Raw genomic sequence first — 115,343 nt, 5'->3', positions numbered from 1 at the left:
GATCTTGTCGGCGAAGAAGTAGTTGGTGAGGTTCTCCACCACGCTGCCGGACGGCGTGTTGATGGAGCCCTCGCCGCCCATGAGCCACTCCTGGAGACCCATCCAGCCGAGGAAGCCGGCCAGGGTGACCACGAAGGCGGGGACGCCGATCTTCGCGAAGAAGAAGCCGTGCAGCGCGCCGATGACGGTGCCGGTGAGCACCGCGAACAGGATGGCCAGCCACTCGTTCATGCCGTTGCTGACCTGGAGGCCGGCCCACACGGCGGCGCCGACGCCGGCGACCGAGCCCATGGAGAGGTCGATCTCGCCGAGGACGAGCACGAAGACGATGCCGACGGCCATGATGCCGAGGCCGGAGGCATACACGGCGACGTTGGCGACCGAGCTCGCGGACAGGAAGTTGCTGTTCTGGAGCTGGAAGACGACGGCGATGACGATCAGGCCGAGGATCACGGGGAGCGAGCCGAGCTCGCCGCCGCGGATCTTGCGGGTGAACTCGGTCCAGTAGCCCTTGATGCCCTCCTCGCGGACGAGGAGGCGGGGGTCGACGGCCGGGACCGGGGCGGCCGACTCCTCGACGGTGGTGTCCGGGGTCTCCGGGGCGGGGTTCTTCGTGAGGTCGCTCACTTGGCGTCCTCCTTCGAGGCGGTACGGGCCTGCCGGCGGGTCACGGCGTTGTCCGTGGCACCGGTGATGGCGGCGATGATCGTCTCGTGGGTGGTGTCCTTGACGTCGAAGACACCGTTGTTGCGGCCGAGGCGGAGGACGGCGACCTTGTCCGCGACGGCGCGGACGTCGGCCATGTTGTGGCTGATGAGGATGACGCCGTGGCCGCGCTCGCGCAGCCGCTCCACGAGGTCGAGCACCTGTGCGGTCTGCTCGACGCCGAGGGCGGCGGTGGGCTCGTCCAGGATGACGATCTTGGGGTCGCCGATCAGGGCGCGGGCGATGGCCACGACCTGGCGCTGGCCGCCGGAGAGGGCGGCGACGGGTATGCGGACCGACGGGATGCGGATGGAGAGGGTGTCCAGGAGCTCCCGGGCGCGCTTCTCCATGGCGATCTCGTCGAGGACCCGGGCGGAGCTGAGCTCGCTGCCGAGGAAGAGGTTGGCGACCACGTCGAGGTTGTCGCAGAGCGCCAGGTCCTGGTAGACGGTCGCGACCCCGAGGTTCTGGGAGTCGTGGGGCTTGGTGATCTGGACCGGACGGCCGTCCCACTCGATGGTGCCCTCGTCGATCGGGTGGACGCCCGAGATCGTCTTGACGAGGGTCGACTTGCCGGCGCCGTTGTCGCCCACCAGGGCGACGACCTCTCCGGCATGGATCTCCAGATCGACGTCGGTGAGCACCTGGACGGCGCCGAACCGCTTGGAGACCCCGCGCAACGCCAGCACGGGCGTAGCGGACACGTGAATCATCTCCTTCGCCGCCTGACCGGCGGGGATGTGGTGCGGGGGTTCCTCCCTCGCAGGGGAGGGAGAGGGAGAAGGGGGGTACGAGGGGAGTCCGGCGCCCCGCCCCCGCTTGCGGGGCGTGAGTCGGGGCGGGGTGCGCCGGACCGGTTCCGTGGGGCGGAGGGTTACTTGATGCCCGCCGCGTCGCAGGCCGCCTTGTACTCGGCGGTGCAGATGTCGGCCGCCTTGTAGACGTTGTCGGCGATGATCGTGGAGGCGATGTTCTCCTTGGTCACGATCTGCGCGTCGTAGAGCTTGGCCGGGATGTCCTTGAACTCGCCGGTGAGGCTGGTGACCTTGACCGGGGTGAGGCCGTCGATCTTCTCGCCCTTGAGGAGCTTGACCGCGATCTCGGCGGTGGTCTCGGCCTCGGGCTTGATCTGCTTGTAGATCGTGAAGGACTGGTCGCCCTTCAGGATGCGCTGCAGACCCGCGAGTTCGGCGTCCTGGCCGCCGACCGGGACCTTGACGCCCTGCTTGTTGAGGGCGGTGATGATGCCGCCGGCCATGCCGTCGTTGGCGGAGTAGACGCCCTGGAAGCCGTCCTTGCCCAGGGAGTCGATGGCGGCACCCATCTTCTTGTTGGCCTCGTCCGGGGACCAGTCCGGGATGTCCTGCTCGTAGACGACCTTCTTCACGGCGCCGTCGATGACGCTGTGGGCGCCCTTCTTGAACAGCGGGGCGTTCGGGTCGGTCGGCGAGCCGTTGATCATGACAACGTTGGCGTCCTTCGCCTTGTCGCCGAGCGCCTTCACCAGGGCCTCGCCCTGCAGGCGGCCGATCTTCTCGTTGTCGTACGAGACGTAGGCGGAGATCGGGCCCTCGGCCAGGCGGTCGTACGCGACGACCTTGACGCCCTTCTTCTCGGCCTGCTGCACCCAGGACTTGGTGGCCTTGTAGTCGACCGAGTCCAGGATGATGACCTTCACGCCCTGGGTGACGAGGGCGTCGAACTGCTTCTTCTGCGTCTCGGTGTCCTGCGCGGCGTTGTTGTACTTGACCTCGCAGTCGGAGCAGAGGGCCTTGATCTTCGCCTCGATGATCGGGCGGTCGAAGGTCTCGTAGCGCGTGGTCTTGTTCTCGGGCAGCAGCAGACCGATGGTCTTGCCGTCGCCGCCGCTCGCACCGTCCGAGCCGTTGTCGCCGGCCTTGCCACAGGCGGCGAGGGAGAGGGCCATGGAAACCGCGGCCGTGCCTATGACGACGCGACGCGTCACTGCGTTCATGTGGGGTTGCCTCCCTGACGAGGCCGCGACGTTGCGGCCGAGGTGGCTGGAAGTCAACTCGGCCGCGGCTTCAACGTCAAGAAGTAAATCTTTAACGAGATGGCAACGGTGCCATTCGTTATCTAAGTGAAGGCAGGCGTCCTGGCACCGGCAGCCGCCGAAAGGCCACCCTCGGACCCGTGCAAAAGCGTCGAATCACCCATCTCGCTCAGTACGAGGGCGAGGGCGCCGAGGACCTCCGCGCGCCCGCCCAGGGCCCCGGGAGCCAGCGAGAGCTGCCGGGCGGCACTGGGGATGGCGTAACGCGACACGGAGTCCCTGATGGGCGCCAGGACCAGCTCCCCGGCCTCCGCGAGGTCGCCGCCGAGCACGACCCGGCTCGGGTTCAGAAGGTTGCAGAGGTTGGCGATGCCGCTGCCGATGTGGCGGCCGACGTCCGCGACCACCCGGCGGCAGCCCGGGTCGCCCTCGCGGGCCAGCTGGACCACCCGTTCCATGGTCAGGTCGGGCCCGTGGCTGGACTGCAGCAGCGGCAGGACGTAGCGGGCCGCCGTGAAGGTCTCCAGACAGCCGCGGTTGCCGCAGCGGCACACCGGGCCCGACTCGTCCAGGGTGATGTGCCCGATCTCGCCGGCCGTGCCGCCCGGGCCCCGGTAGACCCGGCCGTCGATCACCAGACCGGCGCCGACACCGCTGGCCACCTTGATGTACGCGAGGTCCTTGACGCCCCGCCCGCTGCCCCAGACCAGCTCGCCGAGGGCTCCGAGGTTGGCGTCGTTGTCGACGTGCACGGGCACGCCGAGGCGGGCCGAGAGCTCGTCGGCCGGGTTGATCCCGCTCCAGCCCGGCAGGATCGACGTGGAGCCCAGGGTGCCCGAGGAGACGTCGATCGGGCCGGGCACGCCCAGGCCCACGCCGACGACCTTGTCCCGGCCGATGCCGGTGGCCGCGATCAGACGGCTGACCAGCTGTTCCGCCCGGTCGAAGCCCTCCGCGGCGGAGGCGTCGACGTCGAGCGGCTCGGCCTCCTCCGCGAGCACCTGGTGGGCCAGGTTGCCGACCGCGACCCGCAGGTGGGTGTGCCCGAAGTCCACGCCGATGACGATGCCGGCGTCGCCGCTGAGCGAGACGCTGCGGGCCCGGCGGCCGCCCGCCGAGGTCGGCGTGACCTCGACGGTCCCGCCGTCCTTCAGCTCCCGCACGATGTTGGAGACCGTGGCGGCGGACAGGCCGGTCGTCCGGGCGATCTCCGCCTGGGTGAGCGATCCGGCCATCCGTACCGCCCGGACGACCCGCTCGAGATTGGCCCGGTGCAGCGAGGACTGCGACCCCGGAGTCTCCATTGACTCTCTCCACCCTACGACGTGTACAAGTTATGAACTCCAAGCTCCTTCGTGGGGCTTGTCGCCGTCAAGTCCTCGACGGTAGTCGTATCCGGAACGAAAAAGTCCGGCCCCGGAGAGAGGACTCTCCGGGACCGGACGGCGAGCGACCGGCTCGTTACTTGAGCGTGGCCGAAGTGAGACCCGCCTGGACCTGCCGCTGGAAGGACAGGTAGACCACGAGCATCGGGATCATGGCGATGGTGACGCCCGCGAAGAGCACCGGCAGGTCGGTCTCGTAGCCCTGCTGCTGCTCCAGCTGGATCAGGCCCTGGGTGAGCACGTAGCGCTCCGGGTCGTCACCGCTCTGCGGCTGCATCAGCACCGTCGGCAGGATGAACTGGTTCCACTGCCCCAGCGTGTTGAAGATGCCGACGCTGAGCAGGCCCGGCTTGGCCATCGGCAGCATCACCTGGAAGAAGGCCCGGGTGTGCGAGGCCCCGTCGAGGATCGCCGCCTCGAAGACCGCCGTCGGCAGCGTCCGGAAGAAGGAGTGCATGAAGAACACGGTGAACGGCATCGAGTAGGCGACGTACACCAGGATCAGGCCCTGGTAGGTGTTGAGCATCCCGAGCATCTTCACCATGAAGAAGAGCGGGACGAGCGCCAGGAAGACCGGGAACATGGCGCCGGCCACGAAGAAGTAGTAGACGAGCCGGTTGCCCCAGAACTCGTAGCGGGCGAGCACGTACGCCGCCATCGAGCCGAAGAGCATGGTGAGCGGCACCGAGAACACCAGGACGATCACGGTGTTCACGAAGTAGTCGCCGATGCCCTTGTTCCAGGCCCGGGTGAAGACGTCCAGGGACCAGTTCTCCGGCCAGCCGAAGGCGGACCCGGCGATCTGCCCGTCGGTCTTGAAGGAGCTCAGCACGAGCCAGATAAGCGGCAGCACGATCATCAGCGCCCACAGGGCGAGGAAGCCGTGCGAGAAGACGTTGAGGACGGTGCCCTCGCGAGCCGGGCCGGGCGCGGGCGTGCGCCCCTTGCCCGTCGCGCGCTGCCGGGGCACGGCGGCCCCGCCGGCGACGGTGGTGTCGGACTTCTGGATGGGTGCAGTCATCGTCGTTCTCCCGCTCAGAACTCGAGGCGCTCGCGGCGGGTGGCGCGCAGCGTGACCACGGACACGATCAGGGTGAGCAGCAGCATCACGACGCCCATGGCGCAGGCGTAGCCGCTCTTACCGAAGTAGAGGAAGTTGCGCATCATGACCGTCGACATGACCTCGCTGTGGTGGTCGGGCCCACCGCCGTAGTCGCCGGAGGTCATGGTGGAGACGAGGACGAACATGTCCATCGCGACGATGCCGAGGTAGACCCAGGCGGTCTGCACGGAGTCCCAGAGCAGCGGCAGCGTGATCTTGAAGAAGGACTGGGCGCGGCCGGCGCCGTCGATCAGCGCGGCCTCGTAGATGTCGCGCGGGATGGACTGCATCGCGGCGGAGAACAGCACCAGGTAGAAGCCGACGCCGTGCCAGACGACGACCGCGATGAGGGCCCACAGGACGAAGTCCGGCTCGTTGAGCCACTCCACCGGCTGGTCGGCCTCGACGAGGCCGAGCTTGAGGAGGAGGCCGTTGAGCATGCCGCCGGCGTCGCTGCGGTACACGGCGCCGAAGAGCACCGCGAGGATCGCGAGCGAGAGCACCTGCGGGAAGAAGTAGACGACCTTGTAGAACTTGGATCCGGCGACGCCCGCGACGCCGCCGGCCCGGCTCCGCCCGCCCGCGTTCACCATGAAGGCGAAGAAGAGGGCGAGCAGAATGGTGATCACCGGGATGAACACCAGGAACAGGATGTTGTGCCAGACCGCTCCCAGGAAGACGTCGTCCTCGAAGAGGGCGGCGTAATTGTCGAAGCCGACGAAGGAGAAGTCCTGTGACTGGCCTTTCCAGTCGGTCAGCGAGTAGCCGAACGTCTGGATGTACGGCCAGATGACGAAGACCAGATAGAGGGCCACGGGTATGAAGAGGAATCCCGTGACGAACTTGTACTGCCCTTTGCGCATGGCGTTCCTGTCCCTGATGTCCCCGGATGAGGTTTCGCGTCCCGGCCCGCGCGTCAGTCGCGGCGGTTGTTCTTGGACGCCGGGTCCTTGGCGGCCTTGTCGACGGCGGCCTGGGCCCGCTTGAGCCATTCCGCGGGCTGGATGCGCTTGGCCATCAGCTCGTTGGACGCGTTCTGGATCTCGGTGTCCATCTCGCTGTACCACTCGGTGTACAGGTAGCGGAACGTGTTGGTGCCGGCCGCCTTGGACGCCTCGACCGTGGACTGGGTGCCCGGGCGGAGCTTGACGCTCGGGTCCACGCCGTCGGCGAGGATGGTGAGCGAGTTGGCCTCCTTGGCGAAGAGCGTCGACCACTCCTTGGAGAGCATCATCCGCATGAACTCCTTCGCCTCGGCCAGGTTCTTGGCCTTGGCGGGGATGATGAAGGGCTCGCCGGAGCCGGCCCGGATCGCCTCGTAGGGCATCTTGCTGCCGGGCAGCAGGGGCATCGGCATGAACTTCATGTCGAAGTCGGCCGGGGTCTGCTTGAGCTGCTCGTTCTCCAGCCAGGAGCCACAGGTGATGAAGGCGGCCTTGTACTGGTTCCAGCGGGTCTGGGACTCGGTGTGCTCCAGGCCGTTGGTGCCGGGCATCAGGTAGCCCTTCTCGACCACCTCGTACACCGCCTCGACGGCCTGCTTGGCGGCGTCGGAGCCGACGAAGGCCTTGGGGTCGAGGTTGTCGATGGCCTTCATGGCCTCGAGACCGCCGGTCTTGGCGATCAGGTCCATGATGGCGACGTTGATGTAGTACGGGTACTTGCCCTGGTGGGCGAGGCCGCCGATGCCCTGGGAGGTGGCGTCCTTGCAGATCGCGAGGAAGTCGTCCCAGGTCTTCGGCTCGGTCCAGCCCTTCTCCTTGAAGAGCTTCCCGGAGTACCACAGGCCCCACACCGTGTAGATGTAGTTGAGGGCGACGACCTTGCCCTCCTGGAGGCCGGCGTCGATGGTGCCGGGGATGAGGGTGTCGCGGACCTTCTTGTTCGGGTCGTCGACGGACGGCGCGTCGAGGACCTCGGCGAGGTCGAGCAGCTGGCCGTTCTTGTGCAGGACGTCGATCTTGATCTTCTGGGCGCCGGAGTCGTCGACGATGTCCGGCGGGTTGCCGGCGTTGAAGCGCGGCTGGAGCTTGCCGGTGATCTCCTGGGTGCCGGTGTGGGTGGCGGTGATGCCCCACTTCTTGTTGAAGCTGGCCTCCCAGGCCTTGGCGTAGTCGTCGCCGTATCCGCCCTTGAAGACGACGACGTCGATCTTGCCGCCCTTGGCGACGCCGAAGGGATTGTCCTTCGTCTTCTCGCCCTTGGGCTTGTCGTTGCCCGAGTCGTCGCCCCCGCTGGAGGCGCACGCGGACAGGAAACTCATGGTGGGCACCGAGATCAGACCGAGTGCGGCGGAACGCTTGATCAGATCGCGACGGCCGAGGCCCTCATTGTTCTGGGCGGAGGTGGATCCCATGCTCAAGTCCTCGCCTTCATTCAGGACTCAGGCGGTGTACCGGTCGCCCGTACAAGTTCGCCTCAGGCGAAGGGCCCCGCCACCGCGGTCAATTGCAGCTGGGTCGTGCAGGCGTCGGGCCGTCGTCGGCAGGTCTTGGTTTCTCCGCGACGGGCGGGACGCCGACAGGTATAGTCCACTTCCCGTCGCCGGAGCAAGATCGAAACCAGCTTTCCCCGGCAGTCTTCTCCGAGTTGAGACCTGCGGGATATCCGAGCCGTTTCTGCCCCGTTTCCTCCCTCGAATTGGCGTCAACACCCTTGACACCACCTCGGACTTGCCCTTCTCCTGGGTTCTTGCGCGATCGGTTTGACAACGTTGTCTAGAACCAGCGGCAGGAGCGACGACACGGCATGCACCCCCATCTCAGAGCGGTCTCCCTGGCGGCCTCGGCGGCGCTGATCCTGACCCTCGTCCCCACGGTGGCTCAGGCGGTTCCGGGCGCATCGGAACAACCCGGCGGAACGGCACGGGAATTCACCACCTCCTTCGAAGCGGAGGAAACACAGCCGACCTGGCGGAACACCGTCGAAGTCGGTCCCGACGGAAAGAAGCGGACATCCGGCGTCGACGGCGGATTCGTCACCGGCATACCCGGAAACGTCACCGACCGGGTCACGGCCCTGCGGGCCAGCGGCGAGCACGCGGGCGCCGGCGAGGTCAAGGAGAACCTGGTCGACCTGCAGCCCGGCACCAAGTGGCTGGTGTTCGAGCCCACCGCGTGGATCGAGTTCGACCTGGACTCCCCCGTCAGGCTCGCCACCTACGCGCTGACGTCGGCGAACGACGCCGCCGAGCGCGATCCGCGCGACTGGACCCTCAAAGGCTCGGCCGACGGCAGGCAGTGGACGGTCCTCGACACCCGCTCCGGCGAGAGCTTCGCCAAGCGCTTCGAGACCAGGACGTACGACATCGCGGGCGGCGGCACGACCGCGTACGCGCACTACCGCCTGGAGATCACCAGGAACGCGGGCGCGGGCCTCACCCAGCTCGCCGACGTTCAGTTCTCGAACGGGGACACCTCCCAGCCCGTCCCCGAGGACATGCGCAGCCAGCCCGACCGCGGCCCCAGCGGCTCCCCCACCGCCAAGGCCGGAGCGGGCTTCACCGGCAAGCGCGCGCTGCGCTACGCGGGCACCCACAAGGGCGAGGGCCGCGCGTACTCGTACAACAAGGTCTTCGACGTCGACACCCGGATCGTCCGGAACACCGAGCTGTCGTACAAGATCTTCCCGTCCATGTCGGCCTCGGAGACCGACCTGAACTACCCGGCCACGAACGTGTCCGTGGACCTCGCCTTCACCGACGGCACCTATCTGAGCGATCTGGGCGCCACCGACTCGTACGGCGGGCTCCTCACCCCGGGCGGCCAGGGCGCCGCGAAGCGGCTCTACGTCAACCAGTGGAACCAGGTCACCGCGCGGATCGGCGAGGTCGCGAACGGGAAGACCGTGGACCGGATCCTGGTGGCCTACGACTCGCCCAGGGGCCCCGGCAAGTTCCAGGGCTGGATCGACGACCTGGCGATCGCGCCGAAGCAGCCGCGGGAACCGTACGAGCGGCTCTCCGACTACGCGTCGACCACGCGCGGCACCCACTCCTCCGGCTCCTTCTCGCGCGGCAACACCTTCCCGGCCACCGCCGTCCCGCACGGCTTCAACTTCTGGACGCCGGTGACCAACGCGGCGACCCAGAGCTGGATCTACGAGTACGCGCGCGGCAACAACGCCGACAACCTGCCCACCCTCCAGGCGCTGTCCGCCAGCCACCAGCCCAGTCCCTGGATGGGCGACCGGCAGACCTTCCAGGTGATGCCCTCGGCCGCCGCGGGCACCCCGCCCACCGACAAGGCGGCCCGCGCCCTGCCGTTCCGGCACGCGAACGAGACGGCGAAGCCGCACCACTACGGCGTCACCTTCGAGAACGGCCTGAAGGCCGAGATCGCCCCGGCCGACCACGCGGCCGTCATGCGCTTCACCTATCCCGGCGACGACGCGAGCGTGGTCCTCGACAACGTCACCGACCAGGGCGGGCTCACCCTCGACCCGGCGACGCGTTCCTTCACGGCCTACTCCGACGTGAAGAGCGGGCTGTCGACGGGCGCGGGCCGGATGTTCGTGTACGGCGTCCTCGACGCGCCGGTCACCTCGTCCGCCGCGCAGGGCGTGAAGGGCCACCTCCGGCTCGACGCGGGCCCGGACCGCACTGTCACCCTGCGGATCGCGACCTCGCTGATCTCCGTCGAGCAGGCGAAGGCGAACCTCGCCGACGAGATCCCGGAGGGCACGGACTTCGACACCGTCCGCGAGCGGGCCCAGCAGGCCTGGGACGAGGTGCTGGGCCGGGTCACCGTCGAGGGCGCGACCCACGACCAGCTGGTGACCCTCTACTCCAGCCTCTACCGGCTCTACCTGTACCCCAACTCGGGCTTCGAGAAGGTCGGTTCGACCTACCGGTACGCGAGCCCGTTCTCGCCGCCGGCCGGGCCCGACACCCCGACCCGTACCGGCGCGAAGGTCGTCGAGGGCAGGCCGTACGTCAACAACGGCTTCTGGGACACCTACCGCACCACCTGGCCGGCCTACTCCTTCCTCACCCCGCGGAAGGCGGGCGAACTGGTCGACGGCTTCGTGCAGCAGTACAAGGACGGCGGCTGGATCTCCCGCTGGTCCTCCCCCGGCTACGCGGACCTGATGACCGGCACCTCCTCGGACGTGGCCTTCGCGGACGCGTACGTGAAGGGCGTCGATTTCGACGCGGAGGCGGCGTACGAGGCGGCCCTGAAGAACGCCACCGTCGTGCCGCCCAGCCGCGGCGTCGGACGCAAGGGCATGGAGACCTCCCCGTTCACCGGCTACGCGTCGACCGAGACCCACGAGGGCCTGTCCTGGTCCCTGGAGGGCTACCTCAACGACTACGGCATCGCGAGGATGGGCCAGGCGCTCTACGAGAAGACCGGCAAGAAGCGCTACCGGGACGAGGCGGCGTACTTCCTCGACCGCGCCCGGAAGTACGTGTCGCTGTTCGACGCCAAGGCCGGCTTCTTCCAGGGCCGGGACGCGAAGGGCGCCTGGCGGGTGCCCTCGGCCTCGTACGACCCGCGCGTCTGGGGCTACGACTACACGGAGACCAACGGCTGGGGCTACGCCTTCACGGCCCCGCAGGACTCCCGCGGCCTCGCCAACCTGTACGGCGGGCGCGCGGGCCTGGCGAAGAAGCTGGACGCGTACTTCTCGACGCCGGAGACGGCCTCGCCCGACGTCGCCGGCTCGTACGGCAGCGTCATCCACGAGATGACCGAGGCGCGGGACGTGCGGATGGGCATGTACGGCCACTCCAACCAGGTCGCGCACCACGTGCCGTACATGTACGACGCGGCCGGGCAGCCGTGGAAGACGGCGGAGAAGGTCCGCGAGGTCCTCTCCCGGCTCTACACCGGCAGCGAGATCGGCCAGGGCTACCACGGCGACGAGGACAACGGCGAGCAGTCGGCCTGGTTCCTGTTCTCCGCGCTCGGCTTCTACCCGCTGGTGATGGGCAGCGGCGAGTACGCGATCGGTTCGCCGCTGTTCACGAAGGCGACGGTGCGGATGGACAACGGCCGCACGCTGGTCGTGGAGGCGCCGCGCAACAGCGCCCGCAACATCTACGTGCAGGGCGTGAAGCTGAACGGCGTGTCCTGGAACTCGACCGCGCTGCCGCACGCGCTGCTCGCCAAGGGCGGCACGCTGAAGTTCGAGATGGGTTCCCGGCCCTCCGCGTGGGGCACGGGCGGCACGGCGGCCCCCGTCTCGATCACCCAGGACGACGAGGTGCCCTCGCCGCGGGCGGACCTGGTCGCGGGAGCGGGTGCGGGTCCGCTGTTCGACGACACGTCGGCGACGGCGGGGCCGCTGGCCGGCCCGGTCGGGCTCCCCGTGGCCGGCCCGGTGAAGGCGGTGCAGTACACGCTGACCTCGTCGGCGGACCGGGCGAAGGCGCCGGCGGGCTGGGTGCTCCAGGGCTCGGCGGACGGGGTGACCTGGACGGACCTGGACCGGCGGGACGGCGAGTCCTTCGCGTGGAACCGGCAGACCCGGGTGTTCTCGGTGGCGAAGCCCGGCGCGTACGCGAAGTACCGCCTGGTGGTGGCCGGACCGGCCGCCGCCGAGCTCGCGGAGGTGGAGCTGCTGGGCTGACGCCCGGCTGCCCCGCCCATGAGGAAGGGCCCTCTCCCCGGCGGGGAGAGGGCCCTTGCCCTACCGGACCTTCGGCGGTCAGCCGCGGATCAGGTTGCGCAGCACGTACTGCATGATGCCGCCGTTGCGGTAGTAGTCCGCCTCACCGGGGGTGTCGATGCGGACGACCGCGTCGAACTCGACACCGGTGTCGGTGGTGACCTTGACCGTGCTCGGGGTGGTGCCCTCGTTCAGCTCGGTGATGCCCGTGATGGAGAAGGTCTCCTCACCGGTCAGGCCGAGCGAGTCGGCCGTCTGGCCGGCCGGGAACTGGAGCGGGAGCACGCCCATGCCGATGAGGTTCGAGCGGTGGATGCGCTCGTACGACTCGGTGATGACGGCCTTGACGCCGAGGAGCGCGGTGCCCTTGGCCGCCCAGTCACGGGACGAGCCGGAGCCGTACTCCTTGCCGCCCAGGATGACCAGCGGGGTGCCGGCGGCCTGGTAGTTCTGCGAGGCGTCGTAGATGAAGGAGACCGGGCCGCCCTCCTGCGTGAAGTCGCGGGTGTAGCCGCCCTCGGTGCCCGGCGCGATCTGGTTGCGCAGGCGGATGTTGGCGAAGGTGCCGCGGATCATGACCTCGTGGTTGCCTCGGCGCGAGCCGTAGGAGTTGAAGTCACGACGCTCCACACCGTGCTCGGTGAGGTACTTGCCGGCCGGGGTGTCGGCCTTGATGGCACCGGCCGGGGAGATGTGGTCGGTGGTGACCGAGTCGCCGAGCTTCGCGAGCACGCGGGCGCCCGTGATGTCGGTGACCGGGGTGGTCTCCATCGTCATGCCCTCGAAGTACGGGGGCTTGCGGACGTAGGTCGACTCCGGGTCCCACTCGAAGGTGCTGCCGGTCGGGATCGACAGGGCCTGCCACTGGGCGTCGCCCGCGAAGACGTCCTCGTACGACTTGGAGAACATGTCCTCGCCGATGGCGTTGGCGACGACGTCGTTGACCTCGGCCTCGGACGGCCAGATGTCGGCCAGGTAGACCGGCTTGCCGTCCTGGTCGACGCCGAGGGCGTCCTTGGTGATGTCCACCTTCATGGAGCCCGCGATGGCGTACGCGACGACCAGCGGCGGGGAGGCCAGGTAGTTCATCTTGACGTCGGGGTTGATGCGGCCCTCGAAGTTCCGGTTGCCGGAGAGGACCGAGGTGACCGCGAGGTCGTGCTCGTTGACGGCCTTGGAGACCTCCTCCGGCAGCGGGCCGGAGTTGCCGATGCAGGTGGTGCAGCCGTAGCCGACGAGGTTGAAGCCGACCTTGTCGAGGTACGGGGTGAGGCCCGCCTTGTCGAAGTAGTCGGTGACGACCTTCGAGCCCGGGGCGAGGGTGGTCTTGACCCACGGCTTGCGGGTCAGGCCCTTCTCCACGGCCTTCTTCGCGACGAGCGCGGCGGCGACCATGACGTACGGGTTCGAGGTGTTGGTGCAGGAGGTGATCGCGGCGACGGTGACGGCGCCGTGGTCGAGCGTGTAGGTCGAGCCGTCGGGGGCGGTCACCTGGACCGGGTTCGACGGGACGCCGTTGCTGACGGCCGGGGCGTCGGAGGCCGGGAAGGACTCCTGGCCCGCCTCGTCGACCATGTCGACGTAGTTGCGGACGTCCTGCTTGAACTGCTCGGCGGCGTTCGCGAGGACGATGCGGTCCTGCGGGCGCTTCGGGCCGGCGATCGACGGGACGACGGTGGAGAGGTCGAGCTCCAGCTTCTCGGAGAAGTCGGGCTCGGCGGCCGGGTCGAGCCAGAGGCCCTGCTCCTTGGCGTACGCCTCGACGAGCGCGACCTGCTGCTCGGAGCGGCCGGTGAGCTTGAGGTAGTTCAGGGTCTCGCCGTCGATCGGGAAGATCGCGGCGGTGGAGCCGAACTCCGGCGACATGTTGCCGATGGTGGCGCGGTTCGCGAGGGAGGTGGCGGCGACGCCCTCACCGTAGAACTCGACGAACTTGCCGACGACGCCGTGCTTGCGCAGCATCTCGGTGATCGTGAGGACCAGGTCGGTGGCGGTGGTGCCGGTGGGCAGCTCGCCGGTCAGCTTGAAGCCGACGACGCGCGGGATCAGCATGGAGACCGGCTGGCCGAGCATGGCGGCCTCGGCCTCGATGCCGCCGACGCCCCAGCCCAGCACGCCGAGGCCGTTGACCATGGTGGTGTGCGAGTCGGTGCCGACGAGGGTGTCGGGGTACGCCTGGCCGTTGCGGACCATGACCGTGCGGGCCAGGTGCTCGATGTTGACCTGGTGGACGATGCCGGTGCCCGGCGGGACGACCTTGAAGTCGTCGAAGGCGGTCTGGCCCCAGCGCAGGAACTGGTAGCGCTCCTTGTTGCGGCCGTACTCGAGCTCGACGTTCTGCGCGAAGGCGTCGTTGGTGCCGAACTTGTCGGCGATGACGGAGTGGTCGATGACCATCTCGGCCGGGGAGAGCGGGTTGATCTTCGCCGGGTCGCCGCCGAGCGCCGCGACGGCCTCGCGCATGGTGGCGAGGTCGACGACACAGGGGACACCGGTGAAGTCCTGCATGATCACGCGCGCCGGCGTGAACTGGATCTCCTGGCTCGGCTGGGCCTGCGAGTCCCAGTTGCCGAGGGCCCGGATGTGGTCGGCGGTGATGTTCGCGCCGTCCTCGGTGCGGAGCAGGTTCTCGAGCAGAACCTTAAGGCTGTAGGGGAGCCGGGCCGAGCCCTCCACCTTGTCCAGACGGAAGATCTCGTACGACTCGTCACCCACGCGCAGCGTGGCGCGGGCGTCGAAGCTGTTCGCCGACACGACGGTCTCCTTCATATATGTGCGCGTTCCACCACATCCTGCCGCCACGTACTCGTCGTCGATCCGCTAAGGTAAGGCTAAGTTAGGTAACCCTTACCAGGGTGGCGGCAGCGGTGCGCCTCGGCAGATATCTCGATGTCGAGATAACTCTAGTACATCACCGGCGGCCGGTCATGCCCGGCAGCCCCGAGAAACGCCGCCACCGTCGCGAGGAAGCGGACCGGGTCGTCCAGCCACGGATAGTGGCCTGCCCCGGGCTGCACATGGAATGTGGCGTCGGACACGAGACCCGCGAGCTCGGCCACGGCGCCCGGCGGGCTGTTGAGGTCGAACTCCCCCGCCAGGAGCAGGACGGGCGCGGGGAGGCTCGCGAGCGCGGCGCGGGTCGCGCCCGGGGTGAAGGCGCCGTCCGCCCCGAAGCCGGCGACGGCCTCGGGATTGTCCGGACGGCTCGCGACCTCGTGCCGGCGGGCCGCCTCGTCCCAGCGGCCGTATCGGAAGGGCGCGATCGCCTCCCAGTCGGCGCCCGTGCCGTCGTTGATCGCCTCCAGGGCGGCGAAGGCCGCCGGGAACCAGGGCTCGTGCGCACGCCGGCGCGCGAGCCCGAGGCGGGTCCCGGCAGTGACGTCGATGCCGACGGCGCGCAGGCCCGGAGTGACGAGGACCAGGCGGGCCACGCGGTGCGGGTACCGGGCCGCGTACTGGACGGCGATGTTGGCCCCGGCGGAGTGGCCGAGCAGGTCGACGCGGTCGAGACCGAGGTGGGCGCGCAGGGCCTCGATGTCGTCGACGAGCCGGTCGCAGCGGTAGCTCGCGGGATCGGCGGGCCGCGCGGACCGTCCGGTGCCGCGCAGGTCGGGGAGGACCAGGGTGCGATGGGCGGCCAGCCCTCCGAGGTCGCCGAGGTACGCGGAGCTGGCGGGCCCGCCGGGGACACAGAGGAGCGGATCGCCGGAGCCGACGAGGCGATGGGCGAGGCGGGTGCCGTCGGGGGCGGTGAGGGTGGCGGGGGCGGAGGGGGTTTCGGTGATGCCGGGGGCGGTCGGGGTTTCGGGCGCGCCAGCGGCGGCCGGGGCGTGGGTCATAACTCTGTTATACAACCTGGTTATGAATCGGGTCGAGCCCTGCCGGGCAGCGGGTATAACTGGGTTGTGACAGCCGAGGAGAGCACGACCGGGAACACGACCGAAGACATGACCGGGGATCTGACCGAGGAACAGGTCGGGCGGATGTTCGCGGGAATGAACGAGATCATCCGCGCGGGCGAGGAGATGCGGCGCCTGCGCGCCGAGATGATCCAGCTGTTCGCCGCCGCCGGCTGGACCCAGGACCGGCTAGCCCGGCTCGCCGGGATGAGCCAGCCGGCGGTGTCGAAGCAGGTGGCCAGGGCGGCCGCCGGAGCGCCTGGGGCGTCCGGGACGGGTGGGGCGGGCGGGCCGGCGGACGTGTCGCTGGACCAGCTCGACACGCCGTGGCTGGAGGGGCGGCTGTGGGGCCTGGCCGAGGAGTTGTCGGCGGCGCTCGACGACACGGCCCACTGCTCGCGCCTGGTGCACGCGCTGGCCCGGGGCCGGAAGCGCTTCACGCCGCAGAACGTGGACGCGCTGCGGCGCCTGGTCGAGGAGGACCTGCGGGAGTACGGGAGGGAGGCGCAATTCGCGCCGCACCGGGTCACATACGACCGGATCGCGCGCGGCCTCGACGTCCTGGCGACGACGGAGGGAACGGAGGCCGGTCCGGCGTCAAGGCGTCGCGCGCTGGCCTGCCAGATCCAGCGGGTGCGCCTGCACGAGACGTGAATGCCCACCGGGTTCCCCCTCGTACGGGCGCGGCGCGATTGCCGCAAAGGGGATGGGAGTGGACGATTGAGGCATGTTCAGCGGCGCGCATGTGATCCTCTACACCCGGGACGCGGAGGCGGACCGCGCCTTCCTCCAGGACGTCTTCCGCTTCGACCACGTGGACGCGGGGCGGGGCTGGCTCATCTTCAAGCTGCCACCGGCCGAGATCGCGGTGCATCCCACCGAGGAGGAGCCGAAGCACGAGGTCTACCTGATGTGCGACGACATCGCGGAGACCCTGAAGACGCTGGAGGACCGCGGGGCTGAGGTCTCACGGCCCGTCAGCGACCAGGGATGGGGCCTGCTCGGGGCCGTACGGCTGCCGAGCGGGACCGAACTGCCGCTCTACCAGCCGCGTCACCCCGTAGCCCACAGCCTGTCACCCTGATGGCCTACCCCACCGCAAGGCACATCTCATATCTGAGATAACGTGACGCCATGGCAGACGACTACCTCGTACGCATCGGCAAGCTCATCCGTGACGCCCGTCAGCACCGTGGCTGGACCCAGACCCAGCTGGCCGACGCACTCGGCACCAGCCAGAGCGCCGTCAACCGGATCGAGCGCGGCAACCAGAACATCAGCCTTGAGATGATCGCCCGCATCGGCGAGGCGCTGGACAGCGAGATCGTCTCTCTCGGTTACGCCGGCCCGATGCATCTGCGGGTCGTCGGCCGCCGCCGCCTCTCCGGCGCCATCGACGTCAAGACCAGCAAGAACGCCTGTGTCGCGCTGCTGTGCGCCTCGCTGCTCAACAAGGGCCGCACGGTGCTGCGCCGGGTCGCCCGCATCGAGGAGGTCTTCCGCCTCCTGGAGGTCCTCAACTCCATCGGCGTCCGCACCCGTTGGATCAACGAGGGCGTGGACCTGGAGATCGTGCCGCCCGCCGAGCTGGACATGGAGTCCATCGACGCCGAGGCCGCGATCCGCACCCGCTCCATCATCATGTTCCTCGGCCCGCTGCTGCACCGCCTGGACCGCTTCAAGCTGCCGTACGCCGGCGGCTGCGACCTCGGCACCCGCACCATCGAGCCGCACATGATCGCGCTGCGCCGCTTCGGACTCGACATCACCGCGACCGAGGGCCTCTACCACGCCCAGGTCGAGCGGTCCGTCGCCCCGGACCGCCCGATCGTCCTGACCGAGCGCGGCGACACGGTGACCGAGAACGCCCTGCTGGCGGCCGCCCGCCACGACGGCGTCACCGTCATCCGCAACGCCTCCTCCAACTACATGGTCCAGGACCTGTGCTTCTTCCTGGAGGCACTGGGCGTACGGGTGGAGGGCATCGGCACCACCACGCTCACCGTGCACGGCGTCCCGGAGATCGACGCCGACGTCGACTACTCCCCCTCGGAGGACCCGGTCGAGGCGATGAGCCTGCTGGCCGCCGCCGTCGTCACCGAGTCGGAACTGACGATCCGCCGGGTCCCCATCGAGTTCATGGAGATCGAGCTCGCGGTCCTGGAGGAGATGGGCCTCGACCACGACCGCTCGGCCGAGTACCCCGCCGACAACGGCCGCACCCGCCTGGTCGACCTCACGGTCCGCCCCTCCAAACTGGAGGCGCCGATCGACAAGATCCACCCGATGCCCTTCCCGGGCCTCAACATCGACAACGTGCCGTTCTTCGCGGCCATCGCGGCCACGGCCCAGGGCAAGACCCTGATCCACGACTGGGTCTACGACAACCGCGCCATCTACCTCACCGACCTCAACCGCCTCGGCGGCCGCCTCCAGCTCCTCGACCCCCACCGCGTCCTGGTCGAGGGCCCCACCCGCTGGCGCGCCGCCGAGATGATGTGCCCGCCGGCCCTGCGCCCGGCGGTCGTCGTCCTGCTGGCGATGATGGCGGCGGAGGGCACGTCGGTGCTGCGCAACGTGTACGTCATCAACCGGGGCTACGAGGACCTGGCGGAGCGGCTGAACTCCGTGGGCGCACAGATCGAGATCTTCCGGGACATCTAGGGCATGTGTCTGCGGAGGTCCGCGGAGACCTGTCGAAGCCCCGTCACCCGCCAGTAGTCCGGCGGATGACGGGGCCTCGGGTCACCGTCCGGGCGGGGTCGGGGGTCAGATTTCGCAGGCCGTCTCGATGTCCGCGCCTGCCTCTCCGTCGCAGTCGTCCGTGCCCGCGCCGCCGTTGAGGCGGTCCGGGCCGGGGCCGCCGCGGAGGTGGTCGGGGCCGTCGCCGCCGTTGAGGGTGTCGGCGCCGCCCACGGTGCCGATGGAGAGTTCGAGGCTGCTGTCGACGTTGTCGCCGAAGACGCGGTCGGCGCCGCCGCGGCCGTCGATGACGTCGTCGGAGGCCGTGGCGCCGGTGGCGGTGCTCGTCACGCTGTCGCCGACGAGGACGATCTCGTCGCCGGAGCCGCCCGTGATGCGGTCCCTGCCGGAACCGGTGGCCTGGCCGAAGTTGGACACGTGGTCGCCGGCGGCGCCGAAGCCGCCGTCGGATCCCAGGTCGATGACGTCGTCACCGCCCGCGCCGTCCACCGTGTCGTCGGCGCGGCTGTCGCCGGTCACGAAACCGAAGGTGCCGGGGCCTTCGAAGATCGCGTCGTCCCCCGCGCCCGTCGCCTTGGTGACGGCGAACGAGTCGCCCACGACGACGTCGTCGCCGTCGTCGCCGTGGATGAAGTCGTTCGCCCCGCCGGACGCCTCGACGCCGGAGCTGTCCCCGGTGAGGGAGTCGTCGCCGGCGCCGCCGCGGATCGTGTCCGACGCCGCGCCCACGGCCTTGCCGCCCGCGGACACGTTGTCCCCGAAGATGTTGTCGTTGTCGCCTCCGCCGTTGATCTGGTCGCGTCCGGCGACGGAGCCGGTCACGTCGCCGTCGGCGTAGTCGTCGCCGACCAGCAGGTCGTCGCCGAGACCGCCGTCGATCTGGTCGTCGCCGGCCCCTCCCGCGACGGTGTCGTCACCGGCGCCGCCGCCGAGGACGTCGTTGCCGCCCAGGCCGCAGATGCGGTCGTTGCCTCCCCCGCCGTCGATCAGGTCACTGCCGGGCGTACCGATGATCACGTCGTCGCCCGGCGTGCCCTGGGTGCCCGTGACCGTGGCCGTGGCGCCGAAGCAGGTCGGCTCCGCGGCGCCCGCCGCACCGGCCCCCAGGCCGAGCAGGGCCGCCGCGGCGAGCGTCTGGGCCCCCAGGGCGGCCGCGAGCCGTCTACGGCGATGCACTTCCCACATGGATGTCTCTCCTTCGCTTGCACAGTGCTTGGCGCTCACTGTGCGTGCGAAGGACGGGGCGCGGCCGTCCATCGACGGGCCGCTCCGGTAAGTTCATCCGATCGGATTCTGATCTGTACGCGTGATGGGCGGGCTCCATCAGGAGCGCTGCCAGGTGACCGGGACCCTGACCTCCACGCCGCCGTTGCCGCCCTCGCCGCCGAAGCGGATGGTGCCGCCGAGGCTCGCGACGGTGCCGTCCCAGCAGTTCACGTCGGTGAGGCGGATCTCCGGCATCTTGAGGGCGGCGCCGGGCACCACCGGGCGGAAGGGCTTGATCCCGTCCCGTTCCAGCTCCAGCCGCACCGGGTCGGCGGCGGCCCACGCGCCGCCCGTCGGGGCGAAGCGGGTGAGGATGCGGTCGTCGGTGCGGACGCCGGTGTCCTCGTTCGTCTTCGGGGCGAAGCTCAGCTCTACCAGGGTCGCCTTGTTGCCCGTCGGGAGGGTTCCGGCGGGGACCAGGGCGACGAAGGTGCCGGTGAGCGGCTTCGAGTCCGGGTTCCAGCAGGAGTACGTGGTGTGCGGGATGCCGCTGGTGGGCGGCGGGGTCGACGGGCCGGCCGTGGGCGTGGGGCTGGGCGAGGGGTCGCCGCCGCCCGTGGTCTCGCCGCCGGTCACCGAGCCGCTGCCGTCGGAGGAACCACCCTCCACGGAAGCGCCTTCGGTCACGCCGACGCTGCCGCCGCTGTCCGCCGAACCGCCGGTGGTCGAGCCTCCGGTGTCCGTACCGCCGTCGGTGACGCCGACGCTGCCGCCGCTGTCGTCCTCCCCGCCCGAGCCCGAGCCCTCGCTCACGCCCACCGTGCCGCCGTCGGTGGAACCGTCCGCCGCGGGGGCGGCGGCCAGGCCCTCTGCGAGGCCGTCGCCGGAGGCCAGGAACACGGCAGCGGCGGCGACCGCCGTCGCCGCCACCGTCAGGGATATCCGCCGGACTCTCTGCTGCTGTCTCAACGCGCCTACTTCCGCTCGTCGTTCAGGCCTGTGCCGTACGGGCCTGTGCCGTACGCGCCCATGCCGTCACGCTGTCGCGGAGGGGATGCGTCCAAACCGTGATCTTCGCCTCAACCGCCCGGCATCACCGCGCCGCCCTTCAGCCGTTCCATGTCGGAGGGCCGTACCTTGATCGCGAGGACGGCGATCACGGCGGAGAGGACGGCGAAGGCCGCGGCCACGATGAAGCCGGCGGTGACACCGCTGGTGAGGACGAGATCGCCCCAAGGCGGCGGCAGCTGGCCGGTCTTGGCGAACTGGGCCTTCTCCAGGGGTCCCGCCTGGGAGAGGAAGGCGGGGACCTGCTCCTTGGCCTCGTTGCGGCTGACCGTGCCGAAGACCGTGACCAGGATGGACAGGCCCAGGGAGCCGCCCACCTGCTGGGTGGCGTTGAGCAGGCCGGACGCGGCGCCCGCCTCGTGGGACTCCACGCCCGAGAGGGCCATCAGGGTCAGCGAGACGAACATCATGCCCATGCCGGCGCTCAGGACCAGCATCGGTCCGAGGATGCTGCCCGCGTAGGTGGAGTGGACGTCCGTCAGGGTCAGCCAGGACAGGCCGGCCGCCAGGCAGATCGAGCCGATCACCATGAAGGGTTTCGGGCCGAAGCGCGGCAGGAACTGGGAGGTGACCCCGGCCAGCACCGCGATCACCGCGCTGACCGGCAGGAAGGCCAGTCCGGCCTGCAACGGGCTGAAGTCCAGGACCGTCTGCACGAAGAGGGTCAGGAAGAAGAACATCCCGAAGATCGCCGCCGCGAGGCACAGCATGATGGCGTACGTGCCCGCCCGGTTGCGGTCCGCGAACATGTGGAGCGGGGTGATCGGCTGCCGCGAGCGGCGCTCGATCAGGATGAAGGCGACGAGCAGGACGACCGCGGCCCCGAACGAGGCCAGCGTGTACGGATCCCGCCAGCCCTCCTGCGCGGCGCGGATGAAGCCGTACACGAGCGCGACCATGCCGAGCGTCGAGGTGAGCGCGCCGAGGATGTCGAAGTGGCCGGGGTGCCGCTCCGACTCCTTGACATGACGGGGCGTCAGGAAGGCGATGAGCAGGGCGATCGGCACGTTGACGAAGAACACCCAGCGCCAGTCGAGCCATTCGACGAGGACGCCGCCGGCGAGCAGGCCGATGGCGCCGCCGCCGGCCGACACGCCGGCGAACACGCCGAAGGCGCGGTTGCGTTCGGGGCCCTCGTCGAAGGTGGTCGTGATCAGCGACAGCGAGGTCGGCGAGGAGATCGCGCCGCCGACGCCCTGCAGTGCCCGGGCGGCGAGGAGTTGCCAGGACTCCTGGGCGAAACCGCCGAGCAGCGAGGCGAATCCGAAGAGCAGCACGCCGAAGATGAAGACCCGGCGGCGGCCGAGGATGTCACCGGCGCGGCCGCCGAGCAGCAGCAGACCGCCGAAGGTCAGGGTGTAGGCGTTGACCACCCAGGACAGGCTCGTGGTGGAGAAGTCGAGCGCGCTCTGGATGTGCGGGAGCGCGATGTTCACGATGGTGATGTCGAGGACCACCATCAGCTGGCAGGAGGCGATCACGAACAGGGCGATGCCCTTGCCGTCGCCTCCGGACTTCTTCGTGGCCACGTCCTGTTGCGGGGTGGTCGGCTTGGGTGTACTCATGGCGCATCGCGCCCTCACCTGCGGGAGCCGTGGGCCGGTCAGTCCACCTTTCGACACTAAGCCCGGCCCCCGAGGGTGACCAGTTGATCTTTCACCGGCCTGGGCCCCGGGGTTGTGCCGGGCCCAGGTCCCGCTACTCCAGGACCGCGAAACCGTCCAGTTCGACCATGGCCTGCTCGTCCCACAGCCGTACGACCCCGATCACGGCCATCGCCGGATAGTCGCGGCCGGCCAACCGGTGCCAGATGAGGCCGAGTTCGTGCGCGTGCCGGCGGTAGTCGGCGACGTCCGTGGCGTAGACGGTGACCCGCGCGAGGTCGGCGGGCGAGCCGCCGGCGTGGCGGAGGGCGGCGAGCAGGTTGGCGAGCGCGGTCTCGAACTGCTCGGGCAGGGTCTCTCCCGTCACCTTGCCGTCGCGGTCGAGGCTGGTCTGCCCGGCGAGGAACACCACGCGGGTCCCGGTGGCGGTGACGGCGTGGCTGAAGCCGGTGGGCGGGGACAGTTCGGCGGGGTTGTGGCGGTGCAGGCTCATCGGGCGCCTCCGGCCGTGACGGGTCGCTTGTACAGCTCCTTGGCGATGATGGTGCGCTGCACCTCCGTGGCGCCCTCGTAGATCCGGGGCGCCCGGACCTCCCGGTAGAGGTGTTCCAGGAGGTGGCCGCGCTGCAGGGCGCGGGCGCCGTGCAGCTGCACCGCCGCGTCGACGACGTACTGCGCGGTCTCCGTGGCGAGCAGCTTCGCCATGGCCGCGCGGCGCGGCACGTCCGGGTCGCCACGGTCGTACGCCTCGGCCGCCGCGTACACCAGGAGCCGGGCGGCCTCCGTACGGGTGGCCATCTCGGCGACCTGGTGGGCGACGGCCTGGAGGTCCGCGAGGACGCCGCCGAAGGCGGGGCGCGCGGCGGTGTGGGCGAGGGCGGCGTCGAGCGCGGCCTGCGCCATCCCGACGGCGAAGGCGCCGACGCTGGGCCGGAAGAGGTTGAGCGTGTTCATCGCGACCCGGAAGCCCTGCCCCGGCTCCCCGAGCACGTCCTCGGGCCCGACCGGCACCCCGTCGAAGACGAGGGAGCCGAGGGCGTGCGGGGCGAGCATGTCGAGGGCCTCACCGGAGAGCCCGGGGCGGTCGGCCGGCACGAGGAAGGCGGTGACACCGCGGGCTCCGGGGCGGGAGCCGGGGCCGGAGGCGGCGCCGGGGCTGGTGCCGGATGCGGGGCTGGTGCCGGGGCCGGAGGCGACGCCGAGGTGGGGGCTGGCGCCGGATCCGGGGCCGGAGGCGGAGCCCGGGCCGGGGCCGGAGGCCGAGCCGGGGCTGGTGCCGGGTCCGGGGCTGGTGCCGCGGCCGGAGGCGACGCCAAGGTGGGGGCTGGCGCCGGATCCGGGGCCGGAGGCGGAGCCTGGGCCGGTGCCGGAGGCGGAGCCGGTCCCCGAGACGGAGCCGGGGCCGGAGGCCGCGCTGCCCGGCCCCTCCCCCGTACGGGCGAACACCGTCACCAGGTCCGCCTCGGGCGCGTTCGAGATCCAGCGTTTCTCTCCGTACAGGCGCCAGCGGGGCGGGCCGTCGGGGGCCGCGTCCGGGTCCGGTACGGCCTCCAGGGCGAGGGCCGCCGCGTCCGAGCCGGCGTCCGGCTCCGAGAGGGCGAAGGCGGCGACGGCGCGGCCCGCGACGACCTCGGGCAGCCAGCGGGCGCGCTGCTCCGGCGTGCCGAAGGCGGCGACCGGGTGGGCGCCGAGGCCCTGGAGGGCCAGGGCGGTCTCGGCCTCCGTGCAGGCGTGGGCGAGGGACTCGCGCATCAGGCAGAGGTCGAGGGCGCCCGAGTCGAAGAGGCGGCCGATCAGGCCGTGGGCGCCGAGGGCGGCGACGAGGGGACGGTTGACGCGGCCCGGTTCGCCCTTGTCGGCGAGGGGCCGCAGCTGCTCGGCGGCGAGCGCGCGCAGCTCGGCACACCAGGTGGTCTGTTCCGGATCGAGCGAGAATGCGGCCATCGGGGCCCTCTCCGGCGCGTCCGCCGCGCGCCGGGCGGACGCCGGCGGGACGAGCACCTGTATCGCGAACCGTTGACTGTCGTCACCATCACGATACGCTCGTGGAGCCACGGTCGACCCCACCACGACGATCCCGGACCGGAACGGAACGGAACGAACGGAGCAGACCGACAGCTCGCGGCTCCGCCCCGCTCCGCCCGGCTCCTGCGATCGACGGACATCCGAAGATCCACGACGACCCCACCGACAGGGGGACGGACGCATGGAGCTGACGCCCTCGGCGCACCTGGACACCTTCGCCCGCGACCATCTGCCGCCCGCGGAGCAGTGGCCGCACCTCCTCTTCGAGCTGCCCTCCCTCACGTATCCCGAACGGCTCAACTGCGGCACCGAGCTGCTCGACCGCACGGTGGAACGTTTCGGCCCGGACCGCGAGGTGTTCCGGGACGGCGACGGCGGCGTCTGGTCGTACGGCCAGCTGCGCGAGCGCGTCGACCGCATCGCGCACGTCCTCGCCGACGACCTCGGCGTCCGGCCCGGCAACCGGGTGCTGCTGCGCGGCCCCACCACGCCCTGGCTCGCGGCCTGCTGGCTCGCCGTGATGAAGGCGGGCGCGATCGCCGTCACCGTCCTCGCCCAGCAGCGCGCCGGCGAGCTTGCCGTGATGTGCGAGATGGCCCGCTGCAGCCACGCCCTGTGCGACGTGCGCGCCCTCGACGAGCTGCTGAAGGCGGAGGTGCCCGGGCTGCGCGTCACTCCGTTCGGCGGGGACGCGGCCGACGACCTGCTCAGCCTCGCCATCGGCAAGCCCGCGCGGTTCGAGGCGGTGCCGACCGCCGCCGACGACGTGGCGCTCATCGCCTTCACCTCGGGCACCACCGGGCGGCCCAAGGGCTGCATGCACTTCCACCGTGACGTGCTCGCCGCCGCCGACACCTTCTCCGCGCACGTCCTGCGTCCGCGGCCGGACGACGTCTTCGCCGGCTCGCCGCCGCTCGGCTTCACCTTCGGTCTCGGCGGGCTGGTCGTCTTCCCGCTGCGTGCCGGGGCGCGCGCGGTGCTGCTCGAACAGGCCGGGCCGCAGCAGCTGCTCGCCGCGATCGACCGGCACCGGGTGTCGGTGCTGTTCACGGCGCCGACCGCCTACCGGGTGATGCTGGACGAACTCGGCAAACCCGGGCACGCCCACGAGCTGGGCTCGCTGCGCCGCTGCGTGTCGGCCGGCGAGAACCTGCCGGCGGCCACCTGGGAGGCCTGGCGGGAGCGGACCGGCCTGAAGCTGATCAACGGCATCGGCGCGACCGAGCTGCTGCACATCTTCATCTCCGCCGCCGACGGCGAGATCCGCCCCGGCACCACCGGCCGCCCGGTCCCCGGCTGGCAGGCACGGGTGGTCGGCCGCGACGGGACGGGCCTGAAGGACCTGCCGGACGGCGAGGAGGGCCTGCTCGCGGTGCGCGGACCGGTCGGCTGCCGCTATCTCGCCGACCCGCGCCAGACCGACTACGTGCACGACGGGTGGAACGTCACGGGCGACACGTACGTCCGTGAACCGGACGGCTACTTCCGCTACGTCTCGCGCGCCGACGACATGATCATCTCGGCCGGCTACAACATCGCGGGCCCGCAGGTGGAGGAGGCGCTGCTCGCCCACCCGGACGTCGTCGAGACGGCGGTGGTCGGCCGGCCCGACGAGCTGCGCGGGCAGGTGGTGGTGGCGTACACGGTCGTACGGGACGGGGTGCCGCGCGACGGAGGCACGGCGACGGCGCTGCGGTCCTTCGTACGGGCCCGGCTCGCCCCGTACAAGGCGCCGCGCGAGATCGTGTTCCTGGACGCGCTGCCGCGCACGGCGACCGGCAAGATCCAGCGCTACCGGCTGAGGGACGAGCGGGACGACGGCGCGGGACCCGGCAGCCTAAAGTGATCACCGTGGCCGAGCAGCACACTCCCCGATCCCTGATCGTCTCCCTGTACGGCGCGTACGGGCGGTTGCCGGACGGCGCGCCGTTCCCGGTGGCGGAGCTGATCCGGCTCCTCGCCGTGCTCGGCGTCGACGCGCCCTCGGTGCGCTCGTCGGTGTCGCGGCTGAAGCGGCGCGGGCTGCTGCTGCCCGCACGGACGGCGGAGGGCGCCGCCGGGTACGCGCTGTCGGAGGACGCGCGGATGCTCCTGGACGACGGCGACCGGCGGATCTACGCCCGTACCGAGCCGGCACTGGCGGACGGCTGGGTGCTCGCCGTGTTCTCCGTCCCCGAGGCCGAGCGGCACAAGCGGCACCTGCTGCGCTCGCGGCTCGCCCGGCTCGGCTTCGGCACGGCGGCGCCGGGCGTCTGGATCGCCCCGGCGCGGCTGCACGAGGAGACCCGGCACACCCTGGAGCGGCTGGAGCTCTCCGCGTACGTCGACCTGTTCCGGGGCGACCACCTCGGCTTCGCGCCGACGGCGGAGGCGGTGTCCCGCTGGTGGGACCTGCCGTCCATCGCCAAGCTCCACGAGGAGTTCCTCGACGTCCACGAGCCGGTGCTCCGCACCTGGTCGGCCGGGCGGCGGCCGACCCCCGAGGAGGCCTACCGCGCCTATCTGCCGGCCCTCGACTCCTGGCGCCGCCTCCCCTACGCGGACCCGGTCCTCCCGCTCGAACTCCTCCCGGAGAACTGGCCGGGCACCCGTTCGGCGGAGGTCTTCCTGGCCCTGCACGAACTCCTGCACGCGCGGGGCGGGGAGTTCGTGCAGGTGTAGGGGCGGCCGGCGGCGGCCGGTCCTCCGGCGGTCAGTCCTTGTACTCGGCGATCTGGATCAGGTTGCCGCAGGTGTCGTCGAGGATCGCGGTGGTGACCGGGCCCATGTCGGCCGGCGGCTGCGTGAAGCGGACGCCGAGGGCGCTCAGGCGGGCGAACTCGGCGTGGACGTCGTCGACGGCGAAGGAGTTCACCGGGATGCCGTCGGCGGCGAGCGCGTCCTGGTAGGCCTTGGCGGCGGGGTGCTGGTTGGGCTCCAGGACCAGCTCGACGCCGTCGGGATCGTCCGGCGACACCACGGTCAGCCAGCTGTGTCCGCCCAGCGGGACCTCGGTCTTCTTCAGGAAGCCGAGCACGTCGGTGTAGAAGCGCAGCGCCTTGTCCTGGTCGTCGACGAAGACGCTGGTCAGGTTGATCCTCATGGGGTGCTCTCCGGGGTGTCGGTCCTGAGCCACCGGCTCATGACGCGTTCGAGCGGCTCGGTGTTCAGGTCGTGGAACTTGAAGCGGCCCTCGCGCCGGGTCCTGACCAGGCCGGCGGCCTCGAGCACCGCGAGGTGCTGGCTCACTCCCTGCCGGGAGATCGCCACGCCGTGCCTGGTCGCCAGGCGCGCGCAGATCTCGAAGAGGGACTGCCCGTCCCGCTCCGCCAGCCCGTCGAGGATGAGCCGGCGGGTGGGATCGGCCAGCGCCTTGAACACATCGTCCGCCACGACGCCACCATAGGCAAGCACCGACTTGCCTATCAAGTGGATCAGAGGGCCTAGAGGCCCGTCGACGGGCGGCGGCCCTGCTTCCCGGTCCGACGAGTCCGCCGCGGCCCCGCGTTCGTCACGGGTCCTTGCGGCCCGTCGGGGGTCGGCGGCTGCCCGCCCGGTACGGGGCCGGCCAGGGCGCGGCCGGGCCCTCGTAACCCTGCTCGGCGGCGGCGTGCAGGGTCCAGTGCGGGTCGTAGAGGTGCGGGCGGGCCAGGGCGCACAGGTCGGCGCGGCCGGCGAGGAGCAGGGAGTTCACGTCGTCCCACGAGGAGATGGCGCCCACCGCGATGACCGGGATCCCGAGCGCCGAGCGGATCCGGTCGGCGTACGGGGTCTGGTAGGAGCGGCCGAACTCGGGGCGCTCGTCGGGCACGACCTGACCCGTGGAGACGTCGAGGGCGTCGGCGCCCTGCGCCGCGAAGGCGCGGGCGATCTCGACGGCGTCGTCGGCGGTGGTGCCGCCCTCGGCCCAGTCGGTGGCGGAGATCCGGACGGTCATGGGCCGGTCGGCCGGCCACGCCTCCCGCACCGCGTCGAAGACCTCGAGCGGATAGCGCAGCCGGCCGGCGAGGTCGCCGCCGTAGGCGTCGGTGCGGTGGTTGGTGAGCGGCGAGAGGAAGCCGGAGAGCAGATAGCCGTGGGCGCAGTGGAGTTCGAGCAGGTCGAAGCCGGCCCGGGCGGCCCGCCGGGCGGCGGCGGTGAACTCCTCCCGTACGGCGGCGAGTCCGGCGCGGTCGAGGGCGTGCGGGGTCTGGTTGACGCCGGGCCGGTACGGGAGCGGGGAGGCGGCGACGAGGGGCCAGTTGCCCTCGGGCAGCGGCTGGTCGATGCCCTCCCACATGCGCCGGGTGGAGCCCTTGCGGCCGGAGTGGCCGAGCTGGACGCCGATCGCGGTGCCGGGGCTCTGCGCGTGGACGAAGGCGGTGATCCGGGCCCAGGCCTCGGCCTGGGCGTCGGTCCACAGGCCGGTGCAGCCGGGGGTGATCCGGCCCCGGTCGCTGACGCAGACCATCTCGGTCATGACCAGGCCGGCACCGCCGAGGGCGCGGGCGCCGAGGTGGACGAGGTGGAAGTCGCCGGGGACGCCGTCCTCCGCCACGTACATGTCCATCGGCGAGACGACGACCCGGTTGCGCAGGGTCAGGCCGCCGAGCCGGAAGGGCGTGAACATGGGCGGGGTGCCGGGCGGACAGCCGAACTCGGTCTCGACGGCGGAGGTGAACGCCGGGTCGCGCAGGCGCAGGTTGTCGTGGGTGACCCGGCGGCTGCGGGTGAGCAGGTTGAACGCGAACTGGCGTGGCGGACGGTCGAGTTGTCCGGCGAGCTCCTCGAACCAGCGCAGGCTCGCGGCGGCGGCGCGCTGGGTGGACTCGACGACCGGGCGGCGCTCGGCCTCGTAGGCGGCCAGCGCCGCGGGGAGGTCGCCGGGGTGGGCGTCGACCTGGGCGGCGAGGGCGACGGCGTCCTCGACGGCGAGCTTGGTGCCGGAGCCGATGGAGAAGTGCGCGGTGTGGGCGGCGTCGCCGAGGAGCACCGTGTTGCCGTGCGACCAGCGGGCGTTGACGACGGTACGGAAGGCGGTCCAGGCGGACTTGTTGGAGCGCAGGGCGCGGCCGTGCAGGGCGTCGGCGAAGATCTTGGCGCAGCGGGCGGCGGACTCGGCCTCGTCGAGCTCGTCGAAGCCGGCGGCCCGCCAGACCTCTTCGCGCATCTCGACGATGACCGTGGAGGAGCCCGGATGAGTGTGCGGGCCGGAGGGCCGCGTCGAGGGGAATGCCGAGCGGAATGCCGAGGGGAATTCCGAGGGGGACGGGGGCTCCTCTGCCCGGGCGGAGCCGGGGTCCTGGGGGAGGTCGGGTGACGGGTGGGCGTAGGGGTAGGCGTGGAGCTGCATCACGCCGTGTTCGGTCTCCGCGATCTCGAAGCGGAAGGCGTCGAGGGCGAAGTCGGCGGCGAGCCAGATGTAGCGGCAGCGGTGGGTGGTGAGGGTCGGCCGGAAGGTGTCGGCGTGCGCCTCGCGGGTGCGGCTGTGCACGCCGTCGGCGGCGACGACCAGGTCGTGGGAGGCGGCGAGTTCGGCTGCCGGCGGGGCCTCGGCGCGGAAGCGGAGCCGTACGCCGAGCTCGGCGCAGCGGGCGTGCAGGAGCTCCAGGAGCCGGCGGCGGCCCAGGGCGGCGAAGCCGTGGCCGGTGGAGGTGAGGAGGTGGCCGCGGTGGGCGATGTGGATGTCGTCCCAGCGGACGAGTTCGCGGCGCAGGGCCGCGTACACGTCGGGGTCGGCGTCGGCGATGCCGCCGAGGGTCTCGTCGGACAGGACGACGCCGAAGCCGAAGGTGTCGGTGGGGGCGTTCCGCTCCCAGACGGTGACCTGTCGGTCCGGGTCGGCGCGTTTGAGCAGGGCGGCGGCGTAGAGCCCGCCGGGCCCGCCGCCTATGACGGCGACGCGCAGGGGCTCGGGTGAGGTTCGGCCCGGTGCGGCGGCCATGGTCACCGCCCCCGCCATTTCGCGGGGCGCTTCTCGGTGAAGGCGGCGTGGAACTCGGCGTAGTCCTCGCCGTGCATGAGCAGGGCCTGGGTGGCGGCGTCCATCTCGACGGAGGCGGCGAGCGGCATGTCGAGCTCCGCGGTGAGCAGGGCCTTGGTCTGGGCGTGGGCGAGGGCGGGGCCTTCGGACAGCCGGCGGGCCAGGGCGGCGGCCCGGGTGTCGGCGGCGCCTTCCTCGGTGAGCTCGCTGATCAGGCCGATCCGCTCGGCCTCGGCGGCGCCGACGGGGTCGCCGAGCATCAGCAGGCGGGTGGCGTGGCCGAGGCCGACGACCCGCGGCAGGAGGTAGGCGGCGCCCATGTCGCCGCCGGAGAGTCCGACGCGGGTGAAGAGGAAGGCGAAGCGGGCGGTGGGGTCGGCGACCCGGAAGTCGGCGGCGAGGGCGAGTACGGCCCCGGCGCCGGCGGCGACTCCGTGGACGGCGGCGATGACCGGGAAGGGGCACTCGCGCAGGGCGCGGACGGTCTGGCCGGTCATCCGGTTGAAGTCGAGGAGCTGGGCGGTGTCCATGGAGAGGGTTGCGCCGATGATCTCGTCGACGTCGCCGCCGGAGCAGAAGCCGCGGCCCTCGCCGCCGAGCACCAGGGCGCGCACGGCCCGTTCGCGGGACAGCTCGGCGAGCAGGTCGCGCAGGTCGGCGTAGGCGCCGAAGGTGAGGGCGTTCAGCTTCTCGGGGCGGGCGAGGGTGATGGTGGCGACCCCGTCGTCGACGGTGAGGCGCAGATGGCGCCAGCGTTCGGTCCGGGTCGCGGAGCCGGTGAAGGGGCTCATTCGGGAGGACCTCCCTGTTGTGTGCACGTACCGGTACGGCAGCACCCTCACGAGGGTATCACTCTTGTGTGACTGTCGTCACGAGTACGCGATACATGCGGCACGGAACGCGGATGCGGCAGCAGCGCAGCACCGGGGTACGTGCGGCACGGCATGCGGAGCACCAAGGTCCCGTCCGGGAGCGGACGCAGGTCCTCGCAGATGCGGGCGACCGCCTCTGTGTCGTGATTTTTGGCTCCGTAAGGTTGAAACCAGGACCGCACCCCACGCCCCCACGCCCTCCTCCGACTCCTCCCGCACCACGCCCCCACACCCTCCTCCCACTCCTCCCGCACCACGCCCCCCACGCCCTCCCCCCACACCCCCACGCCCCCTCCCCCCACACCCCCACCGAGCACGAACGGAACCCCGCCGTGTCCCCTGCCTCCGGAGTCCCCCGGCCCGCGGCCTGGCGCGTCGAGCTGCCGCACACCACGGCCGCCGTGCCGATCGCCCGCGCCCTCGTCCGCTCCGCCCTCACCGAGATCGAGGGCGCCGAACGGGCCGCCGCCGACACCGACACGGCCGAGCTGCTCACCGCCGAACTGGTCGCCAACGCCGTGGAGCACACCCCCGGCGACGGGCCGATCGAGCTGGTCGTCGAGCTGTTCCCGGCCACCGGCGGCTGCCAGATCGAAGTCCACGACCGCCGCCCGGTGGCCCCGGGGCAGCTGATCGGGTCCGGGCCCGTCACGCCGGTCGACCCCTGGCAGGAGCACGGCCGCGGACTGCTCCTGATCCGCGCGCTCAGCAGCGACTGCGGTCACCGCCCCACCGCGCACGGCAAAGCGGTCTGGTTCACGCTCCCCGCGGTGCCGGCGCAGCGCCGCCACGGCCCCGGCCCGTCGTCCGATCGGTGAAAACTCTCCGTGGTCCTCGGCGAGTAATTTTCCGTCGCGCGCATTCCCGGGTGTGCTCCCCATAGGCTCCCGACGGTTACTGGTTCACGGCCGCGCCGTCAGTGGGGGCGCCGACGATTGGGCACGAATTGACCGTCGACACTGGTGCGACATCCGGACCGGCAGTTCTGCAGGAGTCGCGGCGCAGCGTTCTGGTTCGACGTGTCGCGTCGTCGTGGCGAGGCGCGAGGCCCGCGCTTCTCGGCTACCTGGCGTGCAAGGTCATGGGCATCGCCTGGCTGGCGATGAAGTCGGCCGGCGGCGACACGTCGCTTTCCACGTCGCTGGGCTACGTATGGGATGCGCAGTGGTACCTCGGCATTGCGCAGAACGGCTACGGGCACGCGGATCTGGTTCCCGGCTACGGCGGTGGCCCGGCCGGCAGATGGCAGGACCTCGCGTTCTTTCCGTTGTATCCGGGTGTCGTGCGGGCTTTCGGCGAAATTCTGCCGATGGGCGCGGTCGGTACCGCGCTGCTGATCACCTGCGTGTCCTCCTTCGTGGCGGCATGGGGGATCCACGCACTCGGAACGGCCCTGCACGGCGCGCGGGCCGGGCTGCTGCTCGTCCTCCTGTGGGGTCTGCTGCCGCAGGCCTTCATCCAGTCCATGGCCTACCCGGAGGCGATGTTCACCGCGTTGTCCGCCTGGGCGCTGTACGCCCTGGTGACGCGGCGGCTGATCCCGGCGTCCCTCCTTGCCGTGGCGGCGGGCCTGACGCGCCCCTTGGGCGTCGCGGTGGTGGCCGCCGTCGTCGTCACGGCGGTGCTCGCCTCTCCGCGCGGGCGGCGAACGCTCGCCGCGGTCCTGATCGCGCCGCTGGGCCTGCTCGGCTATGTCGTGTGGGTCGGATGGTGCATGGGGCGGCCGACGGGCTATTTCGACGTGCAGCGGGACTGGAACACCCGCGTCGACTTCGGGCAGTCCGTCGTCCAGGCGGTCAGCAGGGTGGCCGCCGGCCACGTGAGCGCGGTGGAGCAGGTGTCCGTGCTGATCGTGATCGCGGGCCTCGTGCTCCTCTGGACGCTCCTGAGCTCGCGTCCGCCGGCGGCGGTCGTCGTCTTCACCCTGGTCCTGGTGGCCATGGCCGTGGGCGTGAGCGGGTTCGTCCAGATCAAGCCCCGTTTCCTGCTGCCCGGATTCACCCTGCTGCTGCCCGCGGCCACGGCTCTCGCCAAGGCCCGGCCGGTCTCCGTGGCCGTCACGCTCGTGGCCCTGGCCGGTGTGTCGCTCACGTACGGGGCCTACTTCGTCACCTCCGGGTACACGCCGTAGCCGCGACGCGGAACGTGACGGGCCGGTGGTCCGTCAGGCCTCCGGCGCCCGGACGGCTCGGAGGCGGGCGAACTCCCACGGATCGTGCGCGGAGAAGACCTCGACCTCGTCGCCGTGCTCGCGGACCAGCTCGCGCAGCCGGGCCTGGGTTCCGAGCCGCAGGTCGCGGTGGACCTCGGACCGGGTCTGGACGAGGTCCATCAGCGGGTGCGGCTCCTTCGCCGCCTCCATCTCGCGGTGGTAGTAGTACGCGTCGCCGCAGTGCAGCAGCCAGCGGTCGCCGTCCCGTACGGCGACGCCGGCGTGGCCCGCGGTGTGGCCGCCCAGCGGGACCAGCCGGAACGCGGACGGCAGGCCGTCGAGCCGTACCGACGTGAAGCCGAACCAGTCCTCGGTGGACGACGCCTCGTCCTCGGGGTCGTACGTGACCCAGCGGGGCTCGTGCGCCCAGTGGGCCGATCGGTAGCGGTGGCCGGGAGCGTCGGCGCGCGCGGCGGCCAGTTCGGGGGCGAGGAGGTGGACGCGGGCGGCGGGGAAGTCGGGCAGACCGCCGCAGTGGTCGACGTCGAGGTGGGTGAGGAGGATGTGGCGGACGTCGGCGGGGTCGTGACCGAGGCGGGCCACCTGGCGGACGGCCGTCTCCTCCTCGTCGAGCGCGGGCCCGGCCATGGCGATCCAGTCGGCGCCGAGGCTCGACTCCGGGTCGCGGACGTCACCGAGGCCGAGTCCGGTCTCGACCAGGACCAGGCCGTCGGCCTCGGTCTCCACGAGGAGGCAGTGGTTGACGGCGGGCGCGGGCGCGGGCCCTTCGTAGGTGGGGTCGATCGTGCGGACCGATCCGCAGTTGAGGTGATGGATCTTCATGCCGACTAGGCTGCGACTTGAACCGCGCTTCAAGTCAAGGAGGCAGGGATGGCAGGGATGCACGAGGCGCTGGAGGACCCGCAGGACGACTCGCGGGACGAGCCGCTGCTGGACATCGCCGAGGTCGCCCGCCGTTCCGGGCTGGCGCCCTCGGCGCTGCGCTACTACGAGAAGAAGGGCCTGATCACCGCCGACGGCCGCAACGGCCTGCGGCGCACCTACCGCCCCGAGGTCCTGGAGCGCCTGGCGCTGATCACGTGCGCGCGCGGCGCGGGACTCTCGATCGCGGAGATCCACCGCTTCGTGGTGGCGCGGCCGTCGGACGCGGACGTGCGGGCCCGGATGACCGCCAGGGCCGACGACCTCGACGAACAGATCGGCCGCCTGACCCGCCTGCGCGACAGCATGCGCCACGCGTCGGTCTGCGAGCACGAACCGATCGTCGACTGCCCGGACTTCAAGCGCGCGGTCGGCAACGTGGCGTCACCGCCTACGCAAGTGCCTGGGTGAGCGCACTGCGGCCCGCCGTGTGCACGAGCCGGCCGTGCGCCCCGTTGACGATCGGGCAGCCTCCTCGTGCCCCTAGGCGGGGTCGCCCATGGTGGCGACCATGACCGCCTTGATGGTGTGCATCCGGTTCTCGGCCTCGTCGAAGACGACCGAGTGGGCCGACTCGAAGACCTCGTCCGAGACCTCGAGTTCGGTGAGGCCGTGGCGCTCGTGGATCTCGCGGCCGACGGCGGTGCCGAGGTCGTGGAAGGCCGGCAGGCAGTGGAGGAACTTCACGTCCGGGTTGCCGGTGGCGCGGATCACGTCCATGGTCACGGCGTACGGGGCCAGGGCGGCGATGCGCTCGTCCCAGACCTCCTTGGGCTCGCCCATGGAGACCCACACGTCCGTGGCCACGAAGTCCGCGCCGCGCACGCCCTCGGCGACGTCCTCGGTCAGGGTGATCGTCGCGCCGCTGGTCTCGGCGAGGCGGTGCGCCTCGGCGACGAAGGACTCGGCCGGCCAGTACGCCTTCGGGGCGACGATGCGGACGTCCATGCCGAGCAGGGCGCCGGTGATCAGGTAGGAGTTGCCCATGTTGAAGCGGGCGTCGCCGAGGTAGGCGAAGACGACGCCGTCGAGCGGCTTGGCGCAGTGCTCGGTCATGGTGAGGACGTCGGCGAGCATCTGGGTCGGGTGCCAGTCGTCGGTCAGCCCGTTGAAGACCGGCACGCCGGCGAAGGCCGCCAGCTCCTCCACGGCCGCCTGGCTGTCACCGCGGTACTCGATCCCGTCGAACATCCGGCCGAGCACCCGGGCGGTGTCCTTGACCGACTCCTTGTGGCCGATCTGCGAGCCGGCCGGGTCGAGGTAGGTCGTCGAGGCGCCCTGGTCGGCGGCGGCGACCTCGAAGGCGCAGCGGGTCCGGGTCGAGGTCTTCTCGAAGATCAGCGCGATGTTCCGGCCGCGCAGCCGCTGCACCTCCGTGCCCGCCTTCTTGGCCGCCTTGAGCTCGGCGGCCAGGTCCACCAGGCCGCGGAACTCCTCGGCGGTGAAGTCCAGCTCCTTGAGGAAGTGGCGGCCGGTGAGGTCGGTGGCCATGAGGCCCTCCTGGGGGTGGGTACGGTCGGGGACGGGACGCCCGGGACGAGACCCTTGGAAGTATACGTAATTCCGAATTCTTATACAGCCCCCCGGGTCTGTGGGCCTCTCTGGGGCCCGCCATGGCGCTCCCTCCGGCCCGTCCCCTTACGCCGCCTCTACACCGCCTCTAGCCCGGCTCACACCGCCTCGCGCTCCACCGGACAGCTCATGCAGCGCGGGCCGCCCCTCCCTCGGCCCAGCTCGCTCCCCGGGATCTCGATCACCTCGATGCCCTGCTTGCGCAGGTGCGTGTTGGTGGTCACGTTGCGCTCGTACGCCACGACGACGCCCGGCTCCACCGCCAGCACGTTGCAGCCGTCGTCCCACTGCTCCCGCTCCGCCGCGTGGACGTCCTGCGTCGCGGTGAGGACCCGGATGTCCTGGAGCCCGAGCGCCGCGGCGATGGCGCTGTGCATCTGCTCCGGCGGATGGTCGGTGACCCGCAGGGACTGTCCCTCGTCGCCCGGCTCGATCGTGTACGAGCGGAGCATGCCGAGCCCCGCGTACTGGGTGAAGGTGTCCGCGTCCACCATCGTCATCACCGTGTCCAGGTGCATGAACGCGCGGCTCTTCGGCATGTCGAGGGCGACGATGGTGCGCGCCGAGCCCGCCGCGAACAGGCCCCGGGCCAGCATCTCCACGGCCTGCGGGGTGGTGCGCTCGCTCATGCCGATGAGGACGGCACCGTTGCCGATCACCAGCACGTCACCGCCCTCGATCGTCGACGGGTAGTCGGACTGCCCCTGCGACCAGTGGTGGAAGACGCCGGCCTCCGCGCCGGTGAACAGCGGGTGGTGCCGGTAGATCGCCTCGAAGTGGACGGTCTCGCGCTGCCGGGCCGGCCAGCGCATCGCGTTGATCGACACCCCGTCGTAGATCCAGGCGGAGGTGTCCCGGGTGAACAGGTGGTTCGGCAGCGGGCCGAGCACGAAGTCGTCGAGGTCGAGGGCGTGGAACCGCACCGACGTCGGCTCGCGGTGGCCCGCCAGGAACTCCCGCTTCGTCATTCCGCCGACCAGCGCCTCCGCCAGCGCCTCGGCGTCCATCGAGTCGAAGGCCGCGCGGAGGTGGTCGGCTGCGAGCGGTCCGTACTCCTTCTCGTGGAAGACCCGTTCGAGCACCAGCTTGCGGGCCGCGGGCAGTTCCAGGGTCTCGCGCAGGAGGTCGCCGAAGAGGTGCACGGCCACCCCGCGGTCACGGAGCACGTCGGCGAAGCCGTCGTGCTCCTGCCGGGCGCGGCGCACCCACAGCACGTCGTCGAAGAGGAGGGTGTCCTTGTTGGTCGGGGTGAGCCGCTTCAGCTCCAGATCCGGGCGGTGCAGGATGACGCGGCGCAGCCGCCCGGTCTCGGAATCGACATGGAATCCCATGCACCCATCCTGGCGGAGCGGAGCGGCGCGCGCGTGGTTCTCGGCGTGTCCCGTCAGGCCGACGCGACGATGACGACGACCAGGGTCACGAGCAGGACGAGGACGGTGCCGAGGAGGGCGAAGGTCAGCCACCCGTCCTTGGCGTGCCCCGAGCCCGAGGGGGCGGCGGGCACGGTCGTACGGGTCGTGGGCCCGTCGTCGGGGCGACGGGAGTCGGGGGCTGGGCGGGAGGGGGCCGGGACGCGGGCGCCTGAAGGGGGGCGAGTGTCTGAAGGGGGGCGAGTGTCTGAGGTGGTGCGGGGGGCTTCCGGGCGCGTGGCTTCCGGGCGGGGGTGTTCGCGGCTCGAGGTGCGCTGGGGCTGAGCGCCCGCGAGGTGCTGGGGGTCGTGACTCGGGGCGCGCTGTGGCTTGGGGCCGGCGGGGCGGGGTGCGGGGCTCCCGGGGTACGGGGGCTGGGTGCCCGGAGCGCCCTGGGGCTCGCGGGCCGGGGCGCGTTGCGGCCGGGGGCTCTCCGACCGGGCGGGCTCGGGGCCTGCCGCCGTGGGGCGGCGGCCCTCCGGGAGGGCGGCGAGGACGAGTTCCCGCCAAACGGGTTCCGGCAGCCCGGAGCCGCCGGCGACGATCGCACGGAACGCCGCCTGCATCGCCGGATCCGTCGTCGTCGCGAACCGGATGAGCACCTCGGCGAGCCGGGCCGGCGCCGCCTCGTCGGCGTTCCTGCCGGTGAGCAGCGGGCGGACCGCCCACTCGTGCAGGTCGGCCGCGTCGGCGGCGCGCCGCTCGGGGGCGACCCGTTCCTCGGGATGGCGGCGGATGACGAAGTACTCCTCGTCGATCACCAGGTCGCACAGCTGGCGCCTGAGCGGGCGGTCCCATCGGCGGATCCTGCGGCGGATCTCGGCGACCAGGAGCATCGTGACGCCGCGCGGGCGGCGCTCCCGGAGCGCGGCCAGCAGCTCCCCGTTCGTCGCCCGGGCCGCGGCGTCCCGGACGTCGTCGGGTACCCAGGACCGCGCGAGCCGCTCCTCCAGACCGCTGTGGCCCCGCCGTCCGCCGCCCCCGGGCCCGCGCCGGTTCCGCACCGGTCCGCCGAGGACGGAGCCGAGGCCGCCCCGCCCGGACCGCTGCCCGTCTCCCTCGGGCCGGGCCGCCGCCGCGGAGCCGTACGGGCTGGGGCCGACCGCCTCGGTGACGTGACCGTCCCAGCGGTCGTCCGGCTCCGCGGGTGGTGCGGCCTCCTCGGGCCGGGACGCATGACCGCGGCCGGCAGGTCCGCCGCCCAGCACCGGCGACCGGCCGGAGGAACCCGAGGAACCTGAGGAACCCGAGAAGCCCGACGAGCCGGAGAAGCCCGAGGAGCCGGGGGAACCCACGGAACCCGAGGAGCCCGACGAGCCCCACGAGTCCGAGAGGCCGGAGGAGCCGGAGGAGCCGGAGGAGCCGGAGGAGCCGGAGGAGCCGGAGGAGCCGGAGGAGCCGGAGGAGCCGGAGGAGCCGGAGGAGCCGGACAAACCCGACGAGCCCGAGGAGCCGGAGAAACCCGACGGGCCCGACGAGCCCGAGAAGCCCCGCAGGCCCGACGGGCCCGAAGGCCGGGCCGGCGGCGCGCCGGGGGCAGCCGGGCGGTCGCGGTCGCGGTCGCGGTCGCGCTCCCTTTCGCCGCCCCTGCCGCGGTCGTGGTCCAGGTCGCCGAGCGCCGTTCGGGCCAGGGCCAGCAGGGAGGCCTCGGGGTGCCGGCGGTGGGCGGCGCGGATCGCCAGGGCCACCGCGTACCTGCGGCTCTCGTCGTCCGCCACGTCCCGCAGGTGGTGGGCCACGAGCCCGGCGGCGACCGACTCCGCCTCGTCACCGAGGCGTTCGCGCGGGTCGGACCGCCGCCGGTCGGTGTTGCGGCTGGCCGCGCCCGCCCAGCGGCCGACGAACACGAAGCGCAGCTCGGGGAGTTCGGCCGTGTCGTGGGTGGCGAAGGTCCATCGCGGGACGACGACCTCGCCGAACAGGCCGTGGAGCCCCCACAGCACGGGCAGTGCCGAGTCGCCCCGCTCGTCCAGGAAGGTGAAGCGGTCGCCCGGCCGGCGCAGCAACTCGGCTGTCGCGCCCAGGAGTTCGTCCTCGGCTCGGGCGAGCCGGAAGTCCAGGGCGTGCAGTCCGTCGTCCGTCGCGTCGACCAGCACCGCTTCGGGCACGCGTTGCAGCGGCCCGCGCACCCGGGCGAGCTGCAGGCCCGCGCCCTCCCAGGTCCAGTCGTGCAGACCGAGGCAGACCGTCGGCTCCAGGAGCTCGGCGTGGCCGACGAGGGCGTGGCAGATGGTGGAGGCGCCGCCGCCCGGGTCGGTCCAGGGGATGCGGCGTATCAGCATGGCCCTCGTCCGGCCCTGCAGCCGGATCAGGGCGGGCCGCACCTCCTCGCCGCTCGCCCGCAGCGCCGTTCTCGCCCTGCGGAACATCGCCTCCGCCTCGTCCCGCCCGCCCGACCAGGCGACGGGCCCGAAGCCGGTGGTGCCGGAGTCGTTCGCGCCGTCCCAGCGGAACACGATCTGGTCGACCCGGTCGCCGGCGCCGCCGTCCGGCGTCGTCGGTCGTCCCGTCGGTCGTCCCGTCGGAGCCATCGGTCACTCCCTTCCTCGAAGCAGCCCGCACGCGGCGAAGACGGACAGCAGGGGTGCGAGCACCCGCCGCGGCCGGGCACCGTGCGGGAAGCGGTCGCCGCGGGCCTGCCCGCCGGTCGCGGCGACGAAGTGCAGGGTGCAGCGGGCGCAGTCGTCGAAGGGTCGCAGCCACGCGGGGCTCGCGTGGTGGTCCAGGAAGGCGTAGGCGTCCCGGCTCTCCGCCCTCTCGGCCGCCGCGTCGTAACGGGGCGGCAGCGCCCGCCCCAGCCAGCGGTCGACGGCCGGGTCGAAGCGCATCAGGTCGCTCTTGTTGACGGCGAGCGCGGCGGGCGCCGCGACATAGCCGTCGGCCGACCGGGGCAGCCGGTTGAGGACGGTGGTGAACGCCTCGTCGCCGAGGTCGCGGCGCGGCAGCCCGTAGCGCTCGCGGACCGGGTCGAGCGCCGGTGTCCGCAGCGCGCGCAGCGGGTCGAGCACGAAGACGAAGGCGTCCACGCCCATCAGGAAGCTGGTCACCGGCCCGTCCTGGGCGAGGTCCTCGCCCGCGAGGTCGAAGAAGACGACGGGGCGCGCGGTGCGGCCCGGAGCGGAGACGAGGAGTCCGTCGGCGAAGCGCGCGAAGGTCTGCTGACCGGTACGGCCCAGCTGTCTGCCCTGCTGGAGGCTCTGGACCCGCTCGCGCAGATAGGTGCGGTGGGCCTCGGGGTTGAGCGGCAGGCACTTCAGCCCGTACGGCTCGAGGCCGCCGAGCTCGACCTCGCCGAGCATCGCGGCCATGAGGTGGGTCTTGCCGACGGCGGAGCTGCCGACGAACGCGATGGAGAGCGGTTCGCCGTGGGTGAGGTAGGGGACGGGCAGTTCGTGCGCCTCGTCGCCCTCGCCGGTGTGCGGGCACAGGTGGTACGCGGTGCGCAGCAGGTCCTGGCGGTGGCCGGGGCGGTGCTCGGTGGACAGGTCGAGCGGGATGCGGTTGCCCTTGGCGTCGATGGTGACGAGCAGGTTCTCGTCGTACGTGACGGGGAGCAGGCAGTGCGGGCACATCCGCCCCGGTGGCGAGGGCGACCCGAGGGTCCCGGAGTCCGTGGTGCCCCGGCCTCCGGCGGCCGGCCCGTCGGGCGGGTCGCCGAAGAGCAGGGCGCGCAGGCCGCGCCGCTGGGGCGGCGGATCCGCCGGGTCGGGGCGGTCGTCGTCGTACGGCGGCGGGACGGCGGCCCTGCGGGCGAGTTCGGCGTCGTAGCGGGCCCGTCCGGCGGCGAGCGGGTCGGCGGTGCCGACGGCGTGGGCGAGCGGGTCCGGCAGCCGCAGCAGCCGCAGCAGCTCGGCGGGCGCGGGTCGGGCGGCGGCGGTCGCCGCGAAGAGTCCGCTCTGGGCGAGCGCGGCGAGCCACCGGTACTGCCCCAGGTCCTCCGGAGGACCGTCGGCCCGGTCGGGGCGGCCTGGCGGGCCGGGATGGCCGGAGAGCAGGAGGTACGCGATCCGGGCGAGCGACCAGAGGTCGTCGCGGGTGTCGGCGGTGCCGCGGCCCGCGCGCTGCTCCGGGGAGGCCCAGGGCGCGGTGCCGAAGGGCTCGCGTGCCTCGCCCGCGCGCAGCGCCGCGTACGGTTCGGACAGCCGTACGTGGCTGCCGTCCCACCGCACGGTGTCGGGTGCGAGCGCCCGGTGGACCAGGCCCAGCTCGTCCAGGAGCCGTACCGCCAGGGCGAGTTGCCCGACGATCCGCTGCTGCTCGTCGGCGCCGAGGCGGGGCAGGCAGTCGGTGAGCGGCGCTCCGGCGGCGCGCCGGTAGAGCACGAAGGGCTCGGCGCAGTCGAGGTCGAAGCCGACGACCCGGGTGAACAGTTCGGCGAACTTCTCGCCGCCGTAACGCCGTTCGACGGCGACGGCGGCGGACACCTCCCGTTCGAGGCGGGTGTACGCGTGCGGGTCGGCCTGGGCGGAGAGCGGCAGCCGGAACTGCGTGACGGGCCAGCCCGCGCCCAGGGTGACCGGGCGCGTCCTCAGCTGGGGCCGGCCCGCGGGTCGGGCGTCCTCGCCGTAGCGGACGGCGAAGCGGACCGGGCCCTCCTGCGGGGTGAGGAACTCCAGCTCCTCGTGGGCTCCTTCGGGTTCACGGACGGGTGGGGGCGGTACGGGGTCGGTCTGCCGGTCGGCGGTCATGGTGCTCCGTCCTCCTCTGCCAGGACCGTGTGCACGACGTCCGCGCGCAGCGGTACGAGGCGCAGCACGCCCGCGTGCCGGCCGGCGTCGGTCCACACCACGTCCTCGGCGGTGCCCCGCCAGATGTCGTCGCCGGTGGTGCCGCGGCGCATGGTCTCGGGCACGAAGCGGACCCGGCGGACGGCTCCGGGCTCGTGGGAGAGCAGCCGCAGGTGTTCGGGCCCGCACAGCGGAACGGTCAGGCGCGTGTCGTCGTCCGCGGCGAGCAGCCTGGCCACGCCGTCCGGTGCGACGCCGGTGAGCCGGGCCGCGTCGGGCCGTTCGCCGCGTTCCCGGCCGGGCGGCGGGGAGGCGGCGGCGTCCCGTTCCAGCCGGACGCGGGTCTCGTCGAGCAGCGCGGTCATGGGCGCGTCCAGGGGCAGTCGTCCGGCGTTGCCCGGGTCGCGTTCGACGCCGGCCCAGCAGCCGTCGAGGATCGCGGAGACGCCCTCGACCAGGTCGGTGACCAGGGTGTCGACGAGGGCTGGTCCCCCGTCGCCGTAGCGCCGCTCCAGCCAGCGCGGCACGGCGGCCGGGGCGGAAGCGGTGGCGGCCGCGGCGGTCGAGGCGGAGGCCGGGGCGGCGGGTGCCGAGGGGCGTGGCTCCTCCGCGCCCGGCCACGCGGCGCCGTCCTGCCAGGCGTCCGGTCCGGGGCGGGGTTCCGGTCCGGGGCGTGTGCCCGGGCCGTGGCGCGCGTCGGCACCCGGCCAGGCGTCGCCGCCGGGCGTCGGGTCCGCGTCGGGCCAGACCTCGCGGCCGGGCCACGTACCGCCGTCCTGCGACACGTCCGGTCCCGGTTGCATGCCCGGTCCTGACCTCGGGTCCGGTCCTGAGCGCGCGTCGGCGCTCCGCCAGGAGTGGTGGCCGGACGATGCGGCGTCGCCCCTCGACGCGTCCGCCCCCGACCGCGCTTCCGCGCCCGCGTGCGCGTCCGCGCCCGGCCAGGCGTGCTGGTCGGGCCACGCGACGTCGGCTCCGGCGCCGTCGAGGGGATCGCCGCCGTCGGACCAGTCGTCCCAGTCCCAGTCGCCGGCCCTGCCCGTGCCACCGGCCCGGCCGGTCCCGCCGGCCGGGCTGCCCGCGCCGCTCGTGCCGTACGGATCCGGGTTCCCGTACGGGTCGGGCACGGCCGGGCCGGCGTAGGCGTCGGCGGTCTTGGCGAGACCGCGGAGCAGCCTGGCCACCGCGCCGGCGCCGTCCGAGCAGTGGTGGCGCACGTCGGCGAAGAGCCAGTCGTGCACGGCGGCCGTGACGAGCAGCGCGTGGATCTCGTCGAGGGCGCGCCCGGCGTCCTCGGGATCCGCCCGCTCCCACCAGTCGTCCACGCCGAGGGTCCAGTCCCGCAGGGCGAGCAGCACGACGGCGGCGACCGCGACGGCCAGGGCGGTCGCGGCGGCCCAGAGCGGCGGGCCGAGGGCCTGGCCGACGGCCGCGCCGGCGCATCCGCCGACGAGGCCGCCGACGAGCCGTGGCCCCGAGCCCGTACTGCCTCCGCCGTCGAGGCGGCCGTCGGGCGAGCGGTTGGGGCGGCGGCGCAGCATCAGCAGCGCGAGAGCGGCGGCGAGCAGGCCGACGGCGGGGCCGAACGCCCAGCCGGCGCCCGGCCAGAGGCCCGCGAGCAGCGCGAGGACGCCGGTCACGAGCGCGGCGAAGGCCCGCGGGCCGCCGGCCAGGAACGGGTACCGGGCATCGAGCCTGGCGAGCCGGTCGGGTCCGCAGACGGCGTCGAGGGCGGCGCGCCGGGCGGCGCTGCCCGCCGGCGCGGAGCGGGCGGCGAGGGCCGCGAGCCGGGCCGCGACCGAACGCAGCGGCAGGCGGCGGCCGATGAGTTCCTGGGTGTGGTCGCGCAGCGCGGGGACGATGCCGGTGCGGGTGATCTCGCGTGGCATCTCGGGGAGTTGGATGCCCCGGTCGGCGAGGAGTGCGCGTTCCTCGACGGTCGGCCGGGTACCGCCGGCGAGGGCGAAGGCGTCGTCGACGGTGGCGCGGAACTCGCGCAGGGCGCCCGCGAGGCGTTCGACGTCCCCGGGCAGATCGGTGTCCCGGCCCGCCCTGGTGAGCAGCCCGGCCGGTCCCCGGACCCGCGCGTAGCCGTCGAGGGCGTCGTCGAGGGCGCGGCGGCAGGCGAGCAGCAGGGAACCGGCCCGGCCGTGCGCGGGCAGCCAGTCGTGTCCGGAGAGCGAGCCCGGCACCGCCTCGTCGAGGAGCAGGGCGAGTTCGCCGGGGACGGCGCCGGCGGTCGCGGCCACGGGGACGTCGGGGCCGGTCAGCGCCTCGACGGCCTGCCGCCAGGCGCGGGCACGGGCCTCGTCGCTGAGGTCGTGCTCCAGGATGCGCACGGCGGGCACGGCGACGCCGCCCGCGACCCGGCCGAGGGCCCGCAGCACGGCGTCGAACACCTCGGGCGTGGCCAGCACTTCGACCAGCGGGCGCAGGGCGGCGGCGTCCGGGCCGCGGAAGCCGTCGAGCAGCCACAGGACCCCGGCGGCGGGGGGCCGCAGGGTGAGGGTGCGGCGCAGGTTCCGCTCGCCGGGCGCGCCGACGGCCAGGCACACCACGTGGGCGGGGCCGTAGGAGGAGAGCCGCTCGTGGAGGAGCTGGTGGCCGACGAGCCGGTCGGCGTCGTCGACGACGAGGAAGCGCCGCTCGTCGGCGGCCTGCGGGACGGCGAGGGCGCGGCGGACCGCGTCCTCGGCGGCGTGGTGGTCCTCGGGGTCGTACGCCTCGGCGCGCAGGTCGAGGCAGACGGCGTGACCCGGCGCCGGCTGTTCGGGGACGACGCGTGGGCTCACTCCTCCTCACCGTCCATGTCCCACGGGTAGCCGCCGTCCATGGGCTCGGGCGAGGCGTCGGTGAAGGGCTCGGCGTCGGTCAGGGGCGAGGCGTCGGTGAAGGGCGCGGCGTCGGCAGCCGGCGAGGCGTCGGCCTGGGGCAAGGCGTCGGCAACGGGCGCGGGTACGGCCCGGGGCGGGGCCGGGGCCGCTGCGGGCGCGGACGGCGCGGACGGCGCGGGGATGAACGGGGTGGCCGGCGCGGCGGGTTCGGCGTAGGCCGCCGGGGTGGTGGGCGGATGCGCGTCCGGGACCGGAGGAGCCGGAGCCGGACCGTGGCCCGCGGGACCACGTCCTGCCGGACCGAGGCCCGACGGACCATGGCCTCCCGGGCCGTTGGCTGCCGGGGCGTGGCGCTCGTACAGTGCCCGCAGCGTCGGCCGGGTGGGCCGGCCCGCGCCCGCGAAGCGCATGTCGAGCGCCGCCGGGTAGGTGACCTCCCAGAAGTCCCGCAGCGGTGCCAGCCATTCGGCGTCCTCCTCCGCGTACTCCAGGGTCAGCTCGTCGAGCAGCGCCCGCTGCCGCGGCGCGATCTTCTCGACGAAGCGGACGAAGAGCGGCGAGGGTCCGACGGGCGTGTGGGCGAGTCCCTTCGGCAGGGCCTGCATCAGCCGGCCGCAGAACTCCTCGATGATCTGCCCCTCGTCGAGCAGTGCCCACCGCTCGTACGCCCGGAGCAGTCCCGCCCAGCTGGAGAGCGCGCCGTCGAAGTCCTCCAGGCGCAGCGACATGGTCGCGGACTCGCCCTCCTGGAGCCGGATGCGCACCAGGTGGGGCGACTCGTCGGGGCCTTCGGTGTGGATGTGGCCGTTCCACATCGCGCACAGCAGCCGGTGCAGGATGCGCCGCCGGTCCTCCTCGGTGGAGACCAGCCAGTCGTCCTGGTGGCCGAGCCGCTGCCGCCAGTGCAGGAAGTCCTCCTGGCCGCCGGAGTCCCGGGCCTCGGCCCAGAGGCTCAGAACGTTGCGGACCTCGGAGATGTCGGTGAGGTTCATGCCGCTGCGGAACAGGACCACGGTGATCGACTCGGTGTCGACCGCCCGGTACTCCTGGGCGGCGCGCGGCGGCAGGTTGAGCTCCTGGCGCAGGTAGTCGGAGGCCCGGCCGTCGGACTCGCTCGCCGGGTGCACGATGAGGATCTTCAGGGGGCCGCCGCCGTCCGGCGTGAAGCCGACCGGCAGCAGTCCGGCGAGCGCGGCGCGGAACTGGTCGAGCCAGCGCCCGTCGACCTTCGACTCGGCGGACTCGTCACCGGCGGCGGCGCGCAGCAGCAGGCCCATCGAGGGCAGCAGGGGGCGGGCGAAGCGGTCGTCGTTGGCCTCGCCGAACAGCTTCTTCACACGCCGCTCGACGACCTGCTTGATCTCCTTGACGGCGGCGCCGGGCGAGCGGCGCACGGCGTCGAGCGCGCTGCGCCACTCCTCGGGCCGGACGAGCCGCTCCAGCAGGCCGGCGGCGTCGGTGTTCTCCGGCAGGCCCTCGCTCTGCACGAGCCGGTCGAGGACGTCGTCGTAGAAGGCGCGCAGACTGTTCTGGGGCGGCAGGAGGTAGGAGACGCCGGTGCGGTCGTCGCGGTACAGCTCGCGCCGCCGGTCGGCGAACAGCTTGGCCTCGTCCTGCTCGTGGGCGCGCAGTCCCTTGGCGAGCTCGCCGAGCTCGTGGAGGACCTTGGTGAGCGGGGGCCGCCACTGGGCCTCGCCGGCCTGCCAGGCCCGGTGCCACAGGGACCTGGCGCGCCACTGGTACCAGGCCTCCTGACGGGCGAGCGCGTCCTGCACGTCCGGGTCGCTCCACTTGGCCGGTACGAGTCCGCCGGCGCCGCGCCTGACGTGCGGGATGGCCGGGGCGGAGGTCTGTACGTCCGGGGGCCGCTCGGGGTCGTTGCGCCGGTTGTCGAGCATGCCGGTGAAGCCGGCGGCGGCGACCCGGTCCGTGTGGCCGGGGTGCCCGTTCAGGACGGCCTCCACGTGGAACGGGCTGATGACGCCGAGGAGTTCGCGCACCGCCGTGCCGGGCTTGAAGTCCTCGGTGAGCCGGGGCACCTCGCGGGAGAGGTCCGCCTCCAGGCGGCGCAGGGCGTCCTCCATGTCGCCGAGGCGGTTGCGCAGCTCCTGGGTGATCGCGTTCCTGCCCTTGGGCAGCTGCTCGGGCAGCGGCACGTCGGGGGCCTCGCGGTTCCACAGCCGTCCGATGCCGGAGCGGGCGAACATCTCCTGGACGAGCTGCTTGTCCTCGGGCCGGTGGCGGCGGGCCTTCTCGCCGAGGCCGCGGACGGCCTGCGCGAGGAGCCGGGCGGCGACTATCTCGGCGAGGTCGTCGACGGGCACGGTGAGGGAGGCGGCGAGGCTGGTGGACATGCCGCGGTAGCCGATGCCGGTGCGGGCCGGGGTGGAGCGTTCGACGCTCTTGTTGATGAAGCTGGCGGCGAAGGACTGGTAGTCGTCCTCGGAGCGTCCTGCGCCGCTGTCCTCGCTGAGCTCGGTGCCGATCAGCGACATCACCATGGCGGTGATGGAGCGGCGCAGGTCCTCGGTGCCGATGACGGCGGGCTTGGAGAACAGGAAGGCGGTCTGGACCGTGGAGGGCCGCAGGGCGACCACGCCGTCGACCGGGTAGTGGACGCTGATCCGGCCGCGCTGTTCGACGTCGCCGACCACTTCGAGGGCGTCGGGCACGTTCTGGTCGTCGACGAGCCGGGAGAGGTCCACGAGGGCGCGGGCGGCGTTGAGTTCGGCCTCGCGTCCGCCGCCCGCCTCGGGCGGGAAGGCGGAGGGCATGACGACCAGCGGGTAGATCTTGACCCCGGGCACCTTTCCCTTGCGGAACTCGTGCCCGATGAGGTGGATGAAGTCGTAGAAGATGCCGGCGCCGGTGCCGCCGGCGACGGAGAACGCGACGAAGACGTCGCAGCCGCGGATGCGGCTGCCGCCCACGCGCTGGAGGTCGCCGGCCGCGTTCCCGATGGCGCCGATGGCCTCGCGCAGCTGGCGCAGGACCGGTTCGAGACCGGAGCGCATGGTCGCGAAGAGCGCGGCACGGCCGACGGTGGGCAGCTGGCCCGCGCCGTTGTGGAGCGGGGCGACGCGCGGCTGGCGGGCCTGCGGCGGCAGCCACAGCCGGGTCTCCTCGTGGAGCGCGACCCGCAGCATGCGGGTGACCTCGGGCGAGGAGTCGTAGTCGGTGGGCAGCAGGTCGCGGACCATCCGGGAGGTACGGGCGTACGCGGCGCTCTCGGCGCCCTTGGCCCGGAACTGGGGCTGGCGGGACAGCTCCGCCTCGCTGAAGTCCGCGTACACGAACTGCAGGCAGTCGGGCAGCTGGAAGGGCAGCCGTCGGCCGCCGTCGACGAGTTCGGTGCCGTCGGGGCCGCACAGCTCACGGCGCAGGCTGCGTTCGAGCTCGCTGCCGATGCGGCCGCCGGTGCCGCCGAGGCCCACGAACAGCATGGGCTGGTAGATCTTCATGTCGTCTCCCCTGAGGGCCCCGAGGACCCTTCTTCGTTCGTGCGTGGGGCGGTGGTGCGTGGGGTGTCTCGGTGCCTGCGATGTCGGTGCGTGCGATGTCGGTGCGTGCGATGTCGGTGCGTGGGGTGTCGCTGCGTGGGGTGTCGGTGCTCTGGCCGTCGGGGGCCGTGGTGGTGCGGGGCGCGGTGGTGCGGGGCGCGGCCCCGATCAGAAGTCCGGGTCCCAGACGGCGGGTGTGGTGGACGTGGTCGGCGGGGTCGCGTCGCCCGTGATCGTGGGTGGCGTGGCGTCGGACGGCGCGTCGGAGCCGCCGCGCCGTCCCGGGCGGCCCGGCCGTCCGACACCACCGGCCCGTCCGGGGCGCGGGACGGACAGCAGGCGGCCACCGCCCTGGAGTCGGTCGCGGACGGGCCGCCGGCCGTCCCTGACCACCAGCTCGCACTCGTCGAGGCCGAACGGCTCACCCGGCCGTATCGACGACTCGCGGCCCCGGTGCGGCCGGATCAGCAGCTCGCCCGCGCCGGTCCTGCGCAGCCGGTGCGCGGACCCGCCGCCGCGGGCGCGCCGCAACGTGGGCGCGGCCCCGCGCGGCTCCTCGACGGTGAACAGGTACTCCCCGCCCCCGCTCTGGCCCGTGCGGACCGTGAGCGTGTCCAGGACCCGCCCGTCCCTGCGGAGTTCGAGCCTGACCCCGGTCAGGTCCCGGATGCGGTTGCGGGCGGCGATCCGGACCGCGGCGACGGCGGCCAGCAGGGCGGCGGCGACGGCGCCGCCGACGACGTACGGCCACCAGCGGTCCCACCAGGTGGGCGGTGCCTCGACGCGGATGTCGAAGAAGGCGTTGTCGAGCTTGCGGTCGCCGTCGTCGGTGTCGAGGACGAGCAGCGGGCCCCCGAGTTCGCCGAGCGGGGTGCCACGGCCGATGGTGAGGGTGAACTCCACGCTCGTGGCGGGGCCCGGCCGGGCGACGACGGTGGCCGGCGTGATCTTCAGCCCGGCAGCGGCGCCGGTGCCGGTCCCGCTCCCGCTCCCGGGCGCCGTGCCCGCCCCGCCGGAGCTGCCCGACGCGTCCTGGCCGTCCTGGCCGTCTTCCAGAGCGAGGCGGAGGGTGTGCGGGACGGTGTCCCTGTTGGTGATGTCGATCCGGCCGCGCACGGTGTCGCCGGGGTGGACGGTGGCCTGGTCGACCGAGATCTGCGCATCCAGGAGGGGGTTGCCCTCGGTGACACGGGTGTGGAACGGGCGCCGGTCGGAGGTGACGCCCGGCGCCGACATGTCCGCCGTGATCTCCAGGTCTCCGGTCGCGCTCACCGGCACGGTGAGCCTGCCGGTGAAGCGGACGTCCCCGGCCCGGCGGTCGGGCGCCTTGCCGTCGTCGGCCAGTCGGACGGTCACCGGGGCGAATCCGCCCTCGCCGGTCAGCCGGGCGGTGACGGTGATGCCCTCCAGCTGGCGCGGGTCGGTGATGACGACGCCGCGCCGGGTCTGCATCCGCACCTCGACGACGGCCTCCTGGCCGGGGCGCGGCGCGACGGGGTCAAGGACCACGGCGGACCGCAGCCGGCCCTGCCAGATGGCCCGGACGGCGACCTCGCGGTCCCGGTGGCCCTCGGGGGCCTCGACGCGCACCCGCCAGCGGCCGGGAAGCGGGTTCTTGACGCGCAGGGCCTCGACCGGCCCGTCCGCGCCGCTCACCTCGAACGCGGAGCCGTCGAAGTCGCCGCGCGTGGGCACCTTGCGGCCCGCCGGGTCGTAGTAGGTGACCCGTACCTTCGGGTCGTGCTTGCTCACGGTCAGGGAGCCGTCGGTGGCGATGGGCGGGATCGACACGTACAGGTCGGCGGGCGGCTTGCCGACGGTGCCGTGGGAGATCCGGGCGCAGCGCGCGGCGGCGAAGGTCTCCTGGAGCGCCTTGTCGATCTCGGCGGAGCCGGCGACCACCCGCATCCTGGGCACGGAGCCGGGCACGTCGGAGCAGGCGCCGCGGTATCCGCCCTCGGCCATCGCGGCGAGCGCGGTCCGGTCGATCTGGCCGCCGAAGCCCAGCGGCCAGATCTGCACCCCGGCGTCCCGCGCCCTGGCCAGCTCCTCGGCGAGGCGCTTCTCGCCGTTGGACTGGCGGCTCGGGCCGTCGGCGCCGTACTCGGGGCTGTCGCTGACGTCGAGCCGGCCGTCGGTCAGCAGGAAGACCACCTTGGGCGTCTTGCGGGCCTTGTCGTCGGCCGCGCCGGGGCCCCCGCCCTCGGTGAGGCGGGTGACGGCCTGGCGGACGGCTGCCGGGAAGTCGGTGCCGGGGCCCGTTCTGGACCGGTCGCGGCGGGCGAGCTCCTTCACGCAGTCGCTGAGCCGCTGTCGTCCGGCCGCGTCGACGACGGTCGGCGGACACACCTCGCGTACGGGCGACTGGCCGGGCTTCTCCGAGCTGCCGAAGCCGATCACGGTGGCCCGGGAGCGCTCGGAGATCTCGCCCTGGCTGAGCAGGGCGGCGGCCTCGGTCTCCCGGGCGAGGTCCTCGTCGGACAGGCTCTTCGACTGGTCGACGACGACCGCGAAGTCGATCGGGTCGGCGCCCTCGGCGGGATCGGCGGCCACGGCCTGGCGCGGCTGCGGCGCGTAGGGGGCCGCGGCGGCGGGGCCGCCGAGCGGCGCGGACAGGACGAGCAGCGCGGAGAGGACGAGCGGCGCCCCGGCCAGGAGGTGGCGGAGGAGCGGGCCGCCCTTGCGGAGGCTCTGCCTCGGGGTCAACAGCACGGTCACCTTCATGGTCGTGTCACCACAGTTCGCTGAGGAGGGCCAGGAGGGCGCCGAGCACGAGGGCGGCGACGCCGAGCCGCAGCCACCGGTATTTGGCGGCGAGGACGAGCCCTTGGACGCTCGCCTGTTCCAGGAGCCAGCCGGTGGCGTCCGGGCCGGCGGCCTCCAGGCGGGCGCGCAGCGCGTCCGCCTGGGTGCCGGAGACGAGGTCGCGGAGCAGGGTGCGGCCGGCGCCGGGCCTGGTGCGGGGCAGGACGACGGAGACCAGCATCAGGACTCCGGCGGTCCACAGCCCGCCGGCCGTGACGAGCAGGGCGAGACCGCCGCCGGCCGGGAGCGGGCCGCTGTCCCGGGAGAACACGATCGCGAGGAAGGCGAGCGCGCCGGAGAGCAGGATCGCGGCCTTGGTGTCGGCCCTGCCGATGTCCTCGCGGACGGTGGCCAGCAACTGCTCGGCCATCCGCCGCAGTTCAGCGGCGTCCGGCACGGACGCCGGGGTGGCGCGGACCGGAGCCGGCGGAGGCGCGGGCGTGACCGTGGACGCGGTTGTGGGCGTGGGTGCGGGCGTGGACGCGGAGGCGGGTGTGGGCGTGGACGCGGTTGTGGGCGTGGACGCGGAGGCGCTGCCGCCCTGGGGGGTGCTCATTCGTCGTCCCAGTCGTCGAACTCGGCGCTCGGCCGGGAGGGCCGCCGGGGAGCGTCGTACGGCTCGCCGCCGTCGTGCGGGCCGTACGACCCGCGGGTGTCGTAGGCGTCGTCGCCGCGCTTGCGGTCACCGCGGCCGTCGGCGTCCTCGGGGTCCTCGGGGTCCTCGGTCTCGAAGGAGGCCTGGACGCGGGTCGGTTCGTAGACGCGCGGGTCCTCAGGCGCGTCGGGTAACGACTCCTCGCCCCAGTTGGGCGCGGTGGGCTCCGGGCGGGAGGGCTCCAGGGCGCGGGGGCCGGAGTGGCGCGTGGTCTCCAGGACCCGGTCGGCGACGCCGCCGAGGATGGTGCCGGTGCTGCCGCGCAGGTGCTGGAGGATCTGGTACGCCTGCTCGTCGATCTCGTGCCGTTCGAGCACGCCGGAGTCCAGGAGCTTGTTGAAGACGGCGAGGAGGTCGGCCTGGCCCTCGCGCTTCTCGCGCTGGAGCTGGGTGCGGATCTCCCATTCCTGGTCGGGGTGCCGGGCCATGTGGTGGGCGATCTGGGCGAGGTCGCCGCGCCGGAACATGGCTTCGAGGTCGGCGGCACGGGCCGCGATCCGCCTCCGCTCCCATTCCTCCCTGCGCAGCTCGGCCTCGGCCACCCGGTCGTCGGACCGGCTGGCGACCCCGACGAGGTCGCCGCGGGCGACCTCCTCCCGGGTGGGTTCGGCGAGGTCGAAGAAGACGTAGACCTGGGTGCGCAGTCCGATGTCCCGGCCGATGACCAGGCGGCCGGAGGCCAGCTCGTCCCGTACGGCCTCGTCGGCGCGCTGGGCCTCGGTGAGCCGGAAGCGGCGGGAGAGCGAGCGCAGTCCGTCAAGGAGGTCGTCGTGGAGGAGCTCCGCGACGTTCCACGCCTGCTCCTTGACGACGAGGTACGGGTCCTCGACCGTCCACTGCACCCGCACGCGCACGCTGAACGAGGAGCCGTCCCCGGCGGCGGGCAGCTGGAGCTCGAACTCGGTGACGTGGCGCCCGAGCTGGACCTCGAAGATGGTGTACGGGGTGCGGAGGAAGGGCTTGTCGACGTCCTCCTTGCGGTCCGGCCAGACGATCCGGTGGCCGCCCTTGCGGTAGAGCATGACCGCGGCGATCTGTCCGCTGGTGCGGCGGTACGGGGGCGCGCACTCACGCAGCAGCGGCCCGAGGGGCCCGCCGCCCCGTCGCCGGGCGCCCTGGCCCTGGGCCTGCCCCTGGCCCTGACGCTGGTTCTGCTGCCCCTGCCGGCCCTGCGGGCCCTGACCGCCCTGCCGGCCTTGCTGTCCCTGTTGGCCCTGGGCGCGTGCCCGGCCCTGGCCCTGCTGCGCCTGCCGGTCCTGGGCGCGCTGCCGGCCCGGTTCCCGCTCGTCCCGCATCCGCTCCCGTCCGTCCGGGTTCGGCCCGTTCATCGCTTCGCTCCTTCCGCGACGGCGTCCCACATGCGGCGCGCGGCGCTCTTGTCCAGGGGCCGGTCCCGGTCCCGTACCAGGTCGTTGAGGAGGCCGCGGAGCCGGTCGCGGTCGCGGCGCTCGACGGAGATCAGGGGCAGGAACCCGCACACGAGGTCGAGGGCCGTGGCGTCCTTGGCGGCGCGGCGCAGCAGGCTGCCCAGGCCGTCGAGCGCGGTCTCCCCGGCCCGTGCGGTGTTCAGGCTGTGCCGCAGCAGGCCGCCGAGCGCCGGCGCGAGTTCGGGCCGGGTGGCGAGCAGCGCGACCAGCAGCGGGCGGGCGGCGTGCTCGTCGAGTTCGGGGACGTCGCGCAGGCCCCAGAGGTAGGTGGTGCGGGCGGTGAGGCTTCTGATCACGGTCACGTGCACGAGGTTGGCCAGGGTCAGGCGCCCGTCCACGAGCCAGCGCTGCAGGCGCCTCAGGACCGGCTCGGGGTCGCCGGAGGCGAGCAGCCGGGTGAGGCTGAACGCGGCGGCCACGAGCACGTCGACGTCGTCCGGCTCCCGCGTCCTGACCACCCGCGCGATGGCGTCGAGCGAGCCGCGCAGGCCGCCCGCCGCGTACTCGTACCCGTGGGTGAGCAGGGCCGTGTCCAGCAGGTTGGCGTCGTCCGACTCCGCCCAGTCCTTGACGGTGGCGGCGACCGCCGGCCGTACCTCGGGATCGCGGGCGGCCTCGGCGAGCGCCGTCGCCGCGGCCATCCGCGCCACCGGGTCGTCCATGCCCGCGAGCGGTGCGACGAGTTCGTGGTAGCCGTGGATCCAGTCCCAGGAGCAGAGCACCCCGGCCGCGATGGACGCCCGGACCCACACCTCGGGCCGGGGGTCGTCGCACAGGGCGCGCAGCCAGCGGGCGACCGGCCCGCGCACGTTGTGGTAGCCGTGCCAGACCTCGGCGAGCACGGCGCCGGCGAGCGCGGTGCCCTGGAAGCGGATGGCCCGCACGGGCACCTTGGCCCGGCCGAGGTCGAGCTCGCCGTCCTGCAGGACCGAGCGGGCGAGCACCGGCCGGTGTTCGGCGTGGGTGCCGAACAGGCGCCGTCCAGAGGGGTGTTCGGGATCGAGGGTGACGGCGAACTCCCAGGCCAGGAGCTCGGCGGCCTCGGTGGCGATGCTGTACGCGGAGCCGTCGAAGACGGCCACGGAGATCCGGAACGCGGCGGCGTTGAGCATCGGCAGCGCCTCCGGCAGGGTGCCGGGCCGGTCGGCGCCGGCGAACCACTCGCGTGCCTGGACCCGGACGAAGGAGGCGCACTCCTCCAGGAGCCGCTGGTCCGTGAGGGTGCCGCGCCGGTGCCCGGCCAGATGGTCGGCGAGCCGGGCGGCCTCGCGCGGCCGGAGCTCCTCGAGGCCGAGGGCCTCGACCACGTCGGGCCTGACGGCCAGCTCCCGCGCCTCGGCGGTCGCCTCCTCGGGCGCGCCGCGCAGCAGCAGCCTCAGGTGGCGGTGCAGGACGTCGGCGGCGGGCGGCGGCGCGCAGTACATCCCGTAGCGTCCGCGCAGCAGCCGGTCCGCGAGGTCGCCGTTGCCGACGACGATCACGGCGTAGCCGTCGACGCCGCCGAGGAGGTCGGCGAAGCGGTCGAGGTGGAGTTCGGAGAGGCGCACGGGCGTGCGGCGGGCCGGTTCGCCGCGCTCGCCGGACGAGCGGCGCGGGCCGCCCTCGGCCCGGAGTTCCTCCGGGCGGTGCTCGATCAGGTGGCCCGCCTTCTCGTGGAGGGCGTCGGCGGTGATCTCGTCGACCCCGTGGCGCGGGTCGAGCCGGTACACGCGGCGGGCGGCCACCTCGGCGAGCAGGGCGAGCGCGGTGGCCTTGCGGCCGCTGCCCGGTTCGCCGCACAGCACGAGGACGCGATGGCTGCGCAGCCGCTCCTTCATCCGCTGGTAGCCGGCCGTCTCGCAGTACACGTCGTCGAGGTGGTCCAGGGTCTCCGCCGGGACCGTGCCCTGCACGAAGTCCGACCGGTCCTGGTACCAGAAGTCGAAGCGGTCCCCGTAGTGGACGTAGGCGTCACGGCCCGCGGAGTTGCGGTGGTCGCCCGGCGCGCCCTGGCGGAGGGACTGCAGCGCGGCGCGCGCGGTGGCCGCGCCACCGGTGCCGCCCGTCCCGCCGAGCCGGCCCCGGCCCATGCTGTCGAACGGGTTGCTGTCGCGGGCCGGTTCGCCGGACGCGCCGTCAGCCGTCGGGGCCGCACCGCCGGAGCCGGCGCCGTCACGGCCGCCGCCCTTGGCGCCGCCGCCCGCGCCGCCGGCGTTCGCCGGGCCGCGATCGGCTTGGGGATCCGCGTCGGAAGAGGCTGCACCGCCGTGGTCGAGGTCGTCGTCGCTCATGCCGGCTCCTCCCGCTCGCCGTACCAGCCCGGGGCCTCGGACGCCTCGTCGGCCTCCGTCTCCCGAGCCGCTTCTTCCGCCGCCTTCTCCGTCGCTATCCGCGCCGCCTTCTGCGCCGCTTCTCCCGCCGCTTCCTCCGCCTCTGCGGGCTGGTCCTCGTCCCAGTCCGGCTCCCAGTCCTCCTCCGGGACCTCGTCACGCACGGGGTCCGGCAGAGGGTTCCGCACCCCCTTCCGCACCCCGTTCCGCGCGTCGTCGCGCACGTCGTTGCGGATGCCGGTGAACCCGCCGTGGATCGTGTTGCCTTCGATCACCTGGATGTCGCGCCCGGCGGTGTACGTCCGGTTGCCCGCGGGCGCCCGGGACGGTGACGACGAGGGTTTCGGCGAGGGGCGGGACGGGGGCCGGGACGAGACGTCGCCCGGGGGTTCGGACGGCGGCCTCGGCGAAGGCCGCGGCGCGGGCGTGCCGGGCGGTGAGCCGTCCCCCCGCGACGGCCCACCGCCGGTCCGGGGTGCCAGCGGCGGCTCCGGCAGCCGCGGCACGTGGAACCAGGCGTCCTCCGCGGTCTCCTTGGCGACCACGGCGGCCCGCCGGTAGTGGTCCGGCTCGACGTAGCGGCCGCCCTCGGCCACCACGTTCCGGTAGAGCCAGTCCGAGACCACGATCAGCAGGTCGACGTCCGGGGCGTCCGCCATGATCCGGCGGGCGGGCGCGCTGTCGCACAGCCGGCAGGCCAGGTCGACGGCCCGGCCCACGAGCCCGCGGCCGTCGTCGAGGACGAGCCCGGCGTTCATGCCGACGCGCAGCCGGAGCCGGCCGCGGCTGCGCCCGTTGTGCGCGCGCAGGCTCTCGTAGAGCGTGTCGATCCAGCGTCCGACCATGAGCGCCGGAGGCACGTCCGGGCGCAGCGCGGCGAGGATGCCGTCGCCGCGGTCCTCCTGGTGGACGGTGCCGGGCTCGATGCCCACGGAGGCGTACGCCTCTCCGAAGGCCTCGTACATGGCGGCGCGGGCGAGCCGTTTCCCGTCCATGCCGAGGCGTCCGGAGCCGACGACGTCCCCGAAGACGACGAGGCGGTGGAGGGCACCCGCGCTCGCCCCCTGGTCCGCTCCCGCGCTCGCTCCCGTAGTGCTCACTCGGACTCCTAGAGATGTGCTCCGATGTGGTGCTTCCGTGCTGGTCCGGACCCGACCCGGACCCGACCCGGACCGGGCCCGGTCCTGACCCGGTCCTGACCCGGTCCTGTTCCTGTGCTGCTGACGGGTCCAGCCTGGCGGCTGTGGCCCGTGGGCGATGTAGCCGTTTACACAGCCGGGGGTTGTTTGTCGGACGGATGTGCGCCGGGGTGTGCGCGCCCCTGTGCGAGCAGCACGAGGACGGGCATGTCGACCACGACGACGGTGCGTTGGGCGGTACGGACGACCCCCTGTTCGCGCAGCAGCCGCAGCGCCTTGGCCACGGCTTCCCGGGTCGCCCCGATGGCCGCCGCCAGGTCGTGCTGCGGCAGCGGAAGTTCCAATACGGTGCCGGACTCGGCGCGCCGGCCGGCCCGTTCGGCGAGCTCGACGAGCCGGGCGGCGAGCCGCTGGAGCACGGTCTCCGAGGCCAGCGAGCGGCGTTCGACGTCGGCGCTGCGCAGCCGGGTGGCGAGCTGCCGCATGATCAGTGAGGTGGCGTGCGGCCGGGCGGCCAGGAAGCGCCGGAAGCGGTCGCCGGAGATGGCGACGGCCTCGACCTGGCCGAGCGCCGTGACGGTGGCGCTGCGCGGGCGGCGGTCGACGGCCGCGAGGTCGCCGACCACTTCGCCGGCACCGCGCAGCGCCAGGATGAGCCGGGCGCCGCGCTCGGTGCCGACCGAGACGACCGACCAGCCGGAGAGCAGGGCGAGGACGTACACGGTGGTGTCCCGCTCCCTGATCATGATCTCGCCGGGTTCGTAATGGCGCGGGGCGCCCTCGGCGAGCAGTGCGCGGCGGTCGTTCGCGGGGAGGGCGTGGAGGAACGACCGGTCCTGGCCGAAAAGACTCAACGGTCGCTCACACCCCCGCACGAGGTCGCGCATCTCGCGTGCTTGTTCGTTCCACGGAGAGCACCAACACGCAACCGCAGTCACATTGTTGACGCTGTGTCACACCGTGGGGTGAAGAACGCTAGAGGCACCCGAAGAATCGCGTCAACGCAGCCGGGGGCGGACACGAGGGGCGCAAGGGAGCGCTGTTTTCAGCCCCCTTGCGCCCCCCGCGTGACGGTCACGCGCGCGCCCCATGCGGGACGGTCACCGCGCGGTCACAGTCGCGGGTCCACCGGCTCCGACTCCAGGGCCAGGACCGCGAAGACCGCCTCGTGGACCCGCCACAGCGGCTCACCGTCCGCCAGCCGGTCCAGCGCCTCCAGTCCGAGCGCGTACTCCCGCAGGGCCAGCGAGCGCTTGTGGCCGAGGTGCCGCTCGCGCAGCCGCTCCAGGTTGTCCGGGCGGGTGTACTCCGGGCCGTAGATGATCCGCAGGTACTCCCGGCCGCGGACCTTCACGCCCGGCTGCACCGGGCGCCCGTCGGCGCCCGTGACCACGGCCGCGAGCGGCTTGACGACCATGCCCTCGCCGCCGGCCGCGGTCAGCTCCAGCCACCAGTCGGTCCCGGCGCGTACGGACGCCTCGTCGGCGGGGTCGACCACGAGCCGCCGCGTGACCTGGAGCAGACCGGTCGGGTCGTGCTCGACCAGCCGGTCGAGCCACGCCAGCTGCTCGTCGTGCGGTACGGCGGCCAGCGAACGCCCGCGCGCGGCGAGCACCTGGAACGGCGCGAAGCGCACGCCCGCCAGGCCCTCGGTCGGCCAGCAGTAGCGCCGGTACGCCTCGGTGAACGCCGCCGCGTCCGCCGCCCGCTCGCGCTGCCGGCCGAGCAGACCGTCGAGCCCGGGCACACCTCGTGCGACCGCCTGTTCGAGCGCCCCCAGCGCGCCGGGGAAGACCGCCCGCGACGCCGCGCCGACCGCCGCGTACTGGGAACGCAGCAGCCCGGCCGACTTCAGCGACCACGGCATCAGCTCGCCGTCGAGCAGCAGCCAGTCGGTGTCCAGCTCGTCCCACAGCCCGGCGGCGCCGATCGCCGCCCGCAGCCGCCCGAGGACCAGCTCGGTGGTCTCCGGATCGTCGAAGAACGGCCGTCCGGTGCGGGTGTGCAGCGCGCCGGTCACGCCGTCCGCGGCGGCCACGCCGAACCGTTCCGCCGCCACCGCCGCGTCCTTGCAGACCAGCGCCACCGCCCGCGAGCCCATGTGCTTCTCCTCGCACACGACCCTCTCGACCCCGTCCGCCGCGTACTGCGCGAACGCCTCCGCCGGGTGCTCCAGGAACTGCTCGTCAGCGGCTCCGCCGCGGGCGTCCGCCTTCGACGTCGCCGTCGGCGCCATCGTCGGAGGCAGGTACGCGAGCAGCCGCGGGTCGACCGCGAAGCGGCTCATGACTTCGAGGGCGGCGGCCGCGTTCTCCTCACGGACCGCCACGTTCCCCATCAGCCGCGTCTCCACGATGCGCCGGCCGTGCACGTCGGCCAGGTCGAGCGGCCTGCCCTGGTGCCCGCCGGGCGCCCCGGTCGCGAGCGGCCTGGCCGGCTCGTACCAGACCTTCTCGGCCGGTACGTCGACCAGCTCGCGCTCCGGCCAGCGCAGCGCGGTCATCTTCCCGCCGAAGACGGCTCCGGTGTCCAGGCAGATGGTGTTGTTGACCCAGCCCGTGGTCGGCACGGGCGTGTGCCCGTAGACGACGGTCGCCCGGCCCCGGTAGTCCTCCGCCCACGGGTAGCGCACCGGCAGCCCGAACTCGTCGGTCTCGCCGGTCGTGTCCCCGTAGAGGGCGTGCGAGCGCACCCGGCCGGAGGTGCGGCCGTGGTACTTCTCCGGCAGGCCCGCGTGGCAGACCACCAGCCTGCCCTCGTCGAGGACGTAGTGGCTGACCAGACCGTCGATGAACGCCGACACCTCGGCCCGGAACTCCTCCGGCTCACGCTCCAGCTGCTCGATCGTCTCGGCGAGGCCGTGGGTCGCCTGCACCTTGCGGCCGTGCAGCCAGCGGCCCAGCTTGTTCTCGTGGTTTCCGGGCACGCACAGCGCGTCCCCCGCGGCCACCATGCCCATGACACGGCGGAGCACCCCCGGGCTGTCGGGACCGCGGTCGACCAGGTCGCCGACGAAGACGGCGGTCCGGCCCTCCGGGTGGCGGCCGTCGACGTAGCCCAGCTTCGCGAGCAGCGTCTCCAGCTCGGAGCGGCAGCCGTGGACGTCACCGATGATGTCGAACGGACCGGTGAGGTGCCGCAGGTCGTTGAAGCGCTTCTCCAGGACGACCTCGGCCGCCTCCACCTCCTCCACGCCGCGCAGGACGTGCACCTTGCGGAAGCCCTCGCGCTCCAGGCCCTTCAGGGAACGGCGCAGCTCGCGGCGGTGGCGCTGGATGACGTGGCGGGGCAGGTGCGCCCGGTCGGGGCGGGCCGCGTTGCGCTCGGCGCACACCGACTCCGGCAGGTCGAGGACGATCGCGATCGGCAGCACGTCGTGCTCGCGGGCGAGCTGGACCAGCTGCCGGCGCGCCTCGCGCTGCACGCTGGTGGCGTCGACGACGGTGAGCCGCCCGGCCGCGAGCCGCTTGCCGGCGATGTAGTGGAGGACGTCGAAGGCGTCCTTGCTGGCGCCCTGGTCGTTCTCGTCGTCGGCGACGAGGCCGCGGCAGAAGTCCGAGGAGACGATCTCGGTCGGCTTGAAGTGGCGCCGCGCGAAGGTCGACTTGCCGGATCCGGTCGCGCCGATGAGGACCACGAGGGAGAGATCGGTGACGGGCAGCTTACGGCTCGGGACCTCGCCGGACCCGGCGGTGCCGGTGGTCTCGGTGGTCTCGGTGGTGCCGGTGGTCTCGGTGGTGCCGGTGGTGCCGGTGGTCTCGGTCATGCCGCGTCCTCCTTCGGGTTCTGGTCGGTGTTGTTCAGGTCGGTGCAGGGGTTCTCGACGGTGCCGGTGTTCCGGTCGGTGTCGGTGTTCCGGCCGGTGTCGGTGTTCCGGTCGGTGTCGGTGTTCCGGTCGGTGCTCTGGGTGGTGTCCTGGTCGGTACGGGTGAAGGTCGCCATCTGCGTCGGCGGACCGACCTCCGGGTCGTCGGGGCCGACGGGCGTGAACCCGACCTCGTATCCGTAGGTTTCGCCGACGCGCGCCGCCCAGGCCCGGAACTCCTCCCGGGTCCATTCGAAGCGGTGGTCGTGGTGCCGGACGTGTCCGGCCGGCAGCGACTCCCAGCGCACGTTGTACTCGACGTTCGGGGTCGTCACGAGCACCGTCCGCGGCCGGGCCGAGCCGAACACCGCGTATTCGAGCGCGGGCAGCCTCGGCAGGTCGAGGTGCTCGACGACCTCGCTGAGCACCGCCGCGTCGTAGCCGGTCAGCCGCTTGTCGGTGTACGCGAGGGAGCCCTGGAGCAGTTTCACCCGGGCGGCCTGCCGCTCGCCCATCCGCTCCAGGCGCAGCCTGCGCGCGGCGATCGAGAGGGCGCGCGCCGACACGTCGACGCCGACGACCTCGGTGAACCGCACGTCCTTGAGCAGCGCCTGCACCAACTGCCCCTGCCCGCAGCCGAGATCGAGGACGCGGGTGGCGTCGGCGGCACGCAGGGCGGCGAGGATCGCCTCGCGGCGCTGCTCCGCGAGCGGCACCGGCCGGTCCTCCGTGTCCTTGGTCTCGTCGACCGCGTTGTCGACGTCCTCGACGGCCAGTCCGTCCGCCTCTGCGAGCCGCACCAGTTCCAGGCGCTCGGTCGCCTCGCGGGTCAGGCCCCAACGGCGCGACAGGTAGCGGCTGGTGATCAGCTTCTGCTCCGGGTGGCCGGCGAGCCAGCCGTCACCGGCGCGCAGCAGCTTGTCCACCTCGTCCGGCGCGACCCAGTAGTGCTTGGCGTCGTCGAGCACCGGCAGCAGCACGTAGAGCTGGTTGAGCGCGTCGGCGAGCCGCAGCTCGCCCTCCAGGACGAGCCGTACGTAGCGGGAGTCGCCCCACTCGGGGAACTCCGGGTCGAGCGCCACCGGTTCGGCCGTCACCGTCTCCCAGCCCAGCGGGCCGAACAGCCGTGTCACCAGCTCCGCGCCACCGCGCGCGGGCAGGGCCGGGACCTCGATCCGCAGCGGCAGCGGGGCGGCTGCCCGCTCCGGGAGCGCGGCGCAGCTCCCGTTCAGCGCGCTCTTGAACACCTTGGCGAGCGCCACGGCGAGCAGCGAGGACGCGGCGTACGGGCGGTCGTTCACGTACTGCGCGAGGGCGGCGTCCGGGGCGCCGCCCCGGCCCTTGCCCTTGCCGCGGCGGACGAGCGCCACGGGGTCCACTTCGAGCAGCAGCGCGGCGGTGCACCGCTCGGGGCCGGCCTCGGGGTAGAGGACGTGCGCCGTGCCGTGCGACGTCGAGAAGGACTGCGCCTTCCCGGGATGCTTGTGCAGGAGAAAGCCCAGGTCGGTGGCGGGTTTCTCGACGGTGCCGGTGGTGCTGATCGTCAGGAACATGCGTTCCAGCATGACCTCGGCGCCGCCCGGTCACAACGTATTTCGCGAGGCCGGGAGAGGGTCGGCGGGGAGGCCGGTGCGCGGTTACGGCGTGGCGGTCAGGCTCGCGGCCAGGGCGGCGACGGTGTCCGGGCCGACGCGGCAGCAGCCGCCGATCAGGCGGGCCCCCGCGGTGCGCCAGCCGGCGGTGGTGGCCGGGGCGAAGGTGGTGCCGCCGTGCCAGCGTCGGGTGCCGGCGTCCCAGCGCTCTCCGCTGTTCGGGTAGACGACGACCGGCTTCTCCGTGACGGCCGCGGCGATCTCCGCGGCGGGCCCGGCGTCCGCCGGGTCGCAGCAGTTGACGCCGACGGCGACCACCTGGTCGAGCCCCGCGACGAGCCCGAAGGCGTCCTCGAGCCGCTGCCCGGCCCGGGTGTGCGCGCCTTCCACGGTGTACGAGAGCCAGACGGGCACCGCGCCGTGCCGGCCGACGGCCCGCAGCAGCGCCTCGGCCTCATAGGCGTCGGGCACGGTCTCCAGGGCGAGGACGTCCGCGCCGGACCCGGCGAGGACCTCGATCCGGGGCCGGTGGAAGCGTTCGAGCTCGGCCACCGACATCCCGTACCGGCCGCGGTACTCGCTGCCGTCGGCGAGCATCGCCCCGTACGGCCCGACGGAGGCCGCGACCCAGATCTCCCGCTCGGTCCGCTCCGCCGCCGCCCGGGCCAGCTCCACGCTGCGGGCCAGGAGCCGTGTGGTCCGGGCGCGTTCGACACCGCGCCGGGCGAAGCCCTCGAACGTGGCCTGATAGCTGGAGGTGATGAGGACCTGGGCCCCGGCGCGCACGTAGGCCGCGTGCGCCGCCTCGATCTGCTCGGGCGCGTCGGCGAGCAGCCGCGCGGACCACAGCGCGTCGGACAGGTCGCAGCCCTGTGCCTCCAGCTGGTTGGAGAGCCCTCCGTCGAGGACGAGCACCCCTTCACCGAGGGCGGCGGCGAGCGAACGGTCCGGTTTCATCGGTCACCCCTGCTGCGAACGGTCGAACGGTCCAACAGTCGAACAGCCAAACGGTCTGCGCGGAGATCGACTCTCCTCTCTGCACGGTACCTCCCCGCCCGCCCCGCGCGCCCTGCTCGTGCCGTGCGTCCGCCCTGCCGCCGTGGAGGCGTCAGACGACCGTGATCGCGGTGAGCAGCAGCCCCCGCTCGGCGAGCCAGCGCCCTTCGAGCCGGTCGGGCAGGGCGACGGCCGGCGCGGCGGCGGACAGGATCCGGGCCGTGAAGCCGCCGCCGAGACGTCTGCCGCCGTCCGTGGTGTCGTTCGTGCCGGCGCTCGTGTCCTCGTTCAAGGTGAAGGTGAGGGCCGCGTCCTCGAAGTCCAGGCGCTGACCGGTCGAGGGGTACCACGACTTGTACACGGCCTCCTTCGCACTGAACAGCAGCCGGTCCCAGCGGACTTCGGGCTCCGCCCGCGACAGCTCGCGCAGATGCCGCTGCTCTCCGGACAGGGCGATGGCGCCGAGGACGTCGTCGGGCAGGGACACGTTCGGTTCGGCGTCGATGCCGAGGGCGGTGACGGCGGGCGAGCGGGCGGCGACGGCCGCGCGGAAGCCCGCGCAGTGGGTGATGCTGCCGAGGGTGCCGTCGGGCCAGACCGGTGCGCCGTGCGGGCCGGGGAGCAGCGCCGCGGCGGGCGCGCCCAGGCCCGCCAGGGCCTGCCGGGCGCACCAGCGGGCGGTGGTGAACTCGCGGCGCCGGGTGTCCACGGCCTTCGCGATCAGCGCGGCCTCCGCCGGGTGGAGGTCGCCCGGCTCGGTGACGTCCTCGAACGCGTCCACGGCGACGACGCCCTCCGGCACCAGCCGTTCGATCACCTGCCCTCCTCGGGCTTCAGCTCTTCGGCCGCGGGCTCCTCGGGCCGGAGCCGCACGGGCCGGGGATCCTCGGGCAGGATCTGGCGGAGTCCGACCTCCGGATGGCGCGGCCGTCGCCACTCGCGCGGGTAGCCGACCGACACCTCCTCGAAGCGCACCCCGTCGTGCCAGGTGGTCCTGGGGATGTGCAGATGGCCGTAGACGACGGTGCGGGCCCGGAAGCGGAGGTGCCAGTCGGCGGTCCGTTCCGTGCCGCACCACTGCGCGAAGTCGGGGTAGCGCAGGATCCGGGTGGGTTCACGGACGAGCGGGTAGTGGTTGACGAGTACCGTCGGCAGCTCCGGGTCGCAGTCCGCGAGGCGCTTCTCGGTCAGCGCGACCCGGGCCTCGCACCAGGCCTCGCGGCTCGGGTACGGGTCGGGGTGGAGGAAGAACTCGTCGGTGCAGACGACGCCGTTCTCCTCGGCGCGGGCGAGGGACTCCTCCTTGGTGGTGACGCCGGGCACGCGGAACGAGTAGTCGTACAGCACGAAGAGCGGTGCCACCGTGACCGGGCCGCCCGCGCCGTGCCACACGGGGTACGGGTCCTCCGGCGTCAGGACGCCGAGGCGGCGGCACAGGGCGACCAGGTGCTCGTACCGCTCCTGGCCGCGCAGCTGGACCGGGTCCTCCTTCGGCGTCCACAGCTCGTGGTTGCCGGGTGTCCACACCACCCGCGCGAAACGCTCGCTCAGCAGTGACAGGGCCCATTCGATGTCCTCGGACATCTCGCCGACGTCCCCGGCGACGAGCAGCCAGTCGTCGTCCGTCGTGGGCCGCAGCGACTCCACGATCGCCCGGTTCTCCCGGTAGGCGACGTGCAGGTCGCTGATGGCCAGCAGGCGGCCCTTGCTCTCGGTCATGCCGTCGTTCCTGTCGTCGGTCGGTCGGTCCCGGTGCGCGCCGTCGATGGGGGCGGACCCTCCGGGACGACCGTACCTCGTGGAGCCGCACCAGCTGGTGCCGGTTGACGCGGCGTCGCCTTCAACTGTGGTGGCACCGTTGCCGATTGATAACCGGGGACAGTCCCTGTATGTTCGGGAGCCAAAACCGTGGAACGTCCCCGTTTAACTTGCCGAGGAGATGCCGCATCATGAGCGAAGAGACCGTCACGAGCCCCGCCGGCCAGAGCCCGCCCACCGCCGGGGCGGCGGGCCGCCGCAACGGCCTGGTGCTCCTCGTCGTGCTCACCCTCCAGACGATGCTCGTCCTCGACGTGAACGTCGTGAACATCGCCCTGCCCGACCTCAAGGCCGCACTCGGCTTCACCCCCACCGGGCTCTCCTGGGTCCTCAGCTCCTACCTGCTGCCCTTCGGCGGTCTGCTGCTCCTCGGCGGCCGCGCCGGAGACGTCCTCGGCCACCGCCGAGGGCTGCTCGTCGGCGTCACGGTCTTCACCCTGGCCTCGCTGCTCGGCGGCCTGTCCAACTCGGCCGGGATGCTGCTCGCCGCGCGTGCCCTGCAGGGCGTCGGCGCCGCCTTGGCGGCGCCCAGCGTGCTCGCCCTGATCGCGACCCACTTCACCGACGAGAAGGCCCGGGCCAAGGCCCTCGGGATGTACGCGGCAGTCTCCGGCTCCGGCGCGGCCATCGGCCTCGTGGGCGGCGGCCTGCTGACGGACTGGCTGTCCTGGCGCTGGGTGCTCTTCATCAACGTGCCGGTCGGCGCCGCCCTGCTGATCGCGGCCCCGGTGTTCCTCCACGAGACCGAGCGCAAGCCCGCCCGCTTCGACCTCGGTGGCGCGCTCACCTCCACCGTCGGCATGACCGCCCTGGTCTACGGCTTCATCCGGGCCGCCGAGAGCGGCTGGGGTGACGCGCTCACCCTGGTCTCCTTCGCCGCCGCCGTCGTGCTCCTCGCCGTCTTCGTCCTCATCGAGACGCACGCCCGCCAGCCGATCACTCCGCTGCGGCTGTTCGCCGACCGCAACCGCGCGACCGGCTACCTCGCGCTGCTGTTCGTGATGGCGGCCGGCAACTCGATGTTCTTCTTCCTCACCCAGTTCCTCCAGGAGGTACGGGGCTTCACCCCGATCCAGGCGGGCCTGGCCTTCGTGCCGCTCGCGCTGCTGATCCTTGCCTCCTCCGGCGTCGCCGCCAGGATCCTGGCCAAGCCCGGGCCGCGCGTCCTGACCGCGGTCGGCGCCGCCGCCATCAGTTTCGGCCTGCTCTGGTTCGCCCGGATCACCCCCGAGGCCCCGTTCGTCCCCGCGCTGCTCGGGCCCATGCTCGTCGCCGGTCTCGGCATGGGCACCCTGCTCGTCGGCGTCACCACCGTCCTGATGTCCGGCGTCGCGCCCGAGGAGACCGGCGCCGCGTCCGGTCTGCTGAACGTCATGCAGCAGATCGGCGGCGCGCTCGGCCTGGCCGTCATGGTGACCGTGTTCGGCGCCGCCGGCCGGAGCGCGGCCGACGGGGCGCCGGCCGGTCTCGACGCCAAGGGCACCGCGGACTACGTCCTCACCGAGGGCGTCACCACGGCCTTCGCCTGGGGCGCCGGCTTCACCGCCCTCACCATCCTGCTCACCTTCGTCATGCGTTCCGTCCCGACGGGCGGCGGCGCGCAACAGCGCGCGGAGGACTCCCCGGAGCAGCCCGGCAGCCCCGCACCGCACGTCACGGCCCCGTAGGTCCCGGCGACCTCACCGGGCGGGGACGGGGAAGCGGGATAGCATTCGGGGCTACACCCCGCTTATGGCGCCGCTGCCGTCGACGGCGGCGGCACCGTCCGAGCACGGCCGAGGAGAAGACAGCACGATGCGCGCAGACGCCCGCCGCAACTACGAGCGACTCCTGACCGAGGCCAGGAAGGCCTTCGACAAGCACGGCATCCACACCTCGCTCGACGACATCGCCAAGCAGGCAGGGCTGGGCAACGCGACGCTGTACCGCCACTTCCCCACCCGGGAGGCCCTGCTCGAGACGATACTCCGCGACAGCCTTTCCGAACTCGGCCACACCGCCCGCGAGTTGCTTGCCACGGCACCGCCCGGCGCGGCCCTCGCCACCTGGGTCCGGGCGGCGGTGGCACACGCCACCACGTACCGGGGGCTCGTGACCATGCTGATGGACAGCCTCAAGGACGAGACCTCTCAGCTCAACGACGCCTGCACGGTGATGCAGTCCTCCGGCCGGCAGCTCCTGGAACGGGCCCAGCGGGCGGGCGAGGCACGCAACGACCTGTCGGCGGCCGGGCTCTTCGCCCTGATCGCCGGGGCGGCCTGGACCCGAGAGCACGCCCCCGACGAGTCCGACCAGGTCCTCACGGTCCTCATCGACGGCCTCCGGCCTCCGCGACCCTGACCCCGCTCGACCGGCGGACCCGGGGGCGCCGTGCGACGAAACCGGGCCGGCAGACCCGAGGCCCCTCCAGTCGTCTGCGGGACGCCGCCCCTCGGCGGCCCAGGCCCGTGCCGCGTCAACCGTTTCGTCAGCGGATGGTCTCCCCCGGCACGGTCGGGTGAATATCCACCCTCCTGGCGGGCGGCGTCCCCGTGGGCCAGTGACCGGGAGCGGGCAGGGGTCGTTGGCTCGGGCGGAGCCGGACCGCCCGGCCCGCGCGCCGGCGGCCGTTGCCGGTGCGTCGCTCTCTCTGGTGGCCCTTCCCGCACCGAAGGGCCCCGGGCCGAGGAGGCCGCCATGTCCCAGGAAGCCGCGCCGGAGCAGTCCGTACCCTCATCGGGCGGCGCCCCGAAGGGGCTGCTGCAGCAGATGGAGGAACTGATGGCGGCCCTGACCGCCGACCTGTCCCAGCTCGACGCCGACCTCCAGTCCTCCGCCGGCTCCCGCCCGACGACGCGCCAGGACGAGACCTCCGCCTAGGCGGCTGCCGCCCTGCGCACCCCGGCGCCGCAGGACTGGACGCTCGGCGCGGTGGTCCACACCGGCTCAGGCGCCGCGATGGTCCGAACGAACCGGCTCGGGCGCCGCAGCGGTCCGAACGAACCGGCTCGGGCGCCGCGTGATCCACCGGACGGAAGCTAGCGGCTCGCCGGTCCCGCCCGGCCTCGGGCCGGGTCGGGTGGGCGGTCGCGGTCACGGACGGCGAGGCGGCGGAGCATCGCGCGGACCCGGTCGCCGGCCTCGTCGGCGGCGTCGATGGCCTCGATGCACTGCCAGTAGAGCCCCTCCTCGTCCGTGGCGCAGGCCACGCCCACCAGGGCGATGCCCACCTCGCCGAGGAGCGCGCCGAGCGCCGTCAGGGCCGTGCGGGCGTCCCCGACACCGGTGAGCTGCGCGGCGCGCAGCCCGCCCGTGCGCAGGACGGGGTGGTCCACCCCGCCGCGCCCGCCGACCGTCTCGCTCAGTCCCCGCGCCTCGCTCCGCAGCTCCATCGGGCCGCAGAGCGCGAGATGACTGCCTATCGCCTGCGCGAGGGCCTGCGCCTGCCAGGCCTCCGCCACGATGTCCAGCGCCACACGGCTCTCCGCCAGCGCATGCCGGCCTGTCGCGATCAATCGCTCCGCTTCCATCAACGCCGCCCCCGTTCCCCGGACTTGCCCGTGCTTACCGCTCACTCATTCCATTACCCAGCGTGAGGCCGACTGAGCCCAAACACCAGGGGAATTCGGAAATCTGTGGACAGGAGGCTCGATGGGGAAAACTCGATCACTCCGAAGAGTGACGATCGGGGTCGTCGGCGTCCTCTGCACGACCTCCGCGCACCGGGAAACGGAGTTCGTTGCGGTCGATCTTCGCCGCCAGTGCCGCGAGCGCGTCGATCCCCAACACCTCGCAGAACTGGAGCAGATAGGCGAGGACGTCGGCGACCTCGTCGGTGACCCGGTGCGCCCGGTCCGGGTCGGCCATCACCCGGGCCGCCTCCTCGGGCGTCAACCACTGGAAGATCTCGAGGAGTTCGGCGGCCTCGACGCTCAGCGCCGCGGCCAGGTTCTTCGGGGTGTGGTACGGCTGCCAGTCGCGGGCCGCGGCGAAGTCCGCGAGGCGGCGTTGCAGGCCGGGTACGTCATGTTCGGTCACGCCCCAGGTCTACCACCGCCACCACATCACCCACGTCGCCCACGTCGCCGACGTCGCCCCCGTCAGGCACGTCGGGCACGTCTAGATTCGCCGCCGCGGCACCCGGCCGACCGGCCGCCTTCCCCGCCGCCTTCCCCGCCGTCCTCCCCCGTACGTCCGCCGCGCCGCCTGCCGGGGGTTCCGTGCCCTCCCCCACCGTCGCGACGAGCCGCAGATGGCCGCTCGCGCAGATCTCCGCCGCCAGCGCGAGGAGGGCCCGCGTCTGCCGGGCGTCCAGGTCGCGGTCGAGGCCGTCCGCGAGGACGGTGAGGGTCTGCATGGCCTGGGGCACCTCCGCGACCGGGTCCATCGCGAGGACCCCCGGTCCGGTGAGGAGGACGAGTCCCAGGGCGAGGCAGCGCAGTTCGCCGTTGCCGAGGCGGCTCAGCGGGGTGGCGGGTGCCGACCCGCGGTGGGCGCGTTCGAGGACGGCCTGGACGAGGGAGCCGTCCGGGGTCTCCCGTAAGCCGACGGCCGTCACCGGGCCCGCGCAGGCCGCGGCCGCGAGCGCCGTGAGGCGGGCGTGCCTGCGGCCGCACTCGTGGGCCGTGCGGTGCAGGACCTCGGCGAGGTTGCGGCAGTCGCGCCGCAGCCGGCCCGCGCCCACCGGCACGGGCGCGCGCATCACGCGTGGCCGCGGGTCGCAGGGGAAGACCGAGCGGAGTCCGACGACGACCTGCTCCGCGGCGGCGAGGACGTCTCGCTGTCCCTGGGTCTTGCCCGCGACGCGCAGCGGGAGCAGGGCGGTGCCGAGGAGGTCGTCGGGGAAGGGCGCGCGGGTGACGGGTGTGCTGCCCGCGGTGTGCCATTCGGCGTGGACGGTGCCGCGGCCGGGGTCGCGCAGGGCGGTGGTGAGGAGGGTACGGCCCTGGCCGGTGAGGCGTTCGCCGACGATCCGCAGGGTGGGTTCGACCTGGACGGCGAGGTCGAGGTGGGCGGGCCCGGCGGGTCCGTCGACGGTGCAGCCGATGCGGAAGCCGCGCCTGCCCTGCGCGTCGGGCCGGGCCCGCTCCGGCACCAGGTCGGCCGCGTCGGGCAGTGCCTCGGCGAGACCGGCGCCCGCGCCGAGCAGCGCCAGCACCTCGTACGCGCGCAGTGCGGTGGACTTGCCGCTGCCGCTCGGTCCCCGGAGCAGGGTCACGGGCCGGAGCGGGAGGACGGTGCCGCGGTGCGGGCCGAAGGCGGAGAGCCGCAGTTCGGTGACGGCGGGCCGGGCCGCCGTCACCGCGCTCCGCCCGCCGCCCGGTGCGGCGGGGACCGGAACGGGCACGGGCAGCGGTCCGGTGGTGCGGACCGGGCCGGGTGCGAGGGTGGGGGTGGGCGCGGGGGCGGGGCCGCGGGTCCGTCCCTGCGAGGGGACGAACCCGGGCGCCGCCGGAGCGGGCGTGCGGCCGGCCGTCGGGTGGTACGTGCGGTCGGGGGCGGTGCCGCCGGTGGTGGTCATGTCCGGACGGTACGCAGCCGCCCGGACGACGAACCGTTCCGGCTGAACGACCTTCCTACGAACGAGGGATCGCACCCTCGTCGGCGTCCTCGCCGTCCTCGGCGTTCGCGTCCGTCGCGCCCTCGACCTCGGTGCCGGCCGGCGCGAGGAGGAAGACGTTGCGGTCGACGCGGTGCATGCCGCTGCCGAGTCCGAAGACGACGCCGCTGCTGAAGTCGAGGATGCGCTTGGCGACCTCGGTGTCCGCGCTCGTGAGGTCGAGGAGCACGGGGATCTGGGCGATGAGGTACTCGGCGACCTCACGGGCGTCGGCGAAGACCTGGACCCGCAGCACGACCATGCGGCGCTGTTCGGCGGCCTCGTACTGGTCGGGGATGGTGGGGTGGTCGACCCTGGACGGCCATTCGTCCCGGCCGCGCAGGGGCACGACCTGTGCCAGGCCCTCCCACTGCTCGTCGGTGACGTCGTACCTCTCGTACCTACTCATGCGCCCATCCTCCCGTTCCTCACCCGTTCGGCCCAACACCGACACGAACCGTCTCGGCCCGGACGCTCCATGATGCTCGTCCGGGCCGAGATGCCAAGGTCAGGGGGCAGGGGCAGAAGCAGGGGCAGGGCAGAGGCAGGGCAGGGCGCCGCCGGGCGGGGCAGAAGCGGCCTAGGGGCAGCTGATGCGGGTGTCGCCCGGGTCGGTGGTGCAGGTGTCCGTGCCGCTGCCACCGTTGGCGGTGTCGTTGCCGGACACGCCGTCGGTGGTGGTGAGGCGGTCGTTGCCGTAGTAGCCGGTCAGGGTGTCGCTGCCCTGGTCGCCGTACAGGGTGTCGTCGCCGAAGCCGCCGTCGACGTTGTCGTTGCCGAAGCCGCCGTGCACCGTGTCGTGGCCGTTGTTCGCGCGGATGGTGTCGTTGCCGCCGAGGCCGCAGATGACGTCGTTGGCGGAGCCTCCGGTCAGGGTGTCCGCGCCGCTCGTGCCGATGATCGTGCAGCCGCGGGCGTTGTTGACCGAGGTGCTGGCGGTGGCGGTGTTGTCGGAGAGCGTCGGGTCCTGCGGACTGCCGCTCGCGGTGGCCGTGTCGGTGAGGGTGCCGGTGGCGCGGGGTTCGGCGGTCACCGTGACCGTGGCGCTCGCGCCGACGGCGAGCGAGCCGAGGGCGCACGTGGCGCCGGTGGCGGTGGTGGTGCAGGAGCCCTGGGTCGTGGTGGCGGAGATCAGGGTCGCGGCGGCGCCGGAGAGGGTGTCGGTGAGGGTGACGCCGGTCGCGGTGGCGGTGGAGCTCGGGGAGTTGGTGACGGTCACCGTGTACGTGGCGCGGTCGCCGATGCGCACGGTGGTGCTGCCGCTCTTGCTCACCGTCAGGTCGGCCCGCGGCGCGGGCGGCGGAGGCGGCGGGGTGCCGCCGCCCTGGTAGCGGGCGAGGGCGAAGGCGAAGCCGGCGCCGTAGCCGGCGGCGACGATCTTCCCGTCCGGCTGGACGAGCACCCCGCGCGCCTCGTCGTAGTCGCCGAAGCCGGTGACGACGAAGCCGTCGCCGCCGAAACCGGTGTCCGGGGTGCCGTTCGGCGTGAAGCGGGCGACGCCGAAGTCGTTGGCCTCGGCGCTGTCGGGGTCGTCGGCGATTCCGGCGACGACGATCCTGCCGTCGGTCTGGAGCGCCATGGCGTTGGCCGCCCCGCCGTCACCGGGGAACGCGACCGAGGTGCGGCCGGCGGTGCCGAAGCCCGCGTCCGGGCTGCCGTCGGCGTTGTAGCGGAGCAGGGCGACGCCGGAGCCGCCGGAGCCGGCGGCGACGATCTTGTCGTCCGGCTGGACGGCCACGGCGTTGCCGAACTCGGTGCCGCCGAAGTCGGCGGTGACCATGCCGTCGCCGCTGAAGGTGCTGTCGAGGGTGCCGTCGGTGTTGTAGCGGGCCAGGCCGATGTCGAAGGCGGTGTTGCCGACGTAGCCGACGGAGACGGCCTTGCCGTCGGGCTGGAGGGCGAGGCGGCGGGCGATGCCGCCGGCGTCCTGGGGTGAGGCGGGGGTGAAGCCGGCGACCACGGCGCCGTCCCCGCCGAGGGTGTCGTCGAGGCTGCCGTCGGTGCCGTTCAGCCGGACCAGCGCGAAGCCGCCGCCACCGCCCTTGCCGGCGGCGACGATCCGCCCGTCGGGCAGCAGCGCCACGTCGGCGCCGTCGGCGGACCCGCCGAACTCCATGACCCGGACGAGTCCGGCGTTGCCGAATCCGGTGTCCAGGCTGCCGTTGGCGTTGTACCGGGCCACGGAGAAGAAGCAGCACCCGCCGACCTCGTCGAGGAACTCGGTGGTGCCGACGACGACGATCTTGCCGTCCGGCTGGATGGCGACCCCGTTGGCCGAGTGGCTGCCGCCGCCGAAGTCGCTGGTGGCGATGCCGTCGCCGTCGAAGGTGGTGTCGAGGGCGCCGGCCTCGTCGTAGCGGGCGAGCGTGAAGCCCGCCTCGCTGGTGCCGGCCACGACCAGTTTGCCGTCGGGCTGCCGGGCGATGTCGTGGCCTTCCGCGTATCCGGTCACGGGTGTCGTCACCCGTCCGTCGGGCCCGAACGCCGGGTCCAGGTCCCCGGGCGCGGCCAGCGCGGTGCCGGGCAGGGCGAGGGCGGCCACCAGTCCGAGCGCGACCAGGGCGGCGGCCCTCCGGCCCGGTCCACGGCGCCGCCGCGCCGGCCTGAGGTGTGCGTGGGGGGTCATGCGGGGCGGAACCTCCGTCTTCACGGCGTACGGGAACAGGCAGAACACCCCACACTGTCCGGTTCCGCCCGCCCGGGCCCCTGGGGCCGTGCCGCGCTGCGTCCCACTGGCCCCGCCGGATCCACCCGGCAGAGGGAGCGCGCGAATCCCCGCGCATGCGCCGCCCGTTCGCCTGGCCGCCCGCCCGTTCACTTGGCCGCCGGGTGCGCGGGGCGCTTCCCCGTTCGCCTCCCCGGTTGTCGGTGCGAGGACCTAAGGTCGTGCCCGGGCGCCCGTGCCGGGCGGCCGCGGATCGACCGCAGGGGGGAAACCGTGCAGGCGAAGGAGACACTGTTCGCCGATCTCGTCCAGGGCAGGGCCCAGCAGTTCCAGGTGCCCCTCTACCAGCGGACGTACTCGTGGACGGAGAAGCAGCTGCGGCAGCTGTGGGACGACGTCCTGGAGCAGGCCGAGCTGCTGGAATCCGGTGACACGGCGAGTACGCACTTCCTGGGGTCCGTCGTCCTCGCGCCGTCCCCGCAGAATGAACCGACCTTCCCCCGCTGGCTCGTGGTGGACGGTCAGCAGCGGCTGACCACGCTGTCGCTGGCCCTCGCCGCGATCCGGGACCACCTCGCGGACACCGAGCCGGACGAGGCCGAGCGCATCGACGAAGACTACCTGATCAACAAGCGGAAGAGCGGCAGCGACCACTTCCGGCTGCTGCCCACTCAGGCGGACCGGGCCCCGTTCGCCGCGCACGTCCGTGGCCCCCGCGCGGAGCAGACGGCCGGCGGCAGCATCGCCACGGCCTACGGCTTCTTCCGCCGCAAGCTCGTCGAGGCGGCCGACCCGGCCGCCCCGCAGAGCGTGTTCCGCATCGAACAGGCCATCACCTCCCGGCTCACCCTGGTGGCCGTGACGGCCGAGCGCGGCGACAACGTGCACCGGATCTTCGAGTCCCTCAACAACACCGGTCTCAAGCTCAGCCAGGCCGACCTGCTGCGCAACTACCTGTTCATGCGGCTGCCCACCCGCGGTGAGCAGGTGTACGAGAGCTACTGGCTGCCGCTGCAGGAGAGCCTGACCAACGACGAGCTCGAACAGCTCATGTGGTTGCAGCTGGTGCTCGACGGGGACGACCGGGTCCGCCGCCAGGACCTCTACGCCGCGCAGCAGCAGCGCTTCGAACGTGGGGCGGCGAGCGGCCGGACGGGCGAGGAGGCCATCGAGGCGTACATCAGGGAACTGCACCAGCGCGCTCCGCTCTTCCGCAGGCTGCTGCACCCGGAGGAGGAGCAGGACCCGGCGGTGCGCGCCCGTCTGCGGCGCCTCGACGCGTGGCAGGCGCAGGCCACGTACCCCGCGCTGATGCTCCTGCTCGACCGGCGCGAGCGCGGGGAGCTGGACTCGGCGGACACCGCCCGTGCGATGTCGTACGTCGAGAGCTTCCTGGTGCGCCGGATGATCTGCCGGGTGCCGACGAACAACCTGGGCCGGATCTTCCAGGCGGTCCCCGGACAGCTGCCGCTCGGCGTGCCCGTCGCCGACGGGCTGCACCAGCTCCTCTCCTCCGACAACCGCTTCTGGCCGGACGACGACGAGCTGCGCGGAAGGATCCGGGACGCGCCCTTCTACCAGTTCGGGCGCTGGCACCAGCGCAAGATGGTGCTCCAGCGGCTGGAGGAGAGTTACGGGCATCCCGAACCGCTGGACTTCGCCGCCGCGCAGCTCACCATCGAGCACGTCATGCCGCAGTCGCCCGGCGACGAGTGGATCCGCGTGCTGGGCGAGGAGACCGCCGCCGGGGAGACCGCGGAGGACCTCCACTCCCGGTTGCAGCACACGCTCGGCAACCTGACGCTCACAGCCGTCAACGCGGAACTCTCCAACCATCCCTTCGAGCGCAAGCAGGACCTGCTCCGGGGCAGCCACCTGGAGATGAACCGCAGGATCGCCGCCACCGAACGCTGGGGCGCGAAGGAGATCCTGGCCCGCGCCGACGAGCTCGCCGACCGCGCGGTCGCCCTGTGGCCGGCCCCGCTGCGGGGAGTGGGGCGGGCGGAGCGCGGCCGGGACTGGGTGCTCGCCCACCAGTTGCTCGCGGCGCTCCCGCACGGCACGTGGACGGCGTACGGCGACCTGGCCGCGTCCATCGGCTCCGGTGCCCAGGCCGTCGGCACCCATCTGGCCAACACACCGGGCCTGGCCAACGCGTACCGGGTGCTTACGTCCGAGGGCCGGATCTCCGACGGCTTCCGCTGGGGTCCGCAGGACGCGGGCGGCGACGTCCGGGCCCGGCTGGCCGCCGACGGCATCCGCTTCACGGTCAACGGGACCGCCGACCCGGCGCAGCGCCTCACCTCCGACGACCTGGCGCTGCTGCTCTCCGGGGGCGACGCGAACCAGGAGGAGGCACAGGAGCGAGGGGGCGGCGAGGAGACGCGCGCGGACCGGTTCTTCCGTCAGCTCGCGCTGGACGACTCCCCCGGCACGGTGGCGGCGGTGCGCGAGGTCCTCGCCCGCTGGGAGGAACTCGGCGGCTGGGTCGGCCATGGCACGGGCCGAGTCACCACCAGCGCCTTCCTCATGCTCGGGGAGGCGGGTCTGCCGGGGCGCGGGATCTGGCCGCTGGTGTTCTACCCGGGCGGCGGGCGCGGCGGCACGGCCGAGGTGGTGTTCCAGTACCTGGCCGCCCGGGAGCCGTTCACCGACCGGGCGATGCGGCTCGAACTCCTCGACCGGCTCAACGCCTTGGAGGGCGTCGCGATCCCGGAGGGCAAGCTGGAGCTGCGCCCGGGCTTCCGGCTGTCCGTGCTGGAGAAGAAACGTGACCGGGAACTCCTCGTGGAGACGCTGGCCTGGTTCCGGGACCGCTGGGAGAGCCGGGGTACGGCCTGAGGTCCGGGGGCCGGCCGCGCGGTGAGGACCGGGCGCACGGAGCGGAACGGGCGCGCGTACGGGGGTGTGCGCGGGTCGCCGGTGGTCGGGGCCGGGACCCGCGCTGGTGGTGGCGGCGGGGAGGGGGCGGTCAGACGCCGAGGCGGCGGGTGAGGGGGCGGCGGAGCAGGAGGAGGGTGGCGCCGGTCGCCAGGGCCGCGGCGGCGAGGCCGAGGAAGAAGCCGGGGCCGGGGACGCTGTCGCCGGAGGCCTTCAGGGCGTTGGCGCCGATGCCGCCGCCGAGGGCGCCGGAGAGCCAGAACAGGCCGACCATCTGGCTGACGAAGGTGGCGGGGGCGATCGCCGTGGAGGCGCTCATGCCGACCGGACCGAAGGAGACCTCGCCGGCGGCCAGCAGCAGGAAGGCGAGGAGCAGCCAGAGCGGCGACACCTGGGTGCCGCCCGCGGCGAGCGTGGCGGCGGAGGCCATCACCAGGTAGGCGGTGGCCGTGGCGCCCATGCCGACGGCGTACTTGGCGGCGGTCGAGAGCCGGTCGCCCGCGCGGGTCCAGAGCCAGGCGAACACCGGGGCGAGGATCAGCACGAACAGCGGGATCGCGGACTGGAACCAGCTGGCGGGCAGGGTGCGGCCGAGGACCTCGCGGTCGGTGGAGTGCTTGGCGAACAGCGAGAAGGCGGAACCGGCCTGCAGGAACAGCGCCCAGAAGACCGCCGAGACCAGGAACAGCCAGATGTACGTGCGGACCCGGACCCGTTCCACGGCCGTGAGGAGCGGGTTGCGCAGCAGCCGCCAGAAGCAGATCACCGGCGAGGCCACGGCCAGCAGGCCGACGAGGATCATGACGTGGGGCATGCGGAAGGTGCCGAGGGCGATGTCGGTGCCGTACGCGAGGACGACCACGGTGAGGGCGGCGAGCGCGACGCGCAGCACGCGGGTGCGTTCGGCGGGCGTCGCGGCGCGCTCCGGCGCGCGGCCGACCTCGCCGAAGTGCCGGATGCCGCGGGCGTACTGGAGCAGTCCGGCGCCCATGCCGAGGGCGGCGACACCGAAGCCGAGGTGCCAGTTCACGCCCTCGCCGAGGGCGCCCACGACGAGCGGCGAGATCAGGGCGCTGACCTGGACGCTCATGTAGAAGACGGCGAAGCCGGCGTCGCGGCCGGCGCGGTCCTCGCGGTCGTAGAACGCGGCGAGCAGCCCGGCCATGTTGGGCTTGAGCAGTCCGGTGCCGCCGGCGATGAGGACCAGGCCGGGGTAGACGGAACCGGTGACCGGGACGGCCATCGACAGGTGGCCGAGGGCGATCAGCACGCCGCCGTACAGGACGGCGCGCTGGGTGCCCAGGATGCGGTCGCCGATCCAGCCGCCGGGCAGCGAGGACAGGAAGACGGCCGCCATGTACGCGCCGAACAGGATTCCGGCGTCGCCCGCGGCGAGGCCGAGTCCGCCGCGTGCCGTGTCCTCCGTCGCGTACAGCACGAGGACCGCGGTCATGCCGTAGAAGCTGAAGCGCTCCCAGACGTCGGTGAGGAAGAGCGTGGTGAACCAGCGCGGCCGGCCGAGCGGTCCGGTGCGCCGGACGGCGTCGGGCGGCTGCGGAGCGGTGTCGTTCTTCCGGAACCGCGCGTCGGCGGCGGGCGGTCTGATCGGGGCGGCCATGGATTCCTCCCTGCGGACGTGCGGCTGGGCTGCCGTCGGACGGTCGTCCGGAGAATCTGGCCGCGCCGGTTCGGGCACGGCTCGAGAATCGCTCGGGAGGGCCGTGGCCTCGGGGGGTCTCGTCGATCAGGCCGGATCAGGGAGCGGCGTCGCGGTGCCAGGCGTCGCGAGCCCGGCATGATCGGCGAGACACCCCCTCGGGAGGAATGCGCGCGGCGCCCGGCCGGGGGATGTACCGGGCGCCGCGGGTCGAGGGGACGGGCCGGCGCGCAGGAATCGTACGGCGGCGGGGCCGGGCCGCACCCCGGGCCCCGTGTGCCGTCCTGCTCCGGAGGGCCGGGACGTCCCGGGAGCCGCTGCGCTCGCTCCCGGATCCGTTCCGGGCCTCGCTCCGGGCATCCGCTCCGGAGGCCGTTTCCCTCTGGTCTGAAGGAAACCCGGCCGTCCTCGGAGCTCGCTCGGGTCCGGCTCGTCAGAAGTACGCCGGCGAGCGGTCGTCCGCCCTGCCGCGGAAGGCCCACCACTGCATCGCCTGGAAGGCGAGCAGGACGGGCAGCACGAGGAGCACCACCGGGCCGACGACGGCGAGCGTCGACGGGTCGGCGGCGGCCTCGGCGACCGACAGGTTCTCGTGCGCGCCGACGCCGCTGACCAGGGCCTGCGGGTAGTGGGTCGCGCCGAGCACCAGTACGGGGGCCAGGGCGGCGAAGCCGCTGACGAGCGGCGCCGGGCGGCGGCCGCGGGCCGCGAGCCGCGGGGCGAGCAGTAGGGCCGCGACGGCGGCGAGGAGGAGCAGGGCCGCGGGCAGGGGGTTGAGCAGGCCGTCGCGCGCGTTCCCGTCGGTGACGGCGGCCGCCGCGGTGAGGACGGCGAGACCCGCCGCCACGGGCGCGAGCCGGCCGGCGGCGCGCGAGGCGCGCGCGGCGAGCGCGCCCTCGGTGCGGACCGCGAGGAACACCGTGGCGTGCAGCGCGAAGACGGCGACCGCGGTCAGCGCCGACAGGACCGGTACGGGACGCAGCAGCAGGCCCGGGTCGATGTCGAGGTGGCCGCCGCGCAGCGGCAGCGTGCCCAGCAGGGCGCCGCCGAGCGCGCCCCAGGTCAGCGCGAGCAGCAGACAGGTCAGCAGGACGAGGCCGTCCCAGAAGCCCCGCCAGCGGGCGCCGGGCACCCGGCGGCGGAACTGCGTCGCCGCCTCCCGTACCAGCAGCGCCGCGACGGCGAGCACGACGAGCGGGTACATCCCGCTGATGACGCTGGACTCCAGGCCGGGGAAGCCGCCCAGGACGATGCCGCCGGCGGCGATCAGCCAGACCTCGTTGCCGAGGAAGAACGGGCCGGTGGTGGCGGCGACGGTGCGCCGCTCGGTGTCGTCACGGGCCAGCACGCGGCCGACGAGCCCGGTGCCGAGGGTGATGCCGTCGAGGGCGAGGTAGCCGGCCAGGAGCAGTCCCAGCAACGCGTACCAGATGGTGTGCCACACGATGAACTCCAGTGCGGTCGGCGCGATTCAGGCGCGCTCGGGCGCGATCGGGGACGATCGGGCGTGGTCGGGCGGTCGGGCGTGGTCGGGCGTGGTCGGGCGGTCGGGCGCGGTCAGAAGGTGCGGATGGTCGGCGAGGAGGGGGAAGGGGAGGCCGGGGCCGAGGCGGTCGACGGCGCGGAGGGCGAGGCGGTGGCCGGGGACGGGAGTCCCGCTGCCGCGCCGGTGCCCTCGGGGTCCTCCTCGGGCGGCCGGCCGAGCTGCGTCGCGTCCGGGCCGCGGCGCGCGAAGCGGAGCAGCAGCACCCAGTCGACGAGCACCAGGAGCGCGACCAGGCCGCCGAAGACGAGCAGCGAGGTCAGGACGGTGCCGGAGGTCAGGCCCGGGGTGATCGCGTCCTCGGTCTTCAGCACGCCGTAGACCGCCCAGGGCTGGCGGCCCACCTCGCGGAAGACCCAGCCGGAGACGTTGGAGAGGTACGGCAGGACGAGTGCCGCGGTGAGCAGCCACAGCAGCACCCTGCGGCGGATCAGGTTGCGCCTGACCATGAACAGGATGGCGAGGAGCGTGAGCGCGCCCATGAACAGCGCCGGGATGACCATGAAGACCTCGGCGGTGCGGCTGAGTCCCGGGGGCAGGTAGTCGTCGGGTCCGAAGCGTTCGGTGAAGTCGCGGATCACGGCCGCGGTCTCGGGCGAGCGCTCGCCGTACTTCGTCGGCGTCTGCTCCACGGAGAAGCCGATCTGCACGCCGCCCAGCGCGGCCGTGAGCGCGACGAAGACCGGCGCGAGAGGCAGGGCCAGCTTCATCGAGGACCAGAAGAACTCCTCGTGGCCGGTGCGCCTGCGCAGGTGCCAGGCGCTGACGGCGACGACGAAGAAGGAGCCGGTGACCATCGAGCCGGCCATGATGTGCGCGGCCGCCGAGAGGGCGTTGGTGTTGGTGAGGAGGGCCGTGAAGTCGGTGAGCCGGACCTGGCCGTCGACGATCTCGTAACCCACCGGGTGGTTGAGGAAGCCGTTGGCGGTGAGGACGAAGTAGACCGAGGACCAGGCGGTGAGGGCGACGAGCCACAGGATCACGGTGTGCGTCACCCGGCCCATCCGGTCCCAGCCGAAGATCCACAGTCCGAGCAGGGTGGATTCGGCGAAGAACGCGACGAGGGTCTCGATGGCGAGCGGGGCTCCGAAGACGTTGCCGGTGTAGTGGGTGAGTCCGCTCCACACCAGCCCGAACTGGAACTCCATCACGATGCCCGTGCCGATGCCGAGGGCGTAGTTGACGAGGTAGAGCTGGCCCCAGAAGCGGGTCTGCCGGCGGTGTTCCTCCTTGCCGGTGACGGCCCAGCGGGTCTGCATGATCACGAGGTAGGTGACGAGGCCCAGGGTGAGGGCGACGAAGACGTAGTGTGCGATGGCCGTGATCGCGAACTGAAGGCGTGCGAGTACCAGCACGTCGTCCACGGGATTGCCTCTCGGGTTCGGGGTACGGCGAAGGGAGGCCGGCCGGGCCGGCCGGCCTCCCTCGGTGCGGTTCCGTGTTTCCGGCGCGTCCGGTCGGTCGGATCAGCGGGTCAGTCGGGACGGTTACCGTTCTTGCCGCCGACCGTGTACGGGGTGGTGACGTTCTCGTACGCGACGTGCATGACCATGCCGAGCTGGGCGTGGGTGAAGTTGTGGCAGTGGTCCATCCAGATGCCGGGGTTGTCGGCCTTGAAGGCGACCTCCCACTCCTCGCCCGGGCGGACGAGGACGGTGTCCTGCCAGATCGCGCTGCCGCTCAGCGGCTTGCCGTTGTGGCTCAGGACCTGCACGTGGTGGCCGTGCAGGTGCATCGGGTGGTCCTCCTGGCCGCGGTTGAGGAAGCGGACGCGGATCAGTTCGCCCTCCTTGACCATGAGCATCGGGGCGTCCGGGAAGACCCGGCCGTTGATGGTCTGGCGGAGCGCGAAGGTGCCGTTGTAGAAGCCGAGCCACTCGTCGAGGACGAGGTCGAAGCTGCGGTCGTACGTGCTGCGGACGCCGAACGGCTGGGGCGACGGCTTGCCGTACGTCGTCTTGTCGAACTCCGGCCCGTCGAACCGCGGTTCCACGGTGCCCTTGCCGTCGGCGGAGAAGGCGATGCCCGCGTCCGGGGAGTCCTCGGAGGCCAGCCGGACCGGCTTGTCCGGCATGGTGAACTCGACGTCGAGGCGTCCGGCGCCGGCGATCACCAGGCGGCGGCCGGTCAGTTCGCCGGGCTGGTTGATGTCCATGCCGTCGATGGAGGTGACGGTGTACGGGACGCCGGTGAGGGTGAAGGTCCGGGTCAGGACGTCGCTGTTGATCAGGCGGAGCCGCACGTTCTGGCCGGGGCGCGCGGTGCGGCGGTCCAGGGTGTCGGAGGTGCCGAGGGCGGTCACGGTGCCCCGGGAGGTGTCCCAGGTGTGGGCCTGGACGGTGACGTCCTGGTCGACCGGCCGGGTCGGCTCCGCCGGGTCGATGACCATGGGGCCGAACAGGCCGCGCTGCACCTGCTCGGAGGACGACTGGTGCGAGTGGTACCAGAAGGTGCCGCGCTCCTTCACGCGGAAGCGGTAGGTGTACGTGCCTCCGGGCTGGACGGCGTCCTGGGTGACGCCGGCGACGCCGTCCTCTCCGTTGGGGACGTCGAGGCCGTGCCAGTGGGTGCTGACCGGCGTGTCCTTGAGCTTGTTGACCAGGGTGATCTCGACGAGCTCGCCCTGCTTCATGCGCAGTTCGGGGCCGGGGATCTGTCCGTTGAAGCTCCAGGCGTCGACGGTACGGCCCGAGGCGAGCCGGACCTTCGCCTCCTGGGCGGTGAGGGTGAACCGGCGGTCCGGCGTGCCGGACTTGGGGCCCTTGAGCGCGTCCACGCTGACGGCGGCGGCCTTGGTGCCGGCGGGGTGGCCGGCGGAGTGGCCGTTGCCGTGGACGCCGAGGGCGTTGGTGTGGGTGCCGGCGGAGCCGCCGTGGTGTCCGTCGTGGCCGTCGGCGGCGAAGGTGGTGCCGCCGCCGTAGTCCATCGTGCCCTTCATCATGGAGAAGGTGTCGGGGAAGCGGCTGCGCTGGGACTCGAGGGTGAGCAGGGTGCCGACGACGCCGAGGACCACGACGGTGGTGCCGAGCCGCACCGCGACCCGGCGGCCGCGCGTGCGCTGCGGGGCCGTCGTACGGCCGTCGATCCGCTCCGCCCGGCGGCGGGCCCGGAGGATCAGCCAGCTCGCGCCGGCAACCAGGACCAGCCCGTAGACCGGGTAGTTGAGCGCGGCCGGGCGGTCCGGCGGCAGGAACTTCTCGAAGAAGCCGCCGAGCGCGCCGAAGGCCGCGAGCTGCGGCGGGACGGTGATCCGCGGCGCGGCGAGGGCCTCGGGCTCCTCGGGTCCGCCGCGGCGGGCCGCCGCCCACACCTTCGGGAGGCTGAGCACGAGGGTGGCGAGCACTCCGGGCAGGAGCAGCAGCAGCGTGGTGACGGCGCGCCGGTCACCGACCAGCTCCCAGTTGATGCCGGCCATCTGGGAGAAGGTCAGCAGCCGGCCGGCGGCGAGCAGTAAGCCGAACAGGGTGAAGCCGACGGCGATCCGGGCGCCGCGGCGCAGCCGCCGGGTGTCCGGGCGGGTGGCGAGCCGCCGGACGGTGAGCGCGGCCAGCAGCCAGACCGGGAAGAGCACCAGGGAGACGATGAAGTCGAAAATGGAGATCGCGAGATACATTCCTTGCTCCGATCAGTGGAACGTGCCCGGGGGCGCTCACGGCCCTCGGGCAGGTCCCTCGACGGGTGGGGTGGTGGTCAGGCCCGGTCGACGGTCAGGGCGCTGGCTCCGCCGAGCACCTCGATGTCGTAGCGGTCCTCGGAGGTGTCGTAGTCCGGTCCGGCGAACGTGGCCCCGCCGCCCGCGGCGCCGAGGTGCTGGGTGTCGAAGGTCAGCTGGGAGACTCCGCCCCTGACGGCGATCCGGGCGGCGACGTCCTGGGGACGGCGCAGGCTGACGTTGCTGACGCCGCCGGCGACGCGGATGCTCACGGTGCCGCGCGGCCGGGGCAGCGAGATGGACACGTGGCTGGCGCCGCTGCCGAGGTCGAGGCGGGTCAGGACGAGGTCGGAGAGGTCGGCGGTGAGCCGCCCGGTGCCGCCGTCGACCTCGATCGCCCAGGCCACGGTCGGGTGGAGAGTGAGGCTGCCGCTGTGGCGGCGGACGGAGAACGGGTGCAGCCGCCGCGGGTAGCGGACGGTGACGACGCCCGCCGTGGTGTCGATCTCCGGTACGAGACCGGAGAAGGTGCCCTGGTAGAGGTGCTCGCCGTCCTTGGGCCCGGCGGCCAGCGTCAGTTCGGACGCGCCGCCGACGAACTTGAGCAGTCCGGTGGTGACCGCGCCGAGCGCGCCGTCGAAGGTCTTCTCCTGGGTGGTCATCGTCGGTTCCTTCCGTTCGTGCTGGTGGTGCCGCAGGTGGTACGGATCAGGCGTGCGGGGCGCGGTCGAGGACCTGCGCGAGGACCTCTTCGAGGCGGGCCTGCGGCTCGTCGGCCGCGCCGGCCGAGCGCCAGGCCACGAAGCCGTCGGGGCGGACGAGCACGGCGCCGTCGGCGTCCACGCCGTAACGGGAGGCCCAGTCGCCCGCCGGGTCGGTGACGAACTCGCCGCCGATCCGGTACACGTCGAGGTCGATGCCGAGGCGCTGCGCGGCCGGTCCCGCGGCGTGTTCCCAGCCGGTGCCGTCGGGGCCGGTGAGGAGCACGGGCGCCTCGCCGAAGAGGTCGAGGGCGGACAGTTCCTTGCCGCGGCAGCGCACGGTGACGTGCGGGGCGCGGGTGCCGGGCCGGCCGAGCACGCGCGGGTCGAGCGCGGGCGGCAGCCCGGTCCCTTCCTCGGTGCCGTCGCCGCTTTCGGCGCCGTCGGCGGCCTCGGGGAGCAGCGCGCCGCTCGGGTAGAGCTGGCCGAGGATGGCGGCGGCGTAGCTGGGCCGGCCGTCGGAGCCCTCGTCGTGCGAGCGCTCCTGGAGCTCGGCGAGGGCGTAGTCGATGGTGAAGCGGGCGACGGGGCGGCGCTCCGCCTCGTACGAGTCGAGGAGTCCGGGTCCTGCCGTGCGGTGCAGCACGGAGGCGAGCTTCCAGGCGAGGTTGTCCGCGTCCTGGATGCCGGTCGCGGCGCCGAAGGCGCCGGTGGGCGGCATGGTGTGGGCGGCGTCGCCGACCAGGAGGACCCGGCCCTGGCGGTAGCGCTCGGCGAGTCCGGCGGAGATCTCGAAGCCGAGGATCTTCTGGCCGGTCTTCTCGACCTGGACCTCCAGGCCTTCGACGGCGAGGTCCGGAACGCCGATCGCGGCGCGGATCGCCTCGACGCAGCGGGCCTCGTCGAAGTCCTCGAGGCGCTCGCCGCGCTCGGGGTGGTAGGGCGTGTAGAAGACCCACCGGGAGCCGTCGAGCGGCATGAGCAGGGTGCCGGTGTCGGGCCGGTCGAAGTAGCCGAGGCCGAGGTCGCGGCCGCGCAGGGGTTCGGTGAGGTCGGCCTTGAAGACCACGCTGACGGTGTGGATCAGGGTGCCGGGGCCCTCGACGGCGATGCCGGCGGCCTCGCGCACGGCGCTGCGGACGCCGTCGGCGCCGATCAGGTACTGCGTCCGTACGGTCGTCTCGGCGCCGGTGGCGGTGTCCCGGAGGGTCGCGGTGACGCCGTCCTCGTCCTGCTCGAAGCCGACGAGCTCGGTGGACCAGCGCAGCTCCGCGCCGAGTTCGGCGGCGCGGCGGGCGACGAGGCGCTCGAGCCGGTCCTGGTCGATGGAGCACCAGGTGCAGGGCGTGACCTCGGAGGTGAGCTCGGGCGCCTCGTCCTGCATGGGGGCGGAGAAGATCTCCGGGCCGGCCAGGGTCTCGGCGCGGACCATCAGCTTCTCGCTGAGCTCGGAGGTGAGCGAGCGGTCGGCGAAGATCTCCTCCTCCAGGCCGGCGGCCCGGAAGACCTCGACGGTGCGCGGGTTGATGACGCGGGCCCGCGGGTGGCCCAGGGCGCCGGGGTGGCGCTCGACGAGCAGGGGGCGGATGCCGCGGCGGGCCAGGAACAGCGCGGTCGACAGGCCGACCACGGCGCCGCCGACGATCAGGACGGGCGTCTGCTCGGTGGGAGCGGGTGTCATGGGTACCTCTCCGTTCGGGACGGTCGGTCGGGTGCGGGGGGGGTGCCGGGCGGGCGGGGTGGTGCGGGACGGTGCTGCGGGAGGGGCGGGGTGGTGCGGGACGGTGCCGGCGGGTCTGGTGGGCCGGTGGGCCCGGTGGGCCCGGTGGGCTCGGAGGGCCTGGTGGGCTCGGAGGGCCGGGGCCCGGAAGGGCGGGGACCCGGGGGGCCCGGAAGGGCGGGGTGGTGCCGGTGGGTCTTGCGCCGGAGGGGCGGGGGCCCGGAGGGCCCGGTGGGCCGGGGGCCCGGTGGGGCGGGGTGGTGCCGGCGGGTCTTGCGCCGGAGGGCCCGTTCGTCCCGGACGGCCGCCGAGGGGTCGCGGCCGTCCGGTCCGAGGGGGTGCTCAGGCGGTGCGCGGTTCGGCGACGCCCGGGCCGGTGGGCTCGGTGCCGGGTTCCGCGGTCTCCTCCCAGGCCTCGTCGTGGTGCCTGGCCTGCTTGGGCAGGAGCAGGACCAGGAGCAGGACCAGGGCGGTCAGGCCGATCTGGGCGTAGATGGTGCGCTGCAGGGCGGTGGAGAAGACCTCCCGGCGGGCGTCCTGGGCGGCGGCGCCGATGGCGGCGCCGGCCTGCGGGTCGGTGACCTGGGTCAGCGGGGCGCAGCTGGCCGGCTCGACCGTCGGGTCCTTGGCCTTGGTGCGCTCGGTGAAGCAGGTCTGGAAGGCGTCGGTGAGCTGTCGCTGCTGGTCCTCGGACACCTGGGTCTGGACCAGCGCGGTGCGGAGCTGTCCGCCGGCGTCCTTCGCGGCGGTGTCGGCGGATCCGCCGAGGAAGCCGAGGAAGATCGCGCCGATGACCGCGATGCCGAGGGCGCCGCCGACCTGCTGGAAGGCGTTGACGACACCGGATCCGGAGCCGGCGTGCTCCGGCGGGACGTCGGTGAGGATGAAGTCCAGGATCGGCGCGATGATCATGCCCATCCCGAGGCCGCCGACGAGCAGCGCCGGAAGCAGCGACCAGGAGCCGATCTCCTCGCCGCGCAGCTGGATGGTGAGGGAGATCCCGGCCAGGCCGGTGGCGAGCAGGACCGCGCCGATGACCATGACCTTGCGGCCGAGCTTGGCGGTGAGGACGGTGGCGGAGAAGGCCGCGCCGAAGCTGACGCCGAAGGACCAGGGCACTCCGGTGAGGCCGGCCCGCAGGGCGGAGAAGCCGAGGCCGTTCTGCAGGAAGAGGATGAAGATCAGGAAGTGGCCGATGGTGACCGCGAAGAACACCGTGTTGGCGATGATGCCGGCGGTGAAGGAGCGGCTGCGGAACATGGAGGGCACGATCAGGCCGGGGCGGCCCTTGTCGCCGAGGCGCCGCTGGTAGGTCCAGAAGACGGCGAGCACCGGGACCGAGGCGATCATGGCGACGAAGGACCAGAGCGGCCAGCCGAGCTCACGGCCCTGGACGAGCGGGACGAGCAGCAGCAGGAGTCCGGCGGTGAGCAGCAGGGTGCCCACCACGTCCAGCTTGATCGACTCGGGCGACTTGGACTCGCGGATGACGGCGGAGGCCGCGAGGAAGAGCAGGATGCCGACCGGGAGGTTGATCAGGAAGACCATGCGCCAGCCCTGGCCGAACAGGTCGGCGTCGATGAGGAGGGCGCCGATGATCGGGCCGCCGACCGTGGCGAGGCCGGCGACGCCGCCGAAGGCGCCGAGAGCGGCTCCGCGCTCCTTGGGCGGGAAGGCCGCGGTGATGATGGACAGCACCTGCGGCACCATGAGCGCGGCCGTGGCGCCCTGCAGCACCCGGGCAGCGACCAGCATCCCCGGGCTGCCGGCGAAGCCGCACAGCGCGGAGGCGACGGTGAAGCCCGCGACGCCGGTGAGGAAGAGCTTCTTGCGGCCGTACATGTCGCCGAGGCGGCCGCCGAGGATCAGCAGGACGGCGAAGGACAGCAGGTAGCCGGCGACGACCCACTGGACGGTGGCGTATCCGGTGCCGAGGTCGGTCTGGATCGACGGGATGGCGACGTTGACGATCGTGGAGTCGAGCAGGTCCATGAACGCGGCGAAGAGCACCACGATCAGGGCGATCTTCCGCTTCGGGTCCCCCTCGACGACCGCGGCCGCCGGAGACGGGTTCGACATGGTGCACCTCTCTTTGATCTAGACTGACCAGACAATCAGCAACTCGGATGCTTACTAGGCAGGAGTCTTTCTGACTCGTTATCTTAGTTGCTGAGATAACGATGAGGCAAGGTAACTGGAAGGACGGGGCGTATGTCAAGCGCGGAACGTGCGGATCATGCGGATCGGGCACAGCTGGCAGCGGCCGTGGACCAGGAGCTGCGCACCCTGGTGAGCCGCTCGGTGCTCTTCCACCAGGCGGTCGCCGACCGGCTGGGGCTGAGCGTGCTTGACCTGAACTGTCTGGGAGCGCTGGTGGCCCGCGGCCCGATGGCGGCCGGGCAGCTGGCCGAGGAGAACGGCGTGACCACCGGAGCCATCACCGGCGTCATCGACCGCCTGGAGGCGGCCGGCCACGTCCGTCGCGACCGGGATCCCAAGGACCGTCGGCGCGTCCTCGTCACGCCGATGCCCAACCTGGAGGCGAAGGTCTTCCCACTGTTCGAATCGCTCGGCAGTTCGCTGGCCGAGCTGTGCGAGCGGTTCACCGAGAGCGAGCTGGAAACGGTGCTTGACTTCGTCCGGTCCGCCGCGCCGATCACGCACGACGAGGCGGTGAAGCTCCGGGCCGGCAAGAGTGCCGCCAAGGGCTCCAAGCGGGCCGCCGCGGCCAAGTAAGGCCCCGGGACGGGCGGTTGCGGGCTGGTGCGTAACGAGCGTACGCACCAGCCGCCGCCACGTCACCCGGGTATTCGGCCGACCACCAGACGCAGCGGAGTGCCGCTCGGCACCACCCCGGCGAACTCGAAGCCGGCCCGCTCGAACATCGCGCCGTACTCCTCCGCCGTACGCTCCCAGCCGCCCATGACCAGCAGCATGTGAAGGTCCATCAGGGCGTCCCAGGGCGTCTCCGGCGGATCGGCCACCAGCTGTTCGAGCAGCACCACCCGGCCGCCCGGGCGGCCCGCCTTCAGGCAGTTGGTCAGCACCGTGTGGCAGGCGTCGTCGTCCCACATGTGCAGCACCTGGCGGATCACGTACACGTCCGCCTCGGGCACGCTCTGGAAGCAGTCGCCGGTCACCAGCTCGGTCCGCCCGCCCAGCGGGCCGCCCTCGCGCAGCTCGGGCAACGCCGCGGAGATCGCGTGCGGCCGGTCGAACAGCACGCCCTTGACGTGCGGATTGCCTTCGAGCAGGGACTTCAGCAGGCTGCCGTGGCCGCCGCCGACATCGCACAGGGTGTCCACGCCGGCCAGGTCCAGGGCCGCGACCACGCCCGGGTTCATGGCCCTCGACTGCGCCGCGTACCCGTTCAGGCACATCTCGCCGGCGGCGTTGTCGTCCTCGTGGAAGTACGTGAACAGGTCCTTGCCGTACGTCTCCTGGAAGGCGCAGCGGCCCGAGCGGACGCTCTCGGCGAGCTTGCCCCACATCTCCCAGCCCCAGTGCGAGCCGGTGAGCATGATGTCCGTGACCGAGCCCGGCGCGTCCGAGCGCATCGCCCGCGACATCTCGGTGTGGGCGTAACGGCCGGGCGCGGCCTGCCGGAAGATGCGGAAGCCCACCAGGGCCCGCATCAGCCGGGTCAGCGCGGGCACGTCCGCGCCGACCGCGGCGGCGATCTCCTCGACCGAGGCCGGCTCGTCGCCGACCGCGTCCGCGAGCCGCAGCTGGGCCGCGGCCTGCACCACGGCGCTGGCCCACATGCCCCAGCCGAGCTCGGCCACGGCCTGGGCGGGCGGCGGGCCGATCACGGGCGCGCCCTCGCAGGCGTCCACCCGGTCCACTTCCGGATCAGCTGACATCCTCAACCACCTTATTCAGCAAGGACCTTGTCAGGCCCGGACGGATTCGATCAGTGCGATGGGGGCCCGCTCGTGGCCCACCAGCGGCAGTCGGCGGCAGTCCTCGAAGCCCGCGGCCGCGAGCAGCCCGCGGTACTCCTCCTCGGTGCGCGCCCGGCCGCCGGTGAGCACCATGAACTCCACGTCGTTGGCGTGGACGTGGGAGGAGTGCTCGGTGTACTCCCAGTCGAGCAGCACCAGCCGGCTGCCCTGGCCGGCGGCCTTGGCGCAGTGGGCGAGCAGCTGCGCGGCCGCCTCGTCGTCGAGGTCGCACAGCACGTTCTTGAGCAGGTAGAGGCTGCCGCCGGCGGGGACCTCGTGCCGGAAGTCGCCGGCCACCAGCTCCACCCGGCCGGCCAGGCCGTCCTTCTCGAAGGTCTCCCGCGCGAAGCCGACCGCCCACGGCAGGTCCAGCAGCACGCCGCGCGCGTCCGGAACCTCCCGGAGCAGCCGGGCGAGCACCGTGCCGGGGCTGCCGCCGACGTCCACGATCTCCCGCTCCCCCGCCAGGGAGCAGCTGGCGACCAGCGCCTCGGCCGCCTCGACGGAGAGGGAGGCGCAGGTCTCGGCGTAGCTGCGGGCCTCGTCGGGGTTGGCCGCGTAGTACTCCCAGTGGTCCATGCCCCACACCGTGCGGGTGGCCGGGCAGCCGGTGCGGACCACGTCGGCGACCAGCTCCCAGGGGCGGGTCATGCCGGGTGCGTTGACGGCGATGCTGAAACCGCGCAGGTTGGGCACGTCGGAGCGCAGCAGGTGGCCGGCCTGGGTGAGCTCCCAGCGGCGGGCGTCCTGGGAGCCCTCGGCCGGCGCGACCAGGCGGTGCAGCTCGCACACCCGCAGGAAGCGCTCCAGGCTGGGCCGGTGCGCGTGGATCGCCTCCGCGATCTCGTCGGTGGTGCGCCGCCCGTCGCCGAGCGCGTCGGCGATCCGCAGCTCGGCCATGCCGCGGGCCACCAGACCGGCGGACCACTGGAAGGGCCTGAGCTCCTGCAGCGCGCCGAGCGGGCTGAAGGCGGTGTCCTGGGCCGGGGCCATCAGTGCCCGCCGTCGACGTAGAGCACGTTGCCGGTGATGTTGCCGTTGGCCGGGGAGGCGAGGAACAGGGTGGCGTTGACGACGTCCTCGACGGTGGAGAAGTGCAGGAAGGGCATGGCCTTGTTGAGGGCGGCCCGGGCCCCTTCGGCGTCGAGGCCGGCGACCCGGCCGCGCACCTCCTCGGGCAGCTTCTCCAGCAGGCCCTCCGTCACCACCGGTCCCGGCGCGACGACGTTGGAGAGGATGCCGTGCTCGAAGAGCTCGGTGCCGAGCGTGCGGCTCAGGCCGTGCAGGGCCGACTTGCTCGCCGCGTAACCCTCCGCGCCCTTCAGTCCGCGCTGCACGATCGCCGCCGACATGAACACGATCCGGCCGCCGCCGCGGGGCTTCATCGCCGGAAGCGTCGCCTGGACGGTGTGGAACGCGCCCTCGACCTCCGCCCGCAGCGGCGGCAGCCACTGCTCGGCCGGGATCTCCTCGAAGGCGGGCGCGTGCGGGCTGGGGCCGCCGGAGGCCGAGGCGTTGACCACCAGGACGTCGATGCCGCCCCACTCCTCGGTCACCTCCGCGACCGCGCGGCGCACGGAAGCCGGGTCCGTCAGGTCGAGGTGCACGGGCAGCGCCTGGCCGCCGCCGTCCGCTATCTCGGCGGCCACCGCCTTGGCGTTCTCCACCCGGCTGAGATAGGTGAGTGCGACCTTGGCGCCCTCGTCGGCGAAGGCTCGGGCGAGCGGGCGGCCGATGCCGCCGCTGCCGCCGGTGATCAGTACGACCTTGTCCTTCAGGCCGAGTTCCATGGCAACTCCCGTCCTTTCCGGCGCTGCGCCGGTGTCGACACGTCAGGGCCCGCGCCGCGCACACGCGGGCACCGCACCCCAGCTTGGAGATCGCGACTGGAGTGTCACTTGAGCGATTCGCCGCGAGCGCCGGTCCATCGGGATTCCAGTTCGGATTGAGGACGCGTCCGGATAGTTCACCGGGCGTGCTCACCACGTCCGGACTGTTCACCGGGCGTGCACACCAGACCGGGCGCGGCCACGACACCACCGGAAAGGAACCGGCGCATGACCAAGACCCGTGAAGAGCAGGGATCCCTGGACCTGAACGGCATCATCCAGCTCGGCATGGCGTTCGGCAGCGCGAAGATCCTGCTCACCGCGAACGAGCTCGACCTGTTCACCGTGCTGAGCGACAGCGGGCCGGCCACCGAGGAGGAGATCCGGACCAAGCTCGGCCTCCACGAGCGCGGTGCCCGGGAGTTCCTCAACGCCCTGGTCAAGCTGGGCCTGCTGTCGCGCGAGAACGGCCGCTACGGCAACACCCAGGCGGCCGACACCCACCTGGTCAAGGGCCGGCGGACGTACGTCGGGCGCTTCCTCAGCCGCTCCAACAGCGTGCTGTACGGCGCCTGGGGCGGTTTCACCGAGTCGCTGAAGACCGGTGAGTCCCAGATCGAGGGCCACGGCGACGACAACATGTTCAAGCACCTGTACCGCTCCGAGGAGCAGATGCGGGACTTCGTCGCCATGATGGACGCGCTCAACTGGGCCGTCGGCCCGGAGCTCGCCAAGGCCTTCGACTGGAGCAAGGTCAAGACCGTCACGGACGTCGGCGGTGCCCGGGGCAACCTGGCCGCCACGCTGATCGAGGCCCACCCGCACCTGAAGGCCACGGTGTTCGATCTGCCGGCCGTCGAGCCGGCGTACGAGGACCACATCGGCGGCCTCGGCCTGAAGGACAAGATCGCCTTCCACGGCGGCGACTTCTTCGCCGACCCGGTTCCGACGGCGGACGTCGTCATCATCGGCCACGTCCTGGAGGACTGGTCGCCGGAGCGCCGCAAGCAGCTCATCAAGTCGGCGTTCGACGCCCTGAAGCCGGGCGGGTCGCTGCTGGTCTACGACCCCATGCTCGACGACGAGCTCAGCCCGCTGAACAACCTGCTGACCAGCCTCACCATGCTGGTCGTCACGCACGGCGGCTCCGAGTACCGGGTCGACGACTGCCGTTCCTGGATGACGGAGGCCGGCTTCGCGGAGACCTCCGCCCAGCTGCTCGACACCAACGACATCCTCGTGGTCGGCGTCAAGAAGTAACCCCACGCGTGACGGGCGGCACCTCCGGGTCTTCGCGACGGAGGGGCTGCCCGCGCGCTTGTCCGCACCATCCCGCTCGCTCCCCCGCACATGAAGGGATTCCGATGTCGATCGACGAGGCACCGCCGGCCTTCCCCTTTCCGGCGCCGGACACGTTCGAGCCGCCGGAGGAGTTCCGCCGGCTGCGCGAGCGGGCTCCGGTGGCCCGGGTGACGCTCCCCACCGGCGACCGGGCCTGGCTCCTGACCCGTTACGCGGACGTGCGCGCCGCCCTGGTCGACCCGCGGCTCAGCCGGGCCGCCGCCGAGGCGCCGGAGGCGCCCCGCATGGGCAACACCACGCCCGGCCCGAAGACCATCCTGGGCATGGACGCCCCGGACCACTCGCGGCTGCGCCGCCTGGTGATGCAGGCGTTCACCGCCCGCCGGGTCGAGGCGCTGCGCCCGCGGATCGAGGAGCTCGCCGAGGAGCAGATCCGTCTGGTCCTGGTCGCTCCCCGCCCGGTCGACCTCATGTCGTGCTACGCGCTCAGCCTGCCCATCAAGGTGATCTTCGAGCTGCTCGGCGTGCCGTACGACCACGTGGACCGGCTGCACGCCTGGAGCGAGGTCATCTTCAGCCTCGGCGGCCACAGCGTCGAGGAGGTGAAGGAGGCCCGCGGCTCGATCATCGGCTACCTCCGCGAGCTGATCGAGCAGCGCCGCGAGGAGCCCGCCGACGACCTGCTGAGCGTGCTGGTGCACGCCCGGGACGAGGGACAGCAGCTGTCCGAGGAGGAGCTGCTCGACTTCGCGATGATCATCATGACGGTCGGGCACCAGTCGACCGCCAACTCGCTCGGCACCGCCCTGTTCACGCTGCTGCACCACCCGGACCAGCTGGAGCTGCTGCGCAAGAAGCCCGAGCTGATCCCCGGAGCGGTCGAGGAGCTGCTGCGGTTCAACCCGTTCGTCTTCACCGGGACGCAGCTGCGGGTCGCCACCGAGGACCTGACGATCGGTGACACCGCGATCAGGAAGGGCGAGGCCGTGATCGCCTCGCTGGGCGCCGCCAACCACGACGAGGACGTCTTCGCCGACGCGGACCGCTTCGACGTCGAGCGCACCCCGAACGTCCACCTGTCCTTCGGCTACGGCATCCACCACTGCCTGGGGGCCCAGCTCGCCCGCCTGGAGATGCAGATCGCGCTGCGCACGCTCATCGAGCGGGTGCCGGACACGCTGCGGCTCGCGGTGCCGTCCGACTGGCTGACCTGGAAGACCGGGCTCACCGCCCGCGCGCTCGTCAACCTGCCGGTGACCTGGTAGGCGGGGGCGGCGATGAGCGAGCAGTGGCAGATCTCGGTGCACAGGTCCTGCCGCCGCAGCGGGATCTGCGCGGCGGCGGCGCCCCGCTACTTCTCCGTGGGCGAGGACCACCGCACCCGGCCCGCGGCCGGGCCGGTCGCCCCCGACCCGGAGCTGATCGAGGTCGCGGAGGCCTGCCCGGCCGAGGCGATCACCCTGACCGACCTGGCGACGGGCCGGCCGGTCGAGGCCGCCCCGCAGGCGGCCGCGGAACGCGCGACGAGAGAGGCACGACCATGACACCCCAGCGCAGCACCCGCCGTTCCCTGCTCAGACGGGCCGGCTTCCTCGGCTCGGCGCTCGCCGTGGGCTCCGCGGCCCCGGCCGTGGCGCACGACGAGGGCCGCGGGCACCGCCGCAAGGACCGGCGGCCGTCACCGGTCGGCAGCTGGTCGGTGACCGTCACCATCGAGGGCGTGCCCGACGTCGAGCACGCGCACTACTCGTTCGGCTCCGACGGGCAGCTGATCCTGCAGACCCACCGGCACACCCACACCGGCATCGGCACCTGGGAGTGGACCGACGACGGCTTCGTGTACGTGACCCGGGGCCTGCGGCCGAACGCCGACGGCGGGCTGCTGAGCGAGCTGCGGATCCGGCACACGGCCCGGTTCGCCGCCGACGGCACCTTCACCTCGACCGGCACGGGCCAGGCCCTGGACGCCGGCGGGAACGTCCTGATGGAAGTCCAGTCCACGGCGGTCGGCACCCGGTTCGGTGTCGACGGCTGACCGGCCGCGGCCGGGACAGAGCAAAGGAGAGTGCTGGCATGTGTGGGATCGCCGGCTGGGTGGACTTCGCACGTGATCTGCGTCAGGAGGCCGCCGTCGTACGGGAGATGACGACGACCATGACCCTGCGCGGCCCCGACGCCGGCGACGTGTGGATCGCTCCGCACGCCGCACTGGGCCACCGCAGACTCGCCATCATCGACCTGGAGGGCGGACGGCAGCCCATGGTCGCCGAGGAGGGCGGCCGGGTCCAGGCGGCCCTGACGTACGCGGGCGAGGTGTACAACTTCCGCGAGCTGCGGGAGGAACTCGTCCTCAAGGGGCATCGCTTCACCACCCGCAGCGACACCGAGGTGGTGCTGCGGTCCTACCTGGAGTGGGGCGAGTCCTTCGTCGACCGGCTCAACGGCATGTTCGCCTTCGCGATCTGGGACGCGCGCACCGAGGAGCTGCTCCTGGTGCGCGACCGCGTCGGCATCAAGCCGCTGTACTACCAACTGCTGCCGGGCGGCGGGGTGTTGTTCGGCTCGGAGCCGAAGGCGATCCTCGCCCATCCGCAGGCGAGCCGCACGGTCGACGCCGACGGGCTGCGCGAGCTGTTCGGCGGGGTGAAGGCGCCGGGCGCGGGCGTGATCGCCGGCATGCCCGAGCTCGCCCCGGGGCACGTGCTGCGGGTCTCCCGCGACGGCCACCGGCTGCGCCGCTACTGGCAGCTGGAGGCGCACGAGCACACCGACGACCTGCCCACCACCATCCGTACGGTGCGCGAGCTGCTCGAGGACATCGTGACCCGGCAGATCGTCTCCGACGTGCCGCTGTGCACGATGCTGTCCGGCGGGCTCGACTCCTCGACGCTCACCGCCCTGGCCTCGCTCGCCAAGCAGCGCGACGGCAGCGGCAAGGTGCGGTCCTTCGACGTCGACTTCGTCGGCTACCTGGACAACTTCGAGCCGGACCTGACCCATCCCACCGCGGACTCGCCGTACGTGCGGCAGGTCGTCGAGCACGTCGGCGCCGATCACCGGCACATCCTCCTCGGCAACGCGGAGATGATCGACGCGCCCACCCGCCGCGCGGTGGTCCACGCGCTCGACTGGCCGGTGCTCATCGCCGGCCCCGGCTCCATGGACATCTCCCTGTACCTGCTGTTCCGGGCGATCCGCGGCCACTCCACGGTGGCGCTGACCGGCGAGTCGGCGGACGAGCTGTTCGGCGGCTACCCGTGGTTCCACCACCCCGAGTACGGGCAGCCCGGCACCCTGCCGTGGAGCCTCGCCCACAACCTCGGCATGCCGGCCCTGTTCGGCCCGGTCACCACCCGGGTCGACGTCCGCGGCTACCAGGCGGAGCAGTACCGTCAGGCGGCCGCCGCGGTGCCGCGGATGCCCGGGGAGAGCGGCCGGTCCCTGCAGTTCCGGGAGTCGACGTACTTCTTCCTGACCCGTTTCATGCGCACCCTGCTCGACCGCAAGGACCGGCTCAGCATGGCCGTCGGCCTGGAGGTCCGGGTGCCGTTCTGCGACCACCGGCTGCAGGACTACGTCTTCAACGCGCCGTTCGAGTTCAAGACCTTCGACGGGCAGTGGAAGAGCCTGCTGCGGGCGGCGGCGAAGGACCTGCTGCCGGAGGCGGTGCTCAACCGTCCCAAGACGGGCTACCCGATCTCCAACGACACCGCCTACGACCGCTACGTCCAGGAGCGGTTCGCCAAGCTGGTGGCCGCCGGCGACTCGGCCGTGCTGCCGCTGCTCAACCCGACGGTCGTCGAGGACGTGCGGCGCGACGCGACGGCCGCGGCGGGGCTGACCCGCATCGAGATCGACATGGCGCTGCACCTCGACGAGTGGATCTCGTCGTACGGGCTCGACCTGGCGGTCTGAGCACCACACACACGGAAGCTCCCCCGTCCCGGCCGGGACGGGGGAGCTTCCGTGTGGTGCGGGGCGGGTGCCGCGTGCGTCACCAGGCCACCGGGAGCTGCGCCGGGCGGCGGAAGGCCATGCCGGACACCCAGGTCAGCTCCTGGGTCGGGACCGCGAGACGCAGCCCGGGGAAGCGGTCGAGCAGGCCCTCCAGGGCCAGCTGGAGCTCCATCCGGCCGAGCTGGGCGCCCAGGCAGTGGTGCAGGCCGTGGCCGAACGTCAGGTGCGGGTTGTTCCGCCGCTCCAGGTCGACCCGCTCCGCCGCCGCGAAGACCTGCTCGTCCCGGTTGGCCGAGGTGATCGCCGGGAGGACCGCGTCGCCCTTGCGGATCGTCGCCCCGCCGAGCTCGACGTCCTCGGTCGCGATGCGCATGGCGCCGGCGCCGCCGCCCGCCACCGAGAACCGCAGCAGCTCCTCCACGGCGCCCGGCACCAGACCGCGGTCGGCGACGAGCCGCGCCCACAGCTCGGGCTCGCGCAGCAGCGTGATCAGCGCGCCGACCAGTTCGCCGGTGGTGGCGTGGTAGCCGGCGACGAGCAGGGTGTGGCCGAAGGCGAGCAGCTCCTCCTCGGAGAGCCGGTCGCCGTCCTCCTCGCGGGCCTCGATGAGATGGGTGAGCAGGTCGTCCGCGGGCTCCTTGGCCTTGGCGGCGATCAGCTCGCCGAGGTAGCCGTTGAGGCCGCGCCGGGCCTCCATCACCGCGTCCGGCGAGTGGGCCGATATCGAGAGCATCACGTCCGACCAGACCCGGAACCGGTCCTGGTCGGCGAGCGGCACCCCGAGCAGCTCGCAGATGACGGTGATCGGCAGCGGCTGGGCCAGGTGCGCGATCAGGTCCGCGGGTGCGCCGCCGGCGGCCATCCCGTCGAGCAGCCGGTCGGTGATCTCCTTGACGTGCGGGCGCATCCGCTCGATGTGCCGGGCGGTGAAGGCGCGGGCGACCAGCTTGCGCAGCCGGGTGTGCTCCGGCGGGTCCATGGTGAACAGGGACTTGGATCCCTTGGCGACCGGCAGCAGCCGGGGCGCGTCGGGAGCGGTCAGCGCCGCCTTGCTGAACCGCGGGTCGGCGAGGACCTGTCGTACGTGCTCGTAGCGGGTCACCAGCCAGGCGCGGTGCCCGGTCGGCAGCGTCACCGGGGCGACGGGCTCGGAGTCGCGCAGTTCGGCGTAGGCGGGCGCGGGCTCCAGCGGATCCGGCACGGGCAGCGGAAAGGTCCGCTCGGTGCTCTCGGCGGTCATGGGTCCTCCTTGTGAGCGTGGTCAGCACGACGGACGCCGCTCCGCGAGCGGAACGGCGTCCGGTGGGGCGGTGGCCCGCCGGGGCGGGAACGGGCGCGGACTACAGCACGGCGTCCGCGAGGCGGTCGAGCTGGTCGGGTCCGGCGTCGCAGGGCATGAAGACGATCTCGTCGCAGCCGGCGTCCTGGTAGGCCGTCACCGCGGCCCGCAGCCGGGACGGGTCGGTGAGGGCCATGGTGACGATCGACTCGGCGCGGCCGGAGAAGGCGTAGTAGTCCATGAGGTAGCGCTGGGCCAGCCACTCGGCGCGCGGGCCGAGCGAGAAGTAGAGCAGGGTCATCAGGTGCGGGCGTCCGCTGCGGCCGTGCCGCAGCCAGGCGGCCTCGACCCGTTCGGCGTTGGCCCGGTAGCCGCTGGGCGAGCTGCCGCCGGCGATCCAGCCGCGGCCGTACCGCGCCGCCCTGCGGAAGGCCGCGGCCGAGGTGCCGCCGAGGATCAGCGGCAGCTCGCCCTGGGGGGCCGGTCCGACCGCGCCGGGACCGTCCGAGCGCCAGGTGTCCCGCAGTTCGGCGAGCATCGCGTCGAGGAGCTTGCCGCGCACGGCCGGGTCGACGCCCGACGTGGTGAAGTCGTCGTCGCGGTTGCCCGCGGCGAGACCCAGGGTCAGCCGGCCGCCGCTGACCCGGTCGAGGGAGGCGACCTGCTTGGCGAGCAGCGGGGTGTTGTTCCGGTACGGGGCAGTGAGCACCGTGGTGGCGAGGCCGATCCGGCGGGTGACGGCGGCGGCCGCGGTCAGCGCGACGAGCGGGTCGTAGTTGTCGTAGACCAGCCGGTCGAGCACGCCGAGGGTGGAGAAGCCGTGGGCCTCGGCCCGCCGGGCCCAGTCGGTGATGCGCTCCCCCTCGGCGCCGGGGACGGTGGCGGGCAGTCCGACTCCGATCAGCACGGCCGGCCTCCTTCGACGGACAGGACGGACGTGGCCGAGCCGCCCGCCGCGACCGACGCGGCGGACTCGGCGGACCGGGTCGGCTCGGCCGGATCAGTCGGCTCGACTGGATCAGTCGGTTCGGCCGGGAACCCGGCGAGCCTGGCGAGCTGGGCGGCGACCCGTGCCGGGGTGGGTCGGCGGTCGTTCTCCGTCCGGATCTCCTCGGCCGCCTTGCGGTACGAGGGCTGTTCGAGGAGTTCGAGGACGGCGGCCCGCAGGCCCTCCGGGTGGGCCTCGTCCCGGCTGAGCGAGAGCCCGGCGCCGGTCGCGGCGAACCGCTGGGCGTTGAAGGTGTGGTCGATCAGCTGCGGCACCACCAGCTGCGGCAGTCCCTGCGCGAGGCCGGTGAGGATGGTGCCCGCGCCGCCGTGGGCGACGACCAGGTCGCAGTGCGGCAGGACGCAGTGCAGCGGCACCGACTCGATGACCTTGGCCCGCTCCGGCAGGGCGCCGAGCAGCCGGCGCTGTGAAGCGTCGACCGCGACGACGATCCCGACGTCGAGCGCGTCGAGCGCGGCGACCACCTCCCCGGCGAGGAACATCGACCCGTCGAGCCGGCCGACCGTGGTGCCCCAGGTGACGCAGACCCGGGGCCGCCGGCGCTCCGCCGGCGGCAGCGGGACCGGCACCCGGCCGGCGCCGTTGTACGGCACGTAACGCATCGGCAGCCGGTGCAGCGGGCCGGGCCGGGACTCCTCGGGCACCTGCATCGCGGGCGGACAGAGGTCCACGGTGAGCGCGCCGAGGGTGTCCGGGTCTCCCAGGCCGAAGCGCGCGAACAGCGGTGCGAGCTCGCGTTCCTCGGCGTCCAGGGTGGCCTGCCGGTGCATCAGGTCGGCGCCCCACGGCATCCGTACGGCGCGGGCGCCGCAGGCCGCGGCCGCGAGCGGTCCCGCGTACGCGGTGGGTTCGTGCACCACGAGGTCCGGGCGCCAGGCCCGGGCGAACGCCACCAGGTCGTCGGCCATGGCCTCGGCCAGGTCGGCGAAGAGCGACACCGCGCGGGGCCCGCGGCCGGGCGTGCCGGACGCCCGGCCCGGGATGTACTCGCGGATCCGGGCCACCGCGTCCAGGTCGTGGCCGACCGGCACGAAGGGCAGCCCGGCGGCGGTGACGTGGGCCGCGAGGCCGGGCGGCGTGGCCACCCGCACCTCGTGGCCGGCCGCCCGCAGCGCCCAGGCGAGCGGCACCATGGGATAGAAGTGGGTCGGCCAGGCCCAGCTGACGAACAGCACGCGCATCGCTCGCCTCACCCCTCCCGTACCGTCAGGCCGGCCTCGTGGTGCGCCCGGGCCACCGTCTCCATGACCGCGACCCGCGCCTCGGTCGTGTCCGCGTACGGCGAGATGCCCAGGGAGGTGATCCCGGCCGCCGCGTACTCGGTGAGCCGCCGGGCGATCCGGGCGGGCGGCCCGAGGAGCGAGGTGGAGTCGATGAACTCCAGCGGCACCGCCCCGGCCGCGCCCGCCGCGTCACCGGCACGGAAGCGGTCCTGCACCTCCTCGGCCGCCGCCGCGTATCCCATCTGCGCGGCAAGCCGGAAGTAGAAGTTGCTCTCCCGGTCGCCGAGGCTCATGAACCGGGCGACGTACGGCCGGATCGGCGCGGCGGCGGCCGCGACGTCCTCGCCGACCGCGGCCGGGGCGGACAGGAAGGCGTCGAAGCCGTCCATCTCCCTGCCCGCCCTGCGGCGGCCGGTGCGCAGCGCGTCGAGCGCCCGCTTGGCGTGCTCGGGCGTGCAGAAGACGCCCACCCAGCCGTCGGCGATCTCCCCCGTCAGCTCCAGGCTGCGGGTGCCGACCGCGGCCAGGTAGACCGGCAGGTCGCGGCGGACCGGGCCCGGGAGCCGGAACGGGCCGGCGTCGCTGCCGGGCAGCGGCAGGGCGAAGTGCCGGCCCTCGTACGTCACCGGCTCCTGGGCCAGCGTGCGCCGCACGACCTCCACGTACTCCCGCGTCCTGGCGAGCGGCCGGGCGAACGGGGTGCCGTGCCAGCCCTCGGTGACATGGCTGTTGGAGATGCCGAGGCCGAGGCGGAACCGGCCGCCCGAGAGGCCGTCCAGCGTCGCCGCCGCCAGGGCCATGGCGACCGGGGTCCGCGCCGGGATCTGGATGACCGTGGACAGCAGACCGATCCGGCTGGTCCGCGCGGCCACCCAGCCGAGCACCGAGATCGCGTCGGAGCGGAAGCCCTCGGGAGCCGCGGCGACGTCGAAGCCGAGCCGCTCGGCCTCCTGGGCGGTGCGGGCGCAGTCCTCGGGTACGAGGTTGATCCCCAGTCGCATGGCCGGGTCACCCTTCCTTGTGGCCGATGACCAGCGAGTCGGTGTTGCTGAGCACCTTCGCCTCGGTGCGGCTGAAGCCGGCCTCGGTCATCCAGCCGCGGCACTCCTCGACGGAGTACTCGGAGCCGCCGTGGGTGACGAGCAGCATGTCCAGGCTGATCAGGAGGTTGACCAGGTCCGCGGGCCGCTCGTCGACCATCCGGTCGTACACGAGCAGCGCGCCGCCCGGCTCGACCGCCTCGTAGGCCTTGCGGATCAGGCCGAGGCGCTGCTCGGCGGACCAGTTGTGCAGCACGTGGCCCATGACGAGCACCTGGCCGGACGGCATCGGGTCCTTGAAGAAGTCGCCTCCGGTGAAGGCGATCCGGTCCTGGGTGCCGAGGCGCTTCATGTGCTCCTCGAAGGCGGGCGCGACGTGCGGCAGGTCGAACACCTTGGCGGTGAGGTGCGGGTGCTGGGCGATGAGCAGCGCGGAGAGGTTGCCGCGGGCTCCGCCGACGTCCACGAAGTCGGTGCGGCCGGTCCAGTCGAAGGCCTTGGCCAGCCTGGGCGCGACCTGGCTGTTGAGGGAGTCCATCATGGCGAGGAACTGGTCGAGGTGTTCCCGGCTGTCGGCCATCTGGGCGACGATGTCGCCGTCCTTGCCCTTGACCTGGGGCTCCCCGGTGCGCAGCGCGTCGGTGAGGTTCGTCCACGCCGGGTAGAGCATGTTGTTGGCGCGCTCCAGGAAGCCTCCGGCGTAGGTGTTCTTGCCGCGGTCGAGGAAGCGGTCCGCGGAGGGGCTGTTGCGGTAGTGCTCGCCGTCGGCCTCCAGGACGCCGAGCGTGACCAGGGCCGTGACGAAGTCGCGGGCTCCGCGCGGGTGCAGGCCGATCACGTCGGAGAGTTCCGGCAGCGTCAGCGGCTTCGCGGCGAGCGTCGAGAAGACGTCCAGCTCCAGGGCGCTGAGCAGGATCTTGGCGTCGCAGAAGGCGGTACCGAGCCGGATGAGACCCTCGGGGCTGGACGCATCCGAAGCGGAAGTGTGAGTCGTCACCGACAAAGTCCTTTCTCCTGATGACGGGACGCGTGGATGGTTCAGCACCCGCCTCGAAGCCCGCTGGAGCCCGCCGCGGGAGCCCTCGTGAACTCCTCGGGCACCAGCGGAAGTCGAGGGGCGGACGGCACGATCCGGCCGACATGACACCGGTGAGGGGAGAGACGTGATGTCGGATCGGCGCGTGGCGCTGGTGACCGGGGCCAACCGCGGCCTCGGCCGGGCCGTGGCCGCTGAACTGCTCGCGCGGGGGCTGCGGGTGGTGGTGACCGCCCGGGACGCCGACGCCGCGGCCGCCACAGCCCGCGAGCTGGGTCCGGGCGCCGAGGGCCGGGTGCTCGACGTGACGAGCCCGGAGAGCGTCACGCGGGCGCGGGACGCCGTCGGTCCGGTGGACGTCCTGGTCGGCAACGCGGGCGTGCTCCTGGAGGACGGCGCGGGCGATCCGCTGTCGGTGCCGGTGGAGGTGGTGGAGCGGACGATCGAGGTGAACCTGCTGGGCTCCTGGCGGGTGGCGCAGGCGTTCGTGCCGGCCATGGTCGAACGGGGCTGGGGGCGGGTGGTGTTCGTGTCCAGCGGCACCGGCTCGTTCAGCAACGGCCTGTTCACCGGAAGCCCCGGCTACGCGGTGTCGAAGGCCGGTCTCAACGGTCTGACGCAGATGCTGGCGACCGCCACCCAGGGGACCGGCGTCCTGGTGAACGCCGTCAACCCGGGCCCGACCCGGACCCGGATGATGCCCGGCGGCCGGCGCAGCGCCGAGGAGGCCGCGGTGGACGTCGTGGACGCCGCCCTGCTGCCGGACGGCGGCCCGAGCGGCACCTTCCGGCGGGGCGAGCAGGTGCTGGGCTGGTGAGAGCCCCGAGGGCGGGGGCGGGTACGGCGGCTGCGCCGCCCGGCGGGCCCGGGCCGGCGGACTGGCTCGGCTCTTGAGCACTCCTCGATGCGGTGTCGGCACGGTGCCACGACCGAGTCACCGAACCGAGCGAGGAGTCCCGCCATGGAACACGGCGCCCCGCGCCCGCCCTTCCGGGTGCTGCTCAGGATGGAGATCCGCCCCGGCACGGAGCGGGAGTTCGAGCGCACCTGGCTGGAGATCGGCACCCGCATCGCCGCCGAGCCCGCCAACCTCGGCCAGACCCTGATCCGGGACGTCGAGGACGGCGGGGTCTACTGGGTCATCACCGACTGGACCGACGAACCCGCCTTCCGCGCCTTCGAGACGAGCGCGGCGCACGTCGACAACCGCCGCCGCCTGCAGCCCTTCCGTACCGGCGGCGAGATGCGCCTCACCCAGGTCGTGCACCGGCTCGAACCGGTCGCCGAGACGCCCGCCGAGACGCCCGCTCGCTGAGCGGCGACGACGCACCCTTCCCTCCGCACGTCGCGGACACCCAAGACCTCCCCGACACCCAAGGAGCACCGCACATGACACGTCGTCTGTTCACCTCGGAGTCGGTCACCGAGGGCCACCCCGACAAGATCGCCGACCGGATCAGCGACACGATCCTCGACGCGCTGATCGCCCAGGACCCCACGTCGCGCGTCGCCGTGGAGACCCTGATCACCACCGGCCAGGTGCACGTCGCCGGCGAGGTCACCACCGCCGCGTACGCCGACATCGCGACCCTGGTCCGCGAGACCGTCCTGGACATCGGCTACGACTCCTCCGCGAAGGGCTTCGACGGCGCCTCCTGCGGCGTGTCGGTGTCGATCGGCGCGCAGTCGCCGGACATCGCGCAGGGCGTCGACACCGCCCACGAGGCCCGCGTCGAGGGCGCGGAGGACGAGCTGGACCGGCAGGGCGCCGGCGACCAGGGCCTGATGTTCGGCTACGCCTGCGACGACACGCCCGAGCTGATGCCGCTGCCGATCTCCCTCGCGCACCGGCTGTCCCGCCGGCTCGCCGAGGTCCGGCACGACGGCACGCTGCCGTATCTGCGTCCGGACGGGAAGACGCAGGTCACCATCGAGTACGACGGCGACCGGGCCGTGCGCCTGGACACCGTGGTGGTCTCGTCCCAGCACGCCCCGGGCATCGGCCTGGACTCGCTGCTCGCCCCGGACGTCCGCGAGCTCGTGGTGGAGCCGGTGCTCCAGGACCTGTCGATCGCGACGGAGGGCTACCGGCTCCTGGTGAACCCGACCGGGCGCTTCGAGATCGGCGGTCCGATGGGCGACGCCGGCCTGACCGGCCGCAAGATCATCGTCGACACGTACGGCGGCATGGCCCGCCACGGCGGCGGCGCCTTCTCGGGCAAGGACCCGTCGAAGGTGGACCGTTCGGCGGCGTACGCGATGCGCTGGGTCGCCAAGAACGTGGTCGCCGCCGGGCTGGCCAGGCGGTGCGAGGTGCAGGTCGCGTACGCGATCGGCAAGGCCGAGCCGGTGGGCCTGTTCGTGGAGACCTTCGGCACCGAGAGCGTCCCGCTCGACCGGATCCAGCACGCGGTCCTCGAGGTCTTCGACCTCCGCCCGGCCGCGATCATCCGCGACCTGGACCTGAAGCGTCCGGTCTACGCGAAGACCGCCGCGTACGGGCACTTCGGCCGCGAACTGCCGGAGTTCACCTGGGAGCGCACCGACCGCGCCCAGAAGCTGGCCGCCGCGGCGCGTGCCGTCTGACCACCCGACTCCGTCTTCCGACTCCCCAAGGATCCCAGGAGGTACCCGGTGCGTATCGCTGTCACCGGCTCGATCGCCACCGACCATCTGCTGACCTTCCCCGGCCGGTTCGCCGACCAGCTGCTCGCCGACCGCCTGGACAACGTCTCGCTGTCCTTCCTCGCCGACAGCATGGAGGTGCGGCGCGGCGGCGTGGCCGCCAACATCGCCTTCGGCCTGGCCAGGCTGGGGCTCGCGCCCGTCCTGGTCGGCGCGGCCGGCCTCGACTTCGCCGACTACCAGGTGTGGCTGAAGCAGCACGGCGTCGTCGTCGACCACGTGCGGATCAGCGACACCCTCCACACCGCCCGTTTCGTCTGCACCACGGACCTGGACCAGAACCAGATCGCCACGTTCTACGCCGGGGCGATGGCGGAGGCCCGGGAGATCGACCTGCGGGACGTCCTCGCCGGGACCGGGCGGCTCGACCTGGTCCTGGTGTCGCCGGACGACCCGGAGGCCATGCTGCGGCACGCCCGCACCTGCCGCGAGCTCCAGGTGCCGTTCGCCGCCGACCCGTCGCAGCAGCTCGCGCGGCTCGACGGCCGGCAGGTGCGGGAGCTGGTGGACGGAGCCCGCTTCCTGTTCACCAACGAGTACGAGACCGCCCTGCTCCTGGAGAAGACCGGCTGGAGCGAGGCCGAGGTGCTGACCCGCGTCGGCACCTGGGTCACCACGCTCGCCGCCGACGGTGTCACCGTCCGGGCCGCCGGGCGGCCCGCGCTCACCGTGCCGGCCGTACCGGCGGACGAGATCGCCGACCCGACCGGCGTCGGCGACGCCTTCCGGGCCGGGTTCCTCGCCGGAATCTCCCGCGACTGGCCGCTCGAGCGCTCCGCGCGCCTCGGCTGCGCCCTGGCCACCACGGTCCTGGAGTCGGTCGGCACGCAGGAGTACGCGCTGTCCGCGCGGACCCTGCTCGACCGGCTCGCCGCCGCGTACGGCCCGGAGGCGGCCGAGGAGATCGCCCCGGGGCTCACGGGACTGACCGCGCCCACGGGCCCGGCCGGGCTCGCGGGTCCGAGCGGGCCGGCCGGGCCGGCGGGGCCGGCCGGACTCGCGGAGGTGGCCGGCTGATGGCCCGCGCACCGGAGGCGCTGCGCGAGGCCCTGGCCACCCGGGTCGTGGTGGCCGACGGCGCCATGGGCACCATGCTCCAGGCGCAGGACCCGAGCCCGGCGGACTTCCAGCACCTGGAGGGCTGCAACGAGATCCTGAACGTGACCCGCCCGGACATCGTGCGGTCGGTGCACGAGGCCTACTTCGCGGTCGGCGTCGACTGCGTGGAGACCAACACCTTCGGCGCCAACCACGCGGCCCTCGGCGAGTACGGCATCACCGAGCGGATCGGGGAACTGTCCGAGGCCGGCGCCCGCATCGCCCGTGAGACCGCGGACGCGTTCGCGGCGCGGGACGGGCGGACCCGCTGGGTCCTCGGCTCGATCGGTCCCGGCACCAAGCTGCCCACGCTCGGCCACACCACCTTCGGCGTGATCCGCGAGGGCTACCGGCAGAACGCGGCCGGACTGATCGCGGGCGGCGCGGACGCGCTGCTCGTGGAGACCAGCCAGGACCTGCTCCAGGCCAAGGCGGCGATCCTCGGCTGCAAGCAGGCCCTGGCCGAGGCCGGACTCGACCTGCCGGTCTTCGCCCAGGTGACGGTCGAGTCCACCGGCACGATGCTGCTCGGCTCGGAGATCGGGGCGGCGCTGACCGCCCTGGAACCGCTCGGCGTCGACTTCATCGGCCTGAACTGCGCGACCGGCCCGGCCGAGATGAGCGAGCACCTGCGGCATCTGGCCCGGCACGCGACGGTGGGCCTGTCCTGCATGCCGAACGCCGGCCTTCCGGTGCTCGGGAAGGACGGCGCCCACTACCCGCTGTCGCCGGAGGAACTGGCCGACGCCCACGACACCTTCACCCGCGAGTACGGCCTGTCGCTCGTCGGCGGCTGCTGCGGTACGACCCCGGAACACCTGCGCGCGGTGGTGGAGCGGGTGCGCGGCCGGGCGCTGGCGCCGCGCGCGCCGCGGCCGGAAGCGGCGGCGGCGTCGCTGTACCAGGCGGTGCCGTTCCGCCAGGACACCTCGTACCTGGCGATCGGCGAGCGGACGAACGCCAACGGCTCGAAGAAGTTCCGCGAGGCGATGCTGGCCGGCGACTGGCAGGCGTGCGTGGAGATCGCCCGCGACCAGATCCGCGACGGCTCCCACCTGCTCGACCTGTGCGTGGACTACGTGGGCCGGGACGGCGCGGCGGACATGCGGGAGATCGCGGGCCGTCTCGCGACGGCCTCCACGCTGCCGATCGTCCTCGACTCCACCGAACCGGAGGTGCTGCGGGCCGGTCTGGAGAAGCTGGGCGGCCGTGCGGTGCTCAACTCGGTCAACTACGAGGACGGCGACGGCCCCGAGAGCCGCTTCGGACGGATCGCCGGGCTGGCCCGCGAGCACGGTGCCGCGCTGATCGCGCTGACGATCGACGAGGAGGGGCAGGCGCGGACGGCGGAGAAGAAGGTCGAGATCGCGGAGCGGCTGATCGCGCAGCTCACCACCGAGTACGGGATCGCGGAGTCCGCGATCCTGGTCGACTGCCTGACGTTCACGCTGGCCACCGGCCAGGAGGAGTCGCGCAGGGACGGCGTCGAGACGATCGAGGCGATCCGCGAGCTGAAGCGGCGCCACCCCGACGTGCAGACGACCCTGGGCCTGTCGAACATCTCCTTCGGTCTCAACCCGGCCGCCCGCGCCGTCCTGAACTCCGTCTTCCTCGACGAGTGCGTGAAGGCGGGCCTGGACTCGGCGATCGTCCACGCCTCGAAGATCCTGCCGGTGGCCCGGATCCCGGAGGAGCAGCGGGAGGCGGCCCTCGACCTCGTGCACGACCGGCGGCGGGAGGGCTACGACCCGCTGCAGCGGCTGCTCGACCTCTTCGAGGGCGTCAGTTCCGCCTCGGTGAAGGCGTCCAAGGCCGAGGAGCTGCTGGCGCTTCCGCTGGAGGAGCGGCTCAGGCGGCGGATCGTCGACGGTGAGCGCGCGGGCCTGGAGGCGGACCTCGACGAGGCACTGTCCGGGCGTCCGGCCCTGGAGATCGTCAACGAGATCCTGCTCGACGGCATGAAGACGGTCGGCGAGCTGTTCGGCTCGGGCCAGATGCAGCTGCCGTTCGTGCTCCAGTCCGCCGAGGTCATGAAGACCGCGGTGGCGTATCTCGAACCGCACATGGAGAAGTCCGACGCCGAGGGCAAGGGCACGATCGTCCTCGCCACGGTCAAGGGCGACGTCCACGACATCGGCAAGAACCTCGTCGACATCATCCTGTCCAACAACGGCTACAACGTGGTCAACATCGGCATCAAGCAGCCGGTGTCGGCGATCCTGGAGGCCGCCGAGGAGCACCGGGCGGACGTGATCGGGATGTCCGGTCTGCTGGTGAAGTCCACGGTGATCATGAAGGAGAACCTGGAGGAGCTGAACGGCCGCGGTCTGGCCGGCAGGTATCCGGTGATCCTGGGTGGTGCCGCGCTGACGAGGGCGTACGTCGAGCAGGACCTGCACGAGCTGTACGACGGCGAGGTCCGCTACGCCCGCGACGCCTTCGAAGGCCTCAGGCTCATGGACGCCCTGGTCGCCGTCAAGCGGGGCGTCCCCGGAGCCGCACTGCCCGAGCTGCGCGGACGCCGGGTCGCCGCCCCGGCCACGGCGGTCCCCCGGGCCGAAGCGCCCGGGCCGGAACCGGCCGGCCGTTCCGACGTGGCCGCCGACAATCCGGTCCCCGAGCCGCCGTTCCGGGGCACCCGCGTGGTGAAGGGCATCCAGCTGGCGGAGTACGCGGGCTGGCTGGACGAGGATGCGCTGTTCAAGGGGCAGTGGGGGCTGAAGGACCGGGAGACGATCGAGTCGGAGGGCCGGCCGCGGCTGCGGGGCTGGCTGGACCGGCTCCAGACCGACCACCTGCTGGAGGCGGCCGTGGTCTACGGCTACTTCCCGTGCGTGTCCAAGGGCGAGGACCTGATCCTGCTGGACGAGGACGGAGGAGAGCGGACCCGCTTCTCCTTCCCGCGCCAGCAGCGGGGCCGCCGCCTGTGCCTGGCCGACTACTTCCGCGCCGAGGACTCCGGCGAGGTCGACGTGGTCGCGCTCCAGGTCGTCACCGTCGGCTCGAGGATCGGCGAGGAGACGGCGAAGCTGTTCGCCGCCGACTCCTACCGCGACTACCTCGAACTCCACGGCCTGTCCGTGCAGCTGGCCGAGGCCCTGGCCGAGTACTGGCACTCCCGGGTGCGCGCGGAGTGGGGCATCGGCGGTGCCGACCCGGCCTCCATGGCCGGCATGTTCCGCACCGAGTACCAGGGCTGCCGCTACTCCCTGGGCTACCCCGCCTGCCCCGACCTGGAGGACCGGGCCAAGATCGCCGCCCTGCTCGATCCCGGGCGGATCGGCGTGGAGCTGTCGGAGGAGTACCAGCTGCACCCCGAGCAGTCCACCGACGCCTTCGTCGTTCACCACCCCGAAGCGACCTACTTCAACGCGGGAGGCCGACGATGACCTCGATGGGCGAGCTGCTGGCGAGCGGACGGCGCTCGTTCTCCTTCGAGTTCTTCCCGCCGAAGACGCCGAAGGGCGAGCGGACCCTGTGGGAGGCCATCCGGCGCGTGGAGGCGCTGGCGCCGGACTTCGTCTCCGTGACGTACGGCGCGGGCGGCTCCTCGCGCGACCGCACGGTGGCCATCACCGAGCGGATCCTGACCGAGACCACGCTCCGGCCGATCGCCCATCTGACCGCCGTCGGCCACTCGGTGACCGAGCTGCGCCGGATCGTCGGCCGTTACGCCGACGCCGGGATCCGTGACGTGCTCGCGCTGCGCGGCGACCCTCCGGGCGACCCGCAGGGCGAGTGGGTGCCGCATCCCGAGGGGCTGACGTACGCGGCCGAGCTGGTCGAACTCCTCAAGAGCGTCGGCTCGTTCACCGTCGGAGTCGCCGCGTTCCCGGAGCGGCATCCGCGCTCGCCCTCCTGGGAGAGCGACATCCGGCACTTCGTCGCCAAGTGCCGGGCGGGCGCCGACTACGCCATCACCCAGATGTTCTTCGACCCGGAGGACTACCTGCGGCTGCGCGACCGGCTCGCCGCGGCCGGCTGCGACACCCCGGTCATCCCGGAGATCATGCCGGCGACCGGGTACGACCAGATCCGGCGCTTCGCCGAGCTGAGCAACGCGGCCTTCCCGCCGGACCTCGCCCGGCGCCTGGAGGCGGCCCGCGGCCGCCCCGAGGAAGGGCACCGGATCGGCGTCGACCACGCGACCGCGATGGGCGAGCGGCTGCTCGCCGAGGGCGCGCCCGGACTGCACTACATCACGCTCAACAGTTCGTCCGCCGCGGTGGAGATCCACCGCAACCTCGTTCCCGGACGGACCTCTTCCCTGCTCACCGCTGCCTGACCACTGGAGTCGACATGCCTTCCGACCACCACAACCACGATTACAAGGTCGCGGACATCTCGCTGGCCGCGTTCGGCCGCAAGGAGATCACCCTCGCCGAGCACGAGATGCCCGGCCTGATGGCCATCCGCAAGGAGTACGCGGAGGCACAGCCGCTGGCCGGCGCCCGCATCACCGGCTCCCTGCACATGACCGTCCAGACCGCCGTCCTCATCGAGACCCTGGTGGCCCTAGGCGCCGAGGTCCGCTGGGTCTCCTGCAACATCTTCTCCACCCAGGACCACGCGGCGGCGGCGATCGCCGCCGCCGGCATCCCGGTCTTCGCCTGGAAGGGCGAGACCCTGGAGGAGTACTGGTGGTGCACCGAGCAGGCCCTGACCTGGCCGGGCGGTGAGGGCCCCAACATGATCCTCGACGACGGCGGTGACGCCACGCTCCTCGTCCACAAGGGCGTCGAGTACCAGAAGGCGGGCGCGGTGCCCGACCCGTCGACCGCCGACAACGAGGAGTTCCGCATCGTCCTGGAGCTCCTCAGGAACTCCACCCTGGACTGGGGCGCGCTGGCGGCCGGCATCAAGGGCGTCACCGAGGAGACCACCACCGGCGTCCACCGCCTCTACGAGATGCACCGCGACGGCGCCCTGCTGTTCCCGGCGATCAACGTGAACGACGCCGTGACGAAGTCGAAGTTCGACAACAAGTACGGCTGCCGCCACTCGCTGATCGACGGCATCAACCGCGCCACCGACGTCCTCATCGGCGGCAAGACGGCCGTGGTCTGCGGCTACGGCGACGTCGGCAAGGGCTGCGCCGAGTCCCTGCGCGGCCAGGGCGCCCGCGTCATCGTCACCGAGATCGACCCGATCTGCGCCCTGCAGGCGGCGATGGACGGCTACCAGGTCACGACCCTCGACGAGGTCGTCGAGACCGCTGACATCTTCGTCACCACGACCGGCAACAAGGACATCATCCTCGCCTCGCACATGGCGAAGATGAAGCACCAGGCGATCGTGGGCAACATCGGCCACTTCGACAACGAGATCGACATGGCCGGCCTGGCCAAGATCCCGGGCATCGTCAAGGACGAGGTCAAGCCGCAGGTCCACACCTGGACCTTCCCGGACGGCAAGGTCCTGATCGTGCTGTCCGAGGGCCGCCTGCTGAACCTGGGCAACGCGACCGGCCACCCGTCCTTCGTGATGTCGAACTCCTTCGCGGACCAGACCCTGGCCCAGATCGAGCTCTTCACCAAGCCGGAGGAGTACCCGACCGACGTCTACGTGCTCCCGAAGCACCTGGACGAGAAGGTCGCCCGCCTCCACCTCGACGCCCTCGGCGTCAAGCTGACGACCCTCCGCCCCGAGCAGGCCGAGTACATCGGCGTCAAGGTCGAGGGCCCGTTCAAGCCGGACCACTACCGCTACTGATCCCAGGACCGGCGGGTGACCGGCCAGGCCGGCACCCGCCCGTCACGGGCATCCGCAGCGGAACAGACAGGCCCCCGCACCCCCGTGCCGGGGGCCTGCCTCGTTCCGACCACCGCCCTGCCTACCGCTCCAGGACGCACCCCGAGGACCCATGCCCCGCGGCCGCTATTCGCTCTACGATCCGCACGATCACACCCCCCTCGGTGAAGAGCACTTCAACTGCGCGCCCGGCCCCTCCGGCTGGCGCTACGTCTCCCGGACGACGAACCCCACGGGCGAGCCGACCGGCTCCGTCGACCTGGCCATCGACGACCTGGGCCGGCCCATCCGCCTCGAACTCCACGCCGCGCAGTGGCAAGTCCGCGGCGCCGCCCTCGACGGCGTCACCTGGGTCCGTACCGACCCCACCGGGACCCATGCCAACGAAGGCAATGTGCGCGCCCACGCCTTCACCGGCACGTCCCCGGCGTTCCTCGTCGCGATCTCCCGACTCCTGCGCCTCACCCCCGATTCCCCGGAGACCCGCGTCCGGCTCGTCGCCTTCACGGATCCCGTCCTCGCCCCCCTGACGGTCGACCAGTCCTGGGCCCTGGTGAAGAGTGAAGCGCACGCCACTGACAACGGCCCTCTGATCGTGGACGAGTACCAGGTCAGCACCCTGGACACGGGCGAGCGGCACACCGTCCACCTCGCCGGCGACGTGGTCCTCTCGGCCCCCGGCATCGAACTAGAAGAACTCGAATCCCCACCGAACGTCTTCTGACCCCACGCACACGGACCCGGCCCGCCCCGTCGGGACCCGCCCCGCCCGGGCCGGATGCCGCCACCCCACCTGATCCCGCCGCCCCGCCTGAACCGAGGTGCTCCGGCACCCTCCTCGGCCCGTCCCTCAGGCCGGCGGCGCGAACCCGGTCGCGGGCGGAGAGGCCGGAGCCGCCGGCGGGGACGAGTCAGCCGCCGGGGGCGAGGCAGCGGGCGAGGCCGCCTGGCCGGGAGCGGGAACATCAGCGGCGCCAGGTCCCGCGGCAGGAACCCTGCCGTGAGCCGCAGGGAAGTCCGGCATCAGCCCGGCCACCCCAGCACTGCCCACAGTTCCCGCCATTCCCGCCGTTCCCGCCGTTCCCATCGCGCCGACCGCGAACGCCCGCCGCGCCTCCCGCCCCTGCCGCTCGGCCACCACGCCCGCCAGATACGCCGCGGCCGGTACGCCCGGCGGCGGGGGCGCCCCGGTCCGCGCCACCAGCTCGTCGGCCAGCCGCTCCGCGAGCCGCTGCCCGATCGCCGGGTCCAGCTGCCGCATCCGCGTCAGGTACTGCCGTATCTCCAGCCACAGCCCGTCCGGCACGGCCGACAGATCCAGCCCCGCGAACCGACCGACGAGCCACGGCGGCGGAGGCGGCATCACCATGCCCGCGGCCGACGCCACCCGCTCGCGCACCACCAGCGTCCCGGCGAACACGTCGCCGATCCGCCGCCCGCGCTCCGACGCCAGCGAAGCGATGCACGCGACGGCCCCGAACGTCATGAGGATCTCCACGACACCCATCGCGCCGCGCATCAGCGCGTGCCGGAAGCGGATCGGCCCTCCGTCCTCCCGTACCACCCGCAGGCCACAGGCCAGCTTTCCCAGCGACCGCCCGTGCGACAGCGTCTCCACGGCTATCGGCGCGCCCACCAGGACCAGCAGGAAGGAGGCGATGGCCAAAGCCCGCGCCGCAGCCTCGTCGAGAGAGGCCGTCGCGACCGCCAACCCCAGACTGATCAGCAGATACGCCGCCCACACGACGACGAGATCGAGCAACAACGCCAGCGCCCGGCTCGGCAGCCGAGCCGGCTGCAGCCCCAGATAGACGGCATCCCCCGTCACCACCCCGCTCACGGCGCCCACCCTTCTCCCACCCGACCTTCGACCTGACGGACCCGGTCCGAACGTCAGTCTGCCAAGCTGGCCCGCAGCGCGCCGCAGTAGTACGGACCCGTACGCACCCAGTGCCTGGAGCAGCAGCCGACCATGGACCTCGACGTCTTCGTCACCGCCCACCGAGCAGAGTGGGACCGCCTCGACCATCTGCTGCGCCGCGGCCGCCGCCTCACCGGCGCCGAGGCAGACGAACTCGTCGCCCTCTACCAGCGCACCGCGACCCACCTCTCGCTCATCAGGTCGAGCGCGCCTGACCCGATGCTCACGGCCCGGCTCACCCAGCTGATCGCCCGCGCCCGCGCCACGGTGACGGGCACGCGCCGCGCGTCATGGCGCGACGCGGCGGAGTTCCTGACCGCCGGCTTCCCGGCCGCGGTCTATCGCTCCCGTCACTGGTGGATTCCGACCGCGATCCTTTCCACGCTCCTCGCGGCCCTCATCGGCTGGTGGATCGGTGTCCACCCGGAGGTCCAGTCCGCGATCGGCGCCCCGGCCGAGCTCCGCGAGATGACCCGGCCCGGCGGCCAGTACGAGACGTACTACTCGAGCCACCCGGCGGCCTCCTTCTCCGCAGCGGTGTGGACGAACAACGCGCAGGCCGCCGCCGTGTGCCTGGTGCTCGGCGCGTTCCTCGGGATCCCGGTGCTGCTGATCCTCTTCGCCAACATGCTGAACGTCGGCGTCGGGATCGGTCTGATGGCTGCCGCGGGCCGCCTCGACGTCTTCCTCGGACTGATCCTTCCGCACGGCCTGCTCGAACTGACCGCCGTCTTCGTCGCCGCCGGCACCGGCCTCCGCCTCGGGTGGACCGTCGTCGAACCGGGTCCCACGACCCGCCGTGCCGCTCTCGCCCAACAGGGCCGGGCCGCGATCGGCATGGCCATCGGCCTCGCCCTGGTCCTGTTCGTCTCGGGCCTGATCGAAGGCTTCGTCACGCCGTCCGACCTGCCGACCTGGGCCCGGATCGCCATCGGCGTCGTCGCCGAACTGGCATTCCTCGCGTACGTCTACGTCCTCGGCGGCCGTGCGGCCCGCGCCGGCGACACCGGCGACGTGGCGGAACCCGACCGCACCGCCGAGCTGCCGACGGCGGCCTGACGGCGCCCTGACCTGCCCTGATACCCGCAGGACCCAACCCTGACGGGCGCCTGAGGGCTCCTGCCCCGCCGATGTGCAGAGCACCCCGCTGACCTGCTAGTCTCCTCTTCGCCCGCAAAAACCGTTGACACGGGTGGCGTGGGGAGGTAGATTCAAACGGTTGCCTGGGGAGCTGGACAAGCTCGAAGGCAAGGAGTTAGACTCTCTCTCGCTCCGGTCGAGAATGTGAAAGCGTTCGATGACGACGGAGCCGCCCCGATTCCTTATCTGAATCACGAAGTCGCCGATTAGGTCGACGGAAATGAATCTGATAAAGTCGGAAACACGCCGGAAGGCCTCGAAAAAAGACGAAAGTCGAAAGTCGGGACCGGAAAGCACCGAGGAAATCGGATCGGAAAGATCTGATAGAGTCGGAAACGCAAGAACGAAGGAAGCGCCCGGAGGAAAGCCCGCGAGGGTGAGTACAAAGGAAGCGTCCGCACCTTGAGAACTCAACAGCGTGCCAAAAATCAACGCCAGATTAGTTGATACCCCGTCCATCTTCGGATGGTCGAGGTTCCTTTGAAAAAGTCCACCCCACGGGGTGGCACACAGCGAGGACGCTGAGAACGGCAAGGACTATTCCTCCGAACCGTTCCGCTCAACGCGAGTGTAGAACCGGATTACCGGTAAACATTCACGGAGAGTTTGATCCTGGCTCAGGACGAACGCTGGCGGCGTGCTTAACACATGCAAGTCGAACGATGAAGCCCTTCGGGGTGGATTAGTGGCGAACGGGTGAGTAACACGTGGGCAATCTGCCCTTCACTCTGGGACAAGCCCTGGAAACGGGGTCTAATACCGGATACGACTGCGGGAGGCATCTCCTGCGGTGGAAAGCTCCGGCGGTGAAGGATGAGCCCGCGGCCTATCAGCTTGTTGGTGAGGTAACGGCTCACCAAGGCGACGACGGGTAGCCGGCCTGAGAGGGCGACCGGCCACACTGGGACTGAGACA

Annotated in this window: 86 protein-coding genes and 1 rRNA gene (1 of these 87 running past the window's edge); 29 read left to right on the top strand and 58 right to left on the bottom strand. The window is 72.8% G+C overall.

What is annotated here, in order from left to right:
• The 7 genes from ACFWJO_RS04865 to ngcE form a co-directional block, all read right to left on the bottom strand.
• Positions 1-627: the start of a sugar ABC transporter permease gene (locus ACFWJO_RS04865; RefSeq protein ID WP_386863400.1), read on the bottom strand. 672 nt of this gene lie to the left of the window's left edge; 627 of the gene's 1,299 nt are visible here — the first part of the coding sequence; it begins with the start codon at positions 625-627; its stop codon lies off the left edge, out of view.
• Positions 624-1,418 carry an ATP-binding cassette domain-containing protein gene (locus tag ACFWJO_RS04860; RefSeq protein WP_128981030.1) on the bottom strand — a complete coding sequence of 265 codons (795 nt, stop codon included), beginning with the start codon at positions 1,416-1,418 and terminating at the stop codon, positions 624-626. The genes ACFWJO_RS04865 and ACFWJO_RS04860 overlap by 4 nt, the downstream gene beginning before the upstream one ends.
• 161 nt (positions 1,419-1,579) lie before the next feature.
• Entirely contained in the window at positions 1,580-2,680 is a 1,101-nt protein-coding gene (locus tag ACFWJO_RS04855) for a substrate-binding domain-containing protein (protein WP_384422711.1), read from the bottom strand.
• Between the two features lie 122 nt (positions 2,681-2,802).
• Positions 2,803-4,023 (bottom strand): ROK family protein, encoded by a 1,221-nt coding sequence (locus tag ACFWJO_RS04850; RefSeq protein WP_384422709.1) that lies wholly within the window; start codon positions 4,021-4,023, stop codon positions 2,803-2,805.
• Positions 4,024-4,180: 157 nt separating this feature from the next.
• Positions 4,181-5,125: a carbohydrate ABC transporter permease gene (locus ACFWJO_RS04845; protein WP_386863399.1), complete on the bottom strand. Its 945-nt coding sequence runs from the start codon at positions 5,123-5,125 to the stop codon at positions 4,181-4,183.
• Positions 5,126-5,139: 14 nt separating this feature from the next.
• Entirely contained in the window at positions 5,140-6,069 is a 930-nt protein-coding gene (locus ACFWJO_RS04840; RefSeq protein ID WP_384422704.1) for a carbohydrate ABC transporter permease, read from the bottom strand.
• Positions 6,070-6,122: 53 nt separating this feature from the next.
• Positions 6,123-7,562 (bottom strand): N-acetylglucosamine/diacetylchitobiose ABC transporter substrate-binding protein, encoded by a 1,440-nt coding sequence (gene ngcE, locus ACFWJO_RS04835; protein ID WP_386863398.1) that lies wholly within the window; start codon positions 7,560-7,562, stop codon positions 6,123-6,125.
• 392 nt (positions 7,563-7,954) lie between these two features.
• Here ngcE and ACFWJO_RS04830 point away from each other — a divergent pair, with 392 nt between their 5' ends.
• Positions 7,955-11,779 carry a GH92 family glycosyl hydrolase gene (locus ACFWJO_RS04830; RefSeq protein WP_386863397.1) on the top strand — a complete coding sequence of 1,275 codons (3,825 nt, stop codon included), beginning with the start codon at positions 7,955-7,957 and terminating at the stop codon, positions 11,777-11,779.
• 78 nt (positions 11,780-11,857) lie between these two features.
• Here the strand turns inward: ACFWJO_RS04830 and acnA are convergent, their stop codons facing one another.
• Complete coding sequence (acnA, locus tag ACFWJO_RS04825; protein ID WP_386863396.1) at positions 11,858-14,587, bottom strand: aconitate hydratase AcnA; 2,730 nt, start codon at positions 14,585-14,587, stop codon at positions 11,858-11,860.
• A gap of 134 nt (positions 14,588-14,721) precedes the next feature.
• Positions 14,722-15,657 (bottom strand): alpha/beta fold hydrolase, encoded by a 936-nt coding sequence (locus tag ACFWJO_RS04820; RefSeq protein ID WP_386863395.1) that lies wholly within the window; start codon positions 15,655-15,657, stop codon positions 14,722-14,724.
• Positions 15,658-15,765: 108 nt separating this feature from the next.
• On the opposite strand from ACFWJO_RS04820, the gene ACFWJO_RS04815 reads away from it, so the two are divergent.
• From ACFWJO_RS04815 to ACFWJO_RS04805, 3 genes are all read left to right on the top strand, one after another.
• A complete protein-coding gene (locus ACFWJO_RS04815; protein WP_386863394.1) occupies positions 15,766-16,371 on the top strand; it encodes a sigma-70 family RNA polymerase sigma factor in 606 nt (201 codons plus the stop codon).
• A 73-nt stretch (positions 16,372-16,444) separates the two neighbouring features.
• A complete protein-coding gene (locus ACFWJO_RS04810) occupies positions 16,445-16,801 on the top strand; it encodes a VOC family protein (protein ID WP_384422691.1) in 357 nt (118 codons plus the stop codon).
• A 50-nt stretch (positions 16,802-16,851) separates the two neighbouring features.
• Positions 16,852-18,381, top strand: a complete 1,530-nt coding sequence (locus ACFWJO_RS04805; RefSeq protein WP_384422688.1) for a helix-turn-helix domain-containing protein — start codon at positions 16,852-16,854, stop codon at positions 18,379-18,381.
• Positions 18,382-18,486: 105 nt separating this feature from the next.
• On the opposite strand, the gene ACFWJO_RS04800 is transcribed toward ACFWJO_RS04805, so the two are convergent.
• The 5 genes from ACFWJO_RS04800 to ACFWJO_RS04780 form a co-directional block, all read right to left on the bottom strand.
• The gene (locus ACFWJO_RS04800; RefSeq protein WP_386863393.1) at positions 18,487-19,605 is read right to left on the bottom strand and encodes a calcium-binding protein; all 1,119 of its coding nucleotides are present in this window, start codon (positions 19,603-19,605) and stop codon (positions 18,487-18,489) included.
• A gap of 138 nt (positions 19,606-19,743) precedes the next feature.
• The gene (locus ACFWJO_RS04795; protein WP_386863392.1) at positions 19,744-20,595 is read right to left on the bottom strand and encodes a hypothetical protein; all 852 of its coding nucleotides are present in this window, start codon (positions 20,593-20,595) and stop codon (positions 19,744-19,746) included.
• A 110-nt stretch (positions 20,596-20,705) separates the two neighbouring features.
• Positions 20,706-22,259 carry an MFS transporter gene (locus ACFWJO_RS04790; RefSeq protein WP_386863391.1) on the bottom strand — a complete coding sequence of 518 codons (1,554 nt, stop codon included), beginning with the start codon at positions 22,257-22,259 and terminating at the stop codon, positions 20,706-20,708.
• A 133-nt stretch (positions 22,260-22,392) separates the two neighbouring features.
• A complete protein-coding gene (locus ACFWJO_RS04785; protein WP_386863390.1) occupies positions 22,393-22,791 on the bottom strand; it encodes a RidA family protein in 399 nt (132 codons plus the stop codon).
• A complete protein-coding gene (locus ACFWJO_RS04780) occupies positions 22,788-24,242 on the bottom strand; it encodes an acyl-CoA dehydrogenase family protein (protein WP_386863389.1) in 1,455 nt (484 codons plus the stop codon). The genes ACFWJO_RS04785 and ACFWJO_RS04780 overlap by 4 nt, the downstream gene beginning before the upstream one ends.
• A 262-nt stretch (positions 24,243-24,504) precedes the next feature.
• Between ACFWJO_RS04780 and ACFWJO_RS04775 the strand changes: the two genes are divergently transcribed.
• Positions 24,505-26,169: an AMP-binding protein gene (locus ACFWJO_RS04775; protein ID WP_386863388.1), complete on the top strand. Its 1,665-nt coding sequence runs from the start codon at positions 24,505-24,507 to the stop codon at positions 26,167-26,169.
• Between the two features lie 5 nt (positions 26,170-26,174).
• On the top strand, positions 26,175-26,984 hold the full coding sequence (locus ACFWJO_RS04770) for a PaaX family transcriptional regulator C-terminal domain-containing protein (RefSeq protein ID WP_384420165.1): 810 nt from the start codon (positions 26,175-26,177) through the stop codon (positions 26,982-26,984).
• 31 nt (positions 26,985-27,015) lie between these two features.
• Here the strand turns inward: ACFWJO_RS04770 and ACFWJO_RS04765 are convergent, their stop codons facing one another.
• From ACFWJO_RS04765 to ACFWJO_RS04750, 4 genes are all read right to left on the bottom strand, one after another.
• Positions 27,016-27,405: a VOC family protein gene (locus tag ACFWJO_RS04765; RefSeq protein WP_385694200.1), complete on the bottom strand. Its 390-nt coding sequence runs from the start codon at positions 27,403-27,405 to the stop codon at positions 27,016-27,018.
• On the bottom strand, positions 27,402-27,695 hold the full coding sequence (locus tag ACFWJO_RS04760; RefSeq protein ID WP_386863387.1) for an ArsR/SmtB family transcription factor: 294 nt from the start codon (positions 27,693-27,695) through the stop codon (positions 27,402-27,404). Before ACFWJO_RS04760 ends, ACFWJO_RS04765 begins: the two co-directional genes overlap by 4 nt.
• 118 nt (positions 27,696-27,813) lie before the next feature.
• A complete protein-coding gene (locus ACFWJO_RS04755; protein WP_386863386.1) occupies positions 27,814-30,243 on the bottom strand; it encodes an FAD-dependent monooxygenase in 2,430 nt (809 codons plus the stop codon).
• Positions 30,228-31,055, bottom strand: a complete 828-nt coding sequence (locus ACFWJO_RS04750) for an enoyl-CoA hydratase family protein (RefSeq protein WP_386863385.1) — start codon at positions 31,053-31,055, stop codon at positions 30,228-30,230. The genes ACFWJO_RS04755 and ACFWJO_RS04750 overlap by 16 nt, the downstream gene beginning before the upstream one ends.
• 413 nt (positions 31,056-31,468) lie before the next feature.
• Between ACFWJO_RS04750 and ACFWJO_RS04745 the strand changes: the two genes are divergently transcribed.
• Positions 31,469-31,954, top strand: a complete 486-nt coding sequence (locus tag ACFWJO_RS04745) for an ATP-binding protein (RefSeq protein WP_386863384.1) — start codon at positions 31,469-31,471, stop codon at positions 31,952-31,954.
• Between the two features lie 128 nt (positions 31,955-32,082).
• On the top strand, positions 32,083-33,267 hold the full coding sequence (locus ACFWJO_RS04740) for a hypothetical protein (RefSeq protein ID WP_386863383.1): 1,185 nt from the start codon (positions 32,083-32,085) through the stop codon (positions 33,265-33,267).
• 33 nt (positions 33,268-33,300) lie between these two features.
• On the opposite strand, the gene ACFWJO_RS04735 is transcribed toward ACFWJO_RS04740, so the two are convergent.
• Positions 33,301-34,131, bottom strand: a complete 831-nt coding sequence (locus tag ACFWJO_RS04735) for an MBL fold metallo-hydrolase (RefSeq protein WP_386863382.1) — start codon at positions 34,129-34,131, stop codon at positions 33,301-33,303.
• A gap of 48 nt (positions 34,132-34,179) precedes the next feature.
• Between ACFWJO_RS04735 and ACFWJO_RS04730 the strand changes: the two genes are divergently transcribed.
• Positions 34,180-34,641, top strand: coding sequence for a MerR family transcriptional regulator (locus tag ACFWJO_RS04730; RefSeq protein ID WP_386863381.1), 462 nt, complete (start codon positions 34,180-34,182; stop codon positions 34,639-34,641).
• A gap of 72 nt (positions 34,642-34,713) precedes the next feature.
• Here the strand turns inward: ACFWJO_RS04730 and argF are convergent, their stop codons facing one another.
• From argF to ACFWJO_RS04645, 17 genes are all read right to left on the bottom strand, one after another.
• A complete protein-coding gene (argF, locus tag ACFWJO_RS04725; protein WP_386863380.1) occupies positions 34,714-35,721 on the bottom strand; it encodes an ornithine carbamoyltransferase in 1,008 nt (335 codons plus the stop codon).
• A 179-nt stretch (positions 35,722-35,900) separates the two neighbouring features.
• Positions 35,901-37,133, bottom strand: a complete 1,233-nt coding sequence (locus ACFWJO_RS04720; protein ID WP_386863379.1) for an arginine deiminase — start codon at positions 37,131-37,133, stop codon at positions 35,901-35,903.
• A 53-nt stretch (positions 37,134-37,186) separates the two neighbouring features.
• Positions 37,187-39,742 carry a hypothetical protein gene (locus ACFWJO_RS04715; RefSeq protein ID WP_386863378.1) on the bottom strand — a complete coding sequence of 852 codons (2,556 nt, stop codon included), beginning with the start codon at positions 39,740-39,742 and terminating at the stop codon, positions 37,187-37,189.
• A 3-nt stretch (positions 39,743-39,745) separates the two neighbouring features.
• Entirely contained in the window at positions 39,746-41,899 is a 2,154-nt protein-coding gene (locus ACFWJO_RS04710) for a hypothetical protein (protein WP_386863377.1), read from the bottom strand.
• The gene (locus tag ACFWJO_RS04705) at positions 41,896-44,730 is read right to left on the bottom strand and encodes a hypothetical protein (protein ID WP_386863376.1); all 2,835 of its coding nucleotides are present in this window, start codon (positions 44,728-44,730) and stop codon (positions 41,896-41,898) included. The genes ACFWJO_RS04710 and ACFWJO_RS04705 overlap by 4 nt, the downstream gene beginning before the upstream one ends.
• On the bottom strand, positions 44,727-48,233 hold the full coding sequence (locus tag ACFWJO_RS04700) for a tubulin-like doman-containing protein (RefSeq protein WP_386863375.1): 3,507 nt from the start codon (positions 48,231-48,233) through the stop codon (positions 44,727-44,729). Before ACFWJO_RS04700 ends, ACFWJO_RS04705 begins: the two co-directional genes overlap by 4 nt.
• Before the next feature lie 207 nt (positions 48,234-48,440).
• Positions 48,441-50,978 (bottom strand): vWA domain-containing protein, encoded by a 2,538-nt coding sequence (locus ACFWJO_RS04695; RefSeq protein ID WP_386863374.1) that lies wholly within the window; start codon positions 50,976-50,978, stop codon positions 48,441-48,443.
• A gap of 25 nt (positions 50,979-51,003) precedes the next feature.
• Entirely contained in the window at positions 51,004-51,633 is a 630-nt protein-coding gene (locus ACFWJO_RS04690; RefSeq protein WP_386863373.1) for a Pycsar system effector family protein, read from the bottom strand.
• Positions 51,630-53,060, bottom strand: coding sequence for a hypothetical protein (locus tag ACFWJO_RS04685; protein ID WP_386863372.1), 1,431 nt, complete (start codon positions 53,058-53,060; stop codon positions 51,630-51,632). The genes ACFWJO_RS04690 and ACFWJO_RS04685 overlap by 4 nt, the downstream gene beginning before the upstream one ends.
• On the bottom strand, positions 53,057-55,429 hold the full coding sequence (locus tag ACFWJO_RS04680) for a hypothetical protein (RefSeq protein ID WP_386863371.1): 2,373 nt from the start codon (positions 55,427-55,429) through the stop codon (positions 53,057-53,059). Before ACFWJO_RS04680 ends, ACFWJO_RS04685 begins: the two co-directional genes overlap by 4 nt.
• Complete coding sequence (locus ACFWJO_RS04675; protein ID WP_386863370.1) at positions 55,426-56,568, bottom strand: hypothetical protein; 1,143 nt, start codon at positions 56,566-56,568, stop codon at positions 55,426-55,428. Before ACFWJO_RS04675 ends, ACFWJO_RS04680 begins: the two co-directional genes overlap by 4 nt.
• Before the next feature lie 167 nt (positions 56,569-56,735).
• On the bottom strand, positions 56,736-57,461 hold the full coding sequence (locus ACFWJO_RS04670) for a Crp/Fnr family transcriptional regulator (RefSeq protein WP_386863369.1): 726 nt from the start codon (positions 57,459-57,461) through the stop codon (positions 56,736-56,738).
• A 257-nt stretch (positions 57,462-57,718) separates the two neighbouring features.
• Complete coding sequence (locus tag ACFWJO_RS04665; protein WP_386863368.1) at positions 57,719-60,373, bottom strand: polynucleotide kinase-phosphatase; 2,655 nt, start codon at positions 60,371-60,373, stop codon at positions 57,719-57,721.
• Positions 60,370-61,965 (bottom strand): 3' terminal RNA ribose 2'-O-methyltransferase Hen1, encoded by a 1,596-nt coding sequence (locus tag ACFWJO_RS04660; RefSeq protein WP_386863367.1) that lies wholly within the window; start codon positions 61,963-61,965, stop codon positions 60,370-60,372. The genes ACFWJO_RS04665 and ACFWJO_RS04660 overlap by 4 nt, the downstream gene beginning before the upstream one ends.
• Before the next feature lie 84 nt (positions 61,966-62,049).
• Positions 62,050-62,961 (bottom strand): homocysteine S-methyltransferase, encoded by a 912-nt coding sequence (gene mmuM, locus ACFWJO_RS04655; RefSeq protein ID WP_386863366.1) that lies wholly within the window; start codon positions 62,959-62,961, stop codon positions 62,050-62,052.
• 151 nt (positions 62,962-63,112) lie between these two features.
• The gene (locus tag ACFWJO_RS04650; protein ID WP_386863365.1) at positions 63,113-63,817 is read right to left on the bottom strand and encodes a 4'-phosphopantetheinyl transferase; all 705 of its coding nucleotides are present in this window, start codon (positions 63,815-63,817) and stop codon (positions 63,113-63,115) included.
• Positions 63,814-64,719: a metallophosphoesterase family protein gene (locus ACFWJO_RS04645; protein ID WP_386863364.1), complete on the bottom strand. Its 906-nt coding sequence runs from the start codon at positions 64,717-64,719 to the stop codon at positions 63,814-63,816. The genes ACFWJO_RS04650 and ACFWJO_RS04645 overlap by 4 nt, the downstream gene beginning before the upstream one ends.
• A gap of 230 nt (positions 64,720-64,949) precedes the next feature.
• On the opposite strand from ACFWJO_RS04645, the gene ACFWJO_RS04640 reads away from it, so the two are divergent.
• The 3 genes from ACFWJO_RS04640 (at position 64,950) to ACFWJO_RS04630 (ending at position 67,677) form a co-directional block, all read left to right on the top strand.
• Positions 64,950-66,485: an MFS transporter gene (locus tag ACFWJO_RS04640; protein WP_386863363.1), complete on the top strand. Its 1,536-nt coding sequence runs from the start codon at positions 64,950-64,952 to the stop codon at positions 66,483-66,485.
• Between the two features lie 127 nt (positions 66,486-66,612).
• On the top strand, positions 66,613-67,158 hold the full coding sequence (locus ACFWJO_RS04635; RefSeq protein WP_386863362.1) for a TetR/AcrR family transcriptional regulator: 546 nt from the start codon (positions 66,613-66,615) through the stop codon (positions 67,156-67,158).
• Positions 67,159-67,494: 336 nt separating this feature from the next.
• A complete protein-coding gene (locus tag ACFWJO_RS04630; protein ID WP_386863361.1) occupies positions 67,495-67,677 on the top strand; it encodes a hypothetical protein in 183 nt (60 codons plus the stop codon).
• Positions 67,678-67,835: 158 nt separating this feature from the next.
• Here ACFWJO_RS04630 and ACFWJO_RS04625 read toward each other — a convergent pair whose 3' ends face one another.
• From ACFWJO_RS04625 to ACFWJO_RS04605, 5 genes are all read right to left on the bottom strand, one after another.
• On the bottom strand, positions 67,836-68,327 hold the full coding sequence (locus ACFWJO_RS04625) for a DUF6099 family protein (protein ID WP_386863360.1): 492 nt from the start codon (positions 68,325-68,327) through the stop codon (positions 67,836-67,838).
• Positions 68,328-68,463: 136 nt separating this feature from the next.
• On the bottom strand, positions 68,464-68,835 hold the full coding sequence (locus tag ACFWJO_RS04620) for a nucleotide pyrophosphohydrolase (protein ID WP_386863359.1): 372 nt from the start codon (positions 68,833-68,835) through the stop codon (positions 68,464-68,466).
• Complete coding sequence (locus ACFWJO_RS04615; protein ID WP_386863358.1) at positions 68,822-70,318, bottom strand: ATP-binding protein; 1,497 nt, start codon at positions 70,316-70,318, stop codon at positions 68,822-68,824. Before ACFWJO_RS04615 ends, ACFWJO_RS04620 begins: the two co-directional genes overlap by 14 nt.
• A 55-nt stretch (positions 70,319-70,373) precedes the next feature.
• Positions 70,374-70,805: a cell division protein SepF gene (locus ACFWJO_RS04610; RefSeq protein WP_386863357.1), complete on the bottom strand. Its 432-nt coding sequence runs from the start codon at positions 70,803-70,805 to the stop codon at positions 70,374-70,376.
• Between the two features lie 171 nt (positions 70,806-70,976).
• Positions 70,977-73,022, bottom strand: a complete 2,046-nt coding sequence (locus ACFWJO_RS04605; RefSeq protein WP_386863356.1) for a calcium-binding protein — start codon at positions 73,020-73,022, stop codon at positions 70,977-70,979.
• A 312-nt stretch (positions 73,023-73,334) separates the two neighbouring features.
• Between ACFWJO_RS04605 and ACFWJO_RS04600 the strand changes: the two genes are divergently transcribed.
• Positions 73,335-75,902 carry a DUF262 domain-containing protein gene (locus ACFWJO_RS04600; RefSeq protein ID WP_386863355.1) on the top strand — a complete coding sequence of 856 codons (2,568 nt, stop codon included), beginning with the start codon at positions 73,335-73,337 and terminating at the stop codon, positions 75,900-75,902.
• Positions 75,903-76,032: 130 nt separating this feature from the next.
• On the opposite strand, the gene ACFWJO_RS04595 is transcribed toward ACFWJO_RS04600, so the two are convergent.
• From ACFWJO_RS04595 to ACFWJO_RS04565, 7 genes are all read right to left on the bottom strand, one after another.
• Entirely contained in the window at positions 76,033-77,559 is a 1,527-nt protein-coding gene (locus ACFWJO_RS04595; protein WP_386863354.1) for a peptide MFS transporter, read from the bottom strand.
• Between the two features lie 472 nt (positions 77,560-78,031).
• Positions 78,032-79,042, bottom strand: a complete 1,011-nt coding sequence (cydB, locus tag ACFWJO_RS04590; protein ID WP_386863353.1) for a cytochrome d ubiquinol oxidase subunit II — start codon at positions 79,040-79,042, stop codon at positions 78,032-78,034.
• A gap of 113 nt (positions 79,043-79,155) precedes the next feature.
• Positions 79,156-80,496 (bottom strand): cytochrome ubiquinol oxidase subunit I, encoded by a 1,341-nt coding sequence (locus ACFWJO_RS04585; RefSeq protein ID WP_386863352.1) that lies wholly within the window; start codon positions 80,494-80,496, stop codon positions 79,156-79,158.
• A 119-nt stretch (positions 80,497-80,615) separates the two neighbouring features.
• Positions 80,616-82,754, bottom strand: coding sequence for a multicopper oxidase family protein (locus tag ACFWJO_RS04580; protein ID WP_386863351.1), 2,139 nt, complete (start codon positions 82,752-82,754; stop codon positions 80,616-80,618).
• Between the two features lie 77 nt (positions 82,755-82,831).
• Complete coding sequence (locus ACFWJO_RS04575; protein WP_386863350.1) at positions 82,832-83,455, bottom strand: hypothetical protein; 624 nt, start codon at positions 83,453-83,455, stop codon at positions 82,832-82,834.
• A 46-nt stretch (positions 83,456-83,501) separates the two neighbouring features.
• On the bottom strand, positions 83,502-85,175 hold the full coding sequence (locus ACFWJO_RS04570; protein WP_386863349.1) for an FAD-dependent monooxygenase: 1,674 nt from the start codon (positions 85,173-85,175) through the stop codon (positions 83,502-83,504).
• Positions 85,176-85,556: 381 nt separating this feature from the next.
• On the bottom strand, positions 85,557-87,293 hold the full coding sequence (locus ACFWJO_RS04565; RefSeq protein WP_386863348.1) for an MFS transporter: 1,737 nt from the start codon (positions 87,291-87,293) through the stop codon (positions 85,557-85,559).
• A 132-nt stretch (positions 87,294-87,425) separates the two neighbouring features.
• Between ACFWJO_RS04565 and ACFWJO_RS04560 the strand changes: the two genes are divergently transcribed.
• Positions 87,426-87,950, top strand: a complete 525-nt coding sequence (locus ACFWJO_RS04560) for a MarR family winged helix-turn-helix transcriptional regulator (RefSeq protein ID WP_384422089.1) — start codon at positions 87,426-87,428, stop codon at positions 87,948-87,950.
• Between the two features lie 62 nt (positions 87,951-88,012).
• On the opposite strand, the gene ACFWJO_RS04555 is transcribed toward ACFWJO_RS04560, so the two are convergent.
• Genes ACFWJO_RS04555 through ACFWJO_RS04545 form a run of 3 tightly spaced genes read right to left on the bottom strand, consistent with a single transcriptional unit; the run spans position 88,013 to position 90,948 of the window.
• Entirely contained in the window at positions 88,013-89,077 is a 1,065-nt protein-coding gene (locus tag ACFWJO_RS04555; RefSeq protein WP_385696578.1) for a methyltransferase, read from the bottom strand.
• Between the two features lie 30 nt (positions 89,078-89,107).
• Positions 89,108-90,151: a methyltransferase gene (locus ACFWJO_RS04550; protein WP_386863347.1), complete on the bottom strand. Its 1,044-nt coding sequence runs from the start codon at positions 90,149-90,151 to the stop codon at positions 89,108-89,110.
• Complete coding sequence (locus ACFWJO_RS04545; protein ID WP_384422095.1) at positions 90,151-90,948, bottom strand: SDR family NAD(P)-dependent oxidoreductase; 798 nt, start codon at positions 90,946-90,948, stop codon at positions 90,151-90,153. The genes ACFWJO_RS04550 and ACFWJO_RS04545 overlap by 1 nt, the downstream gene beginning before the upstream one ends.
• 267 nt (positions 90,949-91,215) lie before the next feature.
• On the opposite strand from ACFWJO_RS04545, the gene ACFWJO_RS04540 reads away from it, so the two are divergent.
• The 5 genes from ACFWJO_RS04540 (at position 91,216) to asnB (ending at position 96,204) form a co-directional block, all read left to right on the top strand.
• On the top strand, positions 91,216-92,247 hold the full coding sequence (locus ACFWJO_RS04540) for a methyltransferase (RefSeq protein ID WP_384422097.1): 1,032 nt from the start codon (positions 91,216-91,218) through the stop codon (positions 92,245-92,247).
• Positions 92,248-92,351: 104 nt separating this feature from the next.
• Entirely contained in the window at positions 92,352-93,554 is a 1,203-nt protein-coding gene (locus ACFWJO_RS04535) for a cytochrome P450 (protein WP_386863346.1), read from the top strand.
• Between the two features lie 12 nt (positions 93,555-93,566).
• Positions 93,567-93,833, top strand: coding sequence for a ferredoxin (locus ACFWJO_RS04530; protein ID WP_386863345.1), 267 nt, complete (start codon positions 93,567-93,569; stop codon positions 93,831-93,833).
• Positions 93,830-94,324 carry a hypothetical protein gene (locus ACFWJO_RS04525; RefSeq protein WP_386863344.1) on the top strand — a complete coding sequence of 165 codons (495 nt, stop codon included), beginning with the start codon at positions 93,830-93,832 and terminating at the stop codon, positions 94,322-94,324. Before ACFWJO_RS04530 ends, ACFWJO_RS04525 begins: the two co-directional genes overlap by 4 nt.
• Before the next feature lie 38 nt (positions 94,325-94,362).
• On the top strand, positions 94,363-96,204 hold the full coding sequence (asnB, locus tag ACFWJO_RS04520) for an asparagine synthase (glutamine-hydrolyzing) (RefSeq protein ID WP_386863343.1): 1,842 nt from the start codon (positions 94,363-94,365) through the stop codon (positions 96,202-96,204).
• Positions 96,205-96,283: 79 nt separating this feature from the next.
• On the opposite strand, the gene ACFWJO_RS04515 is transcribed toward asnB, so the two are convergent.
• The 5 genes from ACFWJO_RS04515 to ACFWJO_RS04495 form a co-directional block, all read right to left on the bottom strand.
• Positions 96,284-97,486, bottom strand: a complete 1,203-nt coding sequence (locus ACFWJO_RS04515; protein ID WP_386863342.1) for a cytochrome P450 — start codon at positions 97,484-97,486, stop codon at positions 96,284-96,286.
• Between the two features lie 100 nt (positions 97,487-97,586).
• Complete coding sequence (locus ACFWJO_RS04510) at positions 97,587-98,432, bottom strand: LLM class flavin-dependent oxidoreductase (protein ID WP_386863341.1); 846 nt, start codon at positions 98,430-98,432, stop codon at positions 97,587-97,589.
• Entirely contained in the window at positions 98,426-99,715 is a 1,290-nt protein-coding gene (locus ACFWJO_RS04505; protein ID WP_386863340.1) for a nucleotide disphospho-sugar-binding domain-containing protein, read from the bottom strand. The genes ACFWJO_RS04510 and ACFWJO_RS04505 overlap by 7 nt, the downstream gene beginning before the upstream one ends.
• A gap of 8 nt (positions 99,716-99,723) precedes the next feature.
• Entirely contained in the window at positions 99,724-100,758 is a 1,035-nt protein-coding gene (locus ACFWJO_RS04500; protein WP_386863339.1) for an LLM class flavin-dependent oxidoreductase, read from the bottom strand.
• Between the two features lie 7 nt (positions 100,759-100,765).
• Positions 100,766-101,794 (bottom strand): methyltransferase, encoded by a 1,029-nt coding sequence (locus tag ACFWJO_RS04495; protein WP_384422114.1) that lies wholly within the window; start codon positions 101,792-101,794, stop codon positions 100,766-100,768.
• Positions 101,795-101,963: 169 nt separating this feature from the next.
• On the opposite strand from ACFWJO_RS04495, the gene ACFWJO_RS04490 reads away from it, so the two are divergent.
• The 8 genes from ACFWJO_RS04490 (at position 101,964) to ACFWJO_RS04455 (ending at position 112,091) form a co-directional block, all read left to right on the top strand.
• Positions 101,964-102,650 (top strand): SDR family NAD(P)-dependent oxidoreductase, encoded by a 687-nt coding sequence (locus ACFWJO_RS04490; protein WP_386863338.1) that lies wholly within the window; start codon positions 101,964-101,966, stop codon positions 102,648-102,650.
• 144 nt (positions 102,651-102,794) lie between these two features.
• Positions 102,795-103,148 (top strand): antibiotic biosynthesis monooxygenase family protein, encoded by a 354-nt coding sequence (locus tag ACFWJO_RS04485; protein ID WP_386863337.1) that lies wholly within the window; start codon positions 102,795-102,797, stop codon positions 103,146-103,148.
• A gap of 74 nt (positions 103,149-103,222) precedes the next feature.
• Complete coding sequence (gene metK / locus ACFWJO_RS04480; protein ID WP_386863336.1) at positions 103,223-104,419, top strand: methionine adenosyltransferase; 1,197 nt, start codon at positions 103,223-103,225, stop codon at positions 104,417-104,419.
• A gap of 48 nt (positions 104,420-104,467) precedes the next feature.
• Complete coding sequence (locus ACFWJO_RS04475; protein ID WP_386863335.1) at positions 104,468-105,535, top strand: carbohydrate kinase family protein; 1,068 nt, start codon at positions 104,468-104,470, stop codon at positions 105,533-105,535.
• Positions 105,535-109,005 carry a methionine synthase gene (gene metH, locus ACFWJO_RS04470; RefSeq protein WP_386863334.1) on the top strand — a complete coding sequence of 1,157 codons (3,471 nt, stop codon included), beginning with the start codon at positions 105,535-105,537 and terminating at the stop codon, positions 109,003-109,005. Before ACFWJO_RS04475 ends, metH begins: the two co-directional genes overlap by 1 nt.
• Complete coding sequence (gene metF / locus ACFWJO_RS04465; RefSeq protein ID WP_386863333.1) at positions 109,002-109,901, top strand: methylenetetrahydrofolate reductase [NAD(P)H]; 900 nt, start codon at positions 109,002-109,004, stop codon at positions 109,899-109,901. The genes metH and metF overlap by 4 nt, the downstream gene beginning before the upstream one ends.
• Before the next feature lie 14 nt (positions 109,902-109,915).
• Positions 109,916-111,328, top strand: a complete 1,413-nt coding sequence (ahcY, locus tag ACFWJO_RS04460) for an adenosylhomocysteinase (protein WP_386863332.1) — start codon at positions 109,916-109,918, stop codon at positions 111,326-111,328.
• 151 nt (positions 111,329-111,479) lie between these two features.
• Positions 111,480-112,091, top strand: coding sequence for a hypothetical protein (locus tag ACFWJO_RS04455; protein WP_386863331.1), 612 nt, complete (start codon positions 111,480-111,482; stop codon positions 112,089-112,091).
• A 126-nt stretch (positions 112,092-112,217) separates the two neighbouring features.
• Here ACFWJO_RS04455 and ACFWJO_RS04450 read toward each other — a convergent pair whose 3' ends face one another.
• Complete coding sequence (locus ACFWJO_RS04450) at positions 112,218-113,207, bottom strand: RDD family protein (RefSeq protein ID WP_386863330.1); 990 nt, start codon at positions 113,205-113,207, stop codon at positions 112,218-112,220.
• A 132-nt stretch (positions 113,208-113,339) separates the two neighbouring features.
• Here ACFWJO_RS04450 and ACFWJO_RS04445 point away from each other — a divergent pair, with 132 nt between their 5' ends.
• Complete coding sequence (locus ACFWJO_RS04445; RefSeq protein ID WP_386863329.1) at positions 113,340-114,347, top strand: stage II sporulation protein M; 1,008 nt, start codon at positions 113,340-113,342, stop codon at positions 114,345-114,347.
• A gap of 96 nt (positions 114,348-114,443) precedes the next feature.
• Here ACFWJO_RS04445 and ACFWJO_RS04440 read toward each other — a convergent pair whose 3' ends face one another.
• Positions 114,444-114,887, bottom strand: a complete 444-nt coding sequence (locus ACFWJO_RS04440) for a hypothetical protein (RefSeq protein ID WP_386863328.1) — start codon at positions 114,885-114,887, stop codon at positions 114,444-114,446.
• 135 nt (positions 114,888-115,022) lie between these two features.
• Between ACFWJO_RS04440 and ACFWJO_RS04435 the strand changes: the two genes are divergently transcribed.
• Positions 115,023-115,343 (top strand): 16S ribosomal RNA (locus ACFWJO_RS04435); the annotation flags it as partial.

It is taken from the genome of Streptomyces sp. NPDC127092, from assembly GCF_042722475.1.
Classification (GTDB): Bacteria; Actinomycetota; Actinomycetes; order Streptomycetales; family Streptomycetaceae; genus Streptomyces.
The sequence above is the reverse complement of the archived record's forward strand: the minus strand, read 5'-3'. Positions and strand labels throughout refer to the sequence as shown.

What these genes read in the sequence shown, in the direction of transcription:
- ACFWJO_RS04550 (WP_386863347.1), bottom strand. Translation starts at nt 90,151, where the DNA reads ATGGCCCCGGCCCAGGACACCGCCTTCAGCCCGCTCGGCGCGCTGCAG.
- acnA (WP_386863396.1), bottom strand. Translation starts at nt 14,587, where the DNA reads ATGAAGGAGACCGTCGTGTCGGCGAACAGCTTCGACGCCCGCGCCACG.
- ACFWJO_RS04715 (WP_386863378.1), bottom strand. Translation starts at nt 39,742, where the DNA reads ATGGCTCCGACGGGACGACCGACGGGACGACCGACGACGCCGGACGGC.
- ACFWJO_RS04525 (WP_386863344.1), top strand. Translation starts at nt 93,830, where the DNA reads ATGACACCCCAGCGCAGCACCCGCCGTTCCCTGCTCAGACGGGCCGGC.
- ACFWJO_RS04815 (WP_386863394.1), top strand. Translation starts at nt 15,766, where the DNA reads ATGACCGGGGATCTGACCGAGGAACAGGTCGGGCGGATGTTCGCGGGA.
- ACFWJO_RS04455 (WP_386863331.1), top strand. Translation starts at nt 111,480, where the DNA reads ATGCCCCGCGGCCGCTATTCGCTCTACGATCCGCACGATCACACCCCC.
- ACFWJO_RS04570 (WP_386863349.1), bottom strand. Translation starts at nt 85,175, where the DNA reads ATGACACCCGCTCCCACCGAGCAGACGCCCGTCCTGATCGTCGGCGGC.
- ngcE (WP_386863398.1), bottom strand. Translation starts at nt 7,562, where the DNA reads ATGGGATCCACCTCCGCCCAGAACAATGAGGGCCTCGGCCGTCGCGAT.
- ACFWJO_RS04605 (WP_386863356.1), bottom strand. Translation starts at nt 73,022, where the DNA reads ATGACCCCCCACGCACACCTCAGGCCGGCGCGGCGGCGCCGTGGACCG.
- ACFWJO_RS04530 (WP_386863345.1), top strand. Translation starts at nt 93,567, where the DNA reads ATGAGCGAGCAGTGGCAGATCTCGGTGCACAGGTCCTGCCGCCGCAGC.
- ACFWJO_RS04630 (WP_386863361.1), top strand. Translation starts at nt 67,495, where the DNA reads ATGTCCCAGGAAGCCGCGCCGGAGCAGTCCGTACCCTCATCGGGCGGC.
- ACFWJO_RS04700 (WP_386863375.1), bottom strand. Translation starts at nt 48,233, where the DNA reads ATGAAGATCTACCAGCCCATGCTGTTCGTGGGCCTCGGCGGCACCGGC.
- ACFWJO_RS04640 (WP_386863363.1), top strand. Translation starts at nt 64,950, where the DNA reads ATGAGCGAAGAGACCGTCACGAGCCCCGCCGGCCAGAGCCCGCCCACC.
- ACFWJO_RS04735 (WP_386863382.1), bottom strand. Translation starts at nt 34,131, where the DNA reads ATGAAGATCCATCACCTCAACTGCGGATCGGTCCGCACGATCGACCCC.
- ACFWJO_RS04485 (WP_386863337.1), top strand. Translation starts at nt 102,795, where the DNA reads ATGGAACACGGCGCCCCGCGCCCGCCCTTCCGGGTGCTGCTCAGGATG.
- ACFWJO_RS04765 (WP_385694200.1), bottom strand. Translation starts at nt 27,405, where the DNA reads ATGAGGATCAACCTGACCAGCGTCTTCGTCGACGACCAGGACAAGGCG.
- ACFWJO_RS04665 (WP_386863368.1), bottom strand. Translation starts at nt 60,373, where the DNA reads ATGACCGAGACCACCGGCACCACCGGCACCACCGAGACCACCGGCACC.
- ACFWJO_RS04850 (WP_384422709.1), bottom strand. Translation starts at nt 4,023, where the DNA reads ATGGAGACTCCGGGGTCGCAGTCCTCGCTGCACCGGGCCAATCTCGAG.
- ACFWJO_RS04780 (WP_386863389.1), bottom strand. Translation starts at nt 24,242, where the DNA reads ATGGCCGCATTCTCGCTCGATCCGGAACAGACCACCTGGTGTGCCGAG.
- ACFWJO_RS04490 (WP_386863338.1), top strand. Translation starts at nt 101,964, where the DNA reads ATGTCGGATCGGCGCGTGGCGCTGGTGACCGGGGCCAACCGCGGCCTC.
- ACFWJO_RS04445 (WP_386863329.1), top strand. Translation starts at nt 113,340, where the DNA reads ATGGACCTCGACGTCTTCGTCACCGCCCACCGAGCAGAGTGGGACCGC.
- ACFWJO_RS04690 (WP_386863373.1), bottom strand. Translation starts at nt 51,633, where the DNA reads ATGAGCACCCCCCAGGGCGGCAGCGCCTCCGCGTCCACGCCCACAACC.
- ACFWJO_RS04560 (WP_384422089.1), top strand. Translation starts at nt 87,426, where the DNA reads ATGTCAAGCGCGGAACGTGCGGATCATGCGGATCGGGCACAGCTGGCA.
- ACFWJO_RS04775 (WP_386863388.1), top strand. Translation starts at nt 24,505, where the DNA reads ATGGAGCTGACGCCCTCGGCGCACCTGGACACCTTCGCCCGCGACCAT.
- ACFWJO_RS04855 (WP_384422711.1), bottom strand. Translation starts at nt 2,680, where the DNA reads ATGAACGCAGTGACGCGTCGCGTCGTCATAGGCACGGCCGCGGTTTCC.
- ACFWJO_RS04565 (WP_386863348.1), bottom strand. Translation starts at nt 87,293, where the DNA reads ATGTCGAACCCGTCTCCGGCGGCCGCGGTCGTCGAGGGGGACCCGAAG.
- argF (WP_386863380.1), bottom strand. Translation starts at nt 35,721, where the DNA reads ATGGCCACCGACCTCACCGGCCGCCACTTCCTCAAGGAGCTGGACTTC.
- ACFWJO_RS04810 (WP_384422691.1), top strand. Translation starts at nt 16,445, where the DNA reads ATGTTCAGCGGCGCGCATGTGATCCTCTACACCCGGGACGCGGAGGCG.
- ACFWJO_RS04860 (WP_128981030.1), bottom strand. Translation starts at nt 1,418, where the DNA reads ATGATTCACGTGTCCGCTACGCCCGTGCTGGCGTTGCGCGGGGTCTCC.
- ACFWJO_RS04515 (WP_386863342.1), bottom strand. Translation starts at nt 97,486, where the DNA reads ATGACCGCCGAGAGCACCGAGCGGACCTTTCCGCTGCCCGTGCCGGAT.
- mmuM (WP_386863366.1), bottom strand. Translation starts at nt 62,961, where the DNA reads ATGAAACCGGACCGTTCGCTCGCCGCCGCCCTCGGTGAAGGGGTGCTC.
- ACFWJO_RS04540 (WP_384422097.1), top strand. Translation starts at nt 91,216, where the DNA reads ATGACCAAGACCCGTGAAGAGCAGGGATCCCTGGACCTGAACGGCATC.
- ACFWJO_RS04755 (WP_386863386.1), bottom strand. Translation starts at nt 30,243, where the DNA reads ATGGCGGGGGCGGTGACCATGGCCGCCGCACCGGGCCGAACCTCACCC.
- ACFWJO_RS04800 (WP_386863393.1), bottom strand. Translation starts at nt 19,605, where the DNA reads ATGTGGGAAGTGCATCGCCGTAGACGGCTCGCGGCCGCCCTGGGGGCC.
- ACFWJO_RS04785 (WP_386863390.1), bottom strand. Translation starts at nt 22,791, where the DNA reads ATGAGCCTGCACCGCCACAACCCCGCCGAACTGTCCCCGCCCACCGGC.
- ACFWJO_RS04710 (WP_386863377.1), bottom strand. Translation starts at nt 41,899, where the DNA reads ATGACCGCCGACCGGCAGACCGACCCCGTACCGCCCCCACCCGTCCGT.
- ACFWJO_RS04840 (WP_384422704.1), bottom strand. Translation starts at nt 6,069, where the DNA reads ATGCGCAAAGGGCAGTACAAGTTCGTCACGGGATTCCTCTTCATACCC.
- ACFWJO_RS04575 (WP_386863350.1), bottom strand. Translation starts at nt 83,455, where the DNA reads ATGACCACCCAGGAGAAGACCTTCGACGGCGCGCTCGGCGCGGTCACC.
- ACFWJO_RS04830 (WP_386863397.1), top strand. Translation starts at nt 7,955, where the DNA reads ATGCACCCCCATCTCAGAGCGGTCTCCCTGGCGGCCTCGGCGGCGCTG.
- ACFWJO_RS04660 (WP_386863367.1), bottom strand. Translation starts at nt 61,965, where the DNA reads ATGTTCCTGACGATCAGCACCACCGGCACCGTCGAGAAACCCGCCACC.
- ahcY (WP_386863332.1), top strand. Translation starts at nt 109,916, where the DNA reads ATGCCTTCCGACCACCACAACCACGATTACAAGGTCGCGGACATCTCG.
- ACFWJO_RS04610 (WP_386863357.1), bottom strand. Translation starts at nt 70,805, where the DNA reads ATGAGTAGGTACGAGAGGTACGACGTCACCGACGAGCAGTGGGAGGGC.
- ACFWJO_RS04535 (WP_386863346.1), top strand. Translation starts at nt 92,352, where the DNA reads ATGTCGATCGACGAGGCACCGCCGGCCTTCCCCTTTCCGGCGCCGGAC.
- metH (WP_386863334.1), top strand. Translation starts at nt 105,535, where the DNA reads ATGGCCCGCGCACCGGAGGCGCTGCGCGAGGCCCTGGCCACCCGGGTC.
- asnB (WP_386863343.1), top strand. Translation starts at nt 94,363, where the DNA reads ATGTGTGGGATCGCCGGCTGGGTGGACTTCGCACGTGATCTGCGTCAG.
- ACFWJO_RS04595 (WP_386863354.1), bottom strand. Translation starts at nt 77,559, where the DNA reads ATGGCCGCCCCGATCAGACCGCCCGCCGCCGACGCGCGGTTCCGGAAG.
- metF (WP_386863333.1), top strand. Translation starts at nt 109,002, where the DNA reads ATGACCTCGATGGGCGAGCTGCTGGCGAGCGGACGGCGCTCGTTCTCC.
- ACFWJO_RS04505 (WP_386863340.1), bottom strand. Translation starts at nt 99,715, where the DNA reads ATGCGCGTGCTGTTCGTCAGCTGGGCCTGGCCGACCCACTTCTATCCC.
- ACFWJO_RS04750 (WP_386863385.1), bottom strand. Translation starts at nt 31,055, where the DNA reads ATGAGCCCCTTCACCGGCTCCGCGACCCGGACCGAACGCTGGCGCCAT.
- ACFWJO_RS04820 (WP_386863395.1), bottom strand. Translation starts at nt 15,657, where the DNA reads ATGACCCACGCCCCGGCCGCCGCTGGCGCGCCCGAAACCCCGACCGCC.
- ACFWJO_RS04440 (WP_386863328.1), bottom strand. Translation starts at nt 114,887, where the DNA reads ATGGACGGGGTATCAACTAATCTGGCGTTGATTTTTGGCACGCTGTTG.
- ACFWJO_RS04625 (WP_386863360.1), bottom strand. Translation starts at nt 68,327, where the DNA reads ATGGAAGCGGAGCGATTGATCGCGACAGGCCGGCATGCGCTGGCGGAG.
- ACFWJO_RS04635 (WP_386863362.1), top strand. Translation starts at nt 66,613, where the DNA reads ATGCGCGCAGACGCCCGCCGCAACTACGAGCGACTCCTGACCGAGGCC.
- ACFWJO_RS04555 (WP_385696578.1), bottom strand. Translation starts at nt 89,077, where the DNA reads ATGTCAGCTGATCCGGAAGTGGACCGGGTGGACGCCTGCGAGGGCGCG.
- ACFWJO_RS04805 (WP_384422688.1), top strand. Translation starts at nt 16,852, where the DNA reads ATGGCAGACGACTACCTCGTACGCATCGGCAAGCTCATCCGTGACGCC.
- ACFWJO_RS04645 (WP_386863364.1), bottom strand. Translation starts at nt 64,719, where the DNA reads ATGACCGAGAGCAAGGGCCGCCTGCTGGCCATCAGCGACCTGCACGTC.
- ACFWJO_RS04685 (WP_386863372.1), bottom strand. Translation starts at nt 53,060, where the DNA reads ATGAACGGGCCGAACCCGGACGGACGGGAGCGGATGCGGGACGAGCGG.
- ACFWJO_RS04545 (WP_384422095.1), bottom strand. Translation starts at nt 90,948, where the DNA reads ATGGAACTCGGCCTGAAGGACAAGGTCGTACTGATCACCGGCGGCAGC.
- ACFWJO_RS04730 (WP_386863381.1), top strand. Translation starts at nt 34,180, where the DNA reads ATGGCAGGGATGCACGAGGCGCTGGAGGACCCGCAGGACGACTCGCGG.
- ACFWJO_RS04790 (WP_386863391.1), bottom strand. Translation starts at nt 22,259, where the DNA reads ATGAGTACACCCAAGCCGACCACCCCGCAACAGGACGTGGCCACGAAG.
- ACFWJO_RS04580 (WP_386863351.1), bottom strand. Translation starts at nt 82,754, where the DNA reads ATGTATCTCGCGATCTCCATTTTCGACTTCATCGTCTCCCTGGTGCTC.
- ACFWJO_RS04720 (WP_386863379.1), bottom strand. Translation starts at nt 37,133, where the DNA reads ATGGGATTCCATGTCGATTCCGAGACCGGGCGGCTGCGCCGCGTCATC.
- ACFWJO_RS04615 (WP_386863358.1), bottom strand. Translation starts at nt 70,318, where the DNA reads ATGACCACCACCGGCGGCACCGCCCCCGACCGCACGTACCACCCGACG.
- metK (WP_386863336.1), top strand. Translation starts at nt 103,223, where the DNA reads ATGACACGTCGTCTGTTCACCTCGGAGTCGGTCACCGAGGGCCACCCC.
- ACFWJO_RS04845 (WP_386863399.1), bottom strand. Translation starts at nt 5,125, where the DNA reads ATGACTGCACCCATCCAGAAGTCCGACACCACCGTCGCCGGCGGGGCC.
- ACFWJO_RS04680 (WP_386863371.1), bottom strand. Translation starts at nt 55,429, where the DNA reads ATGAGCGACGACGACCTCGACCACGGCGGTGCAGCCTCTTCCGACGCG.
- ACFWJO_RS04500 (WP_386863339.1), bottom strand. Translation starts at nt 100,758, where the DNA reads ATGCGACTGGGGATCAACCTCGTACCCGAGGACTGCGCCCGCACCGCC.